The 113,405-nt window shown below is 65.0% G+C and carries 102 protein-coding genes, 2 tRNA genes and 1 riboswitch (1 of these 105 running past the window's edge); of the genes, 57 read left to right on the forward strand and 47 right to left on the reverse strand.

The annotated features are described in order from the left end of the window. The first annotated feature begins 561 nt into the window (after positions 1–561). A complete protein-coding gene (locus CIW53_RS00005) occupies positions 562–1,245 on the forward strand; it encodes a rhomboid family intramembrane serine protease (RefSeq protein ID WP_149363392.1) in 684 nt (227 codons plus the stop codon). A gap of 12 nt (positions 1,246–1,257) precedes the next feature. Here the strand turns inward: CIW53_RS00005 and CIW53_RS00010 are convergent, their stop codons facing one another. Both CIW53_RS00010 and CIW53_RS00015 read right to left on the reverse strand, forming a co-directional pair. Further along, a complete protein-coding gene (locus tag CIW53_RS00010) occupies positions 1,258–1,986 on the reverse strand; it encodes a glutamine amidotransferase (RefSeq protein WP_149362662.1) in 729 nt (242 codons plus the stop codon). A gap of 30 nt (positions 1,987–2,016) precedes the next feature. Further along, positions 2,017–3,837, reverse strand: coding sequence for a GspE/PulE family protein (locus tag CIW53_RS00015; protein WP_149362663.1), 1,821 nt, complete (start codon positions 3,835–3,837; stop codon positions 2,017–2,019). A 98-nt stretch (positions 3,838–3,935) separates the two neighbouring features. Here CIW53_RS00015 and glyQ point away from each other — a divergent pair, with 98 nt between their 5' ends. Both glyQ and glyS read left to right on the forward strand, forming a co-directional pair. Then, positions 3,936–4,859, forward strand: coding sequence for a glycine--tRNA ligase subunit alpha (gene glyQ, locus CIW53_RS00020; RefSeq protein WP_149362664.1), 924 nt, complete (start codon positions 3,936–3,938; stop codon positions 4,857–4,859). Then, positions 4,856–7,003 carry a glycine--tRNA ligase subunit beta gene (gene glyS / locus CIW53_RS00025; RefSeq protein ID WP_149362665.1) on the forward strand — a complete coding sequence of 716 codons (2,148 nt, stop codon included), beginning with the start codon at positions 4,856–4,858 and terminating at the stop codon, positions 7,001–7,003. Before glyQ ends, glyS begins: the two co-directional genes overlap by 4 nt. Positions 7,004–7,065: 62 nt before the next feature. On the opposite strand, the gene CIW53_RS00030 is transcribed toward glyS, so the two are convergent. After that, positions 7,066–7,638, reverse strand: coding sequence for a helix-turn-helix transcriptional regulator (locus CIW53_RS00030; protein WP_149362666.1), 573 nt, complete (start codon positions 7,636–7,638; stop codon positions 7,066–7,068). A 295-nt stretch (positions 7,639–7,933) separates the two neighbouring features. Between CIW53_RS00030 and CIW53_RS00035 the strand changes: the two genes are divergently transcribed. Continuing rightward, a complete protein-coding gene (locus CIW53_RS00035) occupies positions 7,934–9,808 on the forward strand; it encodes an MFS transporter (protein WP_149362667.1) in 1,875 nt (624 codons plus the stop codon). A gap of 80 nt (positions 9,809–9,888) precedes the next feature. Here CIW53_RS00035 and ampE read toward each other — a convergent pair whose 3' ends face one another. The 9 genes from ampE to CIW53_RS00080 form a co-directional block, all read right to left on the reverse strand. After that, a complete protein-coding gene (gene ampE, locus CIW53_RS00040; protein ID WP_149362668.1) occupies positions 9,889–10,755 on the reverse strand; it encodes a regulatory signaling modulator protein AmpE in 867 nt (288 codons plus the stop codon). Between the two features lie 72 nt (positions 10,756–10,827). Then, the gene (locus tag CIW53_RS00045) at positions 10,828–11,481 is read right to left on the reverse strand and encodes a hypothetical protein (RefSeq protein ID WP_149362669.1); all 654 of its coding nucleotides are present in this window, start codon (positions 11,479–11,481) and stop codon (positions 10,828–10,830) included. A gap of 79 nt (positions 11,482–11,560) precedes the next feature. Then, positions 11,561–12,538 (reverse strand): NAD(+) diphosphatase, encoded by a 978-nt coding sequence (gene nudC, locus CIW53_RS00050; RefSeq protein WP_149362670.1) that lies wholly within the window; start codon positions 12,536–12,538, stop codon positions 11,561–11,563. Between the two features lie 10 nt (positions 12,539–12,548). Beyond that, complete coding sequence (gene erpA, locus CIW53_RS00055; protein ID WP_172969543.1) at positions 12,549–12,917, reverse strand: iron-sulfur cluster insertion protein ErpA; 369 nt, start codon at positions 12,915–12,917, stop codon at positions 12,549–12,551. Between the two features lie 46 nt (positions 12,918–12,963). Next, positions 12,964–13,389, reverse strand: coding sequence for a polymer-forming cytoskeletal protein (locus CIW53_RS00060; protein ID WP_149362671.1), 426 nt, complete (start codon positions 13,387–13,389; stop codon positions 12,964–12,966). After that, positions 13,376–14,128: a DUF6776 family protein gene (locus CIW53_RS00065; protein ID WP_149362672.1), complete on the reverse strand. Its 753-nt coding sequence runs from the start codon at positions 14,126–14,128 to the stop codon at positions 13,376–13,378. The genes CIW53_RS00060 and CIW53_RS00065 overlap by 14 nt, the downstream gene beginning before the upstream one ends. 104 nt (positions 14,129–14,232) lie before the next feature. Beyond that, positions 14,233–14,703 carry a bacterioferritin gene (bfr, locus tag CIW53_RS00070; protein WP_149362673.1) on the reverse strand — a complete coding sequence of 157 codons (471 nt, stop codon included), beginning with the start codon at positions 14,701–14,703 and terminating at the stop codon, positions 14,233–14,235. A 138-nt stretch (positions 14,704–14,841) separates the two neighbouring features. Then, positions 14,842–15,039 (reverse strand): (2Fe-2S)-binding protein, encoded by a 198-nt coding sequence (locus tag CIW53_RS00075; RefSeq protein WP_172969544.1) that lies wholly within the window; start codon positions 15,037–15,039, stop codon positions 14,842–14,844. Between the two features lie 67 nt (positions 15,040–15,106). Continuing rightward, positions 15,107–15,667 (reverse strand): RNA pyrophosphohydrolase, encoded by a 561-nt coding sequence (locus CIW53_RS00080; RefSeq protein WP_149362674.1) that lies wholly within the window; start codon positions 15,665–15,667, stop codon positions 15,107–15,109. A gap of 179 nt (positions 15,668–15,846) precedes the next feature. Here CIW53_RS00080 and CIW53_RS00085 point away from each other — a divergent pair. From CIW53_RS00085 to CIW53_RS00155, 15 genes are all read left to right on the forward strand, one after another. Continuing rightward, a tRNA-Met gene (locus tag CIW53_RS00085) sits at positions 15,847–15,923 on the forward strand. A gap of 56 nt (positions 15,924–15,979) precedes the next feature. After that, on the forward strand, positions 15,980–16,342 hold the full coding sequence (queD, locus tag CIW53_RS00090) for a 6-carboxytetrahydropterin synthase QueD (RefSeq protein ID WP_149362675.1): 363 nt from the start codon (positions 15,980–15,982) through the stop codon (positions 16,340–16,342). 151 nt (positions 16,343–16,493) lie between these two features. Then, on the forward strand, positions 16,494–16,880 hold the full coding sequence (locus tag CIW53_RS00095; protein WP_149362676.1) for a phasin family protein: 387 nt from the start codon (positions 16,494–16,496) through the stop codon (positions 16,878–16,880). 261 nt (positions 16,881–17,141) lie between these two features. Further along, the gene (locus tag CIW53_RS00100; protein WP_149362677.1) at positions 17,142–17,507 is read left to right on the forward strand and encodes a hypothetical protein; all 366 of its coding nucleotides are present in this window, start codon (positions 17,142–17,144) and stop codon (positions 17,505–17,507) included. 3 nt (positions 17,508–17,510) lie between these two features. Next, the gene (atpB, locus tag CIW53_RS00105) at positions 17,511–18,326 is read left to right on the forward strand and encodes a F0F1 ATP synthase subunit A (protein WP_149362678.1); all 816 of its coding nucleotides are present in this window, start codon (positions 17,511–17,513) and stop codon (positions 18,324–18,326) included. Between the two features lie 62 nt (positions 18,327–18,388). Continuing rightward, on the forward strand, positions 18,389–18,673 hold the full coding sequence (gene atpE / locus CIW53_RS00110) for a F0F1 ATP synthase subunit C (protein ID WP_197736611.1): 285 nt from the start codon (positions 18,389–18,391) through the stop codon (positions 18,671–18,673). A 90-nt stretch (positions 18,674–18,763) separates the two neighbouring features. After that, positions 18,764–19,234: a F0F1 ATP synthase subunit B gene (locus tag CIW53_RS00115; RefSeq protein ID WP_149362679.1), complete on the forward strand. Its 471-nt coding sequence runs from the start codon at positions 18,764–18,766 to the stop codon at positions 19,232–19,234. A 3-nt stretch (positions 19,235–19,237) separates the two neighbouring features. Next, positions 19,238–19,771, forward strand: a complete 534-nt coding sequence (locus CIW53_RS00120) for a F0F1 ATP synthase subunit delta (RefSeq protein WP_149362680.1) — start codon at positions 19,238–19,240, stop codon at positions 19,769–19,771. Between the two features lie 117 nt (positions 19,772–19,888). After that, on the forward strand, positions 19,889–21,439 hold the full coding sequence (atpA, locus tag CIW53_RS00125; protein ID WP_149362681.1) for a F0F1 ATP synthase subunit alpha: 1,551 nt from the start codon (positions 19,889–19,891) through the stop codon (positions 21,437–21,439). Positions 21,440–21,512: 73 nt separating this feature from the next. After that, entirely contained in the window at positions 21,513–22,430 is a 918-nt protein-coding gene (gene atpG, locus CIW53_RS00130; RefSeq protein WP_149362682.1) for a F0F1 ATP synthase subunit gamma, read from the forward strand. 78 nt (positions 22,431–22,508) lie between these two features. After that, positions 22,509–23,921 carry a F0F1 ATP synthase subunit beta gene (gene atpD / locus CIW53_RS00135; protein ID WP_149362683.1) on the forward strand — a complete coding sequence of 471 codons (1,413 nt, stop codon included), beginning with the start codon at positions 22,509–22,511 and terminating at the stop codon, positions 23,919–23,921. Between the two features lie 56 nt (positions 23,922–23,977). After that, positions 23,978–24,403, forward strand: coding sequence for a F0F1 ATP synthase subunit epsilon (locus CIW53_RS00140; protein ID WP_140653670.1), 426 nt, complete (start codon positions 23,978–23,980; stop codon positions 24,401–24,403). A gap of 155 nt (positions 24,404–24,558) precedes the next feature. Continuing rightward, the gene (locus tag CIW53_RS00145) at positions 24,559–25,089 is read left to right on the forward strand and encodes a hypothetical protein (RefSeq protein WP_149362684.1); all 531 of its coding nucleotides are present in this window, start codon (positions 24,559–24,561) and stop codon (positions 25,087–25,089) included. Between the two features lie 111 nt (positions 25,090–25,200). Beyond that, positions 25,201–26,598, forward strand: a complete 1,398-nt coding sequence (glmU, locus tag CIW53_RS00150; RefSeq protein ID WP_149362685.1) for a bifunctional UDP-N-acetylglucosamine diphosphorylase/glucosamine-1-phosphate N-acetyltransferase GlmU — start codon at positions 25,201–25,203, stop codon at positions 26,596–26,598. 89 nt (positions 26,599–26,687) lie between these two features. Further along, entirely contained in the window at positions 26,688–27,239 is a 552-nt protein-coding gene (locus CIW53_RS00155; RefSeq protein WP_149362686.1) for a hypothetical protein, read from the forward strand. Positions 27,240–27,297: 58 nt separating this feature from the next. Here the strand turns inward: CIW53_RS00155 and CIW53_RS00160 are convergent, their stop codons facing one another. Then, entirely contained in the window at positions 27,298–28,290 is a 993-nt protein-coding gene (locus CIW53_RS00160; protein ID WP_149362687.1) for a pteridine-dependent deoxygenase, read from the reverse strand. Positions 28,291–28,382: 92 nt separating this feature from the next. Between CIW53_RS00160 and CIW53_RS00165 the strand changes: the two genes are divergently transcribed. The 7 genes from CIW53_RS00165 (at position 28,383) to CIW53_RS00195 (ending at position 34,060) form a co-directional block, all read left to right on the forward strand. Continuing rightward, positions 28,383–28,652 carry a phosphopantetheine-binding protein gene (locus CIW53_RS00165; RefSeq protein WP_149362688.1) on the forward strand — a complete coding sequence of 90 codons (270 nt, stop codon included), beginning with the start codon at positions 28,383–28,385 and terminating at the stop codon, positions 28,650–28,652. Between the two features lie 105 nt (positions 28,653–28,757). After that, a complete protein-coding gene (locus tag CIW53_RS00170; RefSeq protein ID WP_242451721.1) occupies positions 28,758–29,471 on the forward strand; it encodes a xanthomonadin biosynthesis protein in 714 nt (237 codons plus the stop codon). Next, complete coding sequence (locus CIW53_RS00175; RefSeq protein WP_149362690.1) at positions 29,468–29,776, forward strand: hydroxymyristoyl-ACP dehydratase; 309 nt, start codon at positions 29,468–29,470, stop codon at positions 29,774–29,776. Before CIW53_RS00170 ends, CIW53_RS00175 begins: the two co-directional genes overlap by 4 nt. Further along, positions 29,773–30,729 (forward strand): acyltransferase, encoded by a 957-nt coding sequence (locus tag CIW53_RS00180; protein WP_149362691.1) that lies wholly within the window; start codon positions 29,773–29,775, stop codon positions 30,727–30,729. The genes CIW53_RS00175 and CIW53_RS00180 overlap by 4 nt, the downstream gene beginning before the upstream one ends. Then, complete coding sequence (locus CIW53_RS00185; RefSeq protein WP_149362692.1) at positions 30,656–31,309, forward strand: LolA-related protein; 654 nt, start codon at positions 30,656–30,658, stop codon at positions 31,307–31,309. The genes CIW53_RS00180 and CIW53_RS00185 overlap by 74 nt, the downstream gene beginning before the upstream one ends. Before the next feature lie 2 nt (positions 31,310–31,311). Continuing rightward, positions 31,312–33,636, forward strand: coding sequence for an MMPL family transporter (locus CIW53_RS00190; protein WP_172969545.1), 2,325 nt, complete (start codon positions 31,312–31,314; stop codon positions 33,634–33,636). Continuing rightward, positions 33,620–34,060 carry a phosphotransferase gene (locus CIW53_RS00195; RefSeq protein ID WP_149362694.1) on the forward strand — a complete coding sequence of 147 codons (441 nt, stop codon included), beginning with the start codon at positions 33,620–33,622 and terminating at the stop codon, positions 34,058–34,060. The genes CIW53_RS00190 and CIW53_RS00195 overlap by 17 nt, the downstream gene beginning before the upstream one ends. A gap of 113 nt (positions 34,061–34,173) precedes the next feature. On the opposite strand, the gene CIW53_RS00200 is transcribed toward CIW53_RS00195, so the two are convergent. From CIW53_RS00200 to CIW53_RS00225, 6 genes are all read right to left on the reverse strand, one after another. Further along, positions 34,174–34,926 carry a hypothetical protein gene (locus tag CIW53_RS00200; protein ID WP_149362695.1) on the reverse strand — a complete coding sequence of 251 codons (753 nt, stop codon included), beginning with the start codon at positions 34,924–34,926 and terminating at the stop codon, positions 34,174–34,176. Between the two features lie 70 nt (positions 34,927–34,996). Then, entirely contained in the window at positions 34,997–36,685 is a 1,689-nt protein-coding gene (locus CIW53_RS00205) for a tryptophan 7-halogenase (RefSeq protein WP_242451722.1), read from the reverse strand. A 178-nt stretch (positions 36,686–36,863) separates the two neighbouring features. Next, complete coding sequence (locus CIW53_RS00210; protein ID WP_149362696.1) at positions 36,864–38,120, reverse strand: cation:proton antiporter; 1,257 nt, start codon at positions 38,118–38,120, stop codon at positions 36,864–36,866. Between the two features lie 4 nt (positions 38,121–38,124). Then, complete coding sequence (locus tag CIW53_RS00215) at positions 38,125–38,880, reverse strand: glycosyltransferase family 2 protein (RefSeq protein WP_149362697.1); 756 nt, start codon at positions 38,878–38,880, stop codon at positions 38,125–38,127. Then, positions 38,877–39,671, reverse strand: coding sequence for a beta-ketoacyl synthase chain length factor (locus tag CIW53_RS00220; protein ID WP_149362698.1), 795 nt, complete (start codon positions 39,669–39,671; stop codon positions 38,877–38,879). Before CIW53_RS00220 ends, CIW53_RS00215 begins: the two co-directional genes overlap by 4 nt. Continuing rightward, positions 39,668–40,861 carry a beta-ketoacyl-[acyl-carrier-protein] synthase family protein gene (locus CIW53_RS00225; RefSeq protein ID WP_149362699.1) on the reverse strand — a complete coding sequence of 398 codons (1,194 nt, stop codon included), beginning with the start codon at positions 40,859–40,861 and terminating at the stop codon, positions 39,668–39,670. The genes CIW53_RS00220 and CIW53_RS00225 overlap by 4 nt, the downstream gene beginning before the upstream one ends. A gap of 267 nt (positions 40,862–41,128) precedes the next feature. Between CIW53_RS00225 and hemF the strand changes: the two genes are divergently transcribed. Further along, the gene (gene hemF, locus CIW53_RS00230) at positions 41,129–42,031 is read left to right on the forward strand and encodes an oxygen-dependent coproporphyrinogen oxidase (protein WP_149362700.1); all 903 of its coding nucleotides are present in this window, start codon (positions 41,129–41,131) and stop codon (positions 42,029–42,031) included. Positions 42,032–42,139: 108 nt separating this feature from the next. Here the strand turns inward: hemF and CIW53_RS00235 are convergent, their stop codons facing one another. Then, positions 42,140–42,784, reverse strand: a complete 645-nt coding sequence (locus tag CIW53_RS00235) for a hypothetical protein (RefSeq protein WP_149362701.1) — start codon at positions 42,782–42,784, stop codon at positions 42,140–42,142. A 141-nt stretch (positions 42,785–42,925) separates the two neighbouring features. Between CIW53_RS00235 and gpmA the strand changes: the two genes are divergently transcribed. Together gpmA and CIW53_RS00245 are read left to right on the forward strand one after the other, a co-directional pair. Beyond that, positions 42,926–43,669: a 2,3-diphosphoglycerate-dependent phosphoglycerate mutase gene (gene gpmA, locus CIW53_RS00240; RefSeq protein WP_149362702.1), complete on the forward strand. Its 744-nt coding sequence runs from the start codon at positions 42,926–42,928 to the stop codon at positions 43,667–43,669. 244 nt (positions 43,670–43,913) lie between these two features. After that, positions 43,914–44,471, forward strand: coding sequence for a DUF1453 family protein (locus CIW53_RS00245; RefSeq protein WP_149362703.1), 558 nt, complete (start codon positions 43,914–43,916; stop codon positions 44,469–44,471). Between the two features lie 6 nt (positions 44,472–44,477). Here CIW53_RS00245 and zapE read toward each other — a convergent pair whose 3' ends face one another. Both zapE and CIW53_RS00255 read right to left on the reverse strand, forming a co-directional pair. Beyond that, on the reverse strand, positions 44,478–45,599 hold the full coding sequence (zapE, locus tag CIW53_RS00250; RefSeq protein ID WP_149362704.1) for a cell division protein ZapE: 1,122 nt from the start codon (positions 45,597–45,599) through the stop codon (positions 44,478–44,480). 55 nt (positions 45,600–45,654) lie between these two features. Beyond that, a complete protein-coding gene (locus CIW53_RS00255) occupies positions 45,655–46,344 on the reverse strand; it encodes an alpha/beta family hydrolase (RefSeq protein WP_172969571.1) in 690 nt (229 codons plus the stop codon). Positions 46,345–46,510: 166 nt separating this feature from the next. On the opposite strand from CIW53_RS00255, the gene CIW53_RS00260 reads away from it, so the two are divergent. The 4 genes from CIW53_RS00260 (at position 46,511) to CIW53_RS00275 (ending at position 55,049) form a co-directional block, all read left to right on the forward strand. Beyond that, positions 46,511–48,220, forward strand: a complete 1,710-nt coding sequence (locus CIW53_RS00260) for a sulfatase-like hydrolase/transferase (protein ID WP_242451723.1) — start codon at positions 46,511–46,513, stop codon at positions 48,218–48,220. A 26-nt stretch (positions 48,221–48,246) separates the two neighbouring features. After that, positions 48,247–49,299 carry a glycerophosphodiester phosphodiesterase gene (locus CIW53_RS00265; protein WP_149362705.1) on the forward strand — a complete coding sequence of 351 codons (1,053 nt, stop codon included), beginning with the start codon at positions 48,247–48,249 and terminating at the stop codon, positions 49,297–49,299. A gap of 789 nt (positions 49,300–50,088) precedes the next feature. Next, a complete protein-coding gene (locus tag CIW53_RS00270; RefSeq protein ID WP_277949620.1) occupies positions 50,089–53,052 on the forward strand; it encodes a DUF6531 domain-containing protein in 2,964 nt (987 codons plus the stop codon). Between the two features lie 11 nt (positions 53,053–53,063). Beyond that, entirely contained in the window at positions 53,064–55,049 is a 1,986-nt protein-coding gene (locus tag CIW53_RS00275) for an RHS repeat protein (protein WP_172969547.1), read from the forward strand. 598 nt (positions 55,050–55,647) lie between these two features. Here the strand turns inward: CIW53_RS00275 and CIW53_RS17810 are convergent. The 3 genes from CIW53_RS17810 to CIW53_RS00290 all read right to left on the reverse strand — a co-directional run bounded on the left by CIW53_RS17810 (position 55,648) and on the right by CIW53_RS00290 (position 57,240). Beyond that, entirely contained in the window at positions 55,648–56,067 is a 420-nt protein-coding gene (locus tag CIW53_RS17810) for a hypothetical protein (protein ID WP_149362708.1), read from the reverse strand. 477 nt (positions 56,068–56,544) lie between these two features. Continuing rightward, positions 56,545–56,847 carry an addiction module antidote protein gene (locus CIW53_RS00285; RefSeq protein ID WP_149362709.1) on the reverse strand — a complete coding sequence of 101 codons (303 nt, stop codon included), beginning with the start codon at positions 56,845–56,847 and terminating at the stop codon, positions 56,545–56,547. 60 nt (positions 56,848–56,907) lie between these two features. Next, positions 56,908–57,240 (reverse strand): type II toxin-antitoxin system RelE/ParE family toxin, encoded by a 333-nt coding sequence (locus tag CIW53_RS00290; protein WP_343191902.1) that lies wholly within the window; start codon positions 57,238–57,240, stop codon positions 56,908–56,910. Positions 57,241–57,381: 141 nt separating this feature from the next. On the opposite strand from CIW53_RS00290, the gene CIW53_RS00295 reads away from it, so the two are divergent. From CIW53_RS00295 to CIW53_RS00305, 3 genes are all read left to right on the forward strand, one after another. Continuing rightward, positions 57,382–58,125, forward strand: coding sequence for a lysoplasmalogenase (locus tag CIW53_RS00295; RefSeq protein ID WP_149362711.1), 744 nt, complete (start codon positions 57,382–57,384; stop codon positions 58,123–58,125). After that, positions 58,122–59,390 carry a sterol desaturase family protein gene (locus CIW53_RS00300; RefSeq protein ID WP_149362712.1) on the forward strand — a complete coding sequence of 423 codons (1,269 nt, stop codon included), beginning with the start codon at positions 58,122–58,124 and terminating at the stop codon, positions 59,388–59,390. The genes CIW53_RS00295 and CIW53_RS00300 overlap by 4 nt, the downstream gene beginning before the upstream one ends. Positions 59,391–59,472: 82 nt before the next feature. Further along, complete coding sequence (locus tag CIW53_RS00305) at positions 59,473–60,981, forward strand: amino acid permease (RefSeq protein WP_149362713.1); 1,509 nt, start codon at positions 59,473–59,475, stop codon at positions 60,979–60,981. A 19-nt stretch (positions 60,982–61,000) separates the two neighbouring features. Here CIW53_RS00305 and CIW53_RS00310 read toward each other — a convergent pair whose 3' ends face one another. Continuing rightward, positions 61,001–62,071: a GGDEF domain-containing protein gene (locus CIW53_RS00310; protein ID WP_149362714.1), complete on the reverse strand. Its 1,071-nt coding sequence runs from the start codon at positions 62,069–62,071 to the stop codon at positions 61,001–61,003. 289 nt (positions 62,072–62,360) lie between these two features. On the opposite strand from CIW53_RS00310, the gene CIW53_RS00315 reads away from it, so the two are divergent. From CIW53_RS00315 to CIW53_RS00345, 7 genes are all read left to right on the forward strand, one after another. Then, positions 62,361–64,262 carry a M61 family metallopeptidase gene (locus CIW53_RS00315; protein WP_149362715.1) on the forward strand — a complete coding sequence of 634 codons (1,902 nt, stop codon included), beginning with the start codon at positions 62,361–62,363 and terminating at the stop codon, positions 64,260–64,262. A gap of 144 nt (positions 64,263–64,406) precedes the next feature. Beyond that, positions 64,407–64,483: transfer RNA gene (locus CIW53_RS00320), tRNA-Arg, on the forward strand. 287 nt (positions 64,484–64,770) lie between these two features. Then, entirely contained in the window at positions 64,771–66,846 is a 2,076-nt protein-coding gene (locus CIW53_RS00325) for a class I SAM-dependent DNA methyltransferase (protein ID WP_149362716.1), read from the forward strand. Beyond that, positions 66,843–68,129: a restriction endonuclease subunit S gene (locus CIW53_RS00330; protein WP_149362717.1), complete on the forward strand. Its 1,287-nt coding sequence runs from the start codon at positions 66,843–66,845 to the stop codon at positions 68,127–68,129. The genes CIW53_RS00325 and CIW53_RS00330 overlap by 4 nt, the downstream gene beginning before the upstream one ends. A 79-nt stretch (positions 68,130–68,208) precedes the next feature. Then, a complete protein-coding gene (locus CIW53_RS00335; RefSeq protein WP_149362718.1) occupies positions 68,209–68,490 on the forward strand; it encodes a type II toxin-antitoxin system RelE/ParE family toxin in 282 nt (93 codons plus the stop codon). 9 nt (positions 68,491–68,499) lie between these two features. After that, complete coding sequence (locus tag CIW53_RS00340) at positions 68,500–68,799, forward strand: HigA family addiction module antitoxin (protein WP_149362719.1); 300 nt, start codon at positions 68,500–68,502, stop codon at positions 68,797–68,799. 54 nt (positions 68,800–68,853) lie between these two features. Beyond that, positions 68,854–72,090 carry a type I restriction endonuclease subunit R gene (locus CIW53_RS00345; RefSeq protein ID WP_149362720.1) on the forward strand — a complete coding sequence of 1,079 codons (3,237 nt, stop codon included), beginning with the start codon at positions 68,854–68,856 and terminating at the stop codon, positions 72,088–72,090. An 81-nt stretch (positions 72,091–72,171) separates the two neighbouring features. Here the strand turns inward: CIW53_RS00345 and CIW53_RS00350 are convergent, their stop codons facing one another. The 4 genes from CIW53_RS00350 to CIW53_RS00365 all read right to left on the reverse strand — a co-directional run bounded on the left by CIW53_RS00350 (position 72,172) and on the right by CIW53_RS00365 (position 78,364). Continuing rightward, positions 72,172–75,393: a S41 family peptidase gene (locus tag CIW53_RS00350; RefSeq protein WP_197736601.1), complete on the reverse strand. Its 3,222-nt coding sequence runs from the start codon at positions 75,391–75,393 to the stop codon at positions 72,172–72,174. A 138-nt stretch (positions 75,394–75,531) separates the two neighbouring features. Then, complete coding sequence (locus CIW53_RS00355; RefSeq protein ID WP_149362722.1) at positions 75,532–76,119, reverse strand: hypothetical protein; 588 nt, start codon at positions 76,117–76,119, stop codon at positions 75,532–75,534. Between the two features lie 291 nt (positions 76,120–76,410). After that, the gene (gene queF / locus CIW53_RS00360) at positions 76,411–77,235 is read right to left on the reverse strand and encodes an NADPH-dependent 7-cyano-7-deazaguanine reductase QueF (protein WP_149362723.1); all 825 of its coding nucleotides are present in this window, start codon (positions 77,233–77,235) and stop codon (positions 76,411–76,413) included. Positions 77,236–77,371: 136 nt separating this feature from the next. Next, entirely contained in the window at positions 77,372–78,364 is a 993-nt protein-coding gene (locus tag CIW53_RS00365; RefSeq protein WP_149362724.1) for an aldo/keto reductase, read from the reverse strand. A 106-nt stretch (positions 78,365–78,470) separates the two neighbouring features. Here CIW53_RS00365 and CIW53_RS00370 point away from each other — a divergent pair, with 106 nt between their 5' ends. Then, positions 78,471–79,370 (forward strand): LysR family transcriptional regulator, encoded by a 900-nt coding sequence (locus CIW53_RS00370; RefSeq protein ID WP_149362725.1) that lies wholly within the window; start codon positions 78,471–78,473, stop codon positions 79,368–79,370. Positions 79,371–79,406: 36 nt separating this feature from the next. On the opposite strand, the gene CIW53_RS00375 is transcribed toward CIW53_RS00370, so the two are convergent. After that, complete coding sequence (locus tag CIW53_RS00375; protein ID WP_149362726.1) at positions 79,407–80,159, reverse strand: glutathione S-transferase family protein; 753 nt, start codon at positions 80,157–80,159, stop codon at positions 79,407–79,409. Between the two features lie 235 nt (positions 80,160–80,394). Between CIW53_RS00375 and CIW53_RS00380 the strand changes: the two genes are divergently transcribed. Beyond that, positions 80,395–82,728 carry a DPP IV N-terminal domain-containing protein gene (locus tag CIW53_RS00380; protein ID WP_149362727.1) on the forward strand — a complete coding sequence of 778 codons (2,334 nt, stop codon included), beginning with the start codon at positions 80,395–80,397 and terminating at the stop codon, positions 82,726–82,728. A gap of 186 nt (positions 82,729–82,914) precedes the next feature. On the opposite strand, the gene CIW53_RS00385 is transcribed toward CIW53_RS00380, so the two are convergent. From CIW53_RS00385 to CIW53_RS00395, 3 genes are all read right to left on the reverse strand, one after another. Further along, positions 82,915–84,744 (reverse strand): M56 family metallopeptidase, encoded by a 1,830-nt coding sequence (locus CIW53_RS00385; RefSeq protein WP_149362728.1) that lies wholly within the window; start codon positions 84,742–84,744, stop codon positions 82,915–82,917. A gap of 1 nt (position 84,745) precedes the next feature. Then, a complete protein-coding gene (locus CIW53_RS00390) occupies positions 84,746–85,132 on the reverse strand; it encodes a BlaI/MecI/CopY family transcriptional regulator (RefSeq protein WP_149362729.1) in 387 nt (128 codons plus the stop codon). 208 nt (positions 85,133–85,340) lie between these two features. Beyond that, positions 85,341–86,384 (reverse strand): ribonucleotide-diphosphate reductase subunit beta, encoded by a 1,044-nt coding sequence (locus tag CIW53_RS00395; protein ID WP_149362730.1) that lies wholly within the window; start codon positions 86,382–86,384, stop codon positions 85,341–85,343. Between the two features lie 14 nt (positions 86,385–86,398). Between CIW53_RS00395 and CIW53_RS00400 the strand changes: the two genes are divergently transcribed. Then, positions 86,399–86,752 (forward strand): four helix bundle protein, encoded by a 354-nt coding sequence (locus CIW53_RS00400; RefSeq protein WP_149362731.1) that lies wholly within the window; start codon positions 86,399–86,401, stop codon positions 86,750–86,752. A gap of 78 nt (positions 86,753–86,830) precedes the next feature. Here the strand turns inward: CIW53_RS00400 and CIW53_RS00405 are convergent, their stop codons facing one another. Together CIW53_RS00405 and glnK are read right to left on the reverse strand one after the other, a co-directional pair. Continuing rightward, positions 86,831–89,260 carry a ribonucleoside-diphosphate reductase subunit alpha gene (locus tag CIW53_RS00405; RefSeq protein WP_149362732.1) on the reverse strand — a complete coding sequence of 810 codons (2,430 nt, stop codon included), beginning with the start codon at positions 89,258–89,260 and terminating at the stop codon, positions 86,831–86,833. Between the two features lie 154 nt (positions 89,261–89,414). Continuing rightward, a riboswitch (cobalamin riboswitch) is annotated at positions 89,415–89,630 on the reverse strand. 87 nt (positions 89,631–89,717) lie between these two features. Continuing rightward, positions 89,718–90,056 carry a P-II family nitrogen regulator gene (gene glnK, locus CIW53_RS00410; RefSeq protein ID WP_149362733.1) on the reverse strand — a complete coding sequence of 113 codons (339 nt, stop codon included), beginning with the start codon at positions 90,054–90,056 and terminating at the stop codon, positions 89,718–89,720. 180 nt (positions 90,057–90,236) lie between these two features. Between glnK and CIW53_RS00415 the strand changes: the two genes are divergently transcribed. The 5 genes from CIW53_RS00415 to CIW53_RS00430 all read left to right on the forward strand — a co-directional run bounded on the left by CIW53_RS00415 (position 90,237) and on the right by CIW53_RS00430 (position 96,130). Then, positions 90,237–90,497, forward strand: coding sequence for an accessory factor UbiK family protein (locus CIW53_RS00415; protein ID WP_149362734.1), 261 nt, complete (start codon positions 90,237–90,239; stop codon positions 90,495–90,497). A 148-nt stretch (positions 90,498–90,645) separates the two neighbouring features. Further along, a complete protein-coding gene (locus CIW53_RS00420) occupies positions 90,646–92,145 on the forward strand; it encodes a YifB family Mg chelatase-like AAA ATPase (protein WP_149362735.1) in 1,500 nt (499 codons plus the stop codon). Between the two features lie 73 nt (positions 92,146–92,218). After that, positions 92,219–94,006: a sodium:proton antiporter gene (locus CIW53_RS00425; protein ID WP_149362736.1), complete on the forward strand. Its 1,788-nt coding sequence runs from the start codon at positions 92,219–92,221 to the stop codon at positions 94,004–94,006. Positions 94,007–94,109: 103 nt separating this feature from the next. Then, positions 94,110–94,265 (forward strand): hypothetical protein, encoded by a 156-nt coding sequence (locus CIW53_RS17590; RefSeq protein ID WP_172969548.1) that lies wholly within the window; start codon positions 94,110–94,112, stop codon positions 94,263–94,265. Between the two features lie 104 nt (positions 94,266–94,369). After that, on the forward strand, positions 94,370–96,130 hold the full coding sequence (locus CIW53_RS00430; protein WP_207105461.1) for a GGDEF domain-containing protein: 1,761 nt from the start codon (positions 94,370–94,372) through the stop codon (positions 96,128–96,130). 71 nt (positions 96,131–96,201) lie between these two features. Here the strand turns inward: CIW53_RS00430 and aceA are convergent, their stop codons facing one another. Together aceA and aceB are read right to left on the reverse strand one after the other, a co-directional pair. Continuing rightward, positions 96,202–97,497, reverse strand: a complete 1,296-nt coding sequence (gene aceA / locus CIW53_RS00435) for an isocitrate lyase (protein ID WP_149362738.1) — start codon at positions 97,495–97,497, stop codon at positions 96,202–96,204. 95 nt (positions 97,498–97,592) lie between these two features. Continuing rightward, complete coding sequence (aceB, locus tag CIW53_RS00440; RefSeq protein WP_149362739.1) at positions 97,593–99,188, reverse strand: malate synthase A; 1,596 nt, start codon at positions 99,186–99,188, stop codon at positions 97,593–97,595. 122 nt (positions 99,189–99,310) lie between these two features. Here aceB and CIW53_RS00445 point away from each other — a divergent pair, with 122 nt between their 5' ends. Then, a complete protein-coding gene (locus tag CIW53_RS00445; RefSeq protein WP_149362740.1) occupies positions 99,311–100,351 on the forward strand; it encodes a LysR family transcriptional regulator in 1,041 nt (346 codons plus the stop codon). A gap of 280 nt (positions 100,352–100,631) precedes the next feature. Here CIW53_RS00445 and CIW53_RS00455 read toward each other — a convergent pair whose 3' ends face one another. The 7 genes from CIW53_RS00455 to CIW53_RS00485 form a co-directional block, all read right to left on the reverse strand. Then, positions 100,632–101,228, reverse strand: coding sequence for a 1-acyl-sn-glycerol-3-phosphate acyltransferase (locus CIW53_RS00455; RefSeq protein WP_149362741.1), 597 nt, complete (start codon positions 101,226–101,228; stop codon positions 100,632–100,634). Continuing rightward, on the reverse strand, positions 101,225–101,647 hold the full coding sequence (arfB, locus tag CIW53_RS00460; protein ID WP_149362742.1) for an alternative ribosome rescue aminoacyl-tRNA hydrolase ArfB: 423 nt from the start codon (positions 101,645–101,647) through the stop codon (positions 101,225–101,227). The genes CIW53_RS00455 and arfB overlap by 4 nt, the downstream gene beginning before the upstream one ends. Before the next feature lie 70 nt (positions 101,648–101,717). Continuing rightward, the gene (locus CIW53_RS00465; protein WP_149362743.1) at positions 101,718–102,455 is read right to left on the reverse strand and encodes a pseudouridine synthase; all 738 of its coding nucleotides are present in this window, start codon (positions 102,453–102,455) and stop codon (positions 101,718–101,720) included. Positions 102,456–102,579: 124 nt separating this feature from the next. Next, positions 102,580–104,229, reverse strand: a complete 1,650-nt coding sequence (gene ubiB / locus CIW53_RS00470) for a ubiquinone biosynthesis regulatory protein kinase UbiB (RefSeq protein ID WP_149362744.1) — start codon at positions 104,227–104,229, stop codon at positions 102,580–102,582. Next, positions 104,226–104,876, reverse strand: a complete 651-nt coding sequence (locus CIW53_RS00475; RefSeq protein ID WP_149362745.1) for an SCP2 sterol-binding domain-containing protein — start codon at positions 104,874–104,876, stop codon at positions 104,226–104,228. Before CIW53_RS00475 ends, ubiB begins: the two co-directional genes overlap by 4 nt. A 27-nt stretch (positions 104,877–104,903) precedes the next feature. Then, on the reverse strand, positions 104,904–105,374 hold the full coding sequence (gene trmL, locus CIW53_RS00480) for a tRNA (uridine(34)/cytosine(34)/5-carboxymethylaminomethyluridine(34)-2'-O)-methyltransferase TrmL (protein ID WP_149362746.1): 471 nt from the start codon (positions 105,372–105,374) through the stop codon (positions 104,904–104,906). Positions 105,375–105,415: 41 nt separating this feature from the next. Then, positions 105,416–105,619 (reverse strand): hypothetical protein, encoded by a 204-nt coding sequence (locus tag CIW53_RS00485; protein WP_149362747.1) that lies wholly within the window; start codon positions 105,617–105,619, stop codon positions 105,416–105,418. A gap of 274 nt (positions 105,620–105,893) precedes the next feature. Here CIW53_RS00485 and CIW53_RS00490 point away from each other — a divergent pair, with 274 nt between their 5' ends. The 3 genes from CIW53_RS00490 to pssA all read left to right on the forward strand — a co-directional run bounded on the left by CIW53_RS00490 (position 105,894) and on the right by pssA (position 110,806). Continuing rightward, entirely contained in the window at positions 105,894–108,764 is a 2,871-nt protein-coding gene (locus tag CIW53_RS00490; RefSeq protein WP_149362748.1) for a pitrilysin family protein, read from the forward strand. A gap of 122 nt (positions 108,765–108,886) precedes the next feature. Continuing rightward, entirely contained in the window at positions 108,887–109,291 is a 405-nt protein-coding gene (locus tag CIW53_RS00495; RefSeq protein WP_149362749.1) for a DUF4156 domain-containing protein, read from the forward strand. A 114-nt stretch (positions 109,292–109,405) separates the two neighbouring features. Next, entirely contained in the window at positions 109,406–110,806 is a 1,401-nt protein-coding gene (gene pssA, locus CIW53_RS00500) for a CDP-diacylglycerol--serine O-phosphatidyltransferase (RefSeq protein ID WP_149362750.1), read from the forward strand. Here the strand turns inward: pssA and CIW53_RS00505 are convergent. Together CIW53_RS00505 and CIW53_RS00510 are read right to left on the reverse strand one after the other, a co-directional pair. After that, positions 110,790–111,401 (reverse strand): GNAT family protein, encoded by a 612-nt coding sequence (locus CIW53_RS00505; protein ID WP_149362751.1) that lies wholly within the window; start codon positions 111,399–111,401, stop codon positions 110,790–110,792. The two genes, pssA and CIW53_RS00505, sit on opposite strands and share 17 nt — an antisense overlap. A gap of 24 nt (positions 111,402–111,425) precedes the next feature. After that, complete coding sequence (locus tag CIW53_RS00510; protein WP_149362752.1) at positions 111,426–111,632, reverse strand: DUF465 domain-containing protein; 207 nt, start codon at positions 111,630–111,632, stop codon at positions 111,426–111,428. Positions 111,633–111,740: 108 nt separating this feature from the next. On the opposite strand from CIW53_RS00510, the gene ttcA reads away from it, so the two are divergent. Next, on the forward strand, positions 111,741–112,592 hold the full coding sequence (gene ttcA / locus CIW53_RS00515) for a tRNA 2-thiocytidine(32) synthetase TtcA (RefSeq protein ID WP_149362753.1): 852 nt from the start codon (positions 111,741–111,743) through the stop codon (positions 112,590–112,592). A gap of 33 nt (positions 112,593–112,625) precedes the next feature. Beyond that, positions 112,626–113,405: the 5' portion of an amino acid aminotransferase gene (locus CIW53_RS00520; protein WP_149362754.1), read on the forward strand. Its footprint extends 423 nt past the window's final position; only the first 780 of its 1,203 coding nucleotides appear in the window; the start codon lies at positions 112,626–112,628; its stop codon lies beyond the right edge, outside the window.

Here is a 113,405-nt window from a genome sequence, read left to right on the forward strand (position 1 = left end):
GAAGTGAAACGCGCATGCGCCGATGGTAGTGTGGCTTTGCCATGCAAGAGTAGGTCACCGCCAGGGGCTTTATCCTGAAACACCCTCACCGGCAACGGTGGGGGTTTTTCTTTGCCTGGCGTTTGCGAGGGGCGACCGCAGGTCGCGACCCGCAACAGGTCACCGCCAGGGGCTTTATCCTGAAACACCCTCACCGGCAACGGTGGGGGTTTTTCTTTACCTGGCGTATGCGAGGGGCGACCGCACGTCGCGACCCGCAACAGGTCACCGCCAGGGGCTTTATCCTGAAACACCCTCATCGGCAACGGTGGGGGTTTTTCTTTGCCTGGCGTTTGCGGGGCGACCGCACGTCGCGACCCGTAACACCACTTCTCGTCGATGAGGCGTACGAAGGGAGGACTCGCGGAGCAGCAACGTTACATGCCGGCGATAGCCAGACGGCAGCTTCTCCCGGGTCCTGCATTTGCTAGCAGGCAGGCACGGATGACATTCGACGCCAGCACGCAATCATCGCCTATGATGTCGTGCGCGCCACCGATGGCGTCCGAGGGGGAGCGGCTCTTGTTTGTTCATGTCGAAACACGCCGCCGCCCCCGCTGGCATTGGGCCACCTTGCTGGTGGTGACGTTATGTGTGCTGTGCTTTGTTGGTTTGGCACTTACGCCGCCACCCCAACGAATCTCGTTTTTGCTGGAATGGGGAACCGTGCCGGCAAACATTTTCGATCCGCATGCACCATTGCTGCCGCAATTGACCGATACGGCGTTGCTGCGATTGTTTACGGCGTTGTTCATCCATGTCACATGGCTGCACCTGCTCAGCAATCTGTTGTTCCTGGTGATCTTCGGTTTGCCGGGAGAGCGGGCCCTGGGTTCGCTGCGCTTCCTGTTGCTGTTTGTGATCGGGGGAATCGTGGCGAACCTGATCGGCGCGTTGTCGCTGACAGGTGTTCGCCTGCCGATCATCGGTTGCAGTGGCGCCGTGTCGGCCGTGGTAGGCACTTATGTGGCGTTGTTCCCCCGCGCCAGGCTCGGACTGGTTCTTCCGCTTGGGCTGTATCTCGAGTTCGTGCGAGTGCCGGCGTTCCTGCTTATCGGTATCTGGGTGTTGTTGCAGTTGCTGTTCAGCTACGCGGGGCCGAGCTACGGCGCCTACGTGTGGTGGGCACACATCGGTGGATTCCTGTTCGGGCTGATATTTGCGCTGTTTTCGCGCGGTGCAATCGCCCGCCGCCTGCGCGGCTGAGCACGCAGAAACTCAGTTGGCGAGCAGGTGCCAGCCATGGCGCCGCGAAAACTGGCGCAGCAGGCGACGTGCAAAGGGCGTTGCCGCCACGGCGCGGAAAACCTCTTTCGGATCGCTGCCCTCACGTTGCATATCCACGTGCTTGCGCCTGATGTAGCCCCGCATGACTTCGGCGTTGAACTCGGGATGGAATTGCGTACTCACGGCGGCAGGGCCATATCGCAGCAACTGGTGCGGGTCGCGTGCAGAACGCGCCAACACGGCAGATTCCGGCGGAGCCTCGACCACGGATTGTTCGTGCGTGGTATGGGCGCGAAAGCCGCCGGCCACCGAGTGCAACAACGGATCGTGCGATCCTGCCTCCAGCACTTCGATGGGCAACGTGCCGATTTCGCGTCCTCCGTGCAGATAGTCGACGCGTCCGCCCAGCGCATGCGCCATCAATTGATGGCCGTAGCAAACACCGAACAACGGCAATTCGACGTCCATCGCGTTGCGTATCCATCCGGCGGTGCGTTCGCTCCACGGAATCCGCTCGGTGACCATGGCCGCCGAGCCGGTGATCATCGCGCCGGCGACTTCATGGGGCGGCGGCAGCTTGTCGCCTGCAGCGACATCGATGACCTTCAGTTGCTGCGGCAACAATCCCGAGCCCAGTCGGAACCAATGGGGAAAATCGCCATGGCGGGCACGGATGGCGTCCGGCGCACGGCCGGTGCGGATGATCAATACGGGTTTCATGGGAGGTGATTTCGTGCGGAATGGACGTCTTTACGGCCGAGTATCGTCGAATGCCTCGATCGGGGGTAACACGGTGAGGATTTCCTGCACGGTAGTCAATCCCGCAGCCACCTGGTCGGCGGCGGAGATGCGCAGGGGCCGCATGCCCTCGGACAGTGCGGCCTGGCCGAACCCGCCGAGATCGAGCTGGGCGGAGATCAGCCCGCGCAAACGCGGTGACAGTTTCATCATCTCGTAGATGCCGGTGCGTCCCATGAAGCCGGTATTGCGACACTCCAGGCAACCCACCGGCTGGAACACTTCGGGCGGCAGCGGAATGTCCCAGCCATGGGTCAGAACCGTCCATGCCTGCGGATCCTGCGTCGTCGCCTGCTTGCAATGCGGGCACAGCGTGCGCACCAGGCGCTGTGCGACCACGCCGGTCAGCGTCGACTGGATCAGGTAATGCGGCACGCCCAGATCGAGCAGGCGGGTGACTGCGCTCGGCGCATCGTTGGTGTGCAGGGTAGACAACACGAGGTGGCCGGTGAGCGATGCCTGCACCGCCATCTGGGCGGTTTCAAGGTCACGGATCTCGCCGACCATGATGATGTCGGGATCCTGGCGCAGCAGCGTTCTTACGCCGGCGGCGAAGTCCAGATCGATCGCCGCATGCACCTGCATCTGGTTGAACTCGGGCGAGACCATCTCGATCGGGTCTTCCACCGTGCAGACGTTGAGTTCCGGCGTGGCCAGATGTTTCAGGGTGGAATACAGCGTGGTGGTCTTGCCCGAGCCGGTCGGGCCGGTGACCAGCACGATGCCGTGCGGACGCTCGACCATGACGCGCCAGTTCGCCGCTTCGCCGGGGGAAAAGCCGAGTTGGGCAAAGTCCTTGACCACCAGGTCCGGATCGAAGATGCGCATCACCACCTTTTCGCCGAAGGCGGTGGGCATGTTCGAGATGCGCAGCTCGACCTCGCGGCCGGAGGACGAGCGCGTCTTGATGCGACCGTCCTGCGGCCGGCGCTTCTCGGCCACATCCATGCGCGCCAGGATCTTGATGCGGGCAGTCACGGCGGTCATCACCGGCGTCGGCAGCTCGAACACCTTGTGCATGACGCCGTCGATACGAAAACGGATATGTCCGGTCTCGCGACGGGGTTCCAGATGGATGTCCGAGGCACGCTGCTCGAACGCATATTGCAGAAGCCAGTCGACGATATGCACCACGTGACGATCGTCCGCACCGACCTCGCCGCTCTTGCCCAGCTCCACCAACTGCTCGAAGTTGAGGATGGCCGACGAGCTGTCGTTGCCGGTCTTCGCATCCTGGGCCAACTGGATCGAGCGCTGGACGCCGTAGAATTCCTGCAGGTAACGGTTGATATCGATCGGACTGGACACCACCCGCCGCACATCGCGTCGCAGCATCTGTGCCAGATCGCTCGCCCAGTCCGCTTCGAAAGGTTCGCAGGTAGCGAAGGTCACTTCGCCGGGAGCGGAGCCCACCGGAAGGATCCTGTGGCGCTTGGCATAGGCGTGGCTTACGACCTGGGTGACCGAGGCGGCATTGATCTTCATCGGATCAATTTTCAGATAGGGCAGCCCGGCGTGCTGGGCCAGCCATTCGGTCAGCGCCTCCAGTTTCAGTGGCCGCCCAGGCTCGCGCTGGTTGGCCAGCTTGGCATTGGCGATCAGCACCAGGGGGTGCAGCTCCACGGTGCTGCGCCCGGCGCGCGAGCCCATGCGGACCTGCTTGGCATCCTCCGCCAGCAGGTACCCGTCGACCACCAGCGCGGCCAGCAGGTCGTCCAGCTCCAACCGGCCACGGCGGCCGAGCAGCGATGCGATTTGTGGTGAGGCGGCCATCCGGATGTATCCCCCATCGTGCTTCTTGCCGGCCGAAAATCGGTGGAAAAGCAAGCTGCAGCTATACTAACGCGCTTTACCCAAGGTCACGGAAAGCCATGTCCGCGCGCACCTTCCAGGATGTGATCCAGACCCTCAACCGCTACTGGGCGGCGCAGGGCTGTGTGCTGTTGCAATCGCTCGATACCGAGGTCGGTGCCGGTACGTTCCATCCCGCCACCTTTTTGCGCTCGCTCGGCCCCGAACCCTGGGCCGCCGCCTACGTGCAGCCGTCGCGCCGGCCCACCGACGGTCGTTATGGCGAGAACCCGAACCGGCTGCAGCATTACTACCAGTACCAGGTGGTGATGAAGCCGAATCCGGAGAACATTCTCGACCTCTACATCGGCTCGCTGAAGGAGCTCGGTCTCGATCCGCTGGTGCATGACCTGCGCTTCGTCGAAGACAACTGGGAATCGCCGACGCTGGGTGCCTGGGGCTTGGGTTGGGAGGTCTGGCTGAACGGCATGGAAGTGACCCAGTTCACCTACTTCCAGCAGGCCGGGGGGCTCGAATGCCGCCCGGTCACCGGCGAGATCACCTACGGACTGGAACGGCTGGCGATGTACCTGCAGAACGTGGACAACGTCTACGACCTGATCTGGACCGACGGCCCGCGCGGCATCGTGACCTACGGCGACGTATTCCTGCAGAACGAGATCGAACAAAGCACGTACAACTTCGAACATGCCAACGTGCCGGAACTGCTGCGCTGGTTCGACGTGTGCGAAACCACGGCCAATCAGCTGATCGCCGCGAACCTGCCATTGCCGGCCTACGAGCAAGTGATGAAAGCCAGCCACACCTTCAACCTGCTCGATGCGCGCCGCGCCATCAGCGTGACCGAGCGCCAGCGCTACATACTGCGCGTGCGCACGCTGTCGCGCGGCGTGGCCGAGACCTATGTGGCGCAGCGCGAGAAGCTCGGTTTTCCTGGCCTGAAGCAAATGCCTGCCACAAGCAGCAGGGAGCAGGCCGCATGAGCGCCGCCAAGTCGCTGCTGATCGAGCTGGGCACCGAGGAGTTGCCGCCGAAGGCACTGGACGAACTGTCCTCGGCTTTCCTGCGCGGCATTTGCGATGGGCTGGCCAAGCGCGGCGTCGATGCCGCGCTGGACGAGGCCCGTGCCTATGCGTCGCCGCGCCGGCTTGCCGTACATATTCCTGGCGTGAGCGCCGCCCAGCCCGAACAGGCGATCGAACGCCGGGGCCCGGCGCTGGCCGCGGCGCTCGATGCAGATGGTCAGCCATCCAAGGCATTGCGCGGCTTTGCGCAGTCCTGCGGAGTTGATGTCGAGCAGCTTGAAAAACTCGAAACCGACAAGGGTGCGTGGTTCGTCTGGCGCACGCTCAAGCCGGGCCAGCCGGTGGCGGCACTGCTGCCGGAAATCATCGACGAGGCGCTGAAGGCGCTGCCGATCCCGCGGCCGATGCGCTGGGCCGACCACGACTACAGTTTCGTGCGTCCGGTGCACTGGCTGGTGATCCTGCACGGTGCCGAGATCGTCGATGGCGAAGTGCTGGGTCTGCGCAGCGGCCGCAAGTCGCGCGGCCATCGGTTCATGCATCCGCAACCGGTGCACGTGGCCGATGCGGACGGGTGGCTGGATGCGATGCGTGCCGCCAACGTGCTCGCCGATCCGGTCGAGCGGCGTGAGCGCATCCGCGATCAGATCGAACAACTGGCCGAGTCGACCGGTGGTGTGCCACAGCTGGACGACGCCTTGCTGGATGAATTGGCCAACCTCACCGAATGGCCGGTGGCGATCGCCTGCACGTTCGAGCGCGAATTCCTCGAGGTGCCGCCAGAAGCGCTGGTCACCACCATGGTGGCGAACCAGAAATTCGTGCCGGTGTTCGACGCCGACGGCCAGCTGACCGAGCACTTCATCGGCATCGCGAACATCCAGAGCAAGGATCCGAGCGAGATCCGCAGAGGTTACGAGCGGGTGATCCGGCCGCGCTTCGCCGACGCCAAGTTCTTCTGGGACGAGGACCTGAAGACGCCGCTGGCCAGCTATCAGGAACAGCTCAAGAGCGTCACCTACCAGCAGGCGCTGGGCAGTCTGTGGGACAAGAGCGTGCGCGTGGCCGAACTGGCACGGATCATCGCCAACCGGGTCGGCGTCGATGCCGCCCTGGCGACTCGTGCCGCTGCGTTGGGCAAATGCGACCTGCTGACCCGCATGGTCGGCGAATTCCCCGAATTGCAGGGCGTGATGGGGCGCTACTGCGCCGCTCATGACGGCGAACCGGCGGGCGTGGCGGCGGCGCTGGACAGCTACTACCAGCCCCGCTTCGGTGGCGATGCGATCGCCCCCGACCGGCTCGGCCAGGTGCTGGCCGTGGCCGAACGGCTGGATACCCTGGCCGGCATTTTCGCCGTCGGCATGAAGCCCGGTGGCAACAAGGACCCGTTCGCCCTGCGTCGCGCCGCACTGGGCCTGGCGCGCACCTTGATCGAAGGCGGTCTCGAACTGGACCTGCGCGGGAGTTTTGTCGAGGCGCTGGAGTTGTTGCCGGATGTGGCGTTGGCCGCGGGCCTGAAGCCTGGCAAGGATGGCAAACCCCCGGCATTGAACGCCGGCCAGCGGCGGGCGATCCTGCTCGACGAACTGTATGACTTCGTGCTCGATCGCCTGCGCGGCTATTACGCCGACCAGGGCTTCGACAACGCACAGTTCGAGGCGGTGCTTGCGGTGCAACCGGCCAGCCTCGCCGATTTCGATCGGCGTCTGCGCGCGGTGGCCGCGTTCGGTCGGCGTCCCGAAGCGATCAGCCTGGCCGCCGCCAACAAGCGCGTGGCCAACATCCTGCGCAAGCAGGCCGAAGAGGCTGGCGCGCCCGTCGTCGGCCATGTCGTCCACCCGGTGCACTTCGAGGCGGACGCGGAACGCGAACTCGCCGACGCGCTCGCCTCGGCGCAGAGCGATACCGCGGTGGCACTGGCCGCTGGCGACTACACCGCCGTGCTGGCCCGGTTGTCGCAATTGCAGGCGCCGGTGGATACGTTCTTCGACAGCGTGTTGGTCAATGCCGACGATCCGGCCGTGCGGGCCAACCGGCTGGCCTTGCTTGGACAGTTGAAGGCGCAGTTCAGTGCCATCGCCGATATCGCGTTGCTCTGATGGCCCGATCTCGCGCAAAAAAGCAGCCAACGGGCTGCTTTTTTGTTTCGTCCTGACGACGTTCAGGCCGTGACGCGTTCGCGTCGGATCCGTTCGTTCAACCGGTGGTTGAACGTCAGCATGGCGCTGGTGTTGACGACGGTGCCGCCTGGCCCAAGCATTTCATACAGCTCGGCGAGCAGGTCGGTATGTTTGCCCAGGTTGAGCGGGCTGTCGGCCAGGGCGAATTCGGATTGCAGTATCTGCATGGCGGTGTTCAGCCGCTGCGCGTCCACACCAGCTTCGGAAGCGGGGGGTGAGCGATGGGGTGTCGAGTTCAATCGCGCCCGTGGCCGTGACGGCGAGACGATTTCGCTGCTGTATTGATCGTCGCGCGTATTCGTCGTGGGATCGATCTGGATGGCGCCCTCGCCTGCCACCAGCCAGACCAGCGAAATGCCAAGGGTTCGCGCCAGCGTGACGCAACGCGCGCGCGAAGGGTCCGTGTTGCCATCGCGCCAGCTGCGTACCACGCCTTCGGAAAACCCGCACATGCGCGCAATTTCCGTCGCGCTGCCGACCCGCTGAATCAGCAACTTGATGCGATCGGAGAAGTTTCCACCGGGTACGGAATGGGTCGATTTGGAGATGCTCATGACAGTGACCGCAGCGAATGAGAGCAGTGGGGTGACAGCTTGCGCAGGGTTGCGTGGAAAGTTTATCGTCAATGCCAAGGGAGGGGTTACTGAAAACGGACTTCGCAAAATATTACGAAGTCCCCGCCCTTGAATCTTCGCGCATGCACCATCCGGCGCCATCGCACCCTTGGATGCGATGGCGTGCAGAAAGTTTCACCAACGGCAGCGAGGAGCCGCTCCGACGCGCGCTGCGGTCACGGGACCAGCCGGCCAGCATCGTTTTCCTTCAGGCTTTTCCCGACAAGGTCACTGCATGAGCCAATTCGCATTGCTGGGCAAGCGGCGCTTTGCACCGTTCTTCTGGACCCAGGCCCTGGGCGCCTTCAACGATAATGCGTTCCGCAACGCGCTGGTGATGCTGGTAGCGTTCCAGATGGGGCTGGGCGACCACACGGTGTCGCTTTACACCAATCTCGCGCCGGCATTGTTCATCATCCCGTTCTTCCTGTTTTCCGCCACCGCCGGCCAGCTGGCCGAAAAATACGAAAAGAGCCGGATCATCCGCTACGTGAAGCTGTTCGAGATCGGCGCGATGGCGCTGGCCGCGATCGGCTTCTACACGCATCACACGTCATTGCTGCTGGTCGTGCTGTTCCTGATGGGGTTGCACTCGGCTACGTTCGGGCCGATCAAGTACGCGATCCTGCCGCAGGCGTTGAAGCCGGGCGAGCTGGTCGGCGGCAACGGCCTGATCGAAACCGGCACCCAGCTGGCGATGCTGATCGGCATGATCGTCGGCAGTGCGTTGATGGAAATCGCCGGGCTCGGAACGCTGCTGGCGGGTGGCGTCACCATTGCCGTGGCGATCGCCGGTTATCTGGCGAGCCGGGCCATTCCGCTGGCACCGGCCACCGCGCCAGGGCTGAAGTTCAACTGGAATCCGCTCAGCGAAACCGCGCGCGTACTCCGGCTGACCCGGCAGGATCGGGCGGTGTTCAACGCGGTGCTTGGCATCTCGTGGTTCTGGTTCTTCGGCACCGTGCTGATCGCGCAGCTGCCGAACTACACCCGCATCAATCTCGGTGGCGACGGTTCGGTCAATATCCTGGTGCTGACCCTGTTTTCGATCGGCACAGGCATCGGTTCGTTGATGTGCGAGCGAATGTCCGGCCGGCGGGTCGAGGTCGGCCTGGTGCCGCTGGGCGCCTTCGGGCTGACCGCATTCGGCGTCGACCTGTTTTTCGCGCGGCCTGGTGCGGCGCTGGCGGATGGCCTGGACTGGCTGGGCTTCCTGCACTCGGCCGGCAGCTGGCGGATCGCGCTGGACCTGACCCTGATCGGCGTGTTCGCCGGTTTCTACGTGGTGCCGCTGTTCGCGTTCATCCAGAGCCGTACACCGCGCGAGCAGCTGTCGAGGGTGATCGCCGGCAACAACATCCTCAATGCTTTGCTGATCTGCTGCGCGTCCGGGTTCGGTCTGGGATTGGGCATGCTGGGGCTCGGCGTGCCGCAGATCTTCCTCGCCACCGCGCTGCTCAATGCAGTGGTGGCCGCGTACATCTTTACCCTGGTGCCCGAATTCGTGATGCGTTTCATCACCTGGGTGCTGGTGAATACGTTGTACCGGGTGCGCACCGACGGCGCGCAGCAGATTCCCGCGGAAGGGCCGGTGCTGCTGGTATGCAACCACGTCAGCTTCATGGACCCGCTGCTGCTGATGGCCAATCTGCGCCGGCCCGCACGCTTCGTGATGTATTACAAGATCTTCAACGTCCCGCTGTTGAGCTTCGTGTTTCGCACGGCCAAGGCGATTCCGATCGCCGGTCACAAGGAAGATCCGGCCGTGTTGCAGCGGGCCTACGATGCGATCGACGCCGCGCTGGCGGCGGGCGAGATGGTGTGCATCTTCCCCGAGGGCGCCCTGACTGGTGATGGCGAGATCGCACCGTTCCGTCCCGGGGTGGAAAAGATCCTGGCGCGCCGGCCGGTACCGGTCGTGGCGATGGCATTGCGCGGCTTGTGGGGCAGCGTGTGGAGCCGGCGCGACTCGAAACTGCGCCGCGCCCGCCTGCCGCGACGCTTTCGGGCGCGGGTGGAACTGGTGATCGATGCACCACAGGCGCAGGGACAAGTCAGCGCGGCGATGCTGGAAGCGCGGGTGCGCGAGCTGCGCGGCGTCGCGGCGTAGGCGATTGGTCCGGTAATCGCGCCTGGGAGCAGCGGGTGCGGCCCGCTGTTCTTGTTCATCAAACCGTCGGGCAGTACCGGTTACGCCAGCCAGCCGCCGATCACGATCAGCGCCACCACGCTCAGCCACGCCAGCAGGGCGCGCAGCAACGTGCTGCGCAGGCGCAGCAGTTCGGCGATCGGGTCGCTGTGTTCTTCGGCGTAGCCGTCGCCCGCCTCGATATCGATCAACACGTCGGCCTGCGCCGCTGCGCCGAGAAAGCCCGGGCCGGCGCGGTACCAGCTGGTCGGCGCCGCCTGGCTGTGCCAGCGCCGCCAGGCGCCGATCACCGCGTCCCAGTGACCGACCACGGCCAGGGTGAAGGTCAGCAACTGGGCCGGCAACCAGTCCAGCGCATTGGCGCAGAAAGCGGCTGCGCTGCGGCTGTCCGGATCGAGTTGCAGCGAAGCATTGCGCCCCAGTGTCTGCGTCAGCCGGTACAGCAGCGCACCGATCGGGCCAAGCAGCAAGAACCACAGCAGCACCGCGAAGCGCCGGCGTAGCGCTGCATAGGCGATCGCCTCGCCGAGCGCCGGCGCGTTCCAGACGACCGGACCGTCGTCGGCAAGCGTCTGCGCGGCGGCCTCGCGGCTGGCCGCGTCGGGGGCGTTCAGAATCGCTTCCAGGTCGGCCTCGAATTCGCGCGGGCCGAGGCAGTACACCAGCACGGCCAGCGCGAACAGCAACTGCACCAATTCGCGCAATGGCGTGTGGCCCAGCAGCCACCACAGCAAAGCGCACAGGATCAGCGGCGGCACCAGCGCCAGCACCACGCGCCCGCTGCCGCTGGTGTCGGCCAGTTGCGCCACCCAGCGGCGGAACAGGCGATCGCCGCGCCAGCGTGCCAATTGCGGCATGGCGTGCAGCAGACCGAGTGCGATGAGAACGACGAGCAGACTGATGGCCATGGCGGACGGACTCGCGGACAGTGATCGCATTGTAAGCGAGGGATCGACCGGTCCGCAGGTCGTACCCGCACATTACGTGTGGTGCGAAAAGCAGTGGTACTCCGCGGCAGTGTTCTCCACCTGCTCGGGCGATACATGACGATCGAGCAGCTCCTGCTTCGACAGGGTTCGCCACGCGTCGACATCCACGCAGTGAGGATCGGGCACGCCGAGCAACGCCTGCAGTGTGCGCACTGCGCCGGCGACTCCCTGCATTCGCGGGTCCGTCATGTGCAGGCCCGGGACGATCGCCACGGCGGAGCCGGGAAGCCGCACCGCAGAACGGGGAAGTTGACTGGCACCCATCAGGAGGTTGCCGCCGGGGATGTATCCGGAACCTTCGACGGGTGTCGCCGTGTTCGCCGGTGGCGCGGGTGGTGCCAGGGCGCTCGCAGGGTCGACGACCTGCCTGGTCCTGGGCGTCCTCGATTGTCTGCGTGTGTGCACGGCGAACGGGATGGCTGCGGCAACGGCTGCTGGCGGCTTGCGCGCCACCGCGGAAACAAACCTGAGCTGGAGAATTTTGCGTGCGCGGGTCGTCTTCCCGTGCGCCGCATGCCAGAGCGAGATCGGGGCACCGAGCAACATCAGCGCCATGCCCAGATGGATGCCGATCACGACAACATGGACGACGATCCGGTGGCCCGCTGCGCGCCAGTCGATCTGTTGATCCGGATCCGGTTGCACGCTTGGCCAGTCCCTGCCGTGGAGTCATCCATCGACCTCGCCGTGCCTGCGAAGTTTCCGCCGCGTTGTGCAAATGCGCTCAGCGTGCGTGCATGGCGGGCGCGACCAGTGCGTCCAGATCCAGCCCCGCGCACTGCTGCAGCCAATGCGCGAGCAGCCGGTACGACACCGATAGCGCCGTCGAAGGCACGAAACTGCCGTCGGCGATGCCGGAGGCAATCTGTTCGGGCGTAAACCAGCGTGCGTCCTCCAGCTCATGGTCGCGCATCGAGATCCGCCGCGACACGGCGCGGGCAATGAAACCGACCATCAGCGAGGCGGGCATCGGCCACGGTTGCGATGAGTGATAGCGCACCTCGTCGACGATGACGCCGGATTCTTCGGCGACTTCGCGGCGCACGGCGTCTTCCAGCGATTCACCCGGCTCGACAAAGCCGGCAAGCGTCGAATAGCGACCGGATGGCCAGCCCGCCTGGCGACCGAGCAGGCAGGCACCTTCGTGTTCGACCAGCATGATCACCGCGGCGTCGGTGCGCGGAAAGTGCAGTCGCGCACAGTCCGCGTTGGTGCACTGCGCGCGATGACCGGCGGCGACCAACTGCAGCGGTGCGCCGCAACCGGTGCAATAGCGCGTCTCGCGTTGCCAGTGCGACAAACCCTTGGCATAGGCGAACAATCCCGCCTCATCCGCCGCCAGTTGCAGGCCGGCACTGCGCAGGCTCATGCGGCGCGCGTCGAGTGCGGCCTCAAGGCTGGTGGCTGCGCCGGGCTCGTCCAGTACCACCAGGAAGTGTGGACATTGGCCGGCCATGCCGAGCAAGGTGGTATCGCGGTCGCCGAGCCATTGCTCCCGCTCGCGGTTGTCGAGCCAGCGCAGCGCCTCGCTATCGCGGCGAAGAAACGCTTCGCCCGCCGAGTCGAGCACCAGATAGCGTGCCTCGGCCGAACGTGCCTGCTCGGCAATCCATTGCGATTCGTCGCGCCGTTCGGCGATCCGGTCGAGGACCAGACTGAGTCCGGCAAAGGTGTTGGGACGCGGCAGTGTGGCCCGATCCATCGCCAGCCCCTCAGGTCGAAAACGAGGAGCCGCAGCCGCAAGTGGTCTTGGCATTCGGGTTGCTGATCACGAATTGCGAGCCGCTGAGGTTTTCGGCGTAGTCGATCTGCGCACCGGTGAGGTACTGCAGCGACAGCGGGTCGCACAACAGGGTCACCCCTTCGCGCTCGATGGCGAAGTCGTCTTCGGCCTGGGCCTCGTCGAAGGTGAAGCCGTACTGGAAGCCCGAGCAGCCGCCGCCGGAGATGTACACGCGCAGCTTCAACGCCGGATTGCCTTCCTCGGCAATCAGCTCATGCACTTTGTGCGCCGCAGCGGCGGTGAACAACAACGGTGCGCCGCTGCTGCGGTAATCGGGGATCGCGACAATGGTTTCCATGGTCATCCAGATGGGGGCGTACCGGAATGTAGCCAAGCATACCGCTTCAGGCCGGCACCGCCTCGTCGAGTTCGGCAGCCGGCGCCGGCAGTTCGCGCTGGCTTTCCTCGGCCTGGCGCGAGATGCGGCCGTTGACCTGCGCACCGGCGGCCATCTCCAGCGTGTGGTAGCGCAGGTCGCCGTCGATGCGCGCGTTCGGTGCCAGCTCCAGGCGGGCGCTTACCTGAACGTCGCCGGTGACGTGACCGTTGATCACCGCATGCGGCACGCGGATTTCGCCGTGTACCTCGCCGTGCTCGCTGAGTGTGAACATCGCATCGTCGCCTTCGGCCAGCACGGTGCCTTCGATGCGGCCATCCAGGTGCAGCGCGCCGCTGAAGCGCAGGTCGCCGCGGATCACGGTGCCGCGGGCGATCAGGCTGGTTTCGTGGCTGTCGCTGGCGCGACGGTCATGGCGTTTACGGTTGAGCATCGTGATCCCCCTGGGCGGTGGTGATGTTGCCGCTGAGTGCAGCACCCCATGCAACGGCACGGTTGACCGGCTCGCCACTGGCGGGCTGAATGTGGATGCGCAGTCGCGTCGGGCGGAAATCCGCCGGAAGCACAATCGTGCCGTGCAATTGCTGGAAGTAGGTGAAACGGAACGGCAAACCGTCCTTCTGCTTGGCGTCGCCGAGTGCCGGCCAGTCCAGCGTCACTACCTTGTCGTGACGCAGGCCTTCCACACTGACGGTGGCATTGCCGCTGATTTCGTCGCCGCGTTTCGCGTTCTGGGTGAGGCTGAGCGCGAGATTCCATCCGCGCGAATCCGCGATCGGTTGCAGCTTCACTTCCTGCAGCTTCAACCCTTGTCGCTGGGCGTCGCCGCCGACCAGGCGCGAATAGAAGCCCAGATCGGCGCGCAATCCGCTCAGCTCCTCCTCGCGCTGGGCCAGCGTGCCACGCAACGAGCGCGTGGCGACGTCATTGACCTGTGCGGCGCGTTGAAGATTGGCGATCTGTTGTTTCAGATCTTCGATCTGGCCGAGCAGGACACGCTGCTGACGATGATCTACCGCCGCGGGAGCGGCGTGCCGGCTCAACGCGCCAACGACCAGGCCCACCACAAGCAAGCTGCCGAGCCACGCCAGGCCCAACCATAGCCATCGCTGGCGATGGCCGGTGTCATCGTGCCGGCGCACGATGAAGCGCGGTGGCGGGCGTGAACCCATGGAGGCGATCCGGGCAAAAGGGACGATATAGCCCCGGGAAGACGAGCGCGTCAAGGAACGGGCGCACGCTTCACCCGTCATCGCTGCCGCCGCGCGCTGCGCGATCAGCCCTGCATCTTGCTTTGCAGATAGCGCTCTGCGCCGATGTCTTTGACCAGGCTGAACTGGGTTTCAAGCCAGTCGATGTGTTCTTCCTCGTCGTGCAGGATGTCCTTGAACAGGTCGCGGCTGATGTAGTCGGCGATGCCTTCGCTGTGCGCGATGGCTGCGCGCAGATCGACCACCGCGGCCAGTTCCAGATCCAGATCGCCCTGCATCGACTCCAGCACGTTCTCGCCGATGCGAAGCTTGCCGAGGTGCTGCAAGTTCGGCAGGCCGTCGAGGAACAGGATGCGCTCGATCAGGTGATCGGCGTGCTTCATCTCTTCGATCGACTCCTTGTACTCGTGCTCGGCCAGTTCGGTGTAGCCCCAGTCCTTGAGCATGCGGCAGTGCAGAAAATACTGGTTGATCGCGGTCAGTTCGTTGTAGAGCACCTTGTTGAGGAACTCGATGACCTTGGCGTCACCTTTCATGGCCTTTCTCCCGTCGGCAGACAATGCGGACTATACGAATTCCCCGCGACGGCCGATGGAATGAGAATGGCAATGGTTTGCCTGCGGATCGAATGCGCGGGGCCGTGCGATGGGTGGCGAAGGGACGAACGGAAGGGCTCAGGCCGCGGCTGGCGGGAGCTGGCAAAGCACCTGCGAAACCGCCTGGTCGAGCGTGGCACGCGCTTCGGATTCGCAGCAGCCGCAACAATCCGAGCAGCCGGTGCGCGCCTGCAGCTCGGCAAACGACTGCACGCCGGCGGCCGCTTCGCGGCGGATGTCATGGTCGGTGACGGCATTGCACAGGCAGATGTACATGGCGCGTATAAGAACGCGAATGCGAATGATTGTCAACAATCAGGCGCCGACTGCCCGCATGATCCGTTCAGGCGGCCTCGCGGCCATCGTCCGGTCCGTTCGGCGGCTTGTCGGCCGCAGCGCGCGGCGGCAACGTGCCCAGCTCAAGGCTGAACAGGTCTTCCACCACCGGCGCGAAGTGGCGCAGCGCGCGCTCATACACCTGCCGCTTGAAGTTGACGACATGCGCCGCCGGATACCAGAAATCCACCCAGCGCCACAGGTCGAATTCCGGCTTGTCGCAGGCGTCGAGCTTCAAGGCATCCTCACCGCCGACCAGCCTGAGCAGAAACCACACTTGTTTCTGGCCGATGCAGGTTGGCCGCTGGTGATGGCGCACGTAGCGATTTGGCAATCGGTAACGCAACCAGCCGTGAGTGGCCGTGATGACCTCGACGTGGTGCGCGGCCAGGCCGGTCTCCTCCTCCAGTTCGCGGTACATCGCCTCCAGCGGTGTCTCGTCCGAGCGCATGCCGCCCTGGGGGAATTGCCAGCCATCGCGATTGACCCGGCGCGCCCAGAACAGCTGACCGTCTGCATTGAGCAGCACGATACCCACGTTCGGACGGTAGCCATCAACATCGATCATGTCGCCTCCTGGGGTCGTGCGGCGCAGCTCGCCAGACAAGACCATATCCAGTCCTGTCACCGATTCAACCACAGCGAATGAAGCAGCGGCAAGCCGCAGACTTGAACCCGCCGGGCTACACGACTACACTGCCGCGCCCCGCCCGTATCGTTCCGATCCGGCATGGCGGGCTTCCTCAAGGCTATGTAGCTCAGCTGGTTAGAGCACAGCACTCATAATGCTGGGGTCGGTGGTTCGAGTCCACCCATAGCCACCAAACGCGTCGCGCGTGCTTTTCCCGCCGACGAAACGATTCCCGCGCAGGCGTCCGCCATGCATATCTTCAAAGTGTTTCAGCTCGAGGCAGCGCATCGGCTGCCGAATGTGCCGGAGGGGCACAAGTGTGCGCGGCTGCACGGGCATTCGTTCCGGATCGAGCTCCATGTGGCTGGTGAACCTGATCCGCAGTTGGGCTGGGTGATGGATTTCGCCGACGTGAAGTCGGCCTTTGCGCCACTGTACGAGCAACTCGATCACCACTACCTCAACGATATCGAGGGACTGGAGAATCCGACCAGCGAGATGCTGGCGCGCTGGATCTGGCAACGCCTGCAGCCGCGGCTGGCCGGGCTGGACAAGGTAGTGGTGCATGAGACGTGCACGGCAGGGGCAAGCTGCAGTCGCGATAGTTTTTGACGCGACGCGACAGTTTTTCCAGTGGCATAAGTGATCGTTTTTCATGAATATTTCTTGACCGGTCTGGTTTCTCGCGAAAATATATATTGCACTGCACAAAAATCGTTGCTAGAGTGTCTGCCACTACCCCATCCTCAACGAGGGCAATGCCATGACGCAGCAACTCAACAACCAGCTTTTCGCTTTCACCAAGCAGTTCACCGACAGCGCTTTCAAGGCCCAGTCGCTGGCCCTGAAGGGTCTGGAGACGGTCGCCGCGCTGCAGCTCAAGGCGCTCGAGGAGCAGAGCAAGGTCTCCGCCGAGTTCGTCGCCGAGGCGATGGAGATGCGTGACGCCAACGGCCTGCGCAGCCTGTGGGAGAAGGGCACCAGCCTGAGCCGTGACAATGCCGAGCGTGCGGTGGCGGTTTCGCAGGAAGTGCTGGCGATCACCCAGAAGACCGCCGAGTCGCTGAATGCGCTCGTGCAGGAACAGCGCCAGGCCGCCAACGACGCGGTCACCGCGCCGGTTGCCGCCAAGAAGGCTGCTGCCAAGTAATCACTGCATCGTCGCGCCGCATGGCGACAGGACGGGGTCGGACTTGACGTTCGGCCCCGTTCGCATGTGACTCGCAAGAACATGCGGCCACGCAAAGCGGCGACGGGCCATGCCCCGCACCGGATTTTCGGCTGACGGGACAGGATGTCGCAGGCCACATGGCTTGTCGCTGCAATCGCCGCACTGATATACTTTTGCGGATTGGATTGTGGCCCGTAGCTGTATCGGTGCCGCCTGGTGCAGGCCGCGCGGAGACGCTACATGCTCAATAGTCTTGCCTCTGGTCGACGTCTCGCCTTGCGCATCATGTTGCTGCAGCTTGCTGTGGCGCTGCTGGCCGGCCTCGCATTCCTGGCGCTGGGGCGCCGTGAAGCGGTGGCTGCCGCGACTGGTGCAGTACTGGTGGCCCTGGGTACCGCGCTGATGTCGGCGCGATTTTTCAGTGGCATGGGCGGCGCAGGCGTGGCGTTGGGTCGCCTGCTGACGGGCATGTTCCTGAAATGGATCGTGATCGTCGGGGGGCTGATCGTGATCCTGTTCCAATACAAGTTGCCGCCACTGGCCGCCATCACGGGGCTGGTGGCTGCCTACGCGGTCTATCTGTTGGCGTTCAGATTCAAGGGTTGAGACATGGCAAGCGAGTCAGGCGGCCTCACCGAATACATCCAGCATCACCTGACCCACCTCACTCCGCATGCGAGCAAGGGCGGGTTTTGGGCGGTGCATATCGACTCGATCACCGTGTCGCTGGTGCTGGGCGTGCTGTTCTGCCTGTGGTTCTGGCTGAAGGCGCGAAAGGCAACCGCCGGCGTACCGGGTCGTGGTCAGGCGTTCGTCGAGATCATCCTCGAGTTCGTCGATGGTCAGGTCAAGGACGTGTTCCATGGTGACCGTCGCGTGTTGGGTCCGCTGGCGTTGACCGTGTTCCTCTGGGTCTTCCTGATGAATGCGATGGACCTGCTGCCGGTCGACCTGCTGCCCTGGATCACCGAGAAGTTCGGCATCGGTCACTTCCGTGCGGTACCCACGGCCGACATCAACATGACGTTTGCGATGTCGCTGACCGTGTTCGTGCTGATCATCTTCTACAGCTTCAAGGCCAAGGGCGCGAGCGGCTACATGCATGAGTTGTTCACCGCTCCGTTCGGCAAGCACCCCGCGTTGTGGATTCCCAACTTCCTCCTCAACCTCGTCGAACTGGCGTCCAAGCCGGTGAGCCTGGCAATGCGACTGTTCGGCAACATGTACGCCGGCGAGTTGGTATTCATGCTGATCGCCGGGTTGTTCAGCGCCGGCGCGGGCGTCGCGGGCTGGGCGCTGTATGGTGCGGGCATCATCGGCTACACGGTGTGGGGCATCTTCCACATCCTGATCATTTCGATCCAGGCGTTCATCTTCATGGTGCTGACGATCGTGTACATCTCGATGGCGCACGATCACCACTGACTCGCGTACCTCGAAGCATTCGTTTCATCCTTTTGTCCATTTCAGTTTGAACTTCTCAGGAGATCGTCGTGGAACTCATCGCTCACATTGCTCAAGTGCAGTCCTTCACCGCCATCGCGTTGGGCCTGATCATCGGCCTCGGTGCACTTGGTGCCTGTATCGGTATCGGCGTGATGGGTTCGAAGTTCCTCGAAGCCGCTGCCCGTCAGCCGGAGCTGGTGCCGCTGCTGCAGGGCCGCATGTTCCTGCTGGCCGGCCTGATCGACGCTGCGTTCCTGATCGGCGTGGCGCTGGCGATGTACTTCGCCGTGGCGAACCCGCTGCTGTCGAAGCTGGCTGGCGCGTGATCCTCTTGGCGACGCCGCGGCGTCGCCGGTTCGGCCCGGGTGTCGTGACGCCCGGGCTCGTTTCAACCCGTATTTGCAGGTAACGCAGCGATGGATTTCAACGCGACCTTGATTGGCGAAATGATTTCGTTCGCCATCCTGATCTGGTTCTGCGTCCACTTCATCTGGCCGCACATCAACAAGGCCATCGAAGAGCGCCAGGTGAAGATCGCCGAAGGCCTGAATGCCGCCGAGCGCGCCCATGCCGAGCTGAAGAGCGCGGACGTGAAGGTGGCTGGCGAAATCAAGCAGGCCCGCCTGCAGGCTTCGGAGATCATCGACAAGGCCCAGCAGCAGGCCAACCAGATCATCGAGAAAGCCCGTGGCGAAGCGGTCAGCGAGATCAACCGGCTGAAGGCGACGGCGCAGGACGACATTGCCTCGATGGCGCAACGTGCGCGTGACCAGTTGCGCGAGCAGGTGGGCGCGCTGGCGGTCCAGGGCGCCAGCAAGATCGTGCAGCGCGAGATCGATGCCTCGACGCACAAGGCGCTGCTCGACCAGCTCGCGGCCGAGATCTGATCGATGGCCCAGGCAATCACTCTCGCTCGACCGTACGCGCGCGCCGCGTTCGAAGTGGCGCATGCTGCCGGTGCGCTGGATGCATGGTCGCAGTCGCTGGCTTTCGCCGCTGCGGTGGCGAACGATCCGCATGTGGCCGGCCTCGGCAGCGACCCGCGGGTGTTGCCGGCGCAGCTGGTGGCCCTGCATCTGCCGCCCGGTCTCGCCGCCGATGCGCCGTTCGCGCACTTCCTCGCCGAAGTGGCCGAACAGCGCCGGATGGCGTTGCTGCCGGAGGTGGCGGAGCTGTATGAGGCATTCAAGCGCGAGTCCGAGTCGCAGTTGCTGGTCAAGGTGACCAGCGCGATGGCCTTGGATGCGACGCAGGCCGAACAGCTCAAGGTGTCGTTGAAGCGCCGCTTCAAGCGCGAGATCGAGCTGGAGACCCGGGTTGATCCTGCGCTGCTGGCTGGCGTGGTGATCGATGCCGGCACGGAAGTGATCGACGGTTCCGCCCGCGGGCGACTGGCCCAACTGGCCAGCGCGCTGGCGCACTGAAAACAGATAAAAGTGTGGAGAGAAGTGAGAAACGAGTGGAAAGCTTTTGACCACGCCGCCGCTCTCGCTCACTGCTCACTCCTCTCAACTCGTTTCTAGATCTTTGGGATAACGACCATGTCCAGTACCACCTTGAATCCGTCCGAGATCAGCGAACTGATCAAGAACCGCATCGAGCAGTTCAAGCTCGGCGCGGAAGCGCGCAACGAGGGCACGATCATCAGCGTGTCCGACGGCATCGTGCGCATCCACGGCCTGGCCGATGTGATGCAGGGCGAAATGATCGAGCTGCCGGGGAATTCGTTTGCCCTCGCCTTGAACCTCGAGCGCGACTCGGTCGGCGCGGTGGTGCTCGGTGAATACCAGCACCTGCGCGAAGGCGATACCGCCAAGACCACCGGCCGCATCCTCGAAGTGCCGGTCGGCCCGGAACTGCTCGGCCGCGTCGTCGACGCGCTGGGCAACCCGATCGACGGCAAGGGTCCGATCGGTGCGAAGCTCAACGCGGCGATCGAGAAGGTCGCGCCGGGCGTGATCTGGCGCAAGTCGGTCGACCAGCCGCTGCAGACCGGCTACAAGTCGGTCGACGCGATGATCCCGGTCGGCCGTGGCCAGCGCGAGCTGATCATCGGCGACCGCCAGACCGGCAAGACTGCGCTCGCGATCGACGCGATCATCGCGCAGAAGGATTCCGGCATTAAGTGCATCTACGTCGCGATCGGCCAGAAGCGTTCGTCGGTGGCCAACGTGGTGCGCAAGCTCGAAGCGAACGGCGCACTGGCCAACACCATCGTCGTGGTCGCCTCGGCTTCCGAGTCGGCTGCACTGCAGTACGTCGCGCCGTATTCCGGTTGCGCGATGGGCGAGTACTTCCGCGATCGCGGCGAAGACGCGCTGATCGTGTACGACGATCTGTCCAAGCAGGCCGTGGCCTACCGCCAGATCTCGCTGCTGCTGAAGCGCCCGCCGGGTCGCGAGGCTTATCCGGGCGACGTGTTCTATCTCCACTCGCGCCTGCTCGAGCGCGCATCGCGCGTGTCCGAGGAATACGTCGAGAAGTTCACCAACGGCGCGGTGAAGGGCAAGACCGGTTCGCTGACCGCGCTGCCGATCATCGAGACCCAGGGCGGCGACGTGTCGGCGTTCGTGCCGACCAACGTGATCTCGATCACCGACGGCCAGATCTTCCTGGAAACCGACCTGTTCAACGCCGGTATCCGTCCGGCCGTAAACGCCGGTATCTCGGTGTCCCGCGTCGGCGGTGCCGCGCAGACCAAGATCGTCAAGAAGCTGTCCGGCGGCGTGAAGCTGGCACTGGCGCAGTTCCGTGAGCTGGCCGCGTTCGCGCAGTTCGCCTCGGATCTGGACCCGGCCACCCGCGCCCAGCTCGACCGTGGCCAGCGCGTCACCGAACTGATGAAGCAGGCGCAGTACTCGCCGCTGTCGATCGCCGAGCTGGCGCTGTCGGTGTACGCCGCCGAGAAGGGTTACCTCGACGACCTGCCGGTCAACAAGGTGCTGCCGTTCGAGAAGGGCCTGCATGCATTCATGCATCAGAACCATGCCGAGCTGATGAACAGGATCGTGGCCACCGGCGACTGGAACAACGACATCGAAGCCACCTTCAAGGCCTCGCTGGACGAGTACAAGAAAACCGGTAGCTGGTAATACCGGCACTAGCGAATCGGAAGGGCGGGCAATGTCCCCCTTCCCACCAGCGAGCATAACGAGCGGATAGAGCATGGCCAGCGGACGCGAAATCAAAACCAAGATCAAGAGCACGCAGAACATGCGCAAGGTCACGCGCGCGCTCGAAATGGTCTCCGCTGCGAAGATCCGGCGCGCGCAGGACCTGATGAAGGCCTCGCGTCCGTATGCCCGCTCGATGCGCAAGGTGATCGCGCACGTGGCCCAGGCCAGCACCGATTTCAGCCATCCGTTCCTGGTCCAGCGCGACAACGTGGCGCGGGTCGGTTACATCGTGGTGTCCACCGATCGCGGCCTGTGCGGCGGCCTCAACTCCAACCTGTTCCGTCGCGTGTTGCCGGCGATCGTCGAGTGGCAGCAGCAGGGCGTGCAGGTCGACGTAGTGGCGATCGGCCAGAAGGCCATCTCGTTCTTCCGCCGCCTCAAGGGCATCAACCTGATCGGCAGCGTCAGCCATCTCGGCGAGAAGCCCAAGCTCGAACAGCTGGTCGGCGTGATCAAGGTGATGATGGACGCCTATGCGTCCAACGGCCTGGATCGCGTGTTCCTCGCCTACAACGACTTCGTCAACACCATGACGCAGAAGCCGACCATCGACGCACTGCTGCCGCTCCCGCTGGTGGCGTCGGAAATGGAGGCGCATCAGGCGGCCGGCGAGTCGGCGTATGCCGGCGTCAAGCTGGAAGCGAGCCACGACTGGGACTACATCTACGAGCCCGATGCGCAGGCCGTGCTGGAGCACGTGCTGGGCCGTTACATCGAGTCGGTGGTGTACCAGGCGTCGCTGGAGAACCTGGCCAGCGAACATGCCGCGCGGATGGTGGCGATGAAGAGCGCGTCGGACAACGCGAACAAGGTGATCGGCGAACTGACGCTCGTCTACAACAAGGCGCGTCAGGCGGCGATCACCCAGGAAATTTCGGAAATCGTCGGCGGTGCAGCAGCGGTGTAACCGCTGCTGCACGTAAATATTCATGGCGACGCGAAGCGGCGCCGCAACAGAACCTTAAAGATCCATCCGGAGCATTCCATGAGCCAGGGCAAAGTTGTTCAGATCATCGGCGCGGTCATCGACGTCGAGTTTCCGCGCGATCAGGTACCGCAGGTGTATGACGCACTGAAAATCGACGGCACCGAGATCACGCTGGAAGTGCAGCAGGTGCTGGGCGACGGCATCGTGCGCACGATCGCGCTCGGTTCCACCGACGGCCTGCGCCGCAACCTGATCGCCCGCAACACCGGCGAAGGCATCAAGGTGCCGGTCGGCAAGGCCACGCTCGGCCGCATCATGGACGTGCTCGGCAACCCGATCGACGAAGCCGGCCCGATCGGCGAGCAGGATCAGTGGGTGATCCATCGCGAGGCGCCGAGCTACGACGATCAGGCGGCCGCGAACGACCTGCTGGAAACCGGCATCAAGGTGATCGACCTGATGTGCCCGTTCGCCAAGGGCGGCAAGGTCGGCCTGTTCGGCGGCGCCGGCGTGGGCAAGACCGTCAACATGATGGAATTGATCAACAACATCGCCAAGGCGCACGAAGGCCTGTCCGTGTTCGCCGGCGTGGGTGAGCGTACCCGCGAAGGCAACGACTTCTACCACGAGATGAAAGACTCCAACGTGCTCGACAAGGTCGCGATGGTGTACGGCCAGATGAACGAGCCGCCGGGCAACCGTCTGCGCGTGGCGTTGACCGGCCTGACCATGGCCGAGTATTTCCGCGACGAGAAGGACGCTTCCGGCAAGGGCCGTGACGTGCTGTTCTTCGTCGACAACATCTATCGCTACACGCTGGCCGGTACCGAAGTGTCCGCGCTGCTCGGCCGCATGCCGTCGGCGGTGGGTTACCAGCCGACGCTGGCCGAGGAAATGGGCGTGCTGCAGGAGCGCATCACCTCGACCAAGACCGGCTCGATCACCTCGATCCAGGCCGTCTACGTGCCCGCGGATGACCTTACCGATCCGTCGCCGGCGACCACCTTCGCCCACTTGGACGCGACCGTGGTGCTGAGCCGCAACATCGCGTCGCTGGGTATCTACCCGGCGGTGGATCCGCTGGATTCGACCAGCCGCCAGCTCGACCCGAACGTGATCGGCGCGGAACACTACGACGTCGCCCGCCGCGTGCAGGGCACGCTGCAGCGCTACAAGGAGCTGAAGGACATCATCGCGATCCTCGGCATGGACGAGCTGTCCGAAGAAGACAAGCAGGCCGTGTCGCGCGCCCGCAAGATCGAGCGCTTCTTCTCGCAGCCGTTCCACGTGGCCGAAGTGTTCACCGGCTCGCCGGGCAAGTACGTGCCGCTGAAGGAAACCATCCGCGGCTTCAAGATGATCGTCGACGGCGACGTCGACCATCTGCCGGAGCAGGCGTTCTACATGGTCGGCAGCATCGACGAGGCGGTCAAGAAGGCCGAAGACATGGGCGCCAAGAAGGCTGCCTGATCCTCCAGGGCGGACCTTCAGCCCGCCCCGTGTCTTACGCATCCGGAATCTGAGTCATGACCCAAACCATTCGCGTCGACATCGTCAGTGCCGAGGCCGAGATCTATCACGGCGACGCCGTGATGGTGGTCGCCACCGGCGAGCTGGGCGAGCTCGGCATCACGCCCCGCCACGCCCCGCTGATCACCCGCCTCAAGCCGGGCCACGTCGACGTGGTGCTGGCCGGCGGTGAGCGCCAGCAGTTCTGGGTTTCCGGCGGCATCCTGGAAGTGCAGCCGCAGGTGATCACCGTGCTGGCCGACACCGCCGCGCGCGCGTCCGATCTGGACGAGGCGTCGGCGCAGCGAGCCAAGAAGGAAGCCGAAGATGCGCTGGCCAATCGCACCGACGCGATGGAAATTGCCGAAGCCCAGGCCAAGCTGGTCCAGGCGATGACCCAACTGCAAGCGCTGGAGCGCCTGCGCAAGAACCTCAAGCACTGAGCACTGAGCAGGGGCCTTCACGCCAGCCCATTCGCAGGAGCCCGCCCGATCATGCGCGGCTTCCTCGAAGCAACCATCGACGCCGGCCTTGTGCCGGCGTTTTCGCATCGGCAGGATGCAGTTTTGGATCCACGGAAGATTCGATGACGGGACCGATGTCCGTCTTCTGGCGCGGCAGTTGTGCGTTGCTGTTGCTCCTTGCCGGCTGCGCCGCGCCGCGTCAGCAGCTGGAGTCGCCCACCACCGGCGATGGTTCGCGGCGGATGGCGGTGCCGCCCGGCACGGCGCGCTACCAGCTGGCGCTGGGCGAAGTGTCCAGCGGAGCGACGCCGTTCCGGCGCGTGGCTCCGACATATCCGCTGGAGCTGTTGGCCAGTTGTCCGCCACCGCAGGAAGTGCCGGCGTTGCTGATCGTCGACGAACGTGGCGCGGTCGGCGAAGTGCGCGTGGCGGGCGAGACGCAGGCGAATGCCAGTCGTCGCGCGTTCATCGCCGCGGTGCGCGCGGCCGCGCTGCAATGGCGGTTCACTCCGCTGCGAATCGATCATTGGGCTGCCGATGCCGACGGCAACGGCCATGTGGTGGACGGAGAGACGAGGCCGTTCAGCCTGGCCTACGTGTTCCGCTTTGAATGCCGTGCCGGCAAGCCCATGGTCTCGGCCACGCCAGTGACTGATTCGCGGTAGAAGAACACCACAGGTAAGGGTCTTCTTCACCGGCTCCGAGCCACGTTTGCCGGCGCCCGGGGTGCACCGGCTGCTATGCTTTTCGATCGAAACACGTCGAGGCCGACAACCATGAGCCCTACCTCCCTCCACGTCGTCATCCTCGCCGCCGGTGCCGGCACGCGGATGAAGTCGAACCGCGCCAAGGTATTGATGCCACTGGCCGGCCGGCCGCTGTTGGCGCACGTGATCGATGCGGCGCGCGCGTTGCAACCGGCGGCCATCCACATCGTCTACGGGCACTGCGCCGAACAGGTACAGGCGGCGTTCACCGATCAGGGCGCCCCCGGATCAAGTCCGGGGCAGGCTCTGCGGTGGGTGCTGCAAGCGGAACGACTGGGCACCGGTCATGCGGTGGAACAAGCGCTGGCCGGGGTGCCCACAGACGCGTCGGCACGCGTGCTGGTGCTTTACGGCGACGTGCCGCTGACCCGGGTCGCCACGCTGCAGCAGTTGGTCGAAGCGGAGGGTGGTTTCAACTTGTTGACCACCCGACTCGCCGATCCGCACGGTTACGGCCGCGTGCTGTGCGACGGCAGCGGGCGCGTGCGCGCGGTCGTCGAGGAGAAGGACGCCGATGTGGCTCAGCGTGCGGTGAACCTGGTCAACACCGGCATCCTGGTCGCCGACGCGCAGGCGCTGCGCGGCTGGATCGGCCGGCTCGAGCGCAACAATGCGCAGGGCGAGTACTACCTTACCGATATCTTTTCCATGGCCGCCGCGGAAAACCGTCCGGCGCTCAGCGTCGAATGTACCGACCCGCTGGAGGCCGCCGGAGCGAACAACGCGCTGCAGCTGAGCGAACTGGAGGCGGCGTATCGCCAGCGCGCCGCGCAGGCGCTGATGGCGGATGGCGTGCGGCTGGCCGATCCGCTGCGCATCGACGTGCGCGGCACGGTCGAGGCCGGACGGGACGTCGAGCTCGACGTTGACGTGATCCTCGAGGGCCGCGTGGTGCTCGGCGACGACGTGCGCATCGGCGCGTTCACCCGGCTGAAGGACGTGCAGCTGGCGGCCGGCAGCGTAGTGCAGTCGCACTGCGACCTGGACGGCGTGGTGACCCACGGCCCCTGCACGATCGGCCCGTTCGCGCGGCTGCGCCCCGGCACCGAGCTCGACGCCGGCGTGCACGTGGGCAACTTCGTCGAGACCAAGAAGACCCGCCTCGGCGAAGGCAGCAAGGCCAACCACCTCAGCTATCTCGGCGACACCGTAGTAGGCCGCGGCGTCAACATCGGCGCCGGCACCATCACCTGCAACTACGACGGCGTGAACAAGTTCGTCACGCATATCGGCGACGGTGCCTTCATCGGTTCCAACAGCGCGCTGGTGGCACCGGTGACGATCGGCGCGCAGGCCACCATCGGCGCCGGTTCGGTGATCACGCACGACACTCCGGACGGCGAACTCACCGTGGCGCGCGGCAGGCAGCAGACGTTTCCGGGCTGGAAGCGGCCGGTGAAAAAATAATCGCTGGTCCGGCTTGCGGTGACCGCTATACGATCGTGTCGGGCATGAGCCCCATGGCACAGGGAGAGTCACCGATGCGAATTCGAGGCATGGCGGCGACCGTTGTCGTCGCACTGGCGCTGCAGGGTTGTGCGGGAACCGCGATGGTGATCAACGGCGCGCAGCAACAGTCGCTGCAGTCGCTGCAGTTGTTCGGTCCGGACGCCATTCCGCGGTTCACCTTCACCTTGGCCTGCACCAGCGAGGATGCGAGCTGCATCACCGTCGAGCACGCCTTTGCCGACTGGGCGCAGGATCGGCATGTCAGCATGCAATCGGTCGAACCCGACGATGCCTCGTTCCAGCCCGGTCATTCTTCGGCCGCGGCGGCCGGTTTGCCTTATCGCTTGGCAGTCCGTTTCGCGCCGCTGGTCATTGCCAGCTTCAACAAGATCAATGTGACCCAAGGTGGCTCGTTGAGTGGCGACTACAAGCCGCCCAAGGTCGGCTATACCGCGACTTTGTACGTATTCGATGCCGGCACCGGCAAGCTGCTGCAGCAAGTGCCCTTCCACAAGCAGCGCACCGCGGATTTCAAGGCCGATGCCGGCGATTATCTTCGTGCCGAAGTGAAAAACTTCGTCGCCAGCCTGGATCGCTGAACATCATCAGGGCGCGGGTGCCGTACGCTTGCAAGCCGCGCCCGCAGGCGACGGGCGCCTATACGTAGCGCCAGCCGTCGATCTCCACCAGCAGCTCGCTGCGGCAGATGTCGCCGTGCAGCAGCAGCACCGGTACGCCCGGCAGGCGGTGTCGCAGGAAGTCGCGTACGCGCGGGGCGTCGGCGGCGTGGCGTACGTAGGTTTTCAGGGGCGAGTGGGTATCAAAACCGGCAGCCAGCCCGGCGCTGGCCAACAGGGTTTCGAGATTGATAAAGGTCTCTTCGAGCTGGGCGTCCAGGTCGTCGTGATGCGCCGAAGCATGGCCGACCACGGCGGCGGTGCCGGAGATGGCCAGCGCGTCCCGCCCTGGCAGGTTCATCGCGCGCGCGAAGCTCGGCGGGGTGCGGCCGTACTGGCGAGGGTAGCGCCACGCGCTGACTTGGCGCGGGTTTTCCACCCGCTGGCCGGGTTGGTCGCAGGCCAGCAGGTAGACCTGCAGTCCATGCTCGTCGCCGTGATGCCCGATCGCGGTGGCCGCCGGGAAACCTTCAGCGAAGAAATCGCCCATACCGGCAGCGCGACCGTCGCAGAAATGCTTGTAGCGTTCCGCGTCGCCTTCGCCGCGATTGATCGCGCCGAGGTAGTTCCAGATGCGCAACACGTGTTGCATGTCGTGCGCCGTCACGAAACGATGCAACTGTTCGTAGGCGAGCCGGGCGGTGGCGCTGGGACCGCCGTGTTCGCGCTCGTCCAGGTCGATCGCCGCGAACAGCCAGCCGCCGCCGGCCGACCATTGCAGCGCGCCGTCGGTGCCGCAGTTCACCGGCGCGTCGACCTGCCAGACTTCCATTGGCACGGGAGCGTCGAAACTTTCCAGGGCCACCCGCACGTAGCGTGGGTCATCGGCTGCCGGACTGCCGGAGCCGAAACCGAATACGGCCAGCGTACCGGCCTCTGCAAGCGCGCCGGCCGCGGTGCCGGTGCGGTAGGACACCCGCGGCGCGCGGCGCGGCAGCGGGTCGATCTGCATGTTTTCACATCCCTGAATCATTGCGTGCAACCGAGAACGACAGGAGCGCTATGTTACACTCCGCGCCCACTGCCACCGGGGGGAGGCAATGAATCACGAGTACGGAATCGAGCATGGCGGAACAGACAGCGGCGCAGCACGAATTGGCCATCCTGGTTGTGGAATGCCTGAATCTCGAAACCGTCACCCCGGAGCAGATCGACCCCGACGCGCCGTTGTTCGGCGGCGACCTGGGGCTGGATTCGATCGATGCGCTGGAAATTGCGCTGGCCGTGTCCAAGCGCTACGGTTTCCAGCTGCGTTCGGACAACCCGGACAATCGACAGATCTTCACCAGCCTGCGCACGCTGTCCGCGCATGTTGAGCAAAATCGCGCCCGCTGAAGCCGGGGAAACCCTGGCGCCAATGCCTCGTCCTGTACTCACGCGGCATTCCGCTGTCGGTGGCAGGCTCACGGTTGCGGCTGAGTCGACGCGGAACCCGGCATGATGTCCCACTCAACTGAAAACGCGCCGCGGCATCACGCGCTGCCACTGTTGCTGGCGACCTATCCGGTACTGGCGCTGGCGGGTGCGATCACCCATCGGCAAGTCTTCGCCCTGCTGGCGCTGGCCGTGCTGCTGACCCTGCCGATGCTGCCGCGTCTGCGTACCCGCCGGCTCCTGCCATGGCTCAGCTGGCTGGCGATGCTGGCCGCCCTGCTCGGCGTCTGGCTTGATGGCTTGGCCGACCTGGTGCTGGAGGCGGTGCCGGTGTTGATCAGCGCGGTGCTGGCCTGGGGCTTCGGCCATACCCTGACCACGGACGAGCCGCTGGTGGCGCGATTCATCGTCGCGATCGAAGGCGTCGCCCGGTTGCGCCAGCCCGGTGTCGCCCGCTACGCGCGGCAGGTCACTGCGTTCTGGACGATCCTGCTGGGCACGCAGGCGGTGCTGCTGGCGGTGTTGTGGCTGTGCGCCGATCGCAGCGGCTTGCTGGTGCGCGTCGGATGGGCCGCGCCGTGGCCGATACCCGAGCGCTGGGCCGCGATCTGGCTGCACGTGGGTTGTTACGCCGTGCTCGGTGCCGCGTTCGTGCTGGAATACGGCTATCGCCGCTGGCGGCTGCGCCACCTCGATCACCTCGCCTTGCCGATCATGCTGAAGCAGATGGCGCTGTGCTGGCCACGGTTGCGGCAGGGCAAGGAAGCGGCAACGCCATGAGCAGTCCCGTGTTCGAGCGGATCGTGCGCATCGCCGCCAACCATCCGGCGTTGCCCGGCCATTTCCCGGGACAGCCGCTGGTGCCGGGCGTGATCCTGCTGGAGCAAGTGGCGCTGGCTCTGCGTGCGTGGCGCGACCAGCGGCTGGGTCGCGTGCTGGAAGCGAAGTTCGTGGCGCCGTTGTTGCCGGAGCAGACCGCACTGCTGAAGCTGACGGAAATGACGCCGGGCGGCTCGCGGCTGCGCTTCGAGATCCGTTGCGAGGACGTGCTGCTGGCGCGCGGCCTGATCGAGGGCGCCGCATGAGCACGAACGAGCATTGGCAAAGCCGGCCCGAGGGCGGCGGGCGCTTTGCGCTCTGGCTGATCGTCATCATCGCGCTGCACGGCGGACGCCGGCTGGGCCGGCTGTTCCTGTATCCGATCACGCTGTATTTCTACCTGCGCCGCGCACCCGAGCGGCAGGCCTCGAAGCAGTATCTGCAACGCGTCTTCGGGCGTCCGGCCACCGCCTGGCAGGTGATGAAACACATCCATTGTTTCGCCGCCACCTGCCTCGACCGGATCTTCCTGCTGGCCCACGGCGAAAAGTCGTTCCAGATCGAAACGCAGGGCCTGGACCTGCTGGAGCAACGCGTCGCGGAAGGCCGCGGCGTGCTGCTGTTCGGCTCGCACCAGGGAAGTTTCGAGGCCTTGCGCGCGTTGCACACGCGCCGCCCCGACCTGTTGCTGCGGGTGGTGCTGGACAAGCAGAAAACCCCGGCGATGACCTCGCTGCTCGAAGCGCTGGCGCCGGACGTGGGCGCCAGCGTGATCGACGCGGCGCAGGATGGCACCTCGATCGTGCTGGCGATGGCCGAGACCTGCCAGGCCGGCGCGGTGGTTGCGATGCTGGCCGATCGCGGTCGCGGTCATGAGGTATTGCGGCGGGCCGAACTGCTCGGTTCGCCGGCGCCGTTCCCGGTCAGTCCGTGGTTGCTGGCGCATACCTTGCGGGTGCCGGTGTTACTGTGCTTCGGGCTGTACCTGGGGGGCAATCGCTACCGCCTGATCTTCGAAGATTTCAGCGAGCGGGTGGACATCCCGCGGCAGCAGCGCGGGCCCGCCCTGGACGCCCTGATCGGCCGCTACGCGCAGCGGCTGGAACACTACATTCACGTGGCTCCCTACAACTGGTTCAATTTCTATGATTTCTGGCAAGACGCGCCTGCTGTTGCTGAGTCTGACCCTGCCGCTGTGGGCGAGCGCCTCGGCGTCTGAGCCGGCGGCTCCGTCATCGGCACACACCCTGATTGCCGCGCTGGGCCATCCGGCGCCGGCGCATACCGCGTTTGCCGAAGCGCGCTTCATGCAGGTGCTGGATCGACCGCTGGTGGTGTCTGGCGAACTGTCGTGGCTCGGTGGCGACAAGTTGCAGCGTCGGGTCGACAAGCCGCAGGCCGAGACTGCCACCATCGCCGATGGTGAGGTCACCCAGGAACGCGTCGGCAAGAGCCCGCGCCACTTCTCGCTGAAGCGTGCGCCGCAACTGCAGGTGCTGCTGGACAGTTTCGTGGCCTTGCTCAGCGGTGATGCCGGCCGCCTGCAGCAGGCGTTCGACGTCCGCCAGACCGGCGACATCGACGGCGCCTGGACGCTGATGCTGACGCCGCTGGATGCGCGCGTGGCCAAGACCATCGCCAGCATCACCGTCGAAGGCAACACGAAGGAATCGCGCTGCATGTTCATGCAGGAAGCCGATGGCGACCTCACCATTGATCTTCTCGGCGTGCTGGCCAGCCGGATGCCGGCCGCGCCCACGCGCGAAGGGCTGCAGGCCCTGTGCCGGGATACGCACTGAGCATGCGCGGGCGTTCACGGGGGATCCTGTTGGTGGTGTGGTTGCTGGCGCTGGCCGGACTCGGCTGGATGGTCAGCCAGCGCTTGAAGATCAGCACCGACCTGCGCAGCTTCATGCCGGCGCCGACCACACCCGACCAGCGCCTGCTGATGGAGCAGGTCGGCGACGGACCGGGTTCGCGGTTGCTGCTGTTGTCGATCAGCGGCGCGCCGGACCCGCAGCTGGCGACGCTCAGCCAGGGCCTGGTCGCCGCGCTGAAACACGACAAGCGCTACAGCCAGGTCATCAATGGCAATTTCGATCTGGGCGCGCTGGACACCAGCCTGTTGCCCTATCGCTACCTGTTGTCGCCGACGCTGGATACGCAGCCGCTGGACCAGGCGTACCTGTCCGACCAGTTGCAACAGCGGCTGGATGACCTGTCCTCGCCGGCGGCCAGTTTGCTGAAAGGCCTGTTGCCGCGCGATCCCACGCTGGAGACGTTGAAGCTGGCCGAATTGTGGGCCCCGGCGAAGTCACCCGAAGTGCGCGAAGGCGTGTGGTTTTCGCCGCAGGACGAAGCGCTGCTGCTGGTGCAGACCGTGGCGGCGGGCTTCGACCCGGGCGCGCAGCAGCAGGCGATCGACGGCATCCGGCAGGCCTTCCACGCGCTGCCGGGCAGTGCCGGCGCAAAGCTTGAACTGAGCGGGCCGGGCTATTTCAGCGTGGTGATCGGCGCCCAGACGCGGCACCAGGCCGACTGGATCGGGCGCGTTTCCACCATCGGTTTCGTGGCCTTGTTGCTGCTGGCGTATCGCAGCTTCAGTTCGCTGTTGTTGTCGGCCTTGCCGATCGCCAGCGCCGGGCTGGCCGGCATTGCCGCGCTGACTGTCGCGTTCCCCGACGTGCATGGCCTGACCCTGGCGTTCGGCTTCACCCTGCTCGGGGTCGCACAGGAGTATCCGATCCGCGTGCTCAGCCACCGCCGCGCCGGCGAGGATGCGGTGCAGAGCGTGCGCGCGTTGTGGCCGCTGTTGCTCACCGCGATCGCCTCGGCCTGCATTGCCTATCTGGCCTTCTATGCGTCCGGCGTGAACGGGCTGAAGCAACTCGCCGTGTTCACCATCGTCGGTTTGCTGGTGGCAGGTTTCAGCACGCGGTACCTGCTGCCGCACCTGTTGCCTCGGCGCGTGCGCGACGTGGCCGACATGCGCTGGCTGATGCGCGCGCGCCACGTCGTCGACCGGCTGCCGCGACCGCGCTGGATTCCCGTGCTGGTGGCCGCCGCGATCGTGCTGATGCTGGCGATCGCGCCCGGTCCGTTCTGGCAGAACAATCTCGCCGCGCTGACGCCGCTGCCGCAGGACATGCTGCTGCACGATGCGCGCTTGCGCGAGGCGCTGGGCGCGCCGGACGTGCGCTATCTGCTGATCCTGCAGGCGCCGACCGAACAAGGCGTGCTGGCGCTGTCGGAAACGCTGCAGCCGAAGGTCGACGCGCTGGTGGCGAAGCATGCGGTCGACGCGCTGGACCTCCCCTCGCGCTACCTGCCGACGGTGGCGCTGCAGCTGGCGCGGCAAAAAAAGTTGCCGGATCAGGCGACCTTGCGGCACGCCCTGGACGAAGCGTTGCAGGGCATGCCGTTTCGCGCCGACCTGTTCCAGCCGTTCCTGGATGATGTGGCCGTCGCGCGCCAGTTGCCGCCACTGACGCCGGCACGCTACGCGCAGTCGCCGTTGGGCCAGCGACTGGCCGCCACGTTGGTGCAACGCGACGGGCACTGGCTGGGGCTGGGTACGGTCAGCGGCGTGCATGACGTCACGGCATTGCGGGCATTGGGTGAAAACACCAACGGCACGGTCAGGCTGCTCGATCTGAAGGCGGCCTCCGAGTCGCTGGTGGTCGACTACCGCACGCGCATCCTGCAGGCACTGCTGGCGGCGGCGGTGCTGCTGGTGCTGACCATCAGCTTCGCGTTGCGCAGCGTGCGACGCGCCTGGCACGTGCTGGCGCCGATGACGCTGGCCACCTTCCTGGTGCTGGCGGTCGAGCGCATGGCCGGCATCGAGATCTCGCTGTTCCACCTGGTGGCGCTGATCCTCGCCGGCGGCCTCGGCCTGCACTACGCGCTGTTCTTCGAGCGCGACACCGGCGACCCGGCCGAGCAGCGGCGCACCCTGCACGCCACCATCGTCTGCGTGCTGTCCGCATTGCTGGTGTTCGGCATGCTGGCATGGGCGACCATTCCGGTACTGCGCGCGATCGGGCTCACCGTAAGCCTGGGTGTGGCGTTCCATTTCTGTCTCTCGATCCTGATGGCGCCGCATACGCATGTTGCCGAAGACTGACTGGGCCCATCTGATCCCGCACGCCGGCACGATGTGCCTGCTCGATGCGGTGCAGGCGTGGGACGAGCAGACCGTCCACGCCACCAGTGCAGGCCACGCGCACCCGGACCATCCGCTGCGCGGCCCGCACGGCCTGCACGCCGTGCATCTTGCCGAATACGGAGCGCAGGCGATGGCCGTGCACGGTGCCCTGCTGGCCCGCTCGCGCGGCAATTGTGCGGTGCGCGCCGGCATGCTGGTCAGCCTGCGCGAGGTGCAGTTGTTCGCGGAATTTGTCGACCAGATGGATGGACGTCTGGACGTCCATGCCGAATGTCTTTACGCCGGCGAGGGCGGTGCGCAGTATGCGTTCCGGGTCGAACATCGCGGCCGGCTGCTCGCCAGCGGACGTGCCGCCGTGATTCATCCGTCGGCGGATGACTGAGCGGTTGTGACAAGCGCTGACCGGGCGATGCGTGGCGACGACCGCGATACCCCGCAAACGAACAAGGCACCGCATCGCCGCGGTGCCTTGTTCACTTGCGACGTCGCGAAAGCTCAATCGACGCCGAAGTCGTAAGCCTTGGCGGCTGCCGCGTTCTGCGCGAAATAAGTCCAGAAACCGTAGCCGGCCGGCATCTGCGCCAGCACCAGGTAGGCGTATTCCTCACCGGCCTGCAGCGGCTTGGCCGGCTTGATGCTGTAGTTGCCGTTGCCGAGGTCCGTGGTGGTGACCTCGACTTCGCGATCGGTCGTGCTGCCGCTGAATACCACGTAGCGCGAGTCGCGGTCCTTGTGCTGGCCGAGGTGGACCAGTCGCACCGTCAACGGGTCGATGTCGGTGGTGAACGCCGGTGTCGCGGAGGTACGCAGCGGCGCGTGATGGTTCTTGATGAACATGAAGGTTTCCGGACCGCCGACGTGGAACGGGATCCACGCCTTGCGGTTGGACAGTTCCGCCGTCACCCGCACCGGCGTCATCGTGCTGGAGTGGCCGCCGGCATCGACAAAACGAAATTCCCCGCCATCGGCGTGGCCAGCATGGCTGCCGCCGTCGTTGCTGTCGTGCACGGTGCCGGACGCCTGGATCATCTTGCTGATCAATGCAGACGACACGCCGGCATGCTTGAGGCTGGACAGCGCTTTCGGGCTGGTGTCGAAGTGGTTCTGCGAGGTGTCGATCTTGGTGCCGATGATCTGCTGGTCCAGGCCGAGCTTGACCATCTCCACCACGGTCTTGTTGTCGAGCGTATCGCCGGCAAAAGCGGGCATGGCCAGGGCGAGCAGGAATACGGCAATCAAAGTACGCATGAAACAGTTCCCTTGTTGGATGTGTCCGGAAAGTATGTCATATCGCCGCGAAGCCCCGCGGGCGTGGGCATCAGGGTGTGGCGAACGGCGCGGGTTGCCCCGGCGCGGCTACCAGATCCTCGCAGCCTTCGCGCAGGGATTCGCCGCCATCGACGACGGCACGCCCGACGATGCTCGCCGCCAGGCCCTGCAGCAGTTGCACGTTTTCGTGCAGGCGGGTGCGCACGCCGGCGTCGTCGAGCGTGTCGTGCATGGCCACGTTCAACGCGGTGAACCAGGGCAGTTCGCGCTGGTCCAGCATCACCGCCTCGTTGGTCGGCGGTGCGAACGCGTGCCAGTCGCGGAACAGTTGCTGCATGCGCTCGTTGAGCTGTTGCGCATGCGCCAGTTGCGGCCCCATGTCGGCGAACAACGCGGCGTCGCCAAGCCGGCGCTGGAACACCAGCTGGCACAGCACGCCCCAATAGAACGCGTGGTCCCAGATGATCTTGGCCGCCATCACCCGCACGTTGCCGAACAGCGGGTACTGGCCGCGGAAGATCGCCAGCATGCTGTCGTAGAACGACTGGTACAAACGTTCGTAGAGCCGCACGCGCGGCGCCAGCGCGGTACCGGCGCGATCGTCGCCGATCAGCTGGCAGATGAAGGTGTTGGCGATGCCGATGAAGTCGCTGCCGGGCGAATAGAACGGATCGAGGAAGGCGCCCGCCTCGCCGGTCAGTGCCCAGCGATCGGCGCTGAATACCTTGCTGCAGCCGTGGGAGTAGTTCTTGAGGAAGCGGAAATCCAGCAGCTTGTCGCGTCGCTTGGCCACTTCGCGCGCCACCGCCGGCTGGTGTTGCCCCAGCCAGGCCAGGGCGCGCTCGAAATCGTTGAACGTGTCCAGCGGGTGGATGTCGGCATCGGCGACGATGCCGACCGAGTGCGCGCCCGACGCCAGCGGAATCAGCCAAACCCAGTAGCCGTGACCACACAGGTGGTTGGTGGAGCGCCAGCGCTCGGGCGGCTTGCAACGCGCGCGCCAGGCGGGATTGTCGACCCAGTCGTCGAGTTCGAGGCGATCGTCGATGCGGAACCATGCGGCGTTGACGCGATGGCCGTTGTCGACGGTGAGTTCAAGCCGGCGGCGGATCAGGCCGGCACGGCCGGAGGCGTCGACCAGCCAGCGCGCGTCGATTTGACAATCACCGCCCGGGCCGCTGCAGCGCACGCTGTGCCGCTCGTCGCCCTTGCCGAGATCGAATCCGCGCACGCGGGTGCCTTCGCGGAAATCGATGCCGCGGCGGTGCACTTCGGCGCCCAGGAAGTTCTCGAAGATGCCGCGATCGAGCTGGTAGCTGGGTGCCGGAAACACCTCGCTCACGCCCAGCTCGGTCACCTGGTCGATGTCGCTGCGGCCGTCGGAGAAGAAATAGCGCAGGCCGAACTTCAGGATGTGCTCGCGCCGCAGGTAGTCGCGCAGGCCGAGCACCTCGCCGAAATAATGTGCGCCCACGTCCACCGTCGACTCGCCGACCTTGTGCGCCGCGGCCGGCAGCGGATGCGTGCCGCGCTCCAGCACCACGATGTCGAGATCGGGAAAGGCGTCATGCAGTTGCAGCGCCAGGGTGAGTCCGGCCAGGCCGCCGCCGAGGATGACGACGTCGTGGGTCGATGTGCGATGGGGTGCCGGCTCAGCGGTGGGCTCGGTGGCGGTCACGGTATCGCGACCGTCGCCGGCAATGATCGGTGCGCCGTGCGCGCGGGGACAACCGGCCACAATCTGTCCATGATGGGATTTCCGTCCGCTGGTGTGGGAAGTGATGTTGCCTGCCGGGCCGGAATGGCCCGGACGCAGCGCGTCATCATAGCGTAGGGCGACGTTGCATCGGCCACGGTGCCCGCGTGCCTTGCATCGTTCGCGAGGGCCTCCGCCGCGGGCGTGGCGGAGGCGGTATTCAACATGCGTCCGGCTGCTGCGGGATCACCGCGACAGCCTGGCGGTACCGATTGAAGTACAGCACCATCGGCGTGGTCAGCATCGTGGTGACGATGGCCATCAGCAACAGCAAGGTGAACATCTCGCGGCCGATCACGCCAGCGTCGAGGCCGATCTTCAGCACGATCAGTTCGACCATGCCGCGCGCATTCATCAGCGAGCCGACCGCGAAACTCTCGCGCCAGCCGTACCCGCCCACGCGCGCGCCCACGGCGCCACCGATCACCTTGCCCAGCACGGCCACGGCGAGGATCAAGGCGAAGGCGCCGAGCGCCTCATGGTGGAGCGCGTCGATACTGGTGTTGAGCCCGGTCAGCGCGAAGAACACCGGCATCAGCGCGATCACCGCGACATGTTCCAGCCGCTCGATCAGCCCGGCCAGCAACGCATCGTCGCGCGGCAGGCTCAGGCCGAACAGGAACGCGCCGAACACCGCATGCAGGTGCAGCCACTCGGTCAGCGCGGCGCATCCAAGCGCGCCGATCAGCAGCACGGCCAGCACGCTACCGTCTGGACGTCCATTCGCCGCGTGCCGTGCGAGCCAGCGCCGCAGCAGTGGGCGAAGCAGCGCGAAACACAACACCAGCATTGCGCCGACTCCGGTCACGCTGCGCCAGAACGGCGCCCAGTCGCCATGTGCGGAGATCAGTGCGACGGTGAGCGCCAGCAGGATCCACGCCAGCACGTCGGCGATGGCTGCCGCGGCCATCGCGAGCTGACCGGCCGGGGTGCGGGTGATCTGGCGATCCTTGAGGATGCGTGCCAGCACCGGCATCGCGGTGACTGCCAGCGATGCGGCCATGAACAGCGCGAACGGCCAATATGCGATGCCGGCCGGCGCGTAGCGTGTGTAGAGCATCGGCGTGATCAGCAGGGCCAGGCCGATCGGCAGCGCTACCGCGAGCCCCGCGACGGCGCCGGCGGCGCGCAGGGTTTGCCGCACGCCGTCGGGCAGGCGCAGTTCGGCGCCGACGATGAACATGAAAAGCACCAGGCCGATCTCGCTGAGGCCATTCAACGTCGGCAGGCTGGCGGGTGCGAACAGCCAACCCTGCCATGCCGGCGCCAGTGCGCCAAACACCATCGGGCCGAGCGCGAGGCCGGCAATCATTTCACCGATCACCGGTGGCTGGCCGATCCAGCGCAGCAGCCACGCCAGGCCGCGCGAGACAAGCAGGATCACCATCAATTGCAGGGGTAGCAGTGCCTGGCCCATGCCGTCAGCCAGCCTTGCTGTCGATGATGAGGGGCGTGCCGCGCGAACGACGATAGCTGGCCATGATGCTGCCGTAGTGGAATACCCGGCCGACAGTGTAGAGAGCGATGCGGGTGACATCGCGCACCGGCCTGAAATGGCTGGGCCGGAACACGCCGTGATAGCGCGAAGCGATCGGCACCGAGACCACGCCGAGCTGTTTCTCGCGCGAGGCGGCGATCAGGATCGCTGCCTCGAAGACGAAGCCTTGCGCCGGCAGGTCGACCAGGTCCAGCGCCGCATGCGGGTACCAGCGCTGGCCGCTCTGGGTATCCGCGATGGGCTGCGCGCAGGCAATGGAGATGCCCCAGTCGGCGACCGCGTTGGCCCGGCGGCGGCCCGGCGGTTGCTGCTCGCGTTCGAGCAGGCGGGCGCCGATCACGATGTGGGCGGGATAGCGCCTGGCCGTGGCCACGATGCGCGGGATGTCGCTGGCCTGATGCTGGCCGTCACCATCCATCGTCAATACCGCGTCGTAGCCTTGCCGCCGCGCTTCGCGAATACCGCGCCGAAGCGCCTCGCCCTTGCCGCGGCGCCGCTCCTGGCGCAGCAGGGTGACCGGCAGGGTGGCGACGATTTGCGGCGTGCGATCGTCCGAGCCGTCGTCGACCACGATCACCGCGGCGCCGAGCGCGAGTACCGACTCGACCACCGACTGGATGGCCGCCTCTTCGTTGAGGCAGGGAATCAGTACGCACCAGCGGGCGGCGGCGGTATTCAAGTGACGTGCTCCACGTCGACCTGCAATCCCAGTGCCTCGGCGGCGGCCAGTTGGCAGCGACCATTCTTCGTGCCGGCCAGCAATGCCAGCAAAGGCAAGCCGGCCGCCGAAGGAGTGGCGACACGCCAGCCGGCCAATGGCTCGACCAGCGGATCGACGGTGCTGCCGGCGGTCACTTCCAGATCGAGCCTGGCCCGTGCCGACGCACCGGCCTGCGGCGCCAGTACCAGCGCGCTGCCGAAGGGCTGGGTACTGCCGGTGACGTCGCGCAACGGGCCGCAGCCGGCGATATCGCTGCACACCAGCAACACCGGATGCTGTTCGGCCACGACCTGGCTGGCCGCTTCCAGCAGCGCCGCGCCGAAACTCGCCGCTTGCGCGCATATCGAGGTGGATGGTGCGTGGCAGCCCGTGGCGATGGTCCAGTAGCCGACCGCGGCGTTGTGCACCGAATTGTGGAAGCGGATCGGCGACAGTTCGGTCGGCGCGCGCGCCAGCGTGGCGCACATGTAGTCGGTGATCGCCTGGTCGCCGTGCGCGGAAGCGAACACGCAAGCCAGCGTGGCGGCGTCGCGGTTGCTCATCGTCACGGCCTGGCCGGCGGCCTCGATTGCCAGCAGCACGCTTTCCGGTGCCCGCCGGCGTTCGTTCGCCGGCAGGGTGGTGGCAGCCGGCCGTGCAGCCGGAAGCTCCGGCGTGGCGCCGGCCAGCACATCCCGCAAGGCGGCGAAGTTGGCCAGCTGCGGTGACCACAGGCCGATGCCTTCCACGTAGATGCGCAGCACGCTCATGCGACAAACCCCGCGCGGGCGAACGCGAGGCAGGCGTTGTTGCCGCCGAAACCGAACGAGTTGCTGAGCGCCACGTCGACGCGCTGATGTTCGTTGCGCCAGGCGAATTGCGGGCCGCAACCGGGATCGGGTGTCTCGCCGCCGAGGTTGCCGGGGACCAGCCCGTGCTCGATCGCCTGCAAGGCGATGGTCGCCTCGACGATTCCCGCCGCGCCCAGCGTGTGGCCGGTGTAGCCCTTGGTGGAACTGGCCCGTGTCGTGGCCGGAAAAGCACGCCCGACCAGGGCCGCCTCCACCTCGTCGTTCTTCCGGCTGGCGGTGCCGTGCAGGTTGATGTAATCGACCTGGGCTGCGTCGAGGCCGGCACGCGCCAGTGCGTCGTTCAACGCCAGCTCGGCGCCAAGGCCATCGGGGTGCGGCGTGGACATGTGGTGCGCGTCGCTGGCCTCGCCGTAGCCGAGCAGCTGCGGCGCGTCGGGCGCGGTGTCGCTGCGTTCGAGCAGGGCGAAGCCGGCCGCTTCGCCGATCGAGATGCCACTGCGCGCGGCATCGAATGGCCGACAGGGTTCGGTGGATACCAGCTCCAGCGCGTTGAAGCCGAACAGCACACTGTCGCACAGCGTATCGACGCCGCCGACCACGGCCGCGTCGATCAGGCCAAGCTGGATCAGCCGCTCGGCGCTGGCGAATACCTTGGCGCTGGACGAACATGCCGTTGAAATCGTCAGGCACGGCCCGTCGAGCTCCAGCGCTGCCGCGACGAAGGAGGCCAGCGAATGCGGTGTGTGGACTGCCGGCCGACGCATGTCGTCGGGAAAAGCTCCATCGGGGCCGAGTTGGCGGTACGCCTTCTCGGTGGCGTCGATGCTGGCGGTGGACGTACCCAGCAGCAGCGCGATGCGGCCGGCACCGTAACGCGCACGGGCGGCATGCACGCGCTGGAGGAAACCGTCCTGGTTCAGGCCCAGCCAGGCCAGCCGGTTGTTGCGGCAATCCCACGCTTCGAGCGCGGCGGGCAGGGCAATGGCTTCCACGCCGTCGACGCGACCGATCCAGCAGTCCAGCGGCGTGGTGCTGATGTCGTTCGGACGCAGTCCGCTGCGCGCGTGTCGCAAGGCATCGAGCTGCGCCGCAAGGCCGCAACCCATGGCGGAGGTGGCGGTGTACGCGGTGACCGCGAGAGGTGTCATGAAAGTGGGCATCGTGAGAGCCTAGCGGTCATTCCCGCAACTTGCCTAGTCGGCGGCCAACTCGTTGAACAAGAGCAGGCATCGTCGCCAGCGCTGCATGAAGGCACCGCGAACGTTCTTGCCGCCGCGTCATGCGATCCGGCCCACCGGTTCGCGCGAGCACGGCGATCCGGAATCCTCTGGCCGGCGCGGCTGCGCGACGACACGTCGCAGCCGCCGACGGGAGGCTCTTGTTAAGCTCCCGCCATCGAATCGACGAGTCAGACGATGAGCCAGCAAGCCGATCTTGCCGAAACCTTCCTGCGCGGGCTGCAGGACCGCATCTGCGCCGCCATCGAACAGGTCGACGGTCGCGCGCGTTTCGAGGAGGACGCGTGGCAGCGCGCCGCCGGTGGCGGCGGGCGCACCCGCGTGCTGCGTGACGGCGCGGTGTTCGAACAGGCCGGAGTGAATTTTTCGCGCGTGTCCGGTCACCCGTTGCCACCCAGCGCGACTGCGCACCGGCCCGAGCTGGCCGGCGGCAGCTTCATCGCCACCGGCGTGTCGCTGGTGCTGCATCCGAACAACCCGCATGTGCCGACCACGCATGCCAATGTGCGTTACTTCGAAGCCAGCAAGGATGGCGTGGAACCGGCGTGGTGGTTCGGCGGCGGTTTCGACCTGACTCCGTTCTACCCGGTGGATGAAGACGTGCGGCATTGGCACACGGTGGCGCGCGACCTTTGCGAGCCGTATGGCGCGGACGTCTACCCGCGCTACAAGAAATGGTGCGACGAATACTTCTACCTCAAGCACCGCGACGAAACCCGCGGCGTCGGCGGATTGTTCTACGACGACTTGAACGAAGGCGGCTTCGAGCGCTGTTTCGCGTTCACCCAGGCGGTGGGCCAGGGATTTCTCGACGCCTACCTGCCGATCGTGGCGCGCCGCAAGGACACGCCTTACGGCGAACGCGAGCGCGAGTTCCAGTTGTATCGGCGCGGCCGCTACGTGGAATTCAATCTGGTCTACGACCGCGGCACGTTGTTCGGCCTGCAATCCGGTGGCCGCACCGAGTCCATCCTGATGAGCCTGCCGCCGCGCGTGCGCTTCGAATATGCGTACACGCCGGAGGCCGGCTCCGCCGAAGCGAAGCTGGTCGACTATCTGAGGCCGCGCGACTGGTTGTGAGGGCGTGGAGCGAGAAGTGAGTGGAGAGGAGTGAGAAGTGAGAGAAAGCAAGGCGCCCGGGCTCGGGCTTCTCTCTCACTTCTCACTCCTCTCCACTCACTCCTGCCTTTAGAACTTCACCACCGTGGCGCCTTTCACCGGACCGATCTGCGCGCTGTCGCTGACTTTCAGCACCACCTCGCGATGAAACTCCAGGGTGCCCTGCACCACCGCGTGCGGGCCGATCACCACCAGCGGCGTGCGGCTGTTGAAGTTGAACCAGCCGCTGGGCTTCTCGACCAGGATGCCGCCCTCGACATGCGAGTTCGCACCGATCGTGATGTCGCCGCCGACCGTGTGGATGCCGCCGGCGACGTGCGCGGCGTTCAGCACGATGGTGCCGTTGACGTTGCCGAGCTTGCCGCCGACATCGGCGCCTTCGGCCAGTTCGATGCGACCGTTGACGGCGTCCACTTCGCCAGTGACCCGACTGTCGCGGCCCATGCTGATCGCGCCGTTGACCGTGCCCAGCGAGGTCGCCTGTGCCTTGTCGCCCAGTTCGACCGCGCCGTTGACGGTGCTGGCCTTGTGCACCCTGGCTCCGGCGGCAACACGCACCGCGCCGTTCACCGTGCTGACGTCACCGGCCTGCTGGCCGGCGTCGACCTGGGCGGTGCCGTTGACCTTGTCGATATCGCCGTCCTGCGCGGCTGCCACAAGTGGCAGGGTCAGCGCGAGCGCGGCGAGGATGAGAACCGTCGAAAAGCGACGCATGGCAGTCTCCGTGGGTGGGTAGTCGACATAGGATGCCGCGTCCGTGCGAAGGGTTTAGCGTGACCTGTGGCAGGGGCCGCATTTGACGATGCCCAAGCCGGCCGGCACCATTCCCCGTTCAGCCCTCCTGTCGGATACCTCATGCACAAGCTCGTCCTGATCCGCCACGGTCAATCGCAGTGGAACCTCGACAACCGCTTCAGCGGCTGGGCCGACGTCGACCTCACCGAGCAGGGCATGACCGAGGCACGCGAAGCCGGCCGGCTGCTGCAGGCGGACGGCTATGCGTTCGACGTGGCGCACACCTCGGTGCTCAAGCGTGCGGTGCGCACCCTGTGGGGCGTGCAGGATGCGATGGACCTGATGTGGATTCCGGTGCTCACCGACTGGCGTCTCAACGAGCGCCACTACGGCGCGCTGACCGGCCTCAACAAGGCCGAGACGGCGGCAAAGTACGGTGAAGACCAGGTCAAGATCTGGCGCCGCAGCTACGACATCCCGCCGCCGCCGCTGGACCGGGTCGCCAACGAGTCGGTGCACGATCCGCGTTATGCCTCGCTCGACCCGAAGGACATCCCCGATACCGAGTGTCTGAAAGACACCGTCGCCCGCGTGCTGCCTTACTGGCACGACGTGCTGGCGCCGGCGATCGCCGCCGGTCAGCGCGTGCTGGTGGCCGCGCACGGCAACTCGCTGCGCGCGCTGGTGAAATACCTCGACGGCATTTCCGACGAGGCGATCGTCGAGCTCAACATTCCCAATGGCGTGCCGCTGGTGTACGAGTTCGACGACGAGCTCAAGCCGCTGCGCCACTACTACCTCGGCGACGCTGATGCGATCGCGGCCAAGATGGCCGCGGTGGCAAACCAGGGCAAGGCGAAATAACGCCGCCCGGCCACATTCTCGAGGGAGCCCGCTGGCGGGCGATGCTCTTCGCTCTTTCCGCTCGCCTCTCGCAAAAAGCATCGCCCGCCAGCGGGCTCCTACGAAGACGCACGCAGGGTGAGGGCAGCGCTTGCCGCCATCTCCGGGCTTTCACTCCCCATCGCAACAGGGTGACAATCGTCAGTCGTTCCGCGCGTATCCATCGCATTAAGCTGGTGGCCGACCTCTCGCCCGGATAGTGCCCATGCCTGCGCACCTGACCAATTACCTCGTCATGCTGCCGATCCTCGCCTGGATCATCTGGCGTCGCATCAGCCGCCAGTTCGGTCGCCAGCCGATCCGGCGCAAGCGGATGATCTTCCGCATCGCGGTGTTTTCGTTCCTCGGTTGCATGCTGGCGCTCAGCGGTCTGCACAAACTGGCGCTGGCCGAAGGCCTGCTCGCCGGCGTGCTGCTCGGCGGCGCGATCGGCCTGCTCGGCCTGCGCCTGACCCGCTTCGAGGTCGATCCGGTCAAGGGCGACTGCTATGTGCCGAACCCGTGGATCGGTGCCCTGCTCACCGCCCTGCTGCTGGGCCGGCTGGCCTGGCGCTTCCTGGTGGTGTGGCCGCAGATGCAGCATGTGGCGGCCGCGGCGCAGACCGGGGGCTACCCGATACACCCGCTGGGCTACGCCTCCAGCCCGTTGACCATGCTGGTGATCGGCCTGTTGATCGGCTACTACATCGCCTACTTCAGCGGCCTGCTGATCCACCACCGGCGTTTCCAGCGGTCGCATCCGGGCGTTGCGACGGCGCCATAAGCGGGCTCATTCCGCCCGATGCGGCAGCGCCAGGTATTCCTCGCTCTGCATCTCGATCAGGCGCGATTCGGTGCGGCCGAATTCGGCGCGCAGGCGTTCGCCGTCGTACAGCGCAGTGATCGGCGCGGCGGCGGAGAGCACCAGTTTCACGTGGCGGTCGTAGAACTCGTCGACCAGTTGCACGAAGCGCTTGGCGGCGTCCTCGCCGTAGATCGTGAACTGCGGGACGTTGGAGACGATGACGGTCGGGCCGGCCTTGGCCAGGGCGATGTAGTCGGCGACGGCGCGCGGGCCTTCGCACAAGGCGGCGAAGTCGAACCACAGGATGGTGTCGGCGCGCTTGTGCAGCGGGATGTCGCGGCCGTTGACGTGCAGCAAGCCGCCCTCGCTCACCTTGCCGCTGGCCTGGTTGGCGAAGATGCGTTCCAGCGCACGATGCGCCTCGGCGCCGGGCGGGGTCAGGTAGACCGGGGCCTGGGTCAGTGCGCGCAGGCGCCAGTCGTGCGAGGAAGCCATCTCGACCACCTGGCAGTGCCGCTCGATCAGCGCGATCGCGGGCAGGAAGCGCGCGCGTTGCAGGCCGCCCTTGTACAGGTTCGCCGGGGCGGTGTTGGAGGTGGTGACCAGGGTCACGCCGCGCGCGAACAGCGCGTCGAGCAGGTTCGCCAGGATCATCGCGTCGCCGATGTCATTGACCAGGAACTCGTCCAGGCACAGCACACGGCAACGCGCGGCGATGCCGGTGGCCACTTCGACCAGCGGACTCTGCCGCTCGCCCAGTGCGCGCAGGCTTTCATGCACCTCGCCCATGAAGCGATGGAAGTGCCGGCGCAGCACCACGCCGTGCGGCAGGCTGGCAGCGAACAGGTCCATCAGGAAGGTCTTGCCGCGGCCGACCGTGCCCCACAGGTACAGGCCGGCTACCGGCGACGCGGCCGGCTCCGTGCCGAGCAAGGATTTCAGCCGTCCAAACAGGCCGTCGTCGACGACCGGTTCGCGGCACAGCGCCGCATGCATGCGGTCGAACTCGGGCAGCAGCGCCAACTGGGTCGGGTCGGACTCCCAGCGATGTGCGGCGACGCCTTCGTGATAGCGCGCACTGGGGGTGAGCGTGAGGGTTTCACTCATGGAACGGGCAGGTCTTGGAGGGGTGGCGGAGGTCAGGCGCAGTGCGTGACGCTGTTCAGGACTGCCGCGGCGGCGGCAACCAGCCGCGCACGGCGTGCTTGATCGCGCCGCGCAAATCCATCAGCCGGCGGTGGAAGAAGTGGCTGGTGTCGGGCATGCGCACCAGCTCGGGCTGGTATTCCAGCGTGGCGACCCAGTCGAACACGGCCTGCGGCTCGACCACTTCGTCGGCCTCGCCCTGCACGATCAGCCATGGGCAGGTCGGCAAGGCCACGCTTTCGAACTCCCAGCGGCCGACCGGCGGCGCGATGCTGATCAGCGCATCGGCGCGCAGCGGCACGGCATTGCGGATGGTCACATAGCTGCCGAACGAGAAGCCGGCCAGCCACAGCGCATCGTGCGGGCGCACATGGCGCACCCACGCGACCACCGCGGCCAGGTCGTCGCTCTCGCCAATGCCCTTGTCGTAGACCCCCTGCGAGTTGCCGGCCCCGCGGAAGTTGAAACGCAGCGTGTCTACCCCGGATTCGCGCAGTGCACGTTCGGCCATCGTCACCACCTTGTTGTGCATGGTGCCGCCCTCGGGGGTCAGCGGATGGCAGATCACCGCCACGGCGCGACGCGCGCAGGCCGGGTCGGCGCGGTCGCTGATCGCCTCGAGTTTGCCGGCGGGGCCGTCCAGCATGAAGCTGGCGGCCACTTCGGGAAAGCTGGCGGGGTCGGCAGGAAGCTCGATGGGGTTCATGGACACGATGATAGCCGCCCTTGCCGCCGGCCGCCGAGCCAGGCGCCGGCCGCCCATTCCAAACGCCAGTGGAACGGCCGGGCCGGCATGCCGCCGGTGCGCACGGCGACGACGTAAGATGGCGTCCGGCGACGACAGCAGGGTCCTACAGGGGGACTTTCCACCGATGTATCGAATCTGGCTACTTGCACGCACCCGTGTGGTGTCGCTGTGCGCACTGGCTTTCTTTGCCGGCTGCGTGGCGCTCACCGCGCTGCGCGAGCCGCTGGCGATGCAACGGGGCTTCATCCTGGGCCTGATGCTGTGCACCTTCGTCGTGCTGCTGTTCGCGTTTGCGCGGCTGGCCACGGCGCTGGTGGTCAGCGGCGGTCTGTTCGTCCTGTTGAAGTTCGTTTCGGTGCTGAAGTTGCGTTACCTGGACGCGCAGCTGATGCCATCGGATTTCATCTACTACGCCAGCACCAGCCTGCTCGATACGCTGCGCCATTACCCGCATCTGTACGCGCTGGGTGTCGGCCTGTGCCTGTTGCTGCCGCCGCTGCTGTATCTGGTCTGGCGCTGGGACTGGCGGCTGCCGGCCCGGCGCGGGACACGTCCTGCGGCGGCGTTGCGCGTCGGCGGAATCGTGTTGGGCGCGCTGGCGTTCTGGGTCTGCATGTTGCCCACCGGGCCGTTCGCGCAGGTGCACTCGCGCAACGTCTGGGAGAAATTGTCCGATGACGCCCAGCTGACGAACTTCTTCGTCAACCTGCGCGATGCCGACGTGCATCTGCCGCCGATGAGCAGCGACGCCATCGCCGAGCAGCAATGGGGCGCGACCGCGCGGGGTACCCCGGCCATCGAACATGCGCCGTATCCGGACATCGTGCAGGTGCTGGAGGAAAGTACCTTCGACCCGTCCTTCTACGATGCCTGCAACGTGCCGCAGTGCCGTGCGGCGATGTTCCGGGCCGACGCGCGCACCCGTGCCCACGGGATCTTGCGCGTGCACACCTTCGGCGGCGGCACCTGGGTCAGCGAGTTCGCCGCGCTGACCGGCATGCCGCAGGACATCTTCGGTCCCGGCGGCATGTACGCGCCGTACGTGCTGGCGCCGAACGTGCATGATGCGCTGGCGCTGCAGTTGCGCCGGCTCGGTTATCTGACCATCGGCATCTACCCGACCGAAGCAAGCTTCATCAACGGCGACAACGCCTACCGCGCATACGGATTCGATCACCTCTACGGCGCCAGCGAGTTGGGCCTGGAGGAGTGGGAAGAGAGCGACGCGCAGATGTTCGCCGCCGCCAGGCGCATCTACGACAAGCTGAAGAAGCCGGGCCAGCCGGTGTTCGTGATGATCCTGACCCTGCACCAGCACGGGCCGCACGACGACGAGCCGATGTCGACGCTGCCGCCGTCGTACCGCAACCTGCTGCGCGGCCTGTCCGCAGACGCGGCGCTGAATTTCGATACCTACCTGGCGCGCCTGCACGACTCCGACAGCGCCATGCGCGGGCTGGAACACCTGTTCCTCGATCGTCCGCAGCCGACCGTGCTGATGCATTTCGGTGATCACCAACCGTCCTTCAGCGGGCGCATCCGCGACCTGGCGCGCACGCTGCCGGCGGTCCTGCGACCTGAGCGCGACTACCTCACCTACTACATGCTTAAAAGCAACTTCGTCGGCAAGCCGCTACCGAACTATCCCGTGCTCGACATCGCGTTCCTGCCCAGCATGGTGCTGCAGGCGGCCGGACTGCCGGAGGATTCCTACTTCTCCGCCGCCACCGGCTTGCGCACCCGCTGCAATGGCCTGTACGACGATTGCGCCGTGCCGGGACTGCTGGCGTCCTACCACGCGTGGACGATCGGGCGATTGCATGTCTACCAGTGAGCCGTAGCGGAGCACCGCAAGTGCCGATGCCCACTTCCGCCACCGGGGCGCCGATCGTCCGCACGGTGCAGGTGATCGCCCATCGCGGCGCCAGCGCGCTGCGTCCGGAACACACGCTGGCCGCGTATGCACAGGCGATCGCCGACGGCGCGGATTTCATCGAGCCGGACCTGGTGATGAGCCGCGACGGCGTGCTGCTGGCGCGCCACGAGAACGAGATCGGCAGCACCACCGACGTCGCCGATCATCCGGAATTCGCCGCGCGGCGGACATCCAGGCAGGTCGACGGAGAAACCGTCAGCGGCTGGTTCAGCGAGGACTTCACGCTGGCCGAACTGAAAACCCTGCGTGCCCGCGAGCGGCTGCCGCAATGGCGCAGCACGCAGTACGACGGTCAGTTCGAGATCGCCACGCTGGAGGAAATCATCGAGCTGGCAGCAAGCGCGTCGGCCGGCCGCGCGCGTCCGCTCGGCATCATCCCGGAGATCAAGCACGGCAGCTATTTCGCCGGGCTCGGACTGGCGATGGAAGACCGCGTGCTGGCTACGCTGGCCGAGCATGCCTGGACGCGCACGGCGTCGGTGGTGATCCAGTCGTTCGAGGTCGGCAACCTGCGCTATCTGCGCCGCCGGCTCGGCGACCGCCACCCCAACATCCGGCTGCTGCAATTGCTCGGCGATCCGCACGAACAACCCTGGGACCGCCGCGCCGCCGGCGACACCCTTTACTACGCCCGAATGACGACCCCGCCGGGCCTGCGCGACATCGCCGGCTACGCCGACGCGATCGGCCCGCACGTCCGCGCGATCCTGCCGCTGGATGCCACCGGCCGCTTCGCCGCACCGACTCCGCTGGTGCGCGATGCCCATGCGGCTGGACTGGAAGTGCATACCTACACTTTCCGTCCCGAAAACCACTTCCTGCCGCCATCACTGTGGCAGGGCGACGACCCGGCCACCTTCAATGAAGCCGGTTCGATCACCGAGATTCGCACCGCACTCGATGCCGGCATCGATGCGTTCTTCACCGATGCGCCGGCGATCGGGCGCAAGGCGGTGGACGAGCGTGGTGGATGTTGATGCATGGACCTTGCAACGAGCGCACGCTGTTGCTGCGGATTTCCGTACATATCGAATAGCCTGTCTCATACAAGCGCAAATAATTACGTTACGTAAAAATCTACGCGCTTGACAGGCCGATATTCACTGGAGCAAGAATAATCGCCATTGAGCTGAACCGATGTAGCACAGATCAGCGATTTTACCGGTAACAGGGGGATTAACGACAAAGCAAGGATGTTTCGGAAGGCTGAACATCAGACCGTCGGTGCAGATGGACGTTACGTGAGGTTGGGGGATTGAGAGCGTGATCGCTTATCTCATTGTAATCGGACGCATCTTTGGTTTTTCCTAACTCTGATGCTTCTTAAATAGATTCCACGATTTATCGATATCCTGATTTTGAAGGTTTCGCCACTGCGCGGAATGATCGCTGTTTGGCTTCATTTCCGATCTTTTTTTGAAAAAAGAAATCCCGAGGAAGGAACCTTGAATGTCGTCAATTAAATATCCCCTTGCTGCAGCGGTGGCATCATTGGTTCTGTTGGCTTGGAATACAACGAGTTGGGGCACCATGGTCCCCGGACGTGTCCTGCCGTATCAACCGCTTCCGCCCGTAACTCTTCCTGGTACGACTGTCACTGGTCAACTGCCACTCCCACCTACGGATAATTCTTCGATCGTTACATTAAACACCGTCCACGTAACGGGTCGCATGTCGGGTTATTCGCCGAATAATTCAAGCAAAACAACCACGAACGAGCAGGAGAACAAAACGGTTGTGGAGATATTGTAAGTCATCCGGTTGAAATAAGTAGCGGATCAAAAGTGGAGACCTACACGGATTTTGCCATGCCTGGCGAAATGGGCCTGAAGTACGAGCGCTACTATACCTCGGCCAACAGTCCAACGTGGAATGATAATTTCAACTATTATCTTGATCTGTCATGTGGAGGAAATGACGGATGCAGGCGCATAACGTTGCATCGACCTGATGGTTCCACCATCAGCTTCGATGGACCTCCCAATGGGCATTTGGGTGATTACCCAGAAGACGGTGGCGACGGTCTGGCTACCCTTACGCATAATGCCGATGATACTTATACGATCCATGATGAAGATGCAACCACGCAGGTATACGATGACGGTTACGGGTTCATCCAATCCATCAAGGATAACTCTGGTGTGGGCTGGACATTCAGCCGTTCGGCTTACGCCATCGATTACACCCTGACGGTTACCCACACCAATGGACAGACCGTTACTGTTCAACACCAGGCTTTGACCAACAATGGCACCATTACGCAGTACAAGAAAACGGTAACTGATCCCGCGGGAAACGTCTATGTCTATTTATCGACTCCATATAACGAGATGACCTCTGCGACATTGCCGGGCGCGCCCGCGACGGTGGTCTCCTATCAGTATGGTCTGGGAGGCTTGACCGAAGTCGATGTCAACGGGGTGCCGTATGAGCTGACGACTTATCTAAACGGGCGGGTGAGCAGCAACCGCATGGCTGATGGTACGCAGTTGACCTCCATCGTCTACGGTGTGGACACCGGTGGATCCGAAACGGCGACAATCACGAATCCACTTGGACATGTGTCGACCAATGTTTACGGCGGCTTCAATGGCCTGCTCAGTTCGCGTAGCGAAGATGCTGTGTCCGATTGCGGTTCGACAGTCAATGCGCGCGTTTACGACAGCAATGGCAACCTCGCAAAAACGACTGACAATAACGGTAACATCCATACCTATACCTATGCCGCGAACGGTCAGTTGCAGACTGAGACCGAAGCCTATGGCACCTCGCAAGCGCGCACTACCGACTATGTCTGGGATCCCGATGCCCAACTCAACCGCCCCCTGAGCGTCACGGTCGAGGGATGGTCAAAAACGGTTTATACCTATAACGCGCAGAATCGCGTGGCCTCAGTGGCTGTGAGCAATCTGTCCGGCAACGGCACCGCGAACCAGACATTGACCACGTCGTATCAATACACGCTGTATGCCAACGGCATGGTGCACACGTTGAAGGTGACGCACCCTTCGCCGGGCAACAGCAATGCCGATGTTTTCACTTACGACGCACTCGGCAACCTGACCTCGACGGTCAACGGGCTGGGCCAAACGACTACTTACGGTAGCTACAACGGACTGGGCGAGTCGGGGCATATCGTTGGCCCGAACGGGAATGTCACCGATTACACCTACGATGCGCGTGGCCGGATAGTGACCAGAACCGCCTACCCCGATGGTGCTGCTGCCACTTGGCATTACGCCTATGATGGCTTTGATCTGCTTCGGACCCTGACCGCGCCAGACGGTGAAGTGACCACCTGGAACCGTAATGCGGTGATGCAAGTCACCTCGATTACCCATAACGACAAGGATGGAACCTCGACCGAGTCATTCGGCTATGACGCCAACGGCGACGTCACCAGCCACGTCGTGAAACGGGGCAGCGATATCAGCCTGTCGGAAACGATGTTGTACGACGCTTTGGGACGCTTGTACCAGAAGCAAGGCATGCACGGTCAAACGGTCACCTACGGTTACGACGGCAACGGCAACGTAGTTTCTACCGTGGATGCCGCCGGCCATGCGGTCAATTATCAATTCAATGCGCTCGACCAGTTGACGAAAGCCGTCGAAAGCGGTGGTGCCAGTTTACCCATAGTAGACAGCACGCCAACACTTGGCGCTCCCGGTAACAGCAATACCGGAACCTATGCGGTGAGTTGGTCCGGCGTGAGTGGTGCCACCAGCTATGTGCTGCAACAGCAGATTGCTGGGGGCAGTTGGACAACCGTGCAGCAAGCTGCCGCTACAAGCTGGGCGGCTACCGGTGAAGTCGATGGCAGCTACGGTTACAAGGTCCGTGCGTGCAATGTCACCGGTTGCGGGCCTTGGAGTGCCATCAGTACCACGACAGTATTGCTGCCACCTGCGAATGCCCCGGTTTTGAGTGCCCCCAGCAGCAACATCACGGGCAGTTACACCGTTAGCTGGACCGCAGTGAGCCATGCCAGCAACTATGTTTTGCAGCAGCAGACAAATGGCGGTAGCTGGGCGACGATACAGACATCGGCAGCAACAAGCTGGATCGCGAGCGGCAAAACCAACGGTAGCTACGGCTACAGATCTCAAGCCTGCAACGCCGGCGGCTGTGGGCCGTGGAGCAACACCAGTGTGACGACAGTGGCGCTTCCACCGAGTAGCGCCCCCAGCTTGAGTGTGCCTGGCAGCAGTACGACCGGACGCTACACCGCAAGCTGGACGGCGGTAAGCAGTGCCAGTAGCTACACCCTTCAACAACAGACGAATGGGGGTGCCTGGACGGTGGCACAAACTGGCGCAACTCGCAGTTGGGCGGCAAGCAGCAAACCTAGCGGCAGCTATGGCTATAAGGTTCAGGCTTGCAACGCCAGCGGCTGTGGACCATGGAGCGGTGTCGGCACGGTCGTGGTGGCGTTGCCGCCGGTCGAACCAAGCTCGGTGACAGCACCGTCCTATGTCCATGGAGTGCAGTATTACGTCAGCTGGCCCGCGGTGACGACTGCTACCGCATACAACGTGCTGAGATCCAATCTGGACACCGGGGGCTCGTCCATTGTTGCGACCACCTCCGCGACCAGCGCCACGATGCAGGCGCCGGGATCAACGGAGATATTGCGTTATGCCGTACGGGCATGTAACGCCTCGGGGTGTTCCGCTTACAGGAGCGCAGCAAATACAACGGCAACTGATCCCCCTGGGCCGATTCACTGAGGAGCATGGGTATGGAAAGCCGAAAGAATACGCATACAAGGATCAAGCTGCTCCCGGCGCTGGTGCTGGCGGCGCTCTCGCTGGCTGGTCGCACCGCCTGCGCAGGTAGCCCCACCGTTACCCAGTACACCTATGACAAGGGCGGGTATGTGGCGAGCGTGACCGACCCGCGAAATCTGGTCACGAGCTACGCCCATGACGGCCTGGGCCAGTTGTGGCAGCAGGTCAGCCCTGACACCGGTACCACGAGCTTTACCTACGACAGTTACGGCCGGCGCTCGGGCATGACCCGCGCGGGGGGCATGCATACGTCGTATGCCTACGACACGCTCAATCGCCCGATCAGCGTCAGTGCCGGTGGCCAGACGCAGAGTTTCACCTACGACAGCTGCACGAACGGCGTCGGCCGCCTGTGCACCGACAGCGACGCGATGGGGGCAACGTCATACAGCTATACGCCGGAGGGGCGGGTCGCGGGGCGCGGCTTTGCGATGAGCGGCACCACCTACGCCCTTGGCTATGCCTATGACGCGATGGGTCACGTCGCCACGGTGACCTACCCGGATGGCAACCAGGCCAACTACACCTATGCCGAGGGCGTGGTGTCGGGTGTCTCGCTGAAGATCGGCGGCAGCGTGGTCAATGGTGCCACGGCCATCGCCTATCGCCCGGGCGACCTGGCGATGGCGACGTGGACGTCCGGCAACGGCCTGGTCAACACCCTGAGTTACGACACGGACGGCCGCCTGACGGGCATCAGCGTGCCGGGCGTGCAGAGCCTGGGGTTCAGCTATGACAGCGCCGACCGCATCATCCAGATCAGCAACGGCCTCGATATCAACCTGACCCAGGACTTCGGCTACGGCGATCAATCGCGGCTGCTGTCGGTGTACTCCAGTGCGGACAACGAGAGCTTTCAATACGACGCCAACGGCAACCGCCTCGCCCAGACGGGCACGATCGACACCGTCAGTGCCACCAGCAACCGGTTGCTCAGTTCGGGCTCAAGCCAGTATGGCTATGACGCGCAGGGCAACACGACGACGGTCAACGGTGCCTCGACCTACCACTACGACGCGTTCAACCGCATGGACAGCGCGGCGGGCATGGCCTATTACGTCAACCCGGAAGGCCAGCGCCTGCGCAAGACGGGCAGCGCGGGGACGACGTACTTCGCGCCGGACCGAGGCGGCAGCCTGCTGGCGGAGGACCCGAATAGCAGCTGGATCGACTACGTATGGCTCAACGGTCGGTTGATCGGGCGGATGGCGGGTGGTCAGGTGTACGCGATCCATGACGACCAGACCGGCCGACCGGAAGTGATGACGAATGCGAGCCGCCAGGTCGTGTGGCAGGCACAGAACTTTGCGTTCACGCAGAACGTCACGGTGGCCAACGTGACGCTTAACCTGGGTTTTCCGGGGCAGTATTACGATGCGGAGACGGCGACGTGGAACAATGGGTATCGGGACTACCAGTCGAGGCTGGGGCGATATGTGGAGAGTGACCCGATCGGGCAAAGGGGTGGCATCAACACCTATGCCTATGCCGGGGGGAATCCACTTGTCTATACAGATCCTACGGGAACAACAATTTGGCATGTTGGTATTTTTGTAGCTGGATTTGATTCACCTGTCGGTGGTGTTACTTTGGGTCGTTTTCAAGCTATCTCAGAGTGCGAAAATGGAAAGATTGGTTTTGCACAAGGAACGATTGGTTCACTCGGTAGTGATTTTGGAGGCAAGGCCGGTTTTATTGGTTACACCGTGGATCTGGATGATGGTCTTAACTATGTTGACCCAAGTGTCCTAAATGGACTTTATGTAAGTGAAGGTGGTGGGATTGTAATTGGAGGGGGAGTGACATATGGCAATGTGCGTCTCGGAGGCGCGAGAGGAACTTTTGACTTGGGTGCTGCCGGCGGCTTGAGCATGGGCGAAGGTGCTGATTTTGGTGTATCTCATGTCACCATGTCATCGATCATACCTACGAAATGAACATTATGTTTTATATACTTTGGATTTTATCAGGCTGCCTTCCTATTTTATGCGTCGTTAAAAGATGGCGACTCGTTTTAATACTCAGAGATGGTTATCCAGAAGTCTATAAGAAGCTTGGTAAGCCGTTCGTTTTTGGACTTAATTTCGGTTTTGTATACACGGTCGATAGCGTTTACAAAGAAGAACTAAAAAGTGTTGATAGGTACCAAGTGAGAAATTTGATATTAATGATGATGTTATCGATAAGTTTGGCTGTATTTTCTGCAATTTTCTGTGTATATAAATTTGGTTGATGTTTACTATCAACGAGAATTTTGTGGTCGCGTTTTCATAGCCGCATGATTCCCTGAAAGCTCCCCGCACCGACGGACGCTAAGCGCTTGCTACGCGACCGCCAAGCACCGGTGATGGTTCGCCGTTGACTCACCAGACGGTAGCGTGCCATCCGCCGTGGCAAGGTCGCGATGTCGTGTCGTCATCGCAGGGTTTGCCGGGGAGAAGCAAGCCGCAAACTGCACACGGAAGTGACGCGGCTAGGCTTTGCCCGTGGCTCGTGTGGTTAGTCAAGCGTTTACATATCCAGTCTAGGACGTGATCATAAATGAGGCAGCAAGGGCGTTTTCTGCATTTCCGAACTGGGTCGTATATTAATTTCAAACGATGTATAGAAAGGTGTATATGGTGGGGCGAATAACGTAAGATCACTCACTTTTTTTTCGAAACATAGAGCGAAGTTGGAGTCACCCTTCCGCCACGTTGCGACCACTTTTCCGGACGAATCAAGTTTCACGACAACAACAAACGATGGGATAACTGTGGGTCTCGACGTATGTGCGCATACCGGTATGACACGACTGATTACTGCGCCCTGTGAGTCGAGAAGGGCTTGAGTCTGAGCCTTCGGCACGGATGCTTCATCGCGATCGGCAAGCGTCTTTGCATCAACGTAAGTAAGTGAATTAGCAAACGCTGGTTGAGCTGCGATTGCGAAAGTAAGAAAAATAATCTTGCGCATATTGGTTCCAATATCACTTGCAAGTTGACGGGAGGCGGATTCAAAAGTGAAGTGCGACGCCAACGCAGTGCTGGTGGGAGCCAGATGCCGTAACCTGAACGGCTCTACCTGCAAGTGGAGTTGCCCATGAGCTATTAGCAGCTGACCCAAGCGCAACGCTACCAGATTGGAGCGATGTGGACTTGGAACGATGCGGATTTGAGGTCAGATCTTGTATCGCCATGTCGGCGGCCGTCTGTGCTCCGACAGCGACGCGACGGGGCAACGTCATACAGCTATACGCCCGAGAGTTGCGTCGCGGGGCGTGGCTTTGCGATGGGTGGTAAACCTCAGGGTCAGAGTGCACTTTTTTGAAGTCGCACCGTAAAGGAAAGCACGCTTTGACCGCAGTTTTTGGTTTTTAGATGGGATGGCTGACAGTATCGCTGCAAGATCGGCTGATCGTGTCGTAGGGACATACATCCGTATATCAAGCCACTAACCAGCGGTGGCCGGCGCAGCATGCAGCTGAATGCCGAGTGCCTTGAGGACTTTCAGGACCGTGCCGAAGTTCGGGTTGCCAGCAGGGGAAAGTGCCCGGTACAGCGCTTCGCGCGCCATGCCGGTGTCTTTCGCGAGCTGGGTCATGCCACGCGCACGAGCAACCGTGCCAAGCGCCTTGGCAATGAACGCGGGGTCGTCGCCGGCTTCTTCAAGAGCGGCATCGAGATAGGCGGCAATGTCATCGTTGGTATTCAGGTGCTCCGCGGTGTCCCATGGTCGAGTGATGATCTTGTTCATGCTGGGTGCCTTCGGCTTTCGCGACTGCGGTTTCGGGCGAATGGTGCAAGGGCGAAGCCCTCATGCCAGGTTCTTGGCCATGTCCCTGGCCTTCGCTAGGTCGGCGGCCTGGCTGCTTTTGTCGCCACCGACCAGCAATACGATGATCTGGCCGGCACGCTCGGTGTAATACACCCGGTATCCGGGGCCGACGTCGATCTTCAGTTCACTGATGCCGCCGGTCAGAGCGCGGTACTGGCCCGGGTTGCCATCGGCCAGGCGGTCAATGCGCACGGCAATCCGGGCTTTTGTCTGGCGATCGCGGAGCTTGCCGAACCAGCCGTCGAAAGTGGGAGTGGTACGGATTGTCGCCATGCATAACTGTAACTTGTGAGTTACAGTTATGCAAGCCATTTTAACGACTATGGCAACCCGCACTTCAGCACTGAATTTGTTTCGAGCGCGGGTCGTCGGTCGAGGCTGCCGGACGAACGCGATCAGCCGTTCGCGCCCAAACCGCCACTATGATCATGTGCTCCCGTTACGGCTTCACGCATGATCGTTACCACCAGACACTTCGCCGCCACCAGATCACCCCGTTGGTTGGCGCTGCTCACCTCGGTGGCGGTGCTTGCCGCGATCGTCGGCGCGCTGCTGGCCGGCGATGGCGGTGCCGGTTGGCAGTGGCTGCACTGGATCAGCAAACCGCTGGCCACCGCGCTGATCTTGCTGCTGGCATGGCGCTCCGTCCCTCCGCTGTCGTTGCGCTACCGCCGTTGGGTTCTGGCGGGCATCGCCTGCTCGTTGCTGGGCGACATCCTGCTGATGTTGCCGCAGGACTTGTTCGTGGCGGGCCTGCTTGCCTTTCTGGGCGGCCATCTGTGCTTTCTCGTCGCGCTGCTCGGCGACAGTCGTTTCAGCGCACGCCAGCCGCTGCTGCTGGCCTGCCTGGCATACGGCGCGATCAATCTGTATCTGTTGTGGCCGTCGATTGCCGCGCCGCTGCGCCTGCCGGTGATCGTCTACGTGCTGGTGCTGACCAGCATGGCCGGGCAGGCGCTGGTGCGTGCGCGGCAGTTCGCGCGACGCGGCGATGCGCAGGCCCGCAGTGCCAGGCGGGCGGCTGTCGGCGCGTTGCTGTTCATGCTCAGTGACAGCCTGCTGGCGTGGAACCGCTTCGATGGGCCGATCCCGCTGGCCGCGCTGTGGGTGCTGGCGACGTACTATCTGTCGCTGTGGTGGATCGCGCGCTCGGTGGCGCGCGAGGGCAGCATCGTCGAGGCGGGTGCGTTGCAGTGAACATGCAGGAAACCATCATCACCTGGGCTACGCCGGTGTTCTTCGTGCTGATCGCACTGGAGTTGCTGGTGGCGAAACTGCGCGGACGGCCGGCATACGCCAGCAGCGACGCGGTCAACAGCATCGGGCTGGGGGTGATCTCGCAGATCGTGGGCGTGTTCGGCAAGCTGCTGACGATCGGCATCTACGCGTGGTGCGTCGAGCACCTGGCGCTGTTCACGCTGCCGGCGGACAGCCTGTGGGTCTGGGCCGGCGCCTTGCTGCTGTACGACTTCTGCTACTACTGGCTGCATCGCGGCGGGCATCGGGTGAACATCCTGTGGGCCGCGCACGTGGTGCACCACCAGAGCGAGCACTACAACCTGTCCACCGCGCTGCGCCAGACCGGCACCGGCGTGCTGCTGGGCTGGCTGTTCTACCTGCCGCTGGCGCTGCTCGGCGTGCCGCTGAAAGTGTTCGTGATCGTCGCGCTGATCGACCTGCTGTACCAGTTCTGGGTGCATACCGAACAGATCGGCCGGCTTGGCTGGTTCGACCGGGTGTTCTGCTCGCCGTCCAACCATCGCGCGCATCACGCGGTGAACGATCGCTATCTCGATCGCAATTACGGCGGCGTGCTGATCGTTTGGGATCGCCTGTTCGGCACCTTCGTCGAAGAGGACGACGGCGACCGGCCGGTCTATGGCACGCGTTCGCCGCTGCGCAGCTGGAACCCGCTGTGGGCGAACGCCGAGGTGTACTGGAGCACGGCGGTGGACGCCTGGCATGCGCGGCGCTGGCGCGACAAATTGCTGGTGTGGATCAAGCCGCCGGGCTGGCGGCCGGCGGACGTGGCGGCGCGTTATCCGAAGCCGGCTTTCGTGATGCCGACCGAGCGCTTCAACCCGCCACTGTCGCGCGGCATGACGCTCTACGTACTGCTGCAGTTCGCGCTGCTGCTGGGCATGGCCACGCAGTTCCTGGGCATGGCCGGCACGGCGGGTTTGCCGACGTTGCTGGCATACGCGGCGTATCTGGTGGCAAGCCTGTGCGTGCTCGGTGCCCTGATGGAAGCGCGGCGCAGCGCGCCGTGGCTGGAGGCGCTGCGCGTGTTGGCGACCGCGCTGGTGCCGCTGGCCAGCGGCCGCTGGTTCGGCATCGACCATCTGGACGGCTATTCCGGTTTGGCCATTGCTGCGTTGTTCGGCGCAAGCGCGCTGGCGCTGGGCTGGCTGTCTGTCCGTTCGCGCGAGTCCGCATTGCCGGGCAAGCCCGCACCGGGCTGAGCCACAGCCACCATGACCCCCGGCATGCAGGCATGACCGGTCATATTCGTTATGATCGGTGCTTGCTTTCAGGGGTAATGCGATGAGTTTCTTCAGCAAGCTGGTGCGCCACAAGACAGTCGAGCAGTTGCAGGCGGAGGTCGGCACGCGTGGCGATTTCCGCCGGGTGCTGGGGTTGTGGCAACTCACCGCGATCGGCATCGGCGGCATCATCGGCGTCGGCATCTTCGTGCTGGCCGGCCAGCAGGCGGCAGCGAACGCCGGCCCGGCGGTGGCGCTCAGTTTCCTCATCGCCGGCATGGGCAGTGCCTGCGCCGCGCTGTGCTACGCCGAGTTCGCCGGACTGATTCCGGTCACCGGCAGTGCCTACACCTACGGCTACGCGGTGCTGGGCGAGTTCGTCGCCTGGATCATCGGCTGGGACCTGTTGCTGGAATACGCGCTGGTGGTCGCGGTGGTGGCGATCGGCTGGTCCGGCTATGTGCAGGTGCTGCTCAATTCCGCCGGCGTGCATTTGCCGGAATGGGCGCAGCAGAGCATGAGCGCGCAGACCATGCAGTATTACCTGCAGCAGATCTTCGGCATGCACGGTTCGGCGGCGATTGCCGGACCCAGCGATGGCCATCGTTTCAATCTGATCGCCGCGGCGGTCTCGGTGGCGGTGGCGGTGCTGCTGACCGTGCGCATGGAGTGGGGCGCTCGCTTCAACACGCTGATCGTGGCGATCAAGGTGGTCGGCGTGTTGCTGGTGATCGGCGTGGGCGTGTTCTACATCGACGCCGCGAACTGGCACCCGTTCATCCCCGCGCGCATCGTCGATGCCACCGGCGTCGGCCACTTCGGCTGGCAGGGCGTGCTGACCGGGGCCAGCGTGGTGTTCTTCGCGGTGTTCGGTTACGACACGCTGACCACCGCGGCGGAGGAATCGAAACATCCGCAGCGCGACCTGCCCCGCGCGGTGCTGCTGTCGCTGGCGATCGCGATGGTGCTGTACGTCGCGGTGTCGCTGGTGCTGACCGGCATCACGCCTTACAGCAACCTCAACGGCGAGGCGTCGGTGTCGCAGGCGTTCGAGTCGATCGGCTTGCACTGGGTCAGCATCGCGATCGCGGTGGCGGCGGTGGTCGGCGTCACCAGCGTGCTGTTCGCGTTCATGCTGGGCGCGGCGCGGATCTGGTTCGCGCTGGCGCGCGACGGCCTGCTGCCGGCGTGGTTCGCGAAAGTCAGCCCGCGCTTCGGCACGCCGGCGCGACCGACCATCATCCTGGGCCTGTTCACCGCGCTGGTCGCCGGCCTGCTGCCGATCGGCGAGGTGGCCGAGCTGGTCAACATCGGCACGCTCAGCGCCTTCATCATCATCTGCGGCTCGATCATGTTGTTGCGCGTGCGCCGGCCCGACCTGCAGCGCAACTTCCGCACGCCGGCGGTGTGGTTCACCGCGCCGCTGGGCATCGTGTTCTCCGCCGTCCTGATCTATGGCCTGCCGTGGATCACCTACGAGCGCTTCATCATCTGGATGGCGATCGGCTGCGTGATCTATTTCGCCTACGGCATCCGGCACAGCAAGCTGGCATCGTCGAACCAGGCCTGACCGCCGCCGGACTCGGTGGTCAGGCCGCAACGATGCGGTCGCGGCCCTCGGCCTTGGCGCGACGCATGGCCTGGTCGGCACGGGCCAACAAGGTTTCGATCGCTTCGTCGGCGCGGCCGCATTCGGCGATGCCGATGCTGACGGTCAGCGGGCCGTCAGGACGCATGATCGCGTGCGTGGCCAGGCGCAGTTTCTCGGCGCGGATACCGCCCAGGCGCAGGTCGAGGCCGGGCAGCAGCACCGCGAATTCCTCGCCGCCGATGCGGCCGATCAGGTCGCTCTGACGCAACTGTCGGCGCATCGCCGCGGCCAGCGCGACCAGCGCGGCGTCGCCGGCGGCGTGGCCGTAGTCGTCGTTGAGCGGCTTGAAGTGGTCGGCATCCAGATACAGCACGCACGCCGGCTGCTGCCGGCGATGGATGTCGTGCAGCGCCAGCCGCGCCAGTTCGAGAAAGCGGTTGCGCTGCAGCAGGCCGGTAAGGCCATCGGTGTTGGCCTGCTCGCGCAGCTGCCGCTCCAGCCGGAACTGCTCGAACAACGTGCGCGCCATGAACGCGCGCAGCACGGTCGCCAGCGAGATTGCGATCGCCATGTAGACCGTGTACTGCACGAACAGCGAGGTATCGCTGGGGCCGAACAGGAGAACCGGCAGCGGTCCCACCGCGCACAGTGTCATGGCGACGATGAAATCCCAGCGGCCCATCCAGAGTACCGATGTCGCCAGCGGTACCAGCAGACCTGGCGGAACCCACGGCTGCTGCGGGTGGCCGACACTGCCGAGGTTGATGCCGATTTCGAGCAGCAGCACGCACAGCAGGGTCAGCAGGCTGAGCAGTCGCGGCTGTCGCACGCGGCCGGTCGCCATCGCCACCAGCAGCAGCGGCAACGCCGGCGCCAGGCGCAACCACAGCGGCAGCGGCGAGCTGCGAACCAGCACGCTGGCACCGATGGCCACCAGGTAGGACAGCACGGCCACCAGCATCAGTGCGTGGATCATCGGCCCCATCCGGAACGCCAGGTAGCGGCGGTATTCGTCGCGCTGGGCGGCTGTTTCGTCGGCGCGCCGGTGGTTGTCGAGCGATGCAGGCATACGGATTCCGAGGGTCGAACACGAGCGGGTGTCCGCACGAACCGAGCAAGATGGGTGCCAGATCATATCGGTCAGCAGGAATCGGCTCCTTCGATGATGACGGCCGTGACCTTCGGCAGGGGGTAAGTCCGGTGTCGCCGTTCTAGCATCGACGCTCGGGATTCCTGTTGCGACCATTTCAGGTGGCGCGGATTCCCGGAGCCCGTCTGGCTTTTTCCGTTCGCGCCGTGGTTTCCAGGCGTGCTCGGCATGCGTCGCCGAGCTTCCCCATTCCCACACGGAGAACGCCTTGAAAGCCACACGTCTTGCTACCGCCCTCGCCGCTGCCGCCCTCGGGTTGGCCAGTTTCGCCGTGCTTGCCGATGTCCCGGCGCCGCAGGATGTGCCTTATCAGGGCACCTTGAAGATCAGCGTCGACGCCACCGACGTCGCGCACCGCATCTTCCGCGTGCACGAGACCGTGCCGGTCGCGGCCGCCGGCCCGCTCACCCTGCTGTATCCGCAGTGGCTTCCCGGCAACCACTCGCCGACCGGCCCGATCGACAAGATGGCCGGGCTGGTGGTCAAGGCCAATGGTCAGGTGCTGCCGTGGACGCGCGACCCGCTCAACGTGTACGCCTTCCACGTCGACGTGCCGCAGGGCGCGAGCAGCGTGGACGTGACGTTCCAGTTCCTCTCGCCGCAGGATCGCAGCCAGGGCCGCGTGGTGATGACCCCGGAGATGCTCAACCTGCAGTGGAATGCCGTGACGCTGTATCCGGCCGGCCATTACGCCAGCCGGATCCGGGCCGAAGCCAGCGTGAGGCTGCCCGCCGGCTGGCAGGCCGGCACGGCGCTGGAAGTGGCCTCGAAGGACGGCGACACGATCCACTTCAAGCCGATCGATTACGACGACCTGGTCGATTCCCCGATCTACGCCGGCAAGTATTTCAAGCGCATCGATCTCGACCCGGGCGCGAAGACGCCGGTACACATGGACATCGTCGCCGACGCGGCGAAGTACCTGGAAATCAAGCCTGAGCAGGTCAAGCCGTTCCGCGAGCTCGTGCAGCAGATGTACAAGATGTACGGCGCGCACCACTACGACCACTACGATTTCCTGGTTTCGCTCAGCGACAAGATGAGCGGCAACGGCCTGGAGCATCACCGTTCCAGCGAGGACGGCACCTCGGCCGACTTCTTCACCGAGTGGAAGAAGAACGCGCTGGGCCGCGACCTGTTCTCGCACGAGTTCAACCATTCCTGGGACGGCAAGTACCGTCGCGGCGCCGACCTGGCCACGCCGAACTTCAACGTGCCGATGAGCGACACCCTGCTGTGGGTGTACGAAGGCCAGACCCAGTTCTGGGGCCAGGTGATGGCCGCGCGGTCGGGCCTGTGGGACACCGACCAGACCCACGACATGCTGGCCTTCGTGGCCGCCACCTACGACAAGGGGCGTCCCGGCCTGGCCAGTTTCCGCAACGTGCAGGACACCACCAACGACCCGGTCATCGCGCAGCGCGCGCCGTTGCCGTACCGCAACTACCAGGCCAGCGAGGACTACTACTCGGCCGGCCAGCTGATCTGGCTCGACGTCGACGGCAAGCTGCGCGAGCTCAGCCACGGCAAGAAGAGCATCGACGATTTCGGCAAGTCGTTCTTCGGCATGGAGAACGCCAAGTGGGACGTCAACACCTACACGTTCGAAGACGTGGTCAAGACGCTCGACGACATCGCGCCGTATGACTGGGCGAAGTACCTGCGCACGCGGCTCGACGGCCATGGCCCGCTCATCGGCGGCATCGAGTCGCACGGCTGGAAGCTGGTCTACAACGACAAGCCGTCCGACGCGGTGAAGGCGATCGAGGCACGCCGGCATTCGGCCGACCTCACCTATTCGCTCGGCCTCTCCATCGGCAAGGCGGGCGCCATCGGCGACGTGCTGTGGGACGGTCCGGCGTTCAAGGCCGGCATCTCGCCCGGCATGACGGTGATCGCGGTCAACGGCCACGACTACGACGCCGATGCACTCAAGGACGCGGTCACCGCCGCGGCGAAGGACAAGACCCAGCCGGTCGAACTGCTGGTGAAGAACTTCGACGAGTACAAGACCGTGCGCATCGACTACCACGATGGCCTGAAGTACCCGCACCTGGTCCGCGACACCGGCAAGCCGGACACCCTGGCCACGCTGCTCAAGGCCCGCTGAGGCGCCTTGTAGGAGCGACTTCAGTCGCGATGCCTTCGGTCACCGGAGAGCATCGCGGCTGAAACCGCTCCCACAGGACTCGCTGCCCCGGCTATACTGCGCTCCCGCGGTGCCGGCTGTGCCACCCACCGCGCGGCCGTACATGCGCCCGTAGCTCAGCTGGATAGAGTACTGCCCTCCGAAGGCAGGGGTCGTGGGTTCGAATCCCGCCGGGCGCACCATTTTTCCGTGCACTATCTTTGCCGGAAGGCCTTCGAATCAGTGGACACTGTCTGCGACCTTGTCGGGAGGCGAGCGGAGTAAGTGCGCGCCAAGCAACCGCGCCACCGAGCCACCGAGGCACCAGCAGACACTCGACGCTCGACGAGCGACAGGTCTTCCGTGATCGCGGAGAATGGGACGATGCCGGCAGCTTCCGCTGCATGATTTTCGCGCCACGAATGGCATCGTCTTGAGGTCGTGCCCGCGACGAGAGCATCCAGGTGGATCACACAGCAAAGAAGCAACGATGACCAAAGACCAACTGAAAAAACTCGAAGCCGATCTGTGGCGTTCGGCCGACAGCCTGCGCGCCAACTCCGATCTCAAGGCCAGCGAGTACTCCACGCCCGTGCTCGGGCTGATCTTCCTGAAATTTGCCGACAACAACTACCGCAAGCACGAGGCGGCCATCCTTGCCGAGCACGGCAAGCACAAGGGCAAGCGTGCCGAGCGCGAACTGGCGGCGATCGCGGTCGAGCGGTGCGGCTTCTATCTGCCCGAGCACGCCCGCTATGACTATCTGCTCAATCTGCCGGATGACCAGGACATCGCGCGCGCAATCAAGCTGGCGATGCAGGCGATCGAGCAGTACAAGCCCGAGCTGGCAGGCGTGCTGCCGCAGGACGAATACTTCCGGCTGACCCGTTCCGAGCAGAACCGCGGCATCCCGCGCCAGCTGCTGAAGAACTTTGCCGACATCCCGGCCGACGCCGACGGCGACATGTTCGGCCAGATCTACGAATACTTCCTCGGCGAGTTCGCCATGTCCGAGGGGCAGGGCGGCGGCGAGTTCTTCACCCCGCGCTCGGTGGTGCAGCTGATGGTCGGCATCATCCAGCCGCATGGCGGCACGGTGTACGACCCGGCCTGCGGTTCCGGCGGCATGTTCGTGCAGTCGGCGCACTTCATCGAGCAGCACCGGCGCGACAAGGCCGATGGCGGCTCGGACATCTATGTCTACGGGCAGGAGAAGACGCTCGAAACGGTCAAGCTGGCCAAGATGAACCTGGCGGTCAACGGCCTGCGCGGCGAGATCAAGCAGGCCAACACCTATTACGAAGACCCACACGACAGCTTCGGCGCGTTCGACTACGTCTTGGCCAATCCGCCGTTCAACGTCGACGACGTCGCGCTGGGCAGCGTCGAAGGCGATCGCCGCTTCAACAGCTACGGCATCCCGCGCAACAAGACCAAGGTGAAAAAGGCCGACGAGGGCAAGCAGACCGTACCCAACGCCAACTACCTGTGGATCAACCTGTTCGCCACCTCGCTCAACGAACACGGCCGCGCCGCGCTGGTGATGGCCAACTCGGCCAGCGACGCGCGCCATTCCGAGGCGGACATCCGCAAGGCGCTGATCGAGGCCAACCTGATCTACGCCATGCTCACCCTGCCGTCCAACCTGTTCTACACCGTCACCCTGCCGGCCACGCTGTGGTTCTTCGACAAGGCCAAGGACGACGATCGCATCCTGTTCATCGATGCGCGCAACGTGTTCACCCAGATCGATCGCGCACACCGCGAATTCAGCACCGAGCAGGTGCGCAACCTGGCCCTGATCAGCCAGTTGCATCTGGGTGACCGCCACGAATTCATCGAGGCGATCGACGACTACTTCGCCGCCGGTTTTGCCGCGCTGGCCGAAAGCCACACCCATGTCGCGCCGCTGGCCGAGCAGTTGCAGGCCGTGCTGGACGATGCCGAAGGTAAGCAGGCGGTGGCCGAGATGCAGGCCGAATGGGCCGCGCTGAAACCGCTGCAGGCGCGTTACGCCAAGTATCTGGCCAAGGCCGATGCCAGCGCACCCACCGAAACCAGCAACACGGCCCAGCAGAAACTGCGCGAACACTGCGATCCGTTCTTCGCCGCCCTGCATGCCGACCTCAAGCGGCTCGACAAGCAGGTACGCCAGCACGAAAAGCAGCTCACCGACGCCGCCCAGGCCGAAGGCAAGCGTGGCGGCGTGGACCGCGATACCCGCGCGCTCAAGACCGCACTGGACGCGCTGCATGCCGAAGTGCGCCGTGCCGAAGCCTGGTTCGGCCATGTGCGCTGGTTGCAGGAGCGCTTTCCGAATGCCGCGTACGAAGATGTCACCGGGCTGTGCAAGCTGGCTACGCCGGCTGAAGTGAAAGAGCAGGATTATTCGCTCAATCCGGGACGCTATGTGGGCGTGGTGATCGAGGAGGACGGGAAAACGGAGGACGAGTTTCTGGATGAGCTTCAAGCAATGACTCGGGAGCTGTCGGATCTCGCCGCCTCTGCAGATGACCTTCAGCGTGTCATCTTCAACAACGCCAATCTGCTCGCGGAACGGGTATGAGTGAGTGGCAGCGAGTTCCATTCGCAGAGCTGCTCGTCGATAGTCGGGATGGCGAGTGGGGTGAAGGGGCACCGGCGATCGGATTGCAGGCATGTGACCTGATCCGTGGCACCGACTTCGGATCCCTCACGAATCGGGATGTTTCGCTTCCGCTGCGCTGGATTCCGGATCGCTTGATCGAACGAAAGCAACTTCAGGCTGACGACATTGTTTTCGAGATGGCCGGCGGAACGGCCAAGCAATCAACGGGGCGCAGCGCTTTCGTTGGTCGCTCCTTCCTGAAAGGTCGCGAGCGACCTGTACTTTGCGCAAGCTTCTGCCGTCACCTGCGTCTTAACCGTGAAAGATTCGAGCCGCGCTTTATTTACTATCTCCTGCAAACGCTTTACGCAGCTGGATACATGGGTGTTTTCAACATCCAGCACACCGGCGTATCGAGGTTTCAGTACACCTCGTTCAAGAAGCACACGGAACTACGTATTCCGTTTCTATCGGAGCAGAGAAAAATTGCCGCTGTCGCTGCGGCCTACGACGAACTAATCGAGAACAACCGGCGGCGGATTGCCTTGCTGGAGCGGATGGCCGAGCAGCTCTACCGCGAATGGTTCGTCCGCTTCCGATTTCCCGGCTACCAACAGGCGAAGTTCGAGAAGGGCATCCCATCTGGATGGGCGGTGGGAAAATTGTCGGATGTGGCCGATGTGAATGCGAGATCCTTGAAAAGGGGCCGCGAGCCGGAAGCTGTTCGCTACGTGGATATCGGTGCGGTCACGACCAACGCCATGCAGATACCTGAGCCTGTTCGATTTCGCGATGCGCCCGGTCGGGCGCGTCGCTGCGTGAAGCACGGCGACATGCTCTGGTCGTCGGTACGCCCTGCCAATCGCGCATATTGCCTAGTCTTTGAGCCACCGGGAAATCTGATTGCTTCCACTGGTTTTGCGGTTATCTCGCATCACGCGGATGTGCCGTTTTCGTTCATCAAGTTCGCCACCACGATGGATTCATTCGTGGAGCAGATGACGGCAGTAGCCAAGGGAGCCGCGTATCCAGCAACAAGCTTCGACGATTTCGAAAACGCTGCCTTGCTCATTCCGCCTTCCGATCTGCTTGGTGAATTCCACCAGCAAGTACTGCCGATGCTGAGCCTGTCGCACGAGTTGTGCGCTCAAAATGAGGTTCTGGTTCGGACTCGCGACCTGCTCCTCCCCCGCCTGATCTCCGGCAAACTGCGCGTGGACGATCTCGATATCCGCTTCCCACCCAGCATGCAGGCGGGCTGACCGCTGGCGCTTAGCGCGCCATGGGGCATCGCGAGTCATGCGCGCTTGCACTATATCGCTTTCCGATACACTATAAGCCATGACCATCCAGTCATTCCGCTGCAAGGATACGCAAGCGCTGTTCGAGCGACGCCGAGTGCGGCGTTTCCTGGCGATCGAGCCGGCGGCGCGACGCAAGCTGGAATTGCTCAACGCGGCAACGCAACTGGACTATCTGCGCGTGCCGCCGGGCAACCGGCTGGAAGCCTTGGCCGGCGACCGCAAGGGCCAGCACAGCATCCGTGTGAATGACCAGTTCCGGTTGTGCTTCGTGTGGACCGCCGACGGCCCGGGCCTGGTCGAGATCGTCGATTATCACTGAGGATTTGCCATGCCCCGCAAACTGTCACCCATCCATCCCGGCGAGATCCTGCGCGAGGAATACATGATGCCGCTGGAGCTGTCGTCCAATGCGCTGGCCCGCGCCCTCGAGGTCACGCCCGCCCGTATCAACGAGATCGTGCGCGAACGGCGCGGCATCAGCGCCGATACTGCGCTGCGGTTGGCGCGCTATTTCGGCAATGACGCGCAGAGCTGGCTGAACCTGCAGCAGCGCTACGACATCGAGTGCGCGCAGGACAGCATCGGCGGCGCGCTGAGGAAAATCACGCCATATCAGGCGGCAGCCTAAGTTAGCGCAAACGCATTATCGTTAACTAACGACTGTTGCAAGGAAAGCTTGCCGATGCCAAACCTGATAACGGAAGACCAGATCGAGCAGGCTTTGCTGGGCCGGTTGACCGCGCTGCCGGGCTGGTCGGTGCTGAATTGCCATACCGCTGAACCGGATCAAATGGCCGATGGTTCGGGCCGCGCCGACAAGCGCGCGGTGATCCTGCGCGACCGGCTGCGTGCGGCGGCGCGACGGTTGAACCCGGAGCTGCCGGAGCCCGTCCTCGATGAGGCGCTGGATCGGCTTTGCGAACGGCGGCCGGCGATGACCGCGGTGATGGCCAACCGCGAGGTCTACGACCTGCTGTGCCACGGTATCGCGGTGGAGTTCGACGATGCACAGGGGCGCCGCCGGCATGAGCGTTTGCGGGTGATCGACTTTCGCGACGCGGCACGCAACGACTTCCTGGCGGTATCGCAGCTGTGGGTCAAGGGCGAGCGGGGCGGCTACCGCCGGCCGGACGTGCTGCTGTACGTCAACGGCCTGCCGCTGGTGTTCATCGAGCTGAAGAACTCCAACGTCGCGCTGAAGAGCGCCTACACCGACAACCTCACCACCTACCGCCACGAGATTCCGCAGCTGTTCCTGTGCAACGCTTTCTGTGTGCTCAGCAACGCGCTGGATACCCGCGTGGGCAGCCTGACCGCCGAGTGGGAGCATTTCTTCACCTGGCTGCGCCCGGATGACGAGAAGGAAAAGATCGACCGCGAGCAGATCCGCGCGGACGGCACCAGCCTGGAGCGGGTGATCGACGGCTTGTTCGTGCCGGCACGGCTGCTGGACTACGTCGAGAACTTCATCCTGTTCCACCAGCAGACGCAGAAGATCATCGCGCAGAACCACCAGTTCATCGGTGTCAACCGGGCGTTGGAGCGGTTCGACCGGCGCGCCGAGCTGGACGGCAAGCTCGGCGTGTTCTGGCACACCCAGGGTTCGGGCAAGAGCTTCTCGATGATCTTCTATGTGCGGAAGATTTTCCGACGCACGCCCGGCAACTTCACCTTCGTGGTGGTGACCGACCGCGAGGACCTGGACGGGCAGATCTACCGCAACTTCCTCAACACCGAGACAGTCAGCCAGGCCGAGGCGGCGCAGCCGAAGAACAGCGCGGAGATGCGCCAGTTCCTCGGTCAGAACAAGCGGCTGGTGTTCACCCTGATCCAGAAATTCCGCTATGCCGCGGGTGCGCCGTATCCGTTGCTGTCCGACCGCGCCGACATCGTGGTGATCATCGACGAGGCGCACCGCACCCAGTACGCCAGCCTGGCCGAGAACATGCGCGCCGGCCTGCCCAACGCGAACTACCTGGCGTTCACCGGCACGCCGCTGCTGGGGCGCGAGCGCAAGACCGCGACCTGGTTTGGCGGCTATGTATCCGAGTACAACTTCCAGCAGTCGATGGACGACGGCGCCACGGTGCCGCTGTTCTATTGCAAGCGCGTGCCCGAGGTGCTGATCCAGAACGAGGATCTGAGCGAGGAGTTCTACCAGATCCTGGAGGACGAGAACCTCGATGAGGCGCAGCAGGCCAAGCTGGAACAGCGCTTCGCCAGGGAAGTGGAGGTGATCAAGCGCGACGATCGGCTTGAAGCGATTGCACGCGACATCGTCAGCCACTTCCCGCGCCGCGGCTATCTCGGCAAGGCGATGGTGATCTCGCTCGACAAGTTCACCGCCGTGCGCATGCACAACAAGGTGCAGGCGCTGTGGAAGGACGAGATCAAGGCGCTGGTCGGGCGCATCGCCAGCACTGCCGATGAGTTGGAGAAGGCGCGGCTGAAGAAGCGGCTGGATTACATGCGCAGCGTGGAGATGGCCGTGATCGTCAGCGAGGAGGCCGGCGAGGAGGAGAAGTTCGCCGCGCAGAAGCTGGACATCAAGCCGCACCGATCGCGCATGAACCGGCTGGATGCGAACGGCCACGACATCGAATACAACTTCAAGGATCCCGGCGATCCGTTGCAGCTGGTGTTCGTCTGCGCCATGTGGCTGACCGGTTTCGATGCGCCCACGGTTTCCACGCTTTACCTGGACAAGCCGATGAAGGATCACACCCTGATGCAGACCATCGCGCGCGCGAACCGCGTGACCAGCTGGCTGATCGGCGGGGTGCCCAAGCGCAACGGCGAGATCGTCGATTACTACAACGTGTTCCGCAACATGAAACGGGCGCTGCGCGATTACGCGCAGGGCGACAGCGACGACGAGCGACCGCCGGTCCAGCCCAAGGATGAATTGTTCGTGTTGCTGGACGAGGCGATTGCCCAGGGCCGCACGTTCTGCGCGGAACGCGGCGTCGAGCTGGACAACGTGCTGGCGCAGGCGAACGTGTTCGAGAAGGTGGGCGAGTTCGGCCGCTTTGCCGATACGCTGCTCGGCAACGACGAGTGGCGCAGGTCGTTCAACGTCTACGAAAACAGCATCAGCGCACTGTACGAAGCGTGCAAGCCGGAAATTCTAGGGCGGCCGGTGGCGCGCCAGGTGGCGGTGTTCCAGTACCTGCGCGGGGTGATCGACAGCGCCATCGGCGAGGCCGATATCGACGAGGTGGCCCGGCGCATCGGCGAATTGCTGGACCAGAGCGTGGTGGTGGATCGGCAGTCGGGAAGCTGGCAGGCCGATCGCGCCAGCCCGGTCTACCAGATCGTGCAGAAGGGCAAGGTCTGGGATCTCAGCCGAATCGACTTCGACAAGTTGCGCGCCGAGTTCACCGCCACTGAATACAAGAACATCGAGATCGCCGACCTGCGCGCCTTCATCGCCCGCAAGCTGGAGCAGATGCTGCATGCCAATGTCACGCGCGCCGATTTCGCGCAGCGCCTGCAGCAGATCATCGATAGCTACAACTCCGGCGGCTCGTCGAATGAACAGTATTTCGAGGAGCTGCTGAAGTTCACCCGCGACCTGAGGGCCGAGGACGAGCGACATCTGCGCGAGGGGCTCACCGAGGACGAGCTGGAGCTATACGACCTGCTGTTGCAGGAAGGGCTCAGCAAGGACGACACGCAGAAAGTGAAGTTGGCGGCGCGCCACCTGCTCCATCGCCTGCTGGAGGAAAGCCCCAGGGTGCTGGTGCAGGACTGGTTCAAGGATCGCCAGACCCAGGAAGCCGTGCGCAATGCCGTGGTGACGGTGCTGGATGCCGACCTGCCGCCCAGTTACGACCGCGCGTTGTTCAAGCAGAAATGCGATCGGGTCTTCGAGGTGATGGTGGATTACGCCAGCCGGGGCAGGAAGTGGGCGGCATAAGGCACCAGGGATCGGTGGCAGGCTCATACCGGTGTGGGCTACCTTTCGGGTGGCTCGCACGCGATTTTCGGCGACCCCCGGTTAGGGTTGGCCCGTTCCCACGCCGTGCGGCAGCAGCACCCGGATCGCCGCGTCCAAGTCGCTGTCCTTGCCGTGGTACGACTCGCCCAGCGGTCGGGTGACCGGTACGTCGACGGGGCGGGGGTGGCCTTCCATCGGCTGGCCGTGGGCGTCGGTGATGGTGATGAAGGGCAGGCGTACGCTGCCGCCATCGATCAGCTTGCCGGCGGAGGTGTAGATGATCCAGCCGGCGGTGGGTTCGCCGACGATCTTGCCCAGGCCGAGCGCGCGGTAGCCTTCGGAGAAGTCCTCGCCGTCGGACAGGGTGACGCGGTTGGTGATCAGCACGGTGGGACGCTCCAGCGCGCGCTGGCCGAGGATGCTGCGTGCCGGTTCGGCCTGGCTGAAGCCGCGGAAGGTCATGTTGAGGTAGGGCCGGCGCGCCAGCACGTCGAGCGCGTAGGCGTTGACGAAGCCGCCGAAGTTGTTGCGGATGTCGATCACCACGCCGTCGCGGGTGGCGTTCTGCGCGTCCAGATCCTTGTAGAAATTCTCCAACGAGTCGCTGGACATGTCGCGCAGGTGCACGTAACCGAGCCGGCCGTTGCTGGCGCGCAGTACGTAGGCGCGGTTGCCGGCGGTCCATGCGCGGTAGGCCAGCTCGCCGAGATCCTTGCTGCTGACCGGCTTGACTGCCACCTCACGGGCGCGGCTGCCGGCGGGATTGTCCGCGATGCGCAGGCTGAGCTTGTCGCCGATGCGGTTGGCCAGCCGTTCGGCGAGGTTGCTCGACGCGCCGAGCGCCTGGCCGTCGATCGCCAGCAGGTAGTCGCCGACCTCGATGCCGCCGGCCACGTCGGCCGGCGACAGCGGCACGATGCTGACGATGCGGAACTGGCCGTGCTGTTCGTAGGCATCGCGGTCGAAGCCGAGCCCGAGCTGGCCGGTGATCGGCGCGCGATGCTGCGGCGCGCGTGCGCCGGAGTGCGAGGAGTCCAGCTCGCCCACCATCAGGTTGAGCAGCCGGTACAGCGCGGCCTGCGTGGACGCGGCGGCGACCAGCGGCGCATAGGTGGCGTGCACCGCGTTCCAGTCGGTGCCGTGCATCTGCGGGTCGTGGAAGGTGTTGCGCAACCAGCGCCAGGCCTGTTCGAAGGCGACCCTCTTCTCGCTGTCGAAGTCGACGTCCATCGCGGCGCTGACCGCGAGCGCGTCCGGCTTGCTCTTGCCGTCCAGCGCCAGCGACTGGATCTTGCCCTTGTCGAGGTAGAACACGCGCTTGCCGTCGGCGCTGAACTGGGCGTCCTGCTTCTCGCCGGGAGTGCTGGTGATCTGCTTGGCGACCGGCGGCTCCTTGGCCAGCGGATCCAGCGACCACGTGTAGAGGTTGGACTTGTCGGCGACCTCGGCGGTCAGCAGCAGAGTCTTGCCGTCCGGGCTGATCTGCGCGGCCTCGACGTCGAGGCCGACCGGCAGCAGGCTGAGGCGGTCGCGGATACCGTCCGCGTCGATGCGCACCGGGGTCTTCGGCGACTGCGTGCCGTGCTGTTCGGGATTGGCGTCGGCATGATCCGCTTTCGATGATTCGTCCGGCTGCTTCTTGAACAGATCCTGGAAGTGGTCTTCGTGGAAGACCGGTGTGCGCGGCAGCAGGTCGACCCGCGCGATGCGACCCGCCTCGGTGCGCTGGCCGGTGGTGAACAGCAGCGTGGTGCGATCCGGGCTCCACAGCACGTTGTCGGCCGACGTGTTGGCCAGGCTGCTCAGCGCCACGGTCTTGCCATCGGCCAGCGCCACCGCCTGCGCATTGCGGAACATGCGCGGGCCCCAGCTGAGGTAGGCGATCCAGCGGCCGTCGGGCGACCAGGCAAACGGCTGCGACGACTCCAGCGGACGCGGCAGGTCGATCGGCGCGCGCACCAGCGTGCGCACGCGGCCGCTGGCCAGGTCCAGCACGCACAGTTCGCGGCTGTTGCGCAGGAACGCGAGCTGCTTGCCGTCGGGCGAGAATGCCGGGTCGGTATCCTCGCCATCGCCGCGGGCCAGCGGGGTTTCCTTGTCGGTGGCGAAGTCGTACAGGTACAGCTGGCCGTGGCCTTCGCGCTCGGAGCCGTAGACCAGCCGGCGGCTGTCCGGTGCCCAGGCGAGGTCGTATTCCTCCGCCGCGGTGCGGGTGAGCCGCTGTGCGCGACCGCCTTTGTCCGCGTCGGTGGCGAACACTTCGCCGTGCACGATCAGCGCCAGCTTCTTGCTGTCCGGCGACAGCGCGATATGGCTGAAGTCGCTGTCGAGCTTCTCGTGTCGGGTGACCGGGCCGCGGATCGCGCCTTCCAGTTCGATCGGCAACGCGGCGGCCTGGCCGGTTGCCGGATCCATGGTCCAGATGCGGAAGTCGCGCTCGAACGCGAGCAGCCGGCCGTCGGCCGACAGGCTCGGCCACAACACGCGGCCGTCGCTGAAATGAGTCAGCGCCGATTCGCCGCCGCCCGGTGTCACGCGCCAGATGTTCTCCGCGCCGCTGCGGTCGCTCATGTAATACAGCGTGTGGCCGTCGGCCGCCCACATCGGCCATTCGGCGCGCGCATCATCTGCAGTCAGCCGGGTGTACTGGTGGCTGCCGTCGTCGCGCAGCAACCATATCGCGCCTTCGTCCAGGTGGCTGCGGCCGTGCCGCCACCACTGCCAGTCGCCCATGCCGCCGCCGACCAGGGCCAGCGATCTGCCGTCCGGTGCGGGCGCGGCCATCGACTCGTTGCGGTAGCTCTCCAGCGACACCGGCATCGGCGTGCCGCCGCTGGCGCGCACGCGATAGATGCCGTGCATGCCTCCCACGTTGTCGCGCGACGAGCTGAGGTAGATCCACTGGCCGTCGCGCGACCACGCGTCGAGCTGGTCGGCGCTGTCGGCCCAGCTGAGCCGGCGCAGCACGCCGCTGGCCAGGTCGAGCACGTAGATGCCGCTGCCTTCGCCGCCGGTATCGGACTCGTAGGCGAGGTACTTGCCGTCCGGCGAGTACAGCGGGCGTGAATCGCTGCCGCCGTCATCGGCCACCAGCAGGTGTGCCTTGCCGCCGCCGCTGGATACCGTCCAGATCCCGCCGTCGGCAACGAAGGCGATGGCTCGCCCGTCCGCCGACACCGACGGCTGCGACAGCGCCACCCGCGGCGCGGCGACCGGGCTGGCCGCGTGCAGCGGCAGCGCCGCCAGACCCCACAGCATCCACACAGCGGAACGCAGGCGCATACGGATTTCCCCTGGAAAGACAGACGCCGAGTGTAAGCGGCTGCCACCGGCCTCGCCTGCACCATTGGTCATGCAGCGGCGGCGGATACGGGAAGGGCACCCGCAGGTGCCCTTCGTTGCGCCAGGTGTCGGTGCGGGTCAGCTCTTGCCGATCTCGAAATCCTGTTTCGCCACCGACTTGCCGTCGAGGGAAATTTCCACCCGGTATTTGCCTTCGGGCCACAGGTCGGGGTTCTGCACCTTGAAGGTGGTGATGGCCGGGCCGTCGGTGGCGATCGCCTGGCTGATGCTGCTGACCAGTTGGCCGGAGCCTTCCAGATAACTCCATTTGGCATTCAGCGTGGCACCGCTGGAACTGCCCACGGTGGTGACGCTGGCGTAGATGGTGTTGTCGCTGGAGGCAAAGCTGTCGCCGGGATGGGTGATCTGGTGCCGGGCGTCGACCGCATCGCCGACGCTCAGTTTGGCCACGCTCAGTGGCGCGGCAACGACGGGTGCCGCAGAAGCTGCGCTGGCCGCTGTTGCCGGGCTGGCTGCACTGCCGGTGGTGGCGGGTGCGGCGGCTGTGCTGGGGGCGGCCGGTGCGGTCGCTGGGGTCGCGGCAGTGCTGGCACTGGCCGGTGGATTGGCGGGCGTGGGCGTTTCGTGCTTGCCGCATGCGCCGAGCAGCAGTACGCCAGCAAGGGTGGCGCTGTACAACGCGGTGGTTCGGATCGAACGGTTCATCGGAACTCCAGTGGCAATGACGTGGCCGGTACCGATCCATGGCGGCTGCCGCAGCGTCGTCCGGATGCCTTGGTCAGGCTATCGAGACTAGCGCCGGGCAAATGAAGCGCCGATTAGCGGAGATTTCGCGTGGGCTGAACTTTCACGTGGCGATGACTTGTCGTCCGGCCCGATTCACCGGCTCCCGATTCCGGGATGTGGGAGCGGCTTCAGCCGCGATGCTCTTGATCAGTTTGGCGAAAGCATCGCGGCTGAAGCCGCTCCTACGGTGAAGTCACCTTCGCGGCATGATCATTGACGAACCGTGCGCGGGTTGCCGGGGGTGGCCGGTGTGCTGCTGCGGAACGGGTTGATGTCCAGCCCGCCGCGGCGGGTATAGCGCGCATACACGCTGAGCTGCTGCGGTGCACAGCGATGCAGCAGGTCGACGAAGATGCGTTCCACGCATTGCTCGTGGAATTCGTTGTGGGTGCGGAACGAGACCAGATAGCGCAACAGGCCGGCATGGTCGATCGGCGCGCCGTGGTAGGCGATCTGCACGCTGCCCCAGTCGGGCTGGCCGGTGACCGGGCAGTTCGAGCGCAGCAGGTGCGAGACCAGGGTTTCGGCGACCGGTGTGGCGCTGGTGTCGGCCTGCAGGAATTCGGCGTTCGGGGGGCCGTAGTGGTCGATGTCCAGATCCTGCCCGTCGAGCAGATGGCCGTCCAGATCGACCACGGGAAGTGCCGCGGCATTCGCCTGGCGCAGTTGCACGTTGACCACCGCGCCGGCGGCGGCGGACAGGTCGTGCATCAGCGTGGCGGTCAGCGCATCGGCGTCGGCGATGCGCTCCTGCGCGAAGCCGTTCAAGTACAGCTTGAACGACTTCGATTCGATGATGTTCGGCGACGCCGCCGGCACGTGGAATTCGGCCAGCGCCACCACGGGCTTCCCGCGCAGGTCGAGCCACGACAATTCATAGGCGTTCCAGATGTCGACGCCGTGGAACGGCAGCGGTTCGGCCACGCCGATTTCCGCGCGCTTGTCGGCGCGCGGGATCGGAAACAGCAGGCTCGGATCGTAACGGTCGGCGTAGACGGTGTCCTTGCCGAGCGGAGAATGTTCGGGGGTACTCATGCGGTGAAGTTTAGCTGCTTCCCCACCGGCATCCTTCGTTCCGCGCAGGAGCCCGCTGGCGGGCGATGCTCTTGCCCTGGATCTCCAAAGCCAGAGCATCGCCCGCCAGCGGGCTCCTACGTGGAACGCGGGGCGCTTACATGTTCACCATGTGCATCATCGCGTCGGCGTAGCGGTTGCCGGCGGCGGCGTCGGGCGGAAATACCGCGTCGATCGCCGCGAGTTCGGCGGCGCTCAACTGCACGTCGAGTGCGCCGAGGTTTTCGTCCAGCCGGCTGCGCTTGCGTGTGCCGGGGATGGCCAGCACGTCCTCGCCCTGTGCCAGCACCCAGGCCAGGGCCAACTGTGCCGGCGAGCAGCCCTTGTCGGCGGCCAGCGACTTCACCTGCTCGACCAGCTGCAGGTTGCGGGCGAAGTTGTCGCCCATGAAGCGCGGGCTGGTGCGGCGGTAGTCGTCGGCTTCGAAATCGTCCGGCGAGCGGATCGCGCCGGTGAGGAAGCCGCGGCCCAGCGGCGAGTAGGCCACCAGGCTGACGCCGAGCTTGCGGCAGGCGGCCAGCATGCCGTTGGTCTGCGGGTCGCGCGTCCACAGCGAGAATTCACTTTGCAGTGCGGCGATCGGATGCACCTTGCATGCGCGTTCCAGCGTGGCACCGGAAGCCTCGCTCAGGCCCAGGTAACGCACCTTGCCGGCCGCAACGAGTTCGGCCATCGCGCCGACGGTCTCCTCGATCGGTACGGCCGGGTCGACGCGGTGCTGGTAGTACAGGTCGATGGTGTCGATGCCGAGCCGCTGCAGGCTGGCGTCGCAGGCGGCGTGCACGTAGTCGGGTCGACCGTTGATGCCGCGCGCAGCCGGGTTGGCGGGATCGCGCACGATACCGAACTTGGTGGCGATGAAGGCCTGCTCGCGGCGACCCTTGATCGCCTTGCCGACCAGCACCTCGTTGGTGTGCGGACCGTACATGTCGGCGGTGTCGAGAAGGTTCAGGCCGCGATCCAGCGCGTGGTGGATGGTGGCGATCGATTCGGCATCGTCGTAGGCGCCGTAGAACGCGCTCATGCCCATGCAGCCGAGGCCGAGGGAGGAGACCTTGGGGCCGTTGTTGCCGAGAGTGCGGGTCTGCATGGTTGTCGCTCCGGTGGGTGAAAGGTGGGTGCATGGTGCGCCGTGACGGCTGCGGGATAAATAACCAATAATGGCCATCACCATTCAGTTTGGAACAACAATCGCCATGGACCGCCTCGAAGCCATGCGGCTATACACGCGGATCGTCGAACTGGGCAGCTTCACCGCCGCGGCCGATGACCTGAACCTGCCGCGCGCCACCGTCACCCATGCGATCAAGCGCCTGGAAGCCCGGCTCGGCGCGCAGTTGCTGCAGCGAACCACCCGCCGCGTGCGCAGTACCCGCGATGGCGAAACCTATTACGGGCATTGCGTGCGATTGCTGGCCGACATGGACGAGGTCGAGGCCGATTTCCGCGAGGCGCTGGTGCAGCCGAAGGGCCGCCTGCGGGTCGACCTTCCCGCAACGCTGGCGCGGCTGCTGGTGATTCCTGCGCTGCGCGATTTCTTTGCGCGTTATCCGCAGATCCAGCTCGACATCGGCACCGGCGACCGCTTCGTCGACCTGGTGCGCGAGGGTGTGGATTGCGTGCTGCGCATCGGCGAGCTCGGCGATTCGGGCATGGTCGGCCGTCGCGTGGGCTTGCTCGAGCAGGTCACCGTGGCCAGCGCGACCTACGTGCGCCGTCGTGGCCTGCCCGATTCGCTGGCCGCGCTGCAGGACGGCCACCTGGCGGTGAACTGGGTGTCGCCGACCACTCATCGCGCCGAGCCGCTGGAGTTCATGGTCGGCCGCAAGCGGCGCGAAGTCACGCTGCCGGGTTGCATCAGCGTCAGTGGCGTCGATGCCTACCTCGGCTGTTGCGAGGCCGGCCTGGGCATCGCGCAGATGCCGCGCTATCGCATCGGTGAGGCGCTGAAGAGCGGCAGGCTGCGCGAAGTCCTTCCGGCACATCCCCCGCCGTCCCTGCCGATGACCATCCTGTACCCGCAGCAGCGGCAGATGCCGGCAAGGCTGCGCGTGTTCGTCGACTGGCTGGTGGAGTTGACGGCGGAGCAACGCTGAGGGTGCGCTCCTGCACGTGGCGGGCCGGCGGGGATGCTACGACGCGCGCGGCGGGCCGGGGCGTGGTGCGCTGGTGCCGAACGTGTCGCTGGTCAGCGGTGCACCGGCGCTGATCAGCGCGCCGCGTTGCTCGGCCAGCGGCAGGCGCAGCATGCAGTCTTCGAAGCGGGCCAGTTTCTGGAACGCGGGCAGTGCCTGCACCTCGGCCACCAGGGCGGCCATCAGCGGCCAGCGTTCGGCATCGATGGCGTGGCGTACGAACGAGGCGGTGCGGAAAAAACTGGCGATGCTGATGTCGGCGATGGACAGCGTGCCGAACACGAAGCCACCGTCCGGCAGCAGCTTTTCCAGGTAGTCGAGCGCGGCGGGAATTTCCACTTCGCGCGCATGCTGCACCACCGCTTCGTTGACCGGTTCGCGGAAGACGTGGCGCTTGATCGACAGCTGATGGAACAGCCGCCAGATCAGGCCGTCGGCCAGGCGCGTGTCGGCGTATTCCTCCAGCCAGCGCGCATGGGCACGGTCGGCGATGTCGGCAGGATAGAGTGCGGGCGTGGGATGGCGATCCTCCAGGTACTGGCAAATCACCGAGGAGTCGTTGAGCACGAAGCCGCCGTCGATTAACACCGGCACCCGTCGCAGCGGGCTGAGTCGCGTGAACTGGTCGTTGCCGGTGAACGGCACGATCGGATCGATCTCGTACTCCAGGCCTTTCAGCTCAAGGCATACCAGTACTTTGCGCACGTAGGGCGAGATGTAATTGCCGATGATCTTCAGCTGGGCAGGCATCGGAAGGCTCCGCGGATCACGTTGGCGCAGCGTGAGCGGGGTCGTGGACGCGCGTCAAGCGGTGGCAGGGAGGACATTCAGGTTTTGCGCAGACAGGCGTGGCTTGCGGCCGTCGAGGTGCCGGTGTGATGCGATCGACTTCCGGCACGGGGCTGCCGGTGCGATATCGCGCTAGCATCGTGCGTTTCGACGTGGCGACGGTCGCGCGTCATCCGGTTTTCCTGGGGAGAGCGTCATGCATTCGATGATCGGCAAATCGCGCCTGTTCGGCGCGGTGGTGATGGGACTGCTGTGCGGCGGCGTCGCGCAGGGCCGCGCGCTGAGCACAGGCGACTATGCGCAGGCGGAGCGCTTCATGAGTTACAACACGGTGCCGCTGGTCGATCACGCGGTGACGAAGGTCGACTGGCTGGATGACGGCCATTTCTGGTACGTCGACCACGACGCCGGCGGCGATCACTTCGTGCAGATGGATACGGCCAGCGGCAAAATCACGCCGCTGTTCGATCAGGTCAAGCTCGCCGCGGCGCTGGGCAAGGCCAGCGGCAAGCCGGTGGATGCGAAGACATTGCCGGTGACCGGCTACGCGGCGAAGCCGGACGGCCGCATCGATGTCACGCTGCACGGCAAACATTATCTGTGCGACCTCGCTGCCGCCGAGGCGAGCTGCGTCGACCGGGCCACGGTGGTGAAGACCGGCAAGGAGCCGGGCGCGCTGTCGCCGGACAAGAAGAGCGAGGCGTTCATCCGCGACTGGAACCTGTGGCTGCGCGACGTCGCCAGCGGCAAGGAGATCCAGCTCACCACCGATGGAGTGGAGAATTTCGGCTACGCCACCGACAACGCCGGCTGGAAGCACACCGACAAGGCCATCGTGGAGTGGTCGCCGGATTCGAAGCGGATCGCCACGTTCCAGCAGGACCAGCGCAAGACCGGCGAGATGTACCTGATCAAGACCAGGGTCGGTCATCCGGAACTGGAGAAGTGGAAGTACCCGCTGGTCGGCGACAAGGACGTGACGATGATCGAGCGCGTCATCATCGACGTACCCACGCACAAGGTCGTGCGCCTGCAGATGCCGCCGGACCAGCACCGCTCCAGCCTGTGCGACGACGTCAGCTGCGGCCCCGACGGCGGCTGGGACGACGTGAAGTGGGCAGCCGACGGCAAGACCCTGGCCTTCGTCTCCACCTCGCGCGATCACAAGCATGAATGGTTTCGCATCGCCGACGCGGCCACCGGCAAGGTGCGCACGGTGTTCGAGGAATCGGTGCCGACGTATTACGAGAGCGGCAACGGCGCGGTCAACTGGCGCTACCTGCCCGAGACCCATGAAGCGATCTGGTTCAGCGAGCGCAACAACTGGGGCAACCTGTACCTGTACGACCTCACCACCGGCAAGCTCAAGCACGCGATCACCACCGGCGAGGGCAACGTCACCGAGGTGATGAAGGTCGATCCGAAGACGCGCACCGTGTGGTTCCGCGGCGTCGGCCGCACGGCGGGCGTGAACCCGTACTACCAGCAGTTCTTCAGGGTCGGCCTCGATGGCGGCAAGCCGGTGCTGCTGACGCCGGAAGCGGCCGACCACACGGTGACGCTGTCGCCGAATGGACGTCTGTTTGTCGACGCCTGGTCCACCCCGACCGTGCCGCCGGTCACCGTGCTGCGCGGCGCGAACGATGGCCGCAAGCTGGCGAACGTGGCCGCTGCCGACATCTCGCGCCTGAAGGCCGCCGGCTGGGTGCCGCCGATCCCGTTCACGGTGAAGGCGCGCGACGGCAAGACCGACCTGTACGGCATGATGTTCAAGCCGACGAACTTCGACCCGTCGAAGAAATACCCGATCATCGACTACATCTATCCGGGCCCGCAGACCGGTTCGGTGCGTGGCCGCAGCTTCTCGTCCGCGCGCGTCGACCACCAGTCGATGGCCGAGCTGGGTTTCATCGTGGTGGCGATCGACGGCATGGGTACGCCGTGGCGCTCCAAGGCGTTCCACGACGCCTACTTCCAGCACGTCGAGGACAACACGCTGCCCGACCAGGTGGCCGGCCTGAAAGAACTCGGCAAACGCTATCCGTGGATCGACCTTGGCCGCGTCGGCATCTGGGGCCATTCCGGCGGCGGCAACGCCAGCGCCGGCGCGATGTTCCACTACCCCGACTTCTTCAAGGTCGGCTGGGCCGAAAGCGGCAACCACGACAACCGCAACTACGAGGACGACTGGGCCGAGAAGTGGCAGGGCCTGCTGGTGACGAACAAGGGCGGCCAGACCAACTACGACGCCCAGGCCAACCAGAGCTTCGCGAAGAACCTCAAGGGCCACCTGATGCTGACCTACGGCACGCTGGACGACAACGTGCCGCCGTCCAATACGCTGCTGGTGGTCGAGGCGTTGATCAAGGCCAACCGCGATTTCGACATGATCGCGATCCCCAACGTGCACCACGGCTACGCCGACGCCACGCCGTACATCACCCGCCGCCGCTGGGATTACTTCGTGCAGTACCTGGCCGGCAATACGCCACCGGAGGAATACAGGCTGAAGGCGTGGCCCTGGCGTTGAGTCGCCGCTCGCGCCCGGGAGCGTGAGCAGCCGGCGCTTCACCCTCCCGTTGTCCTGCCGGGAGGGTGGGGCGCCATCTGCGTGTTGCCCCGGTCGCGGGGTTCGCTCGGAAGCTTGTGTAGAAAACCATTTCCCGTGGCTTTCTTCTCGCCGCGGCCGGGCTTCGAGGTTGAAAAACTCAATCTCTCAGCGCAGGTTCGTCGGCTTCGCGACACCCTTGGCCAGCGCTTCGTCGATCAAGGCCCCGATCTGCCGGTTGGCTTCATCGGCGGCCTGTTCCTGCCGCTTGCCCAGCGCATCCTGTTTTGCGCCGAGCGCATCCTGCTGCTTGCCCAACGCGTCCTGCTGCCGCGCCAGTTCGTCCTGCTGCCGAGCGAGTTCGTCCTGGCTGGCTTGCAGGCGGCTTTGCATGGCCTCGACTTCGGCCCGGCGCTTGTCGTTGTGTGGATCCATGGCCAGCGCCGCCTGCGCGCCTGCCAGCCTGGCCTGTTCGGTGGCGAGCTGCCCCTGACGCATGCCCAGCGAACCTTGTCGTGCGCCAAGCCCGCCTTGCTCGCCGCCGAGGCGTCCCTGTTCGCCACCCAGCTCGCCCTGCTGTCTTCCCAGCTCGCTCACGGGTGCATAGATGGCCTTGGCACGCTGGATGTAGGCGCTGTCGCGGACCACGTAGGACTTGTTGCCGCGACGGAACCACAGGATGGGTTCGTTCCCCTTGCGCAGCCGGTTCAACGCGTCGACATCGGCATCCGAACCGTTGACGGCGATCGAATCGCCATCGAGCAACGCGAAACCGTAGGCGGCATCGGACGAGGTATCGATGCTGACGTGGTGTGCCGAAAAGCCGTGCATGCGAGGCGGTGGGGGCGGCGGAGGCGGAAGCGGCAAGGGTGCGGTCGGCGGCAGAGGTGGTGGGGCTGGCGGCGCGGGCGGAGCTGGCGGTGTCGGTGTTGTTGTGGACACCGTTGTCGGCGTGCTCCGTGGCGCGCTCGCGGTGACGCGATAGGGCAATACGCCGGCCAGCACGACCAGCACGATCAGCGGCCAGGCGCGGGCGCGGCTGCGCGCTGGATTCTCGGACTGTTGCAGCATGATCAGTCGCCTCTTGAGGTTATGGAACGATGGCGAAGCTCCGGCCAGGCCGGAATGCATCGGATGGGCGATGCCCAGGCGCAGCAGCAGATGGCCGTAGGCCTGCGGCATCGTGCCGGTCTGCTGCAGCACCTGCGCATCGCAGGCAGCCTCGCGGCTCAGCGCGTACTCGCGCACCGCCCACGCCACCAGTGGATGAAAGAAGAACAGGCGCTGTGCGACGGCCGGTATCCAGCCCAGCCACAGGTCGCCGCGACGCAGGTGCGCCAGTTCGTGGGCCATCGCCATCGCCGACTCGGGCAGGGTCAGCCGCTGATCGGCCGGCAGCAGCACGGTCGTTCGCCACAGGCCGGTGACCTGGGGCGAACGGATCGCGGCGGACATTCGCAGCTGCGGCTCGCGGCGCAAACCCAGTTTTTGCGCCTGCTCCGCGCACACGGCGCGCAATGCGTCATCGGTCGACGGATGCGAGTTGCGCAGCACACGGCGCGACGCGCGCCACTGTTTGCCTGCGATGAGCAGTTGCATGAGCACGGCGGCCAGCCACAGCGAAACCAGGATCGGCCGCCAGTGCGCGTGCCACGCGGCTGGCGTCGGCCGGGGCGTTTCGGCCACCGCGCGAGCCATCGGTACGCCAGCCGTGATGGCCGCGGCCGGCATGATGGCGTGATCGTGTACAACGGCCGCGATCGGCGGTGGCGTTGCCAGCACGCGCAGTTGCAGTGGCGAGCTCCAGCACAGCCCGAGGATCAGCTGCAGGCCGACCAGCCACCACAGCGTGCAGCGCAGTGCGGCCGGCAGTTGCGGAATCAGGCGGCCGACCAGCCAGATCGCACCGATCAGCAGCACGGCCTGGGCCGACGTCCAGGCCAGCCGGATCAGCAGGGTATCGAGCAGGGTATCGAGCAGGAAGTTCAGCGATTCCATCTCACGACTCCTTGCGCCGGGACTGCAACTGCGCGACCAGCGCTTCGAGTTCAGCCAGCTCCGTCTCGCTGACCTCGGCACGCTCCGACATCCACGCGACGAACGGCGAGACCGAACCACTAAGTGTCTTCTCGACGAAGCTGCCTACCGCGCTGCGCATGGCCTCTTTCGGTCCGGTCGCGGTGCTGTAGCGGAACATGCCACGCAGCTGGCGGCGTTTCAGGTAGCCCTTGCCACGCAGGCGCTCCATCATGGTCAGCACGGTCGAGCGGGCAAGCCCGCGCGGCTCGCCGAAGCCGCTGGCGACTTCGCCGACGGAGGCGCCGCCGTTCTCGGACAGGTAGTGCAGGAGCGCAAGCTCCTGATCGCCGATGGAGGGTTTGGACATGGCCGGAGCACTTCATGACTACAGGTGTAGTCACCGTACGCCTTGACTACAGCTGTAGTCAATAGGTCCTCGGTAACCCCGTCACTGCAACCTGGTCAGGGATGAAAGAGCCGGCGCCGCGAGGGCGCCATGCCCGGACGAGTGGTGCACTTGCACGGTGGCCATGAGCTGCACGCGACCAGGCCGTCAGGAACGGGCCGCGACTCCTTCAAAACGCCATGTCGAACGCCACCTCGCCCTGCACGCCGACCTGGTAGGCCGAGACGCGCCGTTCGAAGAAGTTGGCCAGTTCCTGCACGTCCTGCAGGTCCATGAAGTCGAACGGGTTCTTCGCGCCGTACTTCTTCGGCATGTCGAGCTGGGCGAAGCGCTGGTCGGCGCAGTATTCGAGGTACTGGCGCATGTCCTTCACCGACATGCCGGCCACGCCGCCGGACAGCACGTCTTCGGCGAACTGGGTCTCGCAGGCGATCGCGTCCTCCATCATCTGCTCGACCTGCGCGCGCATGGCATCGTCGAACAGCTCCGGTTCCTGTTCGCGCACGGTGCGCACCACCTCGAACGCGAACGCCATGTGCCCGCTCTCGTCGCGGAACACCCAGTTGGTGCCGGCGGCCAGGCCGTGCAGCAGGCCGCGCGATCGCAGGTAGTAGACGTAGGCGAACGCGGCGTAGAAGAACAGCCCCTCGATGCACGCGGCGAAGCAGATCAGGTTGAGCAGGAACTGGCGGCGATGCTCGCGCGTTTCCAGCCGGCGAAGATCCTGGATCGAATCGATCCACTTGAAGCAGAACGCGCCTTTCTGACGGATCGACGGGATCGTCTCGATTGCGGCGAACGCGCCGTTGCGCTCGGCCGGATCGGGGATGTAGGTGTCCAGCAGCGTGAGGTAGAACTGCACGTGCAGCGCTTCCTCGTACAGCTGGCGCGACAGGTACATGCGCGCCTCCGGCGCGTTGATGTGCTGGTAAAGATTCAACACCAGGTTGTTCGACACGATGGTGTCGCCGGTGGCGAAGAACGCCACCAGCCGCTGGATCAGGTGGCGGTCGGCGGCGGACATCTTGTTGTCGAGGTCGTTGGTGTCCATCGAGAAATCCACCTCCTCGACGGTCCAGGTGTTCTTGATCGCGTTGCGGTACATCTCGTAGAAGCCGGGGTAGCGCATCGGACGCAGGGTGAGTTCGAAACCGGGGTCGAGGAGTGAAGGAGTGAGTGAAGAGGAGTGAGAAACGAGAGATGATGCGCTCATGACAGGGAGGTCCTATGTATTATCGAGAAGCGGTGGTGTGGAACCGGGCAATGGAAATGGCGCGGGAGATCTATCGGTTGACGGCCCTGCTCCCGCGGGAAGAGGTGTATGGGATGCGAAGCCAGCTCACGCGGGCTGCGGTTTCCGTACCAAGCAACATTGCCGAGGGCTGGACGCGAGAGTCGAAACGGGAGAAGTCCCAGTTCCTTGCCATTGCCCAAGGCTCCGTCGCCGAGCTGGAAACGCAAGTCACCTTGTGCGAACAGCTCGGCTGGTTTCCCGAAAGTGAAACGGAGGCTGTCCGCTCCGCCCTCGATCAGGTCAGTCGCATGTGTACCGTCATGCGCCGCAGGGCGAGAAACGGGTGATGAGAAGTGACGGAAGAGAGGTAAAGCGGATTGCCGCTGCCTTCTCTCATTTCTCACTCCTCTCCACTCACTCCTCATTTACTGGCAGGCTTCGCAGTACTCGGGGTTTTCCAGCGAGCAGACGACGGCCGCAGTCGCTTGGGCCTGATCCGATACCGTGGTCTTGGCGATTTTCGTGGCCGGCCGCGAGCGCAGGTAATACGTGGTCTTGATGCCGGCCTTCCACGCGTACATGTACATCGAGCTCAGCTGGCCGATGTTCGGGTTTTCCGTGAACAGGTTCAGCGACTGGCTCTGGTCAATGTACGCGCCGCGTGCGGCGGCCAAGTCGATGAGTGCCTTTTGCGGCAGTTCCCAGACTGTGCGGTAGATCGCGCGCAAACGTTCGGGAATCGCCACGATGTCCTGGATCGAGCCGTCTGCCCGCTTGATCGCATCGCGCACTTCGGACCTCCATAACCCGAGTGCTTTCAACTCGTCGGCGAGGTAACGGTTCACCTGCAGGAAATCGCCTGACAGCGTTTCGCGCTTGAACAGGTTGCTCACCTGCGGCTCGATGCATTCGTAGCATCCGGCGATCGAGGCGATGGTGGCGGTGGGCGCGATCGCGATCAACAGCGAGTTGCGCAGACCGTGTCGCGTGATCTTCTCGCGCAATGCGTCCCAGCGCGTGCTGTCATGCGGTGTGGCATTCGGCCAGTGATCGAACTGCAGCTCGCCGTTGGCGGCGCGGCTTTCGGCGAAGCCGGGATGCGGACCTTCGGCCTCGGCCAGCTCGGCCGATTGCGACAGGGCGTTGAAGTAGATCTCCTGGGCGATGCGGGTGGACAGCGCCAGCGCCTCGGCCGAATCGAATGGCAGGCGCAGTTTGAAAAACACGTCCTGCAGGCCCATCACGCCGAGCCCGACCGGGCGCCACTTCATGTTCGCGTTGCGCGCGGTGTCGATCGGGTAGTAGTTGAGGTCGATCACCCGGTTGAGCTGGCGCACCGCAGTGCGCACGGTCGAGGCGAGCTGGTCGAAGTCGAACGCGCCATCGCGCACGTGCCGCGCCAGGTTCACCGAGCCGAGATTGCATACCGCCGTCTCGGTCGCCGAGCTGACTTCCAGGATCTCGGTGCACAGGTTGGACAGGTGGATCACGTTGTCATGTTTGGCCGTCTGATTGCTGGTGGCGTTGCAGCGGTCCTTGAACGTCATCCAGCCGGTGCCGGTCTGCGCGAGCGTGCGCATCATGCGTGCGTACAGCTCGCGTGCCTTGACGGTCTTCACGGCGAGGCCGTCGACCTCGGCCTTGCGATAGGCAGCGTCGAATGCTTCACCCCAGCTGTCCACGAAGTGCGGAACCACCTTCGGATCGAACAGCGACCACTCGCCGTCGCTCTCGACCCGGCGCATGAATTCGTCGGGAATCCAATTGGCGATGTTGAGGTTGTGCGCGCGGCGGGCGTCGTCGCCGGTGTTGTCGCGCAGTTCGAGGAAGTCCTCGACGTCGGCGTGCCACGATTCCAGGTAGACGCAGGCCGCGCCCTTGCGCTTGCCGCCCTGGTTCACCGCGGCGACCGAGGCGTCCAGCGTCTTAAGCCATGGCAACAGGCCGTTGGAGTGGCCGTTGGTGCCGCGGATCAGCGAGCCCCGCGAACGCACGCGCGAATACGCCAGGCCGATGCCGCCGGCGAACTTGCTGAGCTTGGCGACGTCGGCGTACTTGTCGTAGATCGACTCCAGCGAATCGACCGGCGAGTCGAGCAGGTAGCACGAGCTCAGTTGCTCGTGCGCGGTGCCGGCGTTGAACAGGGTAGGTGAGCTGGCGATGTATTCCAGAGAGGACAACAGGCGGTAAAGCTCCAGCGTCTCGCCGATCTCGTTGCCGCCCAGCGCGCAGGCAATGCGCATGAAGAAGTGCTGCGGAGTCTCGATCACCAGGCGCTGCTGCGGGTGACGCAGCAGGTAGCGGTCGTACACAGTGCGCAGGCCGAAATATTCGAAGCGGCGGGTAGCCAGCGGATCGATCGCGTCGTTGAGTTTGCGCGCGTTGGCGGCCACGAAATCGCGCAGGCGGTCGTTGAGGATACCGAGCTCGGCGCCGCGCGCGATCGACTGCGAGAAGCTCTGGATTTCCTGGCCGCTGACTTCCTTGTCGATATACGCGCTCAGCAGGCGTGCGGCGAGCTGGCCGTATTCCGGTTCTTCGGCGGTGAGGCCGGCGGCGGTGCGTATGGAGAGCTGGTCGAGTTCCTGGGTGGTGGCGCCGTCGTACAGGCCGCCGATGGTCTTCAGCGCTACCCGCAGCGGGTCGACGCCGTGCAGGCCTTCGGCGCTGCGCGTCACGGCGCGCACGATCTTGTTGACGTCGACGGTTTCCTGGCCGCCGTTGCGCTTGGTCACGTGCATCGGTGCCGCGTTGTGCGGCGGGGTCAGCGTGAACGCGGCTTCGTCGGCGGAAGGGACGGATGAATCGGCGCGCGCGACGGTGCGCTCGCGCTCGACGGTATCGAGGGGTTGCATGGCTTGGTGGCTCCGGCATGGACATCAAACGCCTGCTTCCCTCGAGCAGGGCCTGATAGCGATGGATTCCGGAGGCGACGCGCAAGCGGACGCCATGCGGCGACCGGCTTCACGACGCACTTCCCCGCGGAAGCCGTCACTACGCACCGGGACACGTTCGTCCCGATGTGCCGGCAGGTCTTCGGACTTGCGGACGTGGATCTTGCGATCCGCCTACTCGCTCCCGCTTCCCAGCCACGGAGGGCCAGTGCAATGTGGGTGCTTTCGTTTCCGCTTTACCGCTGCGGGGCAGTTCCGGAGTCACACCGGATTCCCTTTTAAGCCCGACCGATGTCGCATCTGGTCGGGCACCGACGGGCACAACATATCGGGTGCCCGGGACAGGGTCAACCCAACAAGTTGTGTATAAGTCGAGGAAAAGCCGCTTGTGGCGAGTGCCGGTATGGGCTGTCGCAAGTTACAGTGCGTCGTGATCCAGTTCGCCGGTGCGGATGCGGATCACCTGCTCTAGCGTGCTGACGAAGATCTTGCCGTCGCCGATCTTGCCGGTGCGGGCGGAGTGCTGGATGGCCTCCAGCACGCGGTCGAGCTGGTCGTCGGCCACCGCCACCTCGAGCTTGATCTTGGGCAGGAAGTCGACCACGTATTCGGCGCCGCGGTACAGCTCGGTGTGACCTTTCTGGCGGCCGAAACCCTTTACTTCGGTTACCGTGATCCCCTGCACGCCGACTTCGGCCAGCGCCTCGCGTACATCGTCCAGCTTGAACGGCTTGATGATCGCCACGACCAGCTTCATGGGTTGTTCCTTGAAAGGCATCGGCCCGGGCCAAAGCCGCATTTTGCCTGTGTGGATGGGTAATGTCGCCTGAGCGCAACCCGTGTAGGACAATCCTTACAAACTTTGACGGAGCATACCGATGGCGCGACCGATTTCCCTTCACCTAGTATTTACCTCGACGAGTGCGAGGCGCTATCCATGATGGATAGGCAGGATATCGACCAGATTGCCCTGCGACTTGTGTCGTTGGTACCGCCAGGGGTGGCACAGGCGCATCAGGATTTGCGAACCAACTTCCAGGATGTTCTGGCGCAAGGATTGCGCCGCCTCGAACTGGTCACCCGCGAGGAATTCGAAGTCCAGACCCAGGTACTGGCACGTACCCGTGCCAAGGTCGACGAATTGGAGCGACGCGTGGCCGAGCTCGAAGCCACGGTGTCTGCCCGCACGGGTTCGTGACAACCACCTCCCGGGAGCCGCCTCCGATCCGTCACCCTCACCCCGAGAACGATCGGAGGCGGTTATTTATTCAGCGTCGCTGATGGAGCCGCTCGATGTCCGTGCCTGTCAGCGCCCCCTCCACCATGCGCCATCGCCCTTACGCCGCATGAGTCTTGCGGTCACCCTCAGTCGCGCCCAGGAAGGGATCGCCGCGCCGCAGGTCGTGGTCGAGGTGCATCTCTCCGGCGGCTTGCCGTGCACGAATATCGTCGGTCTGCCCGAGGCCGCGGTGCGCGAGGCGCGCGATCGTGTGCGTGTGGCGATCCAGAGCACGGCTTTCGAATATCCCGGTCGCCGCGTCACGGTGAACCTGGCGCCGGCCGAACTGCCCAAGGACGGGGGCCGTTTCGATCTCTCGATCGCGCTGGGCATTCTTGCCGCCAGCGGCCAGGTGCCGCGCGAGAAGCTGGACGATTGTGAATTTCTCGGCGAGCTGGCGCTGACCGGTGCGTTGCGCAGCGTATCCGGCGTGGTGCCGGCATTGCTGCGCGCGCGTGCGCGCGGCCGACGAGTGGTGGTGCCGCGTGAGAACGCCGCGGAAGCCGCGCTGGTCTCGGATGTGGATGTGCGGGTAGCCGACACGCTGGCGGAGGTGTGCGGATGGCTGCGCGGAGCCGATGAACTTTCCGCGCCGGTCGGCCTGCCCGGTGACGGCGGTGCGGACGACGGACCGGACCTGAGCGATGTGCGTGGACAATTGCAGGCGCGTCGTGCGTTGGAGATTACGTCGGTCGGCGGTCATCACCTGCTGCTGATCGGCCCGCCGGGGACCGGCAAGACCATGCTCGCCGAACGCCTGCCCGGGATCCTGCCGCCGATGTCGGAGTCGGAGGCACTGGAGACCTGCGCGGTGCTGTCGGTGGCCGGCCAGGTAACCGATCTGGCGCGCTGGCGGCGGCGACCGTTTCGTTCGCCGCATCACACGGCATCGGCGGTGGCGCTGGTCGGCGGCGGATCGTATCCGCGCCCGGGTGAAATTTCGCTGGCGCACAATGGCGTACTGTTCCTCGACGAATTGCCCGAATTCAGCCGACACGTGCTGGAGGTGCTGCGCGAGCCCATGGAATCGGGCCAGATCCTGATTTCGCGGGCGGCGCGGCAATCGACCTTTCCGGCGCAATTCCAGCTGGTGGCGGCAATGAATCCGTGTCCTTGCGGTTACGCGGGTGATCCGCGCCAGCGCTGCCAGTGCACGCCCGATCAGATCCAGCGCTATCGCGCGCGCATTTCCGGCCCGTTGCTCGATCGCATCGATCTTTGTGTGGAAGTGCCGTCGATGCCATTGGCCGACCTCGGATCGCCACGCAGCGGGCGCGACGAGGATTCCGCGACGGTACGCGCGCGCGTGCTGGGCGCGCGGCGCCATGCGCTGATGCGCGCCGGTCGCCCGAACGCCGAAATAAGCACGCGCGAACTGGAGCGCGACTGCGCACTTGGCCCGTCCGAGCGGCGCTGGTTCGAGAATGCGTTGGAGCGGCTGGGCCTCTCCGCTCGGGCCTATCACCGCGTGCTGCGGGTCGCTCGCACGATCGCCGATATCGATGGCGGTGCCGCGCTGCTGGAGCGCGAGCATCTGGCCGAGGCGCTGCAGTATCGGCGACGCTGAGGCGTTCGCGCGCCGGCTGGACGCCGGCGTCGACACATGCTCCGATAGCGGTCTTGTATTTCCAGGGACTGCGATGACTATCGAGCTAGGCCTGATGCTCGCCGGCATGTTGATGATCGGCTTCCTGGCGCAATGGCTGGCGTGGCGGGTCAAACTGCCGGCGATCGTCTTTCTTCTGCTGGCCGGCATCGTGCTCGGACCGGTCACCGGGCTGCTCGATCCGGACAAGCTGCTGGGCGATTTGTTGTTTCCGATCGTGTCGCTGGCGGTGGCGCTGATCCTGTTCGAGGGCAGCCTGACCTTGCGCTTCCATGATTTGCCGGGGATCGGCAAGGCGGTGCGCGGGTTGGTCAGCTATGGAGCTGTCGCTTCGCTGTTGCTGCTGGCATGGGCCGCCCACATCGTCGCCGGCCTGGCGTGGCCGATCGCGCTGTTGTTCGGCGCACTGGCTTGTGTGACCGGGCCGACGGTGATCGCGCCGATGCTGCGCACCTTGCGGCCGAATGCGCGCATCGCCAACACGCTGCGCTGGGAAGGCATCGTGATCGACCCGCTGGGCGCGCTGTTCGCCGTACTTATCTACGAGGCGATCGTCTCGCATCAGGAGGGCCACACCCTCGGCATCTTCGTGGCGACGGTGGGCTGCGGCGTGGTGACCGGCGCGCTGTCGGCGTGGCTGATGGCGTTTTTCCTGCGTCATCAGATGATCCCCGAATACCTGCAGAACTACGCCGTGCTGGCCGCCGTGCTGTTCGCCTTCAGCATCTCGAACACGCTCACCCACGAATCGGGCCTGCTGACGGTGACGATCATGGGCATTGCGCTGGGCAACCTGCGCGGCGTGCACATCGACGACATCCTCGATTTCAAGGAAAGCCTCACCACGGTGCTGGTGTCGCTGCTGTTCATCCTGCTCGCGGCGCGGCTGCACTGGCCGCTGCCGGATGGCATGTTGGGTGCCGGCATCGCGCTGTTCGTGATCGCGCAGTTGGTGGTGCGGCCGGTGACGGTGGCCATTGCCAGTTTTCGCAGCAGCCTCAGTTGGCGCGAGCGCGCCCTGATCGGCTGGGTGGCACCGCGCGGCATCGTGGCGGCATCGGTGTCGGCGTTGTTCGCGCTGCGCCTGGACCAGCTCGGCGTGGCCGGTGCCGACGCGCTGGTGCCGCTGGTGTTCACCTTGATCATCGGCACGGTGATCCTGCAGAGCGCCACCGCGCGGCCGCTGGCGATCTGGCTGAAGGTGGCCGAACCGGAGCCGCGCGGCGTGCTGATCTTCGGTTCCGACCAGGTGGCCCGCGCGATCGGCAAGTCGTTGCACGAGGCCGGCTTCCGCGTGGTGCTGGCCGATGACGACTGGGACGGTATTCGCCAGGCGCGGATGGAAGGCCTGGCCACGTTTTTCGGCAATCCGGCCTCACCGCATGCCGAGCGTCATCTGGATCTCACGGGAATCGGCCGCCTGCTGGCGGTGTCGACGCATCGCGAACGCAATTCGCTGGCCTGCGTGCACTATCGCCAGGAGTTCGGGCGCGAGCGGGTGTATCGGCTGCGCAACCTGACCCCGCAGGAGAACACCGCTCGCGCCGCGCTCGCCGGCACTCTGCTGGCGCCGCCGCTGTTCGACGAGGATATGACCCACGGCCGCTTTGCCGACATGCTCGCGCAAGGCTGGCGGATCAAGTCGACCCGGCTCACGGTGACCTTCGACTGGCCGCACTTCATCGAGCAATACGGCTCGAACACGGTGCTGATGTTCGGTGTGGAGGAAAAGGGCCAGCTGCGGGTCGCTTCGACCAAGCGCGAACTTGAGCCGCGCCCGGGCTGGCTGGTGATCGCGCTGGTGCCGCCGGCGCAACCGTAGTCACCGAGCATTTGCCGAACCCGGATGACATTCCGGATCGGCTTTCACTCCAGGCTAGCGACGCACTCAAACAGGCGGTCATCTCGGGCGATGAGGCCACTTGATGAAGGAACTTGGCCACAGGGACGTCAAGACACCTGATCACGTGAACAACAATGACGGCGGCGGGCACGACGACCATGACAGCGACGGCGACCATGACGGAAATGGTCAGACCGGGTTTGATGGCGACGATAAAGCCACCGAAGAAATTGGTTAAATCTTGACGAATGGTGCAGATTCAACGTAGCGGCAAACCCATAACCTTCCGGTCGGTACATGAAATGTTCCGCGTCAGTTTGCTTCGCGAGGCGCGTCCTTATGATGGGGGCGCTTCTCGGCGTTGCCGTCGGCAGCGCCGCGGCCGCGACTTCTGACCCAGCTGGCCCAGCACTCCTGCTTGCTCAGGTTGAAAAATTCCAGCTAACCGATCACGCACGCGTCGCTGCCGCTCTCAAACAGCTTCATGAGGAGGAGCGCCAACTTACCCCGGCGCAACGATGGCACCTGCGGTATCTGGACGCCTATCAGGCAAGCCTCGATGGGAGCTTTGACAGGGCCGCCCCCCTTCTGCGCGACGTCATTGATCATTCGGGCGATGCGGCATTGGCGACCCGGGCAACCGCGAAGCTGATCACCAATCTGGCGATCAATCATCATTACGAAGAAGCCTTCAAGTTGGCCAATACGTTGATGGTCGATCTGCCGGGGGTCACTGACAGCGCCGCTCATGCACAGGCTCTGCGTGCGATCGTGCAGATGCTTGGCTTGGCGGGAGAGTCCGATCAGGCCTTGAAGTACGCGCAGCAGCTGGATCCTGAAAGGGCATCTCCCGAAAACCGATGCGGGAATTATTCCTACAAGTTCAACGCGATGATTACGCTTTCATCGAATGATCCCGGACTCCTTCGAGCCATTGCCGTGTGTCTTGCCGACAAACAGGCAGTGTTCGCCAACACGCTGCGTCTTACTCGTGCGGACTTTCTGAAAGAGGAGGGTCACCCGGACCAGGCGATTGCCCTGCTGAAAAGCATCGAGCCGAGCATCCTTCGATCCGGTTTCCAGCCGCATATTGCCGATCTCCATGTCAGCCTCGCACAGTCCTACGCGAAACTGGGCAACGACGCTGATGCGAGACGGGCAGCGCTGGCTGCGGTGGCAGCGAGCGATCCTGGCAGTTTTACCTGGCCGCTGCAGGTAGCTTACGAACTGCTTTACGAAATCGGGAAGCGGGCCGGCAATGATCATCTGGCGCTGAGTTACTATGAAAAGTACGTAGTCCAATACAAGGCCGGCATGGACGATGCCAAGACACGCGCCTTGGCCTACCAGATGGTCAAGCAGAATGTCTTGTCCAAGAAAATGAAGCTCGACGCCTTGGGCAAGCAGAACCGGATTCTCGAGCTGCGCCAGGCGCTGGCAAGTCAGGCACAGGAAACCAGCCACCTGCTCATCGCGCTGCTGCTGGCGATGCTCGCCTTCATCATGAGTGCCATGTTCTGGCTCAGGCGCTCGCAGCTGCGCTTTCGGCAGATGGCACGGCATGACGGCCTGACCGGAGCGTTCAATCGCGGATATTTCTTCGACGAAGCCGGAAGGGTCGTGCGGCGATTGCATAGGACCGGCGCGGAGGTCTGCCTGGTGGTGCTGGATATGGATCACTTCAAGCGAGTCAACGACACGCATGGGCATCCGGCCGGCGACGAAGTACTGCGTCACACGGTGACTATCTGTCGGAGCGAGTTGCGCGAATCCGACGTATTCGGTCGTCTCGGCGGCGAGGAGTTCGGCATCCTGATGCCGGCCTGCTCGCGCGATCAGGGCATCGAAGTCGCCAGCCGCATCCGTCGCCAGCTGATCGAGAATCCGTTGATCCTGGATGCGCAGAACACGATCGCGGTGTCCGCCAGCTTTGGCCTTGCCTGCAGTGACATCTCCGGCCATCAGCTGCATCAGCTGTTCGGTGATGCCGATGCTGCGCTGTATAGGGCCAAGGAGGGTGGTCGCAACCAGCTGGTTGCGACCACCGACGCGGATGCGTCAGTCACTGCCCGGACAGGCATCCCGGTGGTTTCTGCCATGTGACAATCCCGTCCCTTGGCGCGATGGTCGTGCCCACAGAACGAGCAATCCCCAATCGGCAAACCGTTGCAAATTCAGGCCGCTGACGCTTGCTTGAACTGCGCTTCCTCGGTGGAGCCGGTCAGGGCGGTGGTCGAGGATTGACCCTGCTGGATCGCCTGGGTCACCGCATCGAAATAGCCGGTGCCAACCTCCCGCTGATGCTTCACCGCGGTGAAGCCACGATCGGCGGCGGCGAACTCCTTTTCCTGCAATTCGACGAACGCGCTCATCTGGCGGCGGGCATAGTTGTGCGCGAGGTCGAACATGCCGTAGTTCAGGCTGTGGAAACCGGCAAGGGTGATGAACTGGAATTTGTAGCCCATCGCACCCAGTTCCTTCTGGAAGTTGGCGATGGTGGCGTCGTCGAGGTTCTGCTTCCAGTTGAAGCTGGGTGAGCAGTTGTACGCCAGCATTTTGCACGGGAATTTCGCATGGATCGCCTCGGCGAACTTGCGCGCATCGTCGAGATTCGGCTTGCTGGTTTCGCACCAGACCAGGTCGGCGTACGGCGCGTAGGCGAGACCGCGGCTGATCGCCTGATCCAGGCCTGGACGCACCCGATAGAAGCCCTCGACCGTGCGCTCGCCTGTGATGAACGGGCGATCGTTGGCGTCGATGTCCGAGGTCAAAAGATCGGCGGCGTCGGCATCGGTGCGCGCCACGATCAGGGTCGGTACGCCGGCGACGTCGGCGGCCAGTCGCGCGGCGTTCAACTTGTCGACCGCCTCGCGGGTGGGCACCAGCACCTTGCCGCCCATGTGGCCGCACTTCTTCACCGATGCGAGCTGGTCTTCGAAGTGCACGCCGGCGGCACCGGCCTCGATCATCGCCTTCATCAGCTCGAACGCGTTCAGCACGCCGCCGAAGCCGGCCTCGGCGTCAGCCACGATCGGCACCAGCCAGTCGCAGTCGTCCTTGCCTTCGGCATGATGCAACTGGTCGGCGCGCAGCAGGGTGTTGTTGATCCGCTTGACCACCAGCGGTACCGAGTTGGCCGGGTACAGCGACTGGTCGGGATACATCTCGCCGGCCACGTTGGCATCGGCGGCGACTTGCCAGCCACTGAGGTAGATCGCCTGCAGGCCGGCCTTGACCTGCTGCATCGCCTGGTTGCCGGTGAGCGCGCCCAGTGCATTGACGAAGTCCTCCTTGTGCAGCGACTTCCACAACCGCTCGGCGCCGCGGCGAGCCAGCGAGTGTTCGACCGTCACCGTACCGCGCAGGCGTGCCACGTCATCGGCGGAGTAGTTGCGCTGGACGCCGGCCCAGCGGGGGTTGTTGTTCCAGTCCAGCGTGATCTGTTCGGCGGTGGGCAGGTTGGTCTTCATGGCGTGGCTCCGTGGCGAAAGGTGTCTGTGGGAGCGACTTCAGTCGCGATGCTCCTGTCGCGGCGGAAGCCGCTCCCACGGGGTTGGTCGCGCGGTCAGGCGAGTCGTTCGTAGGCGGGCAGGGTGAGGAAGTCGCCCAGCGTGTCGGCGTGGGTCATCGCGCCGAGCAGGGCGGCGGCATCGTCGGCGCGGTTGGCGCCGGGGTGATGGCTGCCGCGCAGGCGATGGGTGTGTGCGGCGACCGCATGGTCGAACAGGGCAAAATCGATCGGTGCGTGATCGGGGAATTCGAGATCTCCGTGGTCCAACCACTGCCACAGCTGCGCGCGGGCGATCTCGGCAGTGGCTGCGTCTTCCATCAGGTGATGGATCGGCACGCAGCCGAGGCCGTCCAGCCAGGCGGCGGTATAGCGCAGGCAGACCTCGACGTTGTTGTCGAAGCCGGCGCGGGTGATGGTGCCGTTCGGCGCGGCGAGCAGTTGTTCGCGGCTCGTCTGCACGTCGTTGCGCAACACGCTCAGCTGATTCGGTGCCGGCATGTACTCGTCGAAAATCTGCTGCGCCACCGGCACCAGCGCCGGGTGTGCCACCCAGGTGCCGTCATGGCCGGCCTGCACTTCGCGCAACTTGTCGGCGCGCACCTTGGCCAGCGCGGCTTCGTTTGCCGCCTCGTCGCCCTTGATCGGGATCTGCGCAGCCATGCCGCCCATCGCGAACGCACCGCGGCGATGGCAGGTCTGGATCAGCAGTTCGGAGTACGCCTTCAGGAACGGCGCGGTCATCTGCACCTGGCCGCGTTCCGGCAGCAGGCGGTCGCGATGGCCGCGCAGGGTTTTCAGGTACGAAAAAATGTAATCCCAGCGACCGCAGTTGAGGCCGACCACGCGGCGGCGCAGTGCGTGCAGTATTTCGTGCATCTGGAACGCCGCCGGCAGCGTTTCGATCAGCACGGTGGCCTTCATCGTGCCGACCGGCAGCTGCAACTCGTCCTCCGCCGCGGCCATTACCGCCTCCCACAGCGCGGCTTCCTCCATCGCTTCGAGCTTCGGCAGGTAGAAGTACGGGCCGCGGTCGCGGCTGTGCAACATGCGGGCGTTGTGGAACACGAACAGGCCGAAGTCCACCAGTGCGCCGGCCATCGGCTCGCCGTCCACGATGAAGAACTTGTCGTGCAGGTGCCAGCCGCGGGGACGCACCATCAGCACGGCCGGGTTGTCGTTGACGCGATAGCTTTTGCCCTCGGGCGAGCGGAATTCGATCGTGCCGTTCACGGCGTCGCGCAGGTTCACCTGGCCGTCGAGCTGGTTCGCGAAGGTCGGTGCCGAGGAATCCTCGAAGTCGGCCATGAACACCTTCGCGCCGGAGTTCAACGCGTTGATGAGCATCTTGCGCTCGACCGGGCCGGTGATCTCCACGCGGCGGTCGCGCAGCGCGGCCGGGATTGGCGCCACCGTCCAGTCGGACTCGCGGATCGCCCGCGTATCGGCGCGGAAATCCGGCAGGCCGCCGGCGTCGTACCCTGTCTGGCGTTCGCGCCGGGCCTGCAGCAGACGTCGCCGGGTGGCGTCGAATTGACGATGCAGCCGTGCCAGGAAAGCCAGCGCCGCGGGGCTCAGGATGCCTTCGTAGCCAGCGTGATCGGCATGCACCTCAAGGCTGCCGATACCGAGTTTTTCCTGCGGGACTGCCATGCGTTCGCTCCGTGTCGGGATGACTCGAAGCTAGACCGAAGATCGTATATTTGACAAAGCGAATGTTTCAATCATTACTATGAGCATAGTCAATGTAATATCCAACTACATGAAATAGCTCGATGAAAATCCCGGTTGGTGCGATGAACAAGCCCAAAAAACCGCGCCGCAGCACAACAAAAAAGCGCGATGCCGTTGAGCGCGCCGACGACGCGGGCGGCCGTTTCTATTACAAGGGCAATCGTCACAAGCAACTGCGGGCCTTCGTCAGCGTGGTGAAACTGGGTACGCTGACCCGTGCGGCCGAGGCGCTTTATCTGTCGCAGCCCACCATCAGCCTGCAGTTGCAGGCGCTGGAGCGGGAGCTGGGGGCAAGCCTGCTCGAACGTCGCCGCCGCCGCGTCAACCTCACCGATGCCGGCGAGGCACTTTACGAACTGGCGCGGCCGCTGGTCGAAGGCTGGGATACCCTGGATCGCGATTTCCAGGCGAAGGTGAAGGGTCTGCAAGCAGGCCGCCTCGTCATCGCCGCGGGCACTTCCACCATCCAGTACCTGCTACCCGATCTGGTGCGCCGCTACCGCGAACGCTTTCCGGCCGTGCAATTGCAATTGGCCAACGTCACCGGCAAGGATGGCCTGGCGCTGCTGCGCGCTGATGCCGCCGATTTCGCGGTCGGCTCGATGCTGGACGTGCCCAATGACATCGCCTGGGCGCCGCTGCGCCACTACGACCCGATGCTGATCATGCCGCTGGACCATCCGTTGGCGGCGCAGGAGAAGATTGCCCTGGAGGACATCTCGCCGTATGGCCTGATCCTGCCGCCGCAGCGTCTGTCCACGTATCGGCTGGTCGACCTGGTGTTCCAGCAGCGCCAGGTGCCATACCACGTGGCGATCGAGGTCGGCGGCTGGGACGTGATCAAGGAATACGTGGCGATGGGCATGGGCATCTCCATCGTCACCGGCATCTGCATCACCGAGGCCGACCACACACGACTGGCCGTGCGCAACATGAAACGGTATTTCCCGCAGCGCAGCTACGGCGTGGTGATGCGCAAGGGCAAGTTCCTGAGCGCCGAGGCACGCGCCTTCGTCGACCTGGTCCGCCCCGGCCTGCTGACACATCGCGACTACGACGATCCGGGGCATTCGCAGCGGTAGACGAACGAAGCGCGGTGCCGCAGGCACGGTCCATCCACAGCCCGATGCTCGGCTTGCGTTGCAGCAGGGCAAGCCGAGTTGCGCATGCGCCGCGTGCAGCGAGACGGATTGCGGCAGGAAGGCAAGGTAGAACAGCGCCACCTTCGGACTGAGCACGTTGGTGAGCGCGCATAGGCGAAAGGCGGCGGCAAAGCCGGTAGCGCGTCACGGCCGGCGCCTTGCCGGCTCAGCAGCATGCGCAGGCCAATCCAGACCGGATGAACCGGGAGTGATGGGGATCCTACACGTCGCGATGCTTGCCCTTGAACGACGCGTACCACGCGCGCAGACGGGCAATGTCCGCCTCCATGTCGGTGCTGGTGTCGAACAGCGGGCCGAGCTGGATGGTCTTGTCGGGGTAGTGGAAGGCGACCGGGAACACCGGCACGCCGGCATCGTGGGCGATGTGCCAGAAGCCGCTCTTCCAGCGGGCCACCGGCTTGCGCGTGCCTTCCGGCGCGATGCCGAGCCAGAAGGCATCGCGCTGGCGGAACTGGTCGGCCATCTGCTCGACCACGCCCTTGGCCGCGCCGCGGTCGATCGCCATGCCGCCGAGTCGACGCAGCAGGCCGCCGAGTGGCCCGCGGAACAGCTCCTGCTTGGCCATGAAGTGCACGTCGGCACCGATCGCAACCTTGATCAGCAGGCCCCACACGCCGTCCCACCAGGACGAATGCGGCGCGGCGATCAGCACCAGTTTCGCCGTATTCGGGAATTCACCTGAAAGACTCCAGCCGCACAGGCGCAGCACGCTGCGACAAATGCGGCGCTGCCAGCCGTCGCGCAGACGGGGCATCCGCTTCGGCAACTGGGTGGGAGTGAACAGATGCCGGCTCATTCGAGATCCGGCTTGCGCGAACGGTTCTGCTTGATCCGGCCACGCTGCTGCTTGCCGGCCAGCCGGCGTTCCTTGGAGGCGCGTGTCGGTCGGGTGGCGACGCGTTTCTTCGGTGGCAGCAGCACGCCATGGATCAGTTCGGCCAGCCGCTCGCGCACGTCGTCACGGTTGCGCGCCTGGTCGCGGAAGCGCCGGCCCTGGATCACCAGCACGCCCTCGGCGGTGAGCCGACGGTCGCGCCGGGCCAGCAATCGCGCACGAACCTCCTCGGGCAGCGATGGCGAGTTGAGGACGTCGAAACGCAGCTCCACCGCACTCTCGGTGCGGTTCACGTGCTGTCCGCCGGGGCCGTCGGCGCGCAGGAAGCGTTCGACCAGTTCGGATTCGGGCAGAGAGAGAGTGCGGCTGATCGTCAGCATGCGGGGAAGTGTAGGGGATGGCACGAATCCGTAGGAGCGGCTTCAGCCGCGATGCTCTCCGATCCATCAGTCAAAAGCATCGCGGCTGAAGCCGCTCCTGCATGGGAGTGACGTTTGGCAAGGTCCAGCCGAAGCGCTGAAGCAACCCGACATACGCATCGTCCAGCGGCGCCTCGACCTCCATCGCCGCGCCGGTCAGCGGATGGGCGAAACGCAGCCGCCACGCGTGCAGCAGCATCCGGTGGCAACCGAAGTGCTGCTTGTACAGCCGGTTGTGATCGCCGCGGCCGTGCTGGCAGTCGCCGATCACCGGGTGATGGATATGCGCCAGGTGCTTGCGGATCTGGCGGAAGCGGCCACTCGCCGGTTCGGCCAGCAGCAGGGCATAGCGTTGCTGCGGGTAGCGGCCCAGTTCGATCGGCACCTCGATCGTGGCCAGCTGGCGGTAGTGCGTGCGTGCCTCGCGGCGCGGGCCGGTTTCGCGCGAGCCGGGCAGCGGGTAATCGATCAGGCCTTCATCCGGGTCGGGCCAGCCGCGGACCACTACCAGATATTGCTTGTGCACCGATCGTCCCATGAACTGCTCGCCCAGCGCGGCGGCGACCTCCTTGCTGCGCGCGACCAGCAGCACGCCGCTGGTCGCGCGGTCGAGTCGATGCGCCAGGTACACGTTGTCGCCCACCTGCTCGCGCAGCAGATCAATCAGGAACTCCTCGGCGTTGCCGACCATCTTCGAGCGGTGCACGGCGAGGTTCGCGGGTTTGTTCACCGCGATCAGTGCGTCGTTCTGGTAGAGGATGTCGATCATTCGTGTCTGTCTGTCAGGCAATGGCGGCGCGGTCTGTGGGCGCGGCTTCAGCCGCGATGCCTCGCCCGGCAAGTCGAGCAAAAAGTATCGCGACTGAAGTCGCTCCCACCGTGGAGCGGGGCGGTCAGCGCGAGCGTGGCCAGCCGACCGCGAACGCGAGCAGGCCGGCGACGCCTGAGCATGCGGGTGGCCAGATGCCGTGCTGCGGTGCCAGCGTCCACAGCAGCACTGCCGCGATCAGCAGCGTGCTGCCGAGCAGGCTGCAGGCGATCAGCTTGTGCTGGCGACGCGCGCTGTCCAGTTGCAGCTTCAGGGCCAGTGGGTCGCTCGCCGTGCGCTGCTCGCCACGGCCGACCTGGCGCAGCGCGTCGCGTACCAGACCGGGGAATTGCGGAGCCTCGTGCAGCCATTCGGGAAGTCGTTTGCGCACTTCGCGCAGGGTGCGCAGCGGGCTGTAGCGCTCGCGCAGGATGCGCTTCAAGACGGGATGCGCCACTGCCCAGATGTCGATCTCCGGGTCGAGCATGCGGCCGACGCCTTCGATGTTGAGCAGGGTCTTCTGCAGCAGGATCAGTTGCGGCTGCAGGGTAAGCTCGAAGCGGCGGGCGGTCTGGAACAGCTTCACCACCAGCTCGGCCAGCGAGATCTGCGACAACGGGCGGGTGAAGTACGGCTCGCATACCGTGCGTACCGCGGCCTCCAGTTCGTCCAGTCGCACCTCGGCGGGCATCCAGCCGGCATCCACGTGCAGCTTGGCGATGCGCGCGTAGTCGCGTTCGAACAGCGCGATGAAATTCTGCGCCAGCCAGTACTGGTCGGCCTCGGGCAGCGAACCCATGATGCCGAAATCCAGCGCGATGAAGCGCGGCTCGCCGGTGCGCGAGGGATCGACCCAGATGTTGCCGGGGTGGGCGTCGGCGTGGAAGAAGTTGTCGCGAAACACCTGCTCGTAGAACACCCGCACGCCCTTGACGGCGAGCGCCTTGCGGTCGAGGCCGGCGGCATCGATCGCGGCGATGTCGTCCGAGCTGATGCCGTGCACGCGCTCCAGTGTCAGTACGCGCGCACTGGTCAGCTCCCAATGCACCGCCGGCACGTACAAGTCCACGCCGCTGGCGAAGTTGCGCTTGAGCAGGCTGGCACTGGCGCCTTCGCGCTGCAGGTCCAGCTCGTTTTCCAGCATCTTCTCGACTTCGGCGACCACGTCGAGCGGGCGGATCTTGTCGGCGTTCGGGTGCCAGCGCTGGGCCAGCTCGCCGAGCGAGCGCAGCAGCTTCACGTCGCGGGCGATCTGCGCGTCGATGCCTGGACGCAACACCTTCACCACCACCTCGCGGCCATCGTGCAGGGTGGCGGCATGCACTTGTGCGATCGACGCGGACGCCAGCGGTGTTTCGTCGAACCGGGCGTATAGACGGCCAATCGGTAGTTTCAATTCCTGCTCGACGATGGTGCGCGCCTCGCTGCCGGGGAACGGCGCGACCTGGTCCTGCAGCAGTGCGAGCTCGTCGGCGATATCGGCCGGTATCAGGTCGCGGCGGGTGGACAGCACCTGGCCGGCCTTGACGAAAATCGGCCCGAGTTCGGTCAGCGCATGACGCAGGCGCGCGCCGCGCGCCAGGCCAGTGATGTCGACGCGCGGACGCGCCACCAGCGGCCGCAGCAGTTTCAGCGGGCGGTACAGGTGGGCGGCGTCGACCAGTTCGTCGAGCCGGTACGCCAGCAGCACCGAAGCCACCCGCAACAGGCGCGGTACCACCTTCAGCGGCGTCACGCGGCGTTGCCTTGCACGCGCTGCCGCAGCCGTTGCACGCGCGATTCCAGCCGCTCGCTGCGTTCGCGCAGTTCGTCCACGCCGTCAAGAAAACCATCGACCTCGCCCGGCGCCATTGCCACGCGTACCTCGTCGCGTAGCCAGTCGGCGCCGTCCTCGGTGAGGTGACTGGCAGTGTCGCGGGCGTGGGCCAGGCCGTTGCGCACGGCCCGGGCCATGGGCACGCCGAGCACGTCGCCGAAGGTGCGGGCGAACGCTTCCTCGAAATCCGGGGCGAACTTGCCGGCGAGTTTCTCCAGTCGACGCGCCAGCTCGGCATCGCCGGCAATCTCCACCTTGCCCGGGGCGATGCCATCGTCGTCGCGGCGGAACATCATCGCCAGCAGGCTGCCGGGGGTGGCGGCGACGCGCAGCTGGCTCTCCTCTTGCGGCGGCCCCACGTGCAGGCTTGCGTCTTCGACGGTCACCGCCAGCGCGATTTCCGGGCCGCGCAGGTGCAGTTGCACGCTGCGGCCGTTCAACACGGCCAGCCGCTGCTGCGTGTCGGGATCGAGCGACAGGATGTGATTCAGCGCGGTTTCCAGTGCGCGGCCGGCGAGCTTGCGCAGCGGCTGCGGCAACCAGGAATTGGGGGTGGCGACGTTCATCAGGCAATTGTAGCCCGCCGGCCGGGATCAGACCTCTGCGGCGCCCGTGAAGCCGAGCTGGCGCCAGGCTTCGTAGACGGCCACGGCAACCGTGTTCGAGAGGTTGAGGCTGCGGCTGTCCGGGCGCATCGGCAGGCGCAAGCGTCGTTCGGCGGGAATCGACGCCAGCACGTCGCCCGGCAGCCCGGCGGTTTCGCAGCCGAACAGCAGCGCATCGCCGTCGGCGAAGCGGGCATCGACGTGGGCGACGCGGCCGCGTGTGGTGAAGGCGAACACGCGCGGCATGCCGATCGCGTCAAGGCAGCCGGCCAGGTCGTCATGCACCGCGACGCTGGCGTACTCGTGGTAGTCCAGGCCGGCGCGGCGCAGGCGTGCATCGTCGAGCTCGAAGCCGAGCGGCCGGATCAGATGCAGTGCGGCGCCGGTGTTCGCGCACAGGCGAATCACGTTGCCGGTGTTCGGCGGAATCTCGGGATTGAACAGGATGACGTGGAGCATCCGGCCATTATCGCGTGTCCGCGCGGTATTTCGTCGAATGCTCAGCCGCCGGTCTGCGGGCAGACCACGCCGTCCGGCGGGAGCGCGCAGCTGCTGGGAGCGGCCAGCAGGATCGCGCCGACGCTGTGGTTGGCCGCCAGCTGCACGGAGGCCGGGGTGGTCGTCACCATGGCGCCGAGGATCAGGCCGCAAACGGCCAGGCAGGCGATGAACAAGCCGCGCAACATCAAGGTTTCGAATTTCATGATCACGTCTCCGATGAAGGATGGAAAGTCCCTGTGATCCTCGGATAGCAAGCGGCGTGCCAGCCTCCGAAAAGGCCTTAAAACCGCGATTTTTAGCGGTCGGGTCGGCCATGGCGGGACGCATGCCGACTGTCCGCGGACAGTCGGCCGCCCGCTGCCGGACAGCCGGACATGACATGGGCGCGGCGGGCTCGCCCGTGCCGCAAGTCATTTGCGAGGCGCAGGGGGCGCCCGCTAGCCTGCGCGGACTCAATCGTGAAACAGGAGGTTCACCGTGACAAAGAAACCGCTCGCCCTGCTGGTCGCAGGCCTTCTTGCTTTCGGCGCGGGCAGCATCCCCGCGCTGGCAGCCCCGGCGCCATCGACCGCCACGGCCAAGAGCCAGATTCCGGATATCGCCTACACCCGCTTCACCCTGCCCAATGGACTGACCGTGGTGGTGCACGAGGACCACAAGGCGCCGGTAGTCGCCGTGAGCATCTGGTATCACATCGGCTCGGCCGACGAGCCCAAGGGCAAGACCGGTTTCGCGCATTTGTTCGAGCACCTGATGTTCTCCGGTTCGGAGAATCGCAAGGGCACCTATTTCGGCCCGTTCGAGAAGGCCGGAGCCACCGACATGAACGGCACCACCTGGTTCGACCGCACCAATTATTTCGAGACGGTACCGACCACGGCGCTGGACATGGCGTTGTGGATGGAGTCCGACCGCATGGGCCACCTGCTCGGCGCGATCGGGCAGAAGGAGCTGGATACCCAGCGTGGCGTGGTGCAGAACGAAAAGCGCCAGGGCGAAAACCGCCCGTACGGCCGTGTCGACGAAAACATCCTGGCGCACACCTACCCGGCCAACCATCCGTACCAGCACGACACGATCGGCTCGATGGCCGACTTGAACGCCGCCTCGCTCGGCGACGTGAAGCACTGGTTCAACAGCAATTACGGCGCCGCCAACACCACCCTGGTGCTGGCTGGCGACATCACCGTGGCGCAGGCGCGGGCCAAGGCCGCGAAGTATTTCGGCGACATTCCCGCCGGCCCGCCGGTGGCGCGCCAGCAGCCCTGGATCACGCCTCTGGCGACATCCACGCGCGGCGTGCAGCACGACCACGTGGCGCAGCCGCGCATCATCCGCACCTGGGTGGTACCGCAGTTGGGCAGTGACGCCGCCATCCAGCTCGACCTCGCCTCCACCGTGCTCGGCGGCGGCAAGACTTCGCGGCTGTACCAGCGCCTGGTCTACCAGGACAAGCTGGTCGATGACGTCTCCGCCAGCATCGGCGAGTTCGCGCTGGCCAGCCAGTTCCAGATCCAGGCCGACGTGAAACAGGGCGTGGACCCGGCCAAAGTCGAGGCGGTGATCAACGAGGAGCTGAAGAAATTCCTCACCAGCGGCCCGACCGCGGATGAACTGGAGCGGGCGAAGGTGACCAATCGTGCCGGCTTCGTGCGCGGGCTGGAGAAGGTCGGCGGGTTTGGCGGCAAGGCCGTGATCCTGGCCGAGGGCCAGGTCTATCGGGGCGACCCGGGCGCGTACAAGAAGGACCTGCAGCGTTCCGCCGATGCCACCGTCGCCAGCGTCAAGGCGGCGGCCGACAAGTGGCTGGAAAAGGGCGACTACCTGCTCACCGTATTGCCCGCCGGCAAGGGCTTCGACCCGGCGGCCGAGGATGCAAAGGCCGTAGCCCTGGGGGCGGCGCCGAACCGTCCGCAGCCGGTCATGCCCGCGGCGCGCGCCTACACCACGGGCAAGTCCGTGCTCGATCGCAGCACCGGCGTGCCGCAGGTGACCAGCTTCCCGGAGCTGAGCTTTCCGGAGCTCGAGCGCGGCAAGCTGGCCAACGGCATCGAGGTGATCCTGGCCGAGCGTCACACCATCCCGGTGACCCAGGTCGAGCTGTTGTTCGATTCGGGCTACGCCGCCGACCAGGGCCACAAGCTGGGCACCGCCAGCTTCACCGGCGCGATGATGAGCGAAAGCACGCGCGACCTGGATTCGGTCGAAGTGGCCAAGCGCCGGCAGCGGCTTGGCGCCATCATCGGCACCGGCTGTGACCTGGACGTTTGCGAGGCCTCGCTGGATGCGTTGAACGACCAGTTGCAACCTTCGCTGGCGCTGTTCGCCGACGTCGTGCGCAACCCCGCGTTCAAGGCGGCGGACATCGATCGCGTGCGCGGCCAGTGGCTGGCGGGCATCGCCCAGGAGAAGACCCAGCCGATGGGCCTGGCCCTGCGCACATTGCCACCCTTGCTGTACGGCAGCCATCATGCCTATGGCATTCCGTTCACCGGTTCGGGCAGCGAAGACGAGATCAAGGCGCTGACGGCGGCCGACCTGCGTGCGTTCCAGCACGACTGGCTGCGGCCGGACAACGTCAAGATCCTGGTCGCCGGCGACACCACGCTGGCGCAGATCATTCCGAAGTTGAACGCCGCCTTCGGCGACTGGAAGGCCCCGGCCAGCGCCATCCCGACCAAGAACATCGCCAAGGTCGCGGCACAGGCCAAACCGCGCGTGTTCCTGATCAACCGGGCCGATGCGCCGCAATCGCTGATCCTCGCCGGACTGCTCGCGCCGTCGACGCTGGCCGAGAACAACCTTGCCATCCTGACGGCCAACGGCGCGTTCGGCGGCACCTTCACCTCGCGCCTCAACATGAACCTGCGCGAGGACAAGCGCTGGGCTTACGGCGCGCAGAGCTTCCTGATGAACGCGCAGGGCCAGCGACCGTTCCTGTTCTATGCGCCGGTGCAGACCGACAAGACCGCGGAGTCGGCCGCCGAAGTGCTGAAGGAGGCGCGTGCGGTGATCGGCAAAAAGCCACTGACCGCCGATGAGGTCGCCAAGATCAAGGACCAGCACATCCGTGCCTTGCCGGGCAGCTACGAAACCACCAGTGCGGTACTGAACGCGATCAGCGGCATCGTGCAGTACCACCGTCCGGACGACTACGTGCAGACGCTGAAGTCGCGCCTCGAAGCCGTCACCCCCGCCGCGGCCGAGACGGCGATCAAGGAAATCGTCAAGCCCGATGCGATGACCTGGGTGATCGTGGGCGACCTGAGCAAGATCGAGGCACCGGTGCGCGCGCTGAATCTTGGCGAGGTGCAGGTGATCGACGCCGACGGCAAACCGGCGAAGTAGGCCCTCGGGTGCAGCCAGCGTGCGTACAGCGTGCTGGCACATCCTCGCGTTAGGATGGAGGCCGGGCCGGCAACGCCCGGCCTTTTTCCTGTCACCTTCCAACGCATTGCCACGGAGTCATCATGCGCAAGACCCTGTTGTTACTCGTCCCCGTCCTTCTGCTCGGCGGCTGCAGCTGGGGGATCACCCTGGACAGTGCCGGCAAGGGCGTGCGCACGGCGTGGAACGGCGATGTCGCCGGCTGCCGCGACCTGGGCAAGGTCACCGTGTCGGTGATGGATCACGTCGGCCCGGTCGATCGCAACGACATCAAGGTGCGCGACGAGCTGGAAGTCATGGCCCGCAACGAAGCGGCCAAGATGCACGCAGATACCATCAAGCCACTGGCGGAACCCGCCGACGGCTCGCAGCCGTGGGGCGCCTACCAGTGCGGCGCCAGTCACCTGCCATCGACACCGCAGTCAACGGTGCCTTCTTCGCGGTCGGCGCCCGGCAGCACGCAGACGTTCCCGGTACACGGCGGCTGAGGTTGCGGCGCGGAAGCATGCAGATGGCGGCGTTGCCGCATGCGGGCAGGCGCGCCGTTAGGCGCATCCGCGCGGGTTTGCGATGATGGGCGCCGTCGTATCGCCGATGTCGCCATGAACAAGTTGATCAGCACACCCGGGCGCCTGGCGCGTCGCATGATGCCTTTTCGGCGCAGGCCGAAGACATCCGCTTCGCTGGACGGTTTGCCTTTTTTTGCCGTGCCGGCCGACGCCATCGCCATATTGTCCGATCCGGCGGCATTCCGGCGCGAGCTGCTGCGGCGCATTGCGTTGGCCAGCCGGCGCATCGTGATGGTCACGCTGTATCTGCAGGACGACGATGCCGGTCGGGAGGTGCTTGACGCGCTGTACGCGGCCAAGGCGCGCCAGCCGGCACTGCAGATAACGGTGTTCGTCGACTGGCACCGCGCGCAGCGCGGCCTGATCGGAAAACAGAAGAGTGCCGGCAACGCGGGAATGTATCGCGAGTACGCGCAGCGGCTCGGCCCCGGCGTCGACATCTACGGCGTGCCGGTGCAGAACCGCGAACTGTTCGGCGTGCTGCACCTGAAAGGTTTCGTGATCGATGACGCGGTGCTGTACAGCGGCGCCAGCCTCAACGATGTCTACCTGGCGCGGCATGGACGCTACCGACTCGATCGCTATCACCTGCTGCAACATCGCGGACTGGCCGATGCGATGGCGGCGTTCGTGGAGCGGCATCTCATCGGCAGCGATGCGGTGCGCCGGCTGAACGTGGCCGACGTGCCCTCCACGAAGGCGTTGCAACCGGCGATCCGCGATTTTCGTCAGGACCTGCAACGTGCCGCCTACCAGGTTCCAGACGACGTGCTGAACGATGGTGAGGTGGCGGTGACGCCACTGCTGGGATTTGGCCGCACCGGCAACGCACTCAACGAGGCGTTGCTGGACTTGCTGCGCAGCACGAGCCGGCAGCTGATCCTGTTGACACCGTATTTCAACCTGCCGCGGCCGGTGCGCGTCGTACTGGGCCAGTTGCTGCGACGTGGCTGCGTCATCGACATCATGGTCGGCGACAAGACCGCCAACGATTTCTACATTCCGCCGGGACAACCGTTCAAGACGATCGGCCTGCTGCCTTACCTCTACGAAAACAACCTGCGCCGCTTCGCGCGGGCGCATCGCCGCCACATCGACAGCGGCCAACTCAACCTGCACCTGTGGCGCGATGGCGACAACAGCTACCACCTGAAAGGGCTGTTCATCGACGACGACATCGCCGTGCTGACCGGCAACAACCTCAACCCGCGCGCGTGGGCGCTGGATCTGGAAAACGGCCTGGTGCTGCGCGACCCCGAGCGGCTGCTGCAGGCGAAACATCAGGCGGAGTGGACCGCGCTGAAGCGGCACGCCACGCGGCTCGCCGACTACCACGCAATCGAAAGCCCGCGAAGCTACCCGGTGGAAGTGCGCAGACTGCTGCGGCGCGTGAGCCGCACGCGGCTGGACCGGCTGTTCAACCGCCTGCTGTAGGAGTGGCGAGCCGACTCAGGCGCATGTCCAGCCAGTTCGCAACGTTCGGCCATTCTTCGGCCAGGATGCTGAAGCACACGGTGTCGCGCAAACTGCCGTCGGTGCGGCGTCGGTGGGCGCGCAGCACGCCTTCGCGCTGGGCGCCGAGGCGTTCGATCGCGCGCTGCGAATCCTCGTTCAACACGTCGGTGTGGAAGGCAACCGCCACGCAGCCAAGTGTCTCGAATGCGTGTTCCAGCAGCAGGCGTTTGCAGGCGGTGTTGAGATGGGTCTTCTGCCAGCGTTTGGCGTACCAGGTGTAGCCGATGGCGAGGCGCGGGACCGCGGCGTCGATTTCGTAGTAGCGGGTGCTGCCGACGATCTCGCCGCTGTGCTGCTCGCGGATGGCGAACGGCAACATGTGTCCCTCGGCCTGACCCTGCAGCGCCTTCTCGACGTAGCTGCGTGCCTGTCCCTGCGACGGCACGCTGGTGACGACGAGGTTCCACAGCTCGCCGTCGGCGGCGGCCGCTTCCAGTGCCGGCACATGCTTCAGGCTCAGCGGTTCCAGCGCGACGTGGTCGTCGTGCAGGCGGATCGGGGTGGCTGGGTTCATCGGAAGTCCGGGGCGGCGCGGGATTCAGGCGTCGAGGTCGGGGATCAGCTTGCTCTCGAGCCGCGCGATGTTGTCTTTCAGCAGCAGCTTGCGCTTCTTGAGCCGGGTCAGTTGCAGCTCGTCGCGGCCGATGGAGGTGGCCAGCTGATCGATCGCCGAATCAAGGTCGCGATGCTCCATCCGGAGCTCGGCGAGCAAATGAACGATTTCGGCGTGATCCTGAACCTGCATGGCAACAACGTCGGTTAGGGAAAGTTCCCTAGTCTAGCGCCGTTTGACATCGACGGAAGGTGAGCGGCCAGCCGCTACAATGGGGTTCTCTCCGTTCGATTGGCCGCCATGTCCGCCCAGCCCGAAGCCACCCGCACGCCTGCCGACGAGGCCGCCAGACTGGCCGCGCGCCTGCGCCGCCAGGTCGGCCAGGCGATCGGCGACTTCGGCATGATCGAGGCCGGCGACAAGGTGATGGTGTGCCTGTCCGGCGGCAAGGATTCGTACACCCTGCTCGACCTGCTGCTGCAACTGCAGGCGAAGGCGCCGGTCCGCTTCGAGCTGATCGCGGTGAACCTGGACCAGAAGCAGCCGGGCTACCCGGAACACGTGCTGCCGGATTACCTCGGCGCGCGCGGGGTGCCATTCCACATCATCGAACAGGACACCTACAGCACGGTGACCCGGGTGATCCCTGCCGGCAAGACGATGTGCAGCCTGTGCTCGCGGCTACGCCGCGGCGCACTGTACACGTGGGCGGCGGCCAACGGCGTCAGCAAGATCGCGCTCGGCCATCATCGCGACGACATCCTTGCCACGTTCTTCCTCAACATGTTCTACCAGGCGCAGCTGAAGGCGATGCCGCCGAAGCTGCGCTCGGACGATGGCCGCCACGTGGTGATCCGCCCGCTGGCGTATTGCCGCGAGAGCGACATCGCCGAGTACGCGGCGATGCGCGAGTTCCCGATCATTCCCTGCAACCTGTGCGGCTCGCAGGACAACCTGCAGCGCCAGGCGGTGCGGCGCATGCTGGCCGAGTGGGAACGCCAGCAGCCCGGCCGCAGCGAAAATATCTTCCGCGCGCTGACCCGCGTATCACCTTCGCATCTGGCCGACCGCCAGTTGTTCGATTTTCTCGGCGTGCAGAGCGCCTGGCCGGTCGCCGACGCAGCGGGTGAGACCGCCGCCACCCACGCTTGAGCCATTCATCCCTTTCACCTTCGAGTAACTGCCGTGTCCTACTTTGCATCCGTCGAAATGGCGCCTGGCGATCCGATCCTGGGCCTCACCGAAACCTACGTGGCCGATCCTCGGCCGGGCAAGATCAACCTCGGCGTGGGCATCTATGTCGACGAGCAGGGACGCATTCCGCTGCTGCCGACCGTGCATGAGGTGGAGCTGGCGCTGGCCGCCGCCGCGAAACCGCGCGGCTATCTGCCGATCGACGGACTGGCCGCGTACAACCGACTGACCCAGGAACTGGTGTTCGGCGCGCAGTCGCAGTTGCTGGCTGCCGGTCGCGTGGCGACCGCGCAAACCATCGGCGGCAGCGCGGCGCTGCGCGTGGCGGCCGATCTGCTGAAGCGGGTGGCTGGCGCGGGCGCGAAGATCGCGATCAGTCATCCGAGCTGGGGCAATCATCACGTGGTGTTCCGCACAGCCGGTTTCGAACTGCTGGACTATCGTTATTACGACGCCGCCACGCATGGTCTGGATTTCACCGGCATGCTGGAGGACCTGGGCAAGCTGGAACCGGGCACCGTCGTGCTGCTGCATGCGTGCTGCCACAACCCCACCGGCGTCGACCTGGAGGCGGCGCAGTGGCAGCAACTGATCGAACTGCTGAAGGAGCGGCGCCTGCTGCCGTTCATCGACATGGCCTACCAGGGTTTCGACAAGGGCACCGATGCCGATGCCACCGCGGTGCGCTTGCTGGAGGCTTCGGGAGTCGAGGCGTTCGTGGTCGTCAACTCGTACTCCAAGTCGTTCTCGCTGTACGGCGAGCGGGTCGGC

Origin of the sequence: Rhodanobacter sp. T12-5 (assembly GCF_008329435.1) — a bacterium.
GTDB lineage: Bacteria > Pseudomonadota > Gammaproteobacteria > Xanthomonadales > Rhodanobacteraceae > Rhodanobacter.

Bases quoted from the DNA above. Each gene is read 5' to 3' on its own strand.
- CIW53_RS00010 (WP_149362662.1), bottom strand. From the start codon at position 1,986: ATGAAACCCGTATTGATCATCCGCACCGGCCGTGCGCCGGACGCCATC.
- CIW53_RS00015 (WP_149362663.1), bottom strand. From the start codon at position 3,837: ATGGCCGCCTCACCACAAATCGCATCGCTGCTCGGCCGCCGTGGCCGG.
- glyQ (WP_149362664.1), top strand. From the start codon at position 3,936: ATGTCCGCGCGCACCTTCCAGGATGTGATCCAGACCCTCAACCGCTAC.
- glyS (WP_149362665.1), top strand. From the start codon at position 4,856: ATGAGCGCCGCCAAGTCGCTGCTGATCGAGCTGGGCACCGAGGAGTTG.
- CIW53_RS00030 (WP_149362666.1), bottom strand. From the start codon at position 7,638: ATGAGCATCTCCAAATCGACCCATTCCGTACCCGGTGGAAACTTCTCC.
- CIW53_RS00035 (WP_149362667.1), top strand. From the start codon at position 7,934: ATGAGCCAATTCGCATTGCTGGGCAAGCGGCGCTTTGCACCGTTCTTC.
- ampE (WP_149362668.1), bottom strand. From the start codon at position 10,755: ATGGCCATCAGTCTGCTCGTCGTTCTCATCGCACTCGGTCTGCTGCAC.
- nudC (WP_149362670.1), bottom strand. From the start codon at position 12,538: ATGGATCGGGCCACACTGCCGCGTCCCAACACCTTTGCCGGACTCAGT.
- erpA (WP_172969543.1), bottom strand. From the start codon at position 12,917: ATGGAAACCATTGTCGCGATCCCCGATTACCGCAGCAGCGGCGCACCG.
- CIW53_RS00060 (WP_149362671.1), bottom strand. From the start codon at position 13,389: ATGCTCAACCGTAAACGCCATGACCGTCGCGCCAGCGACAGCCACGAA.
- CIW53_RS00065 (WP_149362672.1), bottom strand. From the start codon at position 14,128: ATGGGTTCACGCCCGCCACCGCGCTTCATCGTGCGCCGGCACGATGAC.
- bfr (WP_149362673.1), bottom strand. From the start codon at position 14,703: ATGAAAGGTGACGCCAAGGTCATCGAGTTCCTCAACAAGGTGCTCTAC.
- CIW53_RS00075 (WP_172969544.1), bottom strand. From the start codon at position 15,039: ATGTACATCTGCCTGTGCAATGCCGTCACCGACCATGACATCCGCCGC.
- CIW53_RS00080 (WP_149362674.1), bottom strand. From the start codon at position 15,667: ATGATCGATGTTGATGGCTACCGTCCGAACGTGGGTATCGTGCTGCTC.
- queD (WP_149362675.1), top strand. From the start codon at position 15,980: ATGCATATCTTCAAAGTGTTTCAGCTCGAGGCAGCGCATCGGCTGCCG.
- CIW53_RS00095 (WP_149362676.1), top strand. From the start codon at position 16,494: ATGACGCAGCAACTCAACAACCAGCTTTTCGCTTTCACCAAGCAGTTC.
- CIW53_RS00100 (WP_149362677.1), top strand. From the start codon at position 17,142: ATGCTCAATAGTCTTGCCTCTGGTCGACGTCTCGCCTTGCGCATCATG.
- atpB (WP_149362678.1), top strand. From the start codon at position 17,511: ATGGCAAGCGAGTCAGGCGGCCTCACCGAATACATCCAGCATCACCTG.
- CIW53_RS00115 (WP_149362679.1), top strand. From the start codon at position 18,764: ATGGATTTCAACGCGACCTTGATTGGCGAAATGATTTCGTTCGCCATC.
- CIW53_RS00120 (WP_149362680.1), top strand. From the start codon at position 19,238: ATGGCCCAGGCAATCACTCTCGCTCGACCGTACGCGCGCGCCGCGTTC.
- atpA (WP_149362681.1), top strand. From the start codon at position 19,889: ATGTCCAGTACCACCTTGAATCCGTCCGAGATCAGCGAACTGATCAAG.
- atpG (WP_149362682.1), top strand. From the start codon at position 21,513: ATGGCCAGCGGACGCGAAATCAAAACCAAGATCAAGAGCACGCAGAAC.
- atpD (WP_149362683.1), top strand. From the start codon at position 22,509: ATGAGCCAGGGCAAAGTTGTTCAGATCATCGGCGCGGTCATCGACGTC.
- CIW53_RS00140 (WP_140653670.1), top strand. From the start codon at position 23,978: ATGACCCAAACCATTCGCGTCGACATCGTCAGTGCCGAGGCCGAGATC.
- CIW53_RS00145 (WP_149362684.1), top strand. From the start codon at position 24,559: ATGTCCGTCTTCTGGCGCGGCAGTTGTGCGTTGCTGTTGCTCCTTGCC.
- glmU (WP_149362685.1), top strand. From the start codon at position 25,201: ATGAGCCCTACCTCCCTCCACGTCGTCATCCTCGCCGCCGGTGCCGGC.
- CIW53_RS00155 (WP_149362686.1), top strand. From the start codon at position 26,688: ATGGCGGCGACCGTTGTCGTCGCACTGGCGCTGCAGGGTTGTGCGGGA.
- CIW53_RS00160 (WP_149362687.1), bottom strand. From the start codon at position 28,290: ATGATTCAGGGATGTGAAAACATGCAGATCGACCCGCTGCCGCGCCGC.
- CIW53_RS00165 (WP_149362688.1), top strand. From the start codon at position 28,383: ATGGCGGAACAGACAGCGGCGCAGCACGAATTGGCCATCCTGGTTGTG.
- CIW53_RS00170 (WP_242451721.1), top strand. From the start codon at position 28,758: ATGTCCCACTCAACTGAAAACGCGCCGCGGCATCACGCGCTGCCACTG.
- CIW53_RS00175 (WP_149362690.1), top strand. From the start codon at position 29,468: ATGAGCAGTCCCGTGTTCGAGCGGATCGTGCGCATCGCCGCCAACCAT.
- CIW53_RS00180 (WP_149362691.1), top strand. From the start codon at position 29,773: ATGAGCACGAACGAGCATTGGCAAAGCCGGCCCGAGGGCGGCGGGCGC.
- CIW53_RS00185 (WP_149362692.1), top strand. From the start codon at position 30,656: ATGATTTCTGGCAAGACGCGCCTGCTGTTGCTGAGTCTGACCCTGCCG.
- CIW53_RS00190 (WP_172969545.1), top strand. From the start codon at position 31,312: ATGCGCGGGCGTTCACGGGGGATCCTGTTGGTGGTGTGGTTGCTGGCG.
- CIW53_RS00195 (WP_149362694.1), top strand. From the start codon at position 33,620: ATGTTGCCGAAGACTGACTGGGCCCATCTGATCCCGCACGCCGGCACG.
- CIW53_RS00200 (WP_149362695.1), bottom strand. From the start codon at position 34,926: ATGCGTACTTTGATTGCCGTATTCCTGCTCGCCCTGGCCATGCCCGCT.
- CIW53_RS00210 (WP_149362696.1), bottom strand. From the start codon at position 38,120: ATGGGCCAGGCACTGCTACCCCTGCAATTGATGGTGATCCTGCTTGTC.
- CIW53_RS00220 (WP_149362698.1), bottom strand. From the start codon at position 39,671: ATGAGCGTGCTGCGCATCTACGTGGAAGGCATCGGCCTGTGGTCACCG.
- CIW53_RS00225 (WP_149362699.1), bottom strand. From the start codon at position 40,861: ATGACACCTCTCGCGGTCACCGCGTACACCGCCACCTCCGCCATGGGT.
- hemF (WP_149362700.1), top strand. From the start codon at position 41,129: ATGAGCCAGCAAGCCGATCTTGCCGAAACCTTCCTGCGCGGGCTGCAG.
- CIW53_RS00235 (WP_149362701.1), bottom strand. From the start codon at position 42,784: ATGCGTCGCTTTTCGACGGTTCTCATCCTCGCCGCGCTCGCGCTGACC.
- gpmA (WP_149362702.1), top strand. From the start codon at position 42,926: ATGCACAAGCTCGTCCTGATCCGCCACGGTCAATCGCAGTGGAACCTC.
- CIW53_RS00245 (WP_149362703.1), top strand. From the start codon at position 43,914: ATGCCTGCGCACCTGACCAATTACCTCGTCATGCTGCCGATCCTCGCC.
- zapE (WP_149362704.1), bottom strand. From the start codon at position 45,599: ATGAGTGAAACCCTCACGCTCACCCCCAGTGCGCGCTATCACGAAGGC.
- CIW53_RS00255 (WP_172969571.1), bottom strand. From the start codon at position 46,344: ATGAACCCCATCGAGCTTCCTGCCGACCCCGCCAGCTTTCCCGAAGTG.
- CIW53_RS00260 (WP_242451723.1), top strand. From the start codon at position 46,511: ATGTATCGAATCTGGCTACTTGCACGCACCCGTGTGGTGTCGCTGTGC.
- CIW53_RS00265 (WP_149362705.1), top strand. From the start codon at position 48,247: ATGCCCACTTCCGCCACCGGGGCGCCGATCGTCCGCACGGTGCAGGTG.
- CIW53_RS00275 (WP_172969547.1), top strand. From the start codon at position 53,064: ATGGAAAGCCGAAAGAATACGCATACAAGGATCAAGCTGCTCCCGGCG.
- CIW53_RS17810 (WP_149362708.1), bottom strand. From the start codon at position 56,067: ATGCGCAAGATTATTTTTCTTACTTTCGCAATCGCAGCTCAACCAGCG.
- CIW53_RS00285 (WP_149362709.1), bottom strand. From the start codon at position 56,847: ATGAACAAGATCATCACTCGACCATGGGACACCGCGGAGCACCTGAAT.
- CIW53_RS00290 (WP_343191902.1), bottom strand. From the start codon at position 57,240: ATGGCTTGCATAACTGTAACTCACAAGTTACAGTTATGCATGGCGACA.
- CIW53_RS00295 (WP_149362711.1), top strand. From the start codon at position 57,382: ATGATCGTTACCACCAGACACTTCGCCGCCACCAGATCACCCCGTTGG.
- CIW53_RS00305 (WP_149362713.1), top strand. From the start codon at position 59,473: ATGAGTTTCTTCAGCAAGCTGGTGCGCCACAAGACAGTCGAGCAGTTG.
- CIW53_RS00310 (WP_149362714.1), bottom strand. From the start codon at position 62,071: ATGCCTGCATCGCTCGACAACCACCGGCGCGCCGACGAAACAGCCGCC.
- CIW53_RS00325 (WP_149362716.1), top strand. From the start codon at position 64,771: ATGACCAAAGACCAACTGAAAAAACTCGAAGCCGATCTGTGGCGTTCG.
- CIW53_RS00330 (WP_149362717.1), top strand. From the start codon at position 66,843: ATGAGTGAGTGGCAGCGAGTTCCATTCGCAGAGCTGCTCGTCGATAGT.
- CIW53_RS00335 (WP_149362718.1), top strand. From the start codon at position 68,209: ATGACCATCCAGTCATTCCGCTGCAAGGATACGCAAGCGCTGTTCGAG.
- CIW53_RS00340 (WP_149362719.1), top strand. From the start codon at position 68,500: ATGCCCCGCAAACTGTCACCCATCCATCCCGGCGAGATCCTGCGCGAG.
- CIW53_RS00345 (WP_149362720.1), top strand. From the start codon at position 68,854: ATGCCAAACCTGATAACGGAAGACCAGATCGAGCAGGCTTTGCTGGGC.
- CIW53_RS00350 (WP_197736601.1), bottom strand. From the start codon at position 75,393: ATGCGCCTGCGTTCCGCTGTGTGGATGCTGTGGGGTCTGGCGGCGCTG.
- CIW53_RS00355 (WP_149362722.1), bottom strand. From the start codon at position 76,119: ATGAACCGTTCGATCCGAACCACCGCGTTGTACAGCGCCACCCTTGCT.
- queF (WP_149362723.1), bottom strand. From the start codon at position 77,235: ATGAGTACCCCCGAACATTCTCCGCTCGGCAAGGACACCGTCTACGCC.
- CIW53_RS00365 (WP_149362724.1), bottom strand. From the start codon at position 78,364: ATGCAGACCCGCACTCTCGGCAACAACGGCCCCAAGGTCTCCTCCCTC.
- CIW53_RS00370 (WP_149362725.1), top strand. From the start codon at position 78,471: ATGGACCGCCTCGAAGCCATGCGGCTATACACGCGGATCGTCGAACTG.
- CIW53_RS00375 (WP_149362726.1), bottom strand. From the start codon at position 80,159: ATGCCTGCCCAGCTGAAGATCATCGGCAATTACATCTCGCCCTACGTG.
- CIW53_RS00380 (WP_149362727.1), top strand. From the start codon at position 80,395: ATGCATTCGATGATCGGCAAATCGCGCCTGTTCGGCGCGGTGGTGATG.
- CIW53_RS00385 (WP_149362728.1), bottom strand. From the start codon at position 84,744: ATGGAATCGCTGAACTTCCTGCTCGATACCCTGCTCGATACCCTGCTG.
- CIW53_RS00390 (WP_149362729.1), bottom strand. From the start codon at position 85,132: ATGTCCAAACCCTCCATCGGCGATCAGGAGCTTGCGCTCCTGCACTAC.
- CIW53_RS00395 (WP_149362730.1), bottom strand. From the start codon at position 86,384: ATGAGCGCATCATCTCTCGTTTCTCACTCCTCTTCACTCACTCCTTCA.
- CIW53_RS00400 (WP_149362731.1), top strand. From the start codon at position 86,399: ATGTATTATCGAGAAGCGGTGGTGTGGAACCGGGCAATGGAAATGGCG.
- CIW53_RS00405 (WP_149362732.1), bottom strand. From the start codon at position 89,260: ATGCAACCCCTCGATACCGTCGAGCGCGAGCGCACCGTCGCGCGCGCC.
- glnK (WP_149362733.1), bottom strand. From the start codon at position 90,056: ATGAAGCTGGTCGTGGCGATCATCAAGCCGTTCAAGCTGGACGATGTA.
- CIW53_RS00415 (WP_149362734.1), top strand. From the start codon at position 90,237: ATGATGGATAGGCAGGATATCGACCAGATTGCCCTGCGACTTGTGTCG.
- CIW53_RS00420 (WP_149362735.1), top strand. From the start codon at position 90,646: ATGAGTCTTGCGGTCACCCTCAGTCGCGCCCAGGAAGGGATCGCCGCG.
- CIW53_RS00425 (WP_149362736.1), top strand. From the start codon at position 92,219: ATGACTATCGAGCTAGGCCTGATGCTCGCCGGCATGTTGATGATCGGC.
- CIW53_RS17590 (WP_172969548.1), top strand. From the start codon at position 94,110: ATGAAGGAACTTGGCCACAGGGACGTCAAGACACCTGATCACGTGAAC.
- CIW53_RS00430 (WP_207105461.1), top strand. From the start codon at position 94,370: ATGGGGGCGCTTCTCGGCGTTGCCGTCGGCAGCGCCGCGGCCGCGACT.
- aceA (WP_149362738.1), bottom strand. From the start codon at position 97,497: ATGAAGACCAACCTGCCCACCGCCGAACAGATCACGCTGGACTGGAAC.
- aceB (WP_149362739.1), bottom strand. From the start codon at position 99,188: ATGGCAGTCCCGCAGGAAAAACTCGGTATCGGCAGCCTTGAGGTGCAT.
- CIW53_RS00445 (WP_149362740.1), top strand. From the start codon at position 99,311: ATGAAAATCCCGGTTGGTGCGATGAACAAGCCCAAAAAACCGCGCCGC.
- CIW53_RS00455 (WP_149362741.1), bottom strand. From the start codon at position 101,228: ATGAGCCGGCATCTGTTCACTCCCACCCAGTTGCCGAAGCGGATGCCC.
- arfB (WP_149362742.1), bottom strand. From the start codon at position 101,647: ATGCTGACGATCAGCCGCACTCTCTCTCTGCCCGAATCCGAACTGGTC.
- CIW53_RS00465 (WP_149362743.1), bottom strand. From the start codon at position 102,455: ATGATCGACATCCTCTACCAGAACGACGCACTGATCGCGGTGAACAAA.
- CIW53_RS00475 (WP_149362745.1), bottom strand. From the start codon at position 104,876: ATGAACGTCGCCACCCCCAATTCCTGGTTGCCGCAGCCGCTGCGCAAG.
- trmL (WP_149362746.1), bottom strand. From the start codon at position 105,374: ATGCTCCACGTCATCCTGTTCAATCCCGAGATTCCGCCGAACACCGGC.
- CIW53_RS00485 (WP_149362747.1), bottom strand. From the start codon at position 105,619: ATGAAATTCGAAACCTTGATGTTGCGCGGCTTGTTCATCGCCTGCCTG.
- CIW53_RS00495 (WP_149362749.1), top strand. From the start codon at position 108,887: ATGCGCAAGACCCTGTTGTTACTCGTCCCCGTCCTTCTGCTCGGCGGC.
- pssA (WP_149362750.1), top strand. From the start codon at position 109,406: ATGAACAAGTTGATCAGCACACCCGGGCGCCTGGCGCGTCGCATGATG.
- CIW53_RS00505 (WP_149362751.1), bottom strand. From the start codon at position 111,401: ATGAACCCAGCCACCCCGATCCGCCTGCACGACGACCACGTCGCGCTG.
- CIW53_RS00510 (WP_149362752.1), bottom strand. From the start codon at position 111,632: ATGCAGGTTCAGGATCACGCCGAAATCGTTCATTTGCTCGCCGAGCTC.
- ttcA (WP_149362753.1), top strand. From the start codon at position 111,741: ATGTCCGCCCAGCCCGAAGCCACCCGCACGCCTGCCGACGAGGCCGCC.